This window comes from Paenibacillus sp. BC26 (genome assembly GCF_900116125.1).
Lineage (GTDB): Bacteria > Bacillota > Bacilli > Paenibacillales > Paenibacillaceae > Paenibacillus_Z > Paenibacillus_Z lignilyticus.
In genome coordinates this window covers 807,400-922,742 of record NZ_FPAD01000001.1, presented here as the reverse complement: position 1 = coordinate 922,742, position 115,343 = coordinate 807,400, and the positions used below count along the sequence as shown (strand labels likewise).

Here is a 115,343-nt window from a genome sequence, read left to right as displayed (position 1 = left end):
GGTGTCGAATTAATCCACACCTGCTCCCCATCCTCCAGCCTCGTCAAGACGCCATCCTTAATCTCCCGGATAAACGATCGCAGCCAAGCGAGCTCTGCCTCCAACTGGTTGACGATAAACTCCTGCTCAATAATGAAAATCCGCGCTAGTCCTTGTGAAACCGCATAGTCGTTCCCCGCACGTCGCTGCACGATATCCTTCTGCACGAAGATAATTCGCTGCTCCAGCAGAGCAGCTGTTTCCTTCGGTGAAATATGGCCGATAAACGATAATGCCACAGGCAAATGAGGATATTCTTTCACTGGGGCATATATCAGCTCTCGGATCCAATCGTGAAACTCCGCAACACCGGCATCCGTCGGCGCATAAATCGTCCGCTCCGGATGTTTTCCTTCCCGCTGGGTTTCCAGCGGCACGATCCACGCTTGCTTCAGCAGCGAATCCACTACCGAATAAAGCGACCCGTTGTTGAGCTTGATCACATCCGGTATTCCGCGCTGCTTCATCGTGGCGGCGATTTCATACGGATGCATCGGTCGTTCATTAAGCAGCGATAAGACGGCTAGAGCCAGCATGTTACTTACTTTTCGATTGGCCATCCTTCACAGACTCCCTTAAGAAAACGAATCAAACCCGTATAGTCCATTTCGACTATACGGAATAGAATGGTTACTGTCAACCGCCTACAGCATGAGAAAACAAAAAAAACCTTGGGCTGATGAGCTATAGGATTAAGCTCCCCCAAGGTTTACATGTTCTATAAAGTCAGTTTATAGAAGGCTGCCGCATTGCCGCCGTATAACGCCTCCCGCTCGCTTTCGCTAAGCGTAGCGGGCAGTGCTTCATCAAGCACATCGCATACATCCTTATAGCTTCCGGCGAGCAGGCAAACCGGCCAGTCGCTGCCGAACATGATGCGCTCCGTACCGAACGCCTCCACAATATGTCTCACATAGCTCGAAAATTGCTCCGGCTTCCAATCATCATGTGCCGCTTCCGTAATCATGCCTGACAGCTTGCAGTATACACCCGGATATTGCACAGCCATCTCGCTCATTTGAGCAGCCCATGGCTCGACGATTCCCTCACGGATTTGCGGTTTGCCGATATGATCGATTACGGCATGCAGACCAGGCACTTGCTTAAGCAAGGCAAGCGTAGCAGGCAATTGATGCGAAACAATAAGCAGATCGACGGGCAGCTTGATCTCCGCCAAGTAACGCAGCGCCTCCAGCGATTGCGGATGCAGCGCCTCGAATGGGTCGCTCATTTCTTGAATCATCACGCGGATACCGACAAATTTCGGGTGTCGACGGAAGCCGTCTAAGACGCTGCGCCAGTTCGGATCCCGGAAGTCCAGCCAACCTACGACGCCGGCAATGGATTCCGCATCATCGCTGAGCGATAGCATATAAGCCGTTTCTTCGTGCGTCGCCGCCGCTTGGACGACGATCGTGCGTGCTACTCCGGCAGCCTCAAGCGCCGGCTCCAAATCCGCAGGACCGTAATCGCGGAATAAGATTGGTCCCGCTGCCGGTGTCAGCCAGCCGTAGTCACCGCGGTCTAATTTCCAATAATGCTGGTGGGCATCAATTCTTATCATCGTTATTGAGCTCCTTTAAGAATCAATTAGTAGTTGTGAGGTGAAACGCTTCCATGGTATATTTTGGCTTCACGAGTCCTTATTGCTTTGAATTGATATTGATTGGAGGAACACGAACATGAAGATCATGACGTTTAATCTGCGTGTCCATGTTGAATCAGACGGCAACAACGCGTGGCCCAACCGAATTCAAGAAGCAGCCGAAGCGATTAAGCAAGCGGATGCCGATGTCGTTGGCACGCAGGAAGGCACTGCTGCCATGCTGCAGGATCTGCAGGCGCTGCTGCCTGACTATCGCTGGCTTGGCATCAGCCGCACCGGCCAACTGGAAGGCGAATATTGCGCGATATTCTATCGGCATGCATCGTTTGAGCCCGTAGAAAGCGGGCATTTCGGGCTTTCTGAAATTCCGGAGCAGCTGGGCTATTCAAGCTGGAACTCCGCATATCCCCGCATGTGCAGTTGGACTAAGCTCCGTCAACCAGACGGTGCGGAATGGGTCGTGTTCAATACTCACTTGGACCATATCAGTGCTGAGGCTCGTACGAATGGGGTCAAGCTGATCGTAGAGCGAATGAAACAGTCATCAGCCCTTGCCGGTGATATCCCCGCTGTGCTTACGGGAGATTTCAATTGCGGACCTGACAGTGATGTCATCGAAGCCTTAAACGAGCTCGAACTCGTAAATGCCTACACATCGCTTGCCGGGGATGCTGTTGGCCTCACCTTCCACGACTATCGCGGCGGAGATGAAGGCGTTCCGATTGATTATATTTTTGTGACGCCTAACGCCCAAGTCCTAAACGTCCATATTGACCGAAACCAGTATAACGGCCGCTTTCCTTCGGATCATTATCCGGTCGTTGCAACGGTCGAACGCCGATCCTAAAAAAAGGAGTGCCTAGGCACTCCTTTTCTCTTTATTCAGCGTCTGCTACGAATCGGTTCGTCAGCGCACCCAGCTTCTCGATTTCAATCGTTACTTCGTCGCCAGGCTTCAAGTACACTTGCTGCTCAACCGGAAGTCCAAGCACAACCCCTTCAGGCGTACCCGTCAAAATAACATCGCCCGGCACAAGCGTCATATGCTGCGACACATAGCTGACAATCTCATCACAGCCGAAAATCATATCGGACGTATTGGAGTTCTGGCGCACTTCACCGTTTACGGTGGACTTGATCCACAGATCATTCGGATTGCCAACTTCATCGGCAGTTACAAGGTAAGGACCGAGCGGGCTGAAATCGTCGCAGGATTTGCCAAGCAGCCATTGCTGCGTGCGAAGCTGCAGGTCACGCGCGGACAGATCGTTCACGGCGCAATAGCCGAATACGTGAGAGAGCGCGTCTTCTTTGGCCACATACTTGGTTTTCTTGCCGATAACGATAACAAGCTCTGCTTCATAGTCCAGCTTCTCCGTAACTTTCGGAACGGCGATGTCTTTCAAATGTCCAGTCAATGTGTTGTTGAATTTATTGAACAGAATCGGATATGCCGGAATCGGAGCATTCGTTTCTTCCGCATGTTTGCGGTAGTTGAGGCCGATGCAAATGATTTTGTTCGGATGCGTGACGCAAGGTCCCCATTCGATTTCGCTTTCTTGACGAACATAAGCTTCGCCGCCGGCCACTTGAAGGGACTCGATGTAGTTTCTTAGGGAAGCTGTTGCAGCCTCTCCGCCTTCAATGACCGCCATTACCGTCGATGGTACTTCCGCGCTTGCGCTTCCGGCAGATGCCTGAAGGGCTGCTTCCACATCTACAACGCCGTTCTCTGTCACTACGCCAAGTGCATTGCGACCTTGTTTGGAAATGCTAATAAGTTTCATACGTGAATTGGCCTCCGATCTCATAGTAGAAATGAATGAATAGCATTAGCTGCGATAAGCAGGGGTTCGCTGGTTACAATCAAGCGTTCTTGCCGAATACAACGCCGCCGTCCACGTAGAACGGAGAGCCCATTACGAAGGAGGACTCATCGGATGCAAGGAACAACGCTGCTTTGGCAACATCCTCCGGCAAACCAAGCTCTTCGCTCAGCTGACGTTTCTTCAAGCCTGCAATCGCCTGTTCCGGATCGGCGTAAGAGGTTTTCAAGTAGTTCTCTACGAATGGCGTCATGATTGTACCCGGCAGCAGGGCATTAACGCGAATATTGTACTGCGCGTAGTCTACTTGCATGGATTTCGTAAGCGCTAGGACAGCGCCTTTAGTTGCGGCATAAGAAGCACGGCGAGCCAGTCCGATCTCGGCGATACACGATGACATGTTGATGATCGAACCTACACGGCGCTCCATCATGTGAGGGATCACATATTTGGAAGGCAGGTAGACGCCGCGAATGTTCACGTTAATGACGCGATCCCAAGCTTCCGGCTCGATCTCATGCAGTAGGCCGACGCCGCTGATGCCTGCGTTGTTGAACAATACGTCGATGACGCCATAGTGAGCGATGACCTGATCAACCATGGCAGATACTTCGGCCGGATTGGTGACATCCGCACGGATAAAGATGGCTTCCCCGCCCGCTTCTTGAATCTCCTTCACCGTATCCGTTCCGTTCTGCTCGGACAGATCGTTGATGACAAGCTTCGCGCCTTCACGCGCAAACAATAGTGCAGTGCTCTTGCCGATGCCGGAACCCGAGCCTGTAATGAGAATTACTTTATTGTGCAACCGCATTCTCTCATCTCCCTTATAGGTTGTGGTTGGGTAGCGATAATCGCTGTGCAAGCCCCGTCATTTCTTCGATGGCTTGGTTCGATTTAACCTCCCATTGGTGAAGCAGCATGGAGCAGCTAACCGCTGCGGCTTGGTTCGCGTTCGTGCCGGCCTTTATAGGAGCTGCCACGCAGCGGAAGCCCATGACCGACTCTTGGTCGTCCAGCGCATAACCCTGCTTGCGAATGACATCCAGCTGAGCAAACAGCTCATCGCGATTGTCAATCGTAAGAGGCGTAAGCTTCGGCAGCTCCGGCTGCGGGTACAATGCAAGCCGTTCTTGCTCGCTCAGTTGCGAGAGCATGGCTTTGCCGAGTGCCGTTGCATGAGCGGGAAGACGCATCCCCGGCTCGGATTGCAGCCGGACCGGCGAAATCGCTTCCACTTTGCCCATGTACAGCACCTGGTCATCGATCCGTTTCGCGAGCTGAATGGTCTCCTGCAGCCGATCTCGAACCGACACCGCCTCGTCCAAGAAATATTGATGCAAATCATACTGCTTCAAATACGAGGAACCGAACTCGGCAAACGTATGGCCAAGCGCATACGTATCGCCTGCCGCCCGCTTCACCCAGCCGAGACTTTCCATCGTGCTCAGCAAGGAGAACATCGAGCTCTTGTTGATTTCAAGCTTCTTCGATAAGTCGATCAGCTTATGCTTGGCTGGTTCCTGCGCGATGACGGCCAGCACTTTATCCGCTTTCTCCAGCGCAGGCACCCAGTACTTGCGTTCCTCAGACACGCCAATCGCCTCATCCATTGATGAGTTGGTTTCGTATATAAAACCAACTTCTTTATAGTAAACCTGATTGATACTTTCACTATAGCTCGCCTAGTATGGAATTTCAATAAGAAAATTGGAGATTTTGGATTGGGTCGGTTGGGGCCGGGTGGCGGGAAGGGGAGGCTTAGAGCGGCGTTGCATCTTTGAAGGATGCAGATTGCATGAATCCGGTGCGGATATGAGGTGGTTTTGGTGTTCTTAAGCGGTATATCCGCTTACAGCAAGGATGTTGTTGCTCTCAAAGCAACACATCTGCAGAAAGCTAACTATTCAAACCACAGTGTTGCTCTCTGAGCAACACTTCTGCAAAAAAACTAACTATTCATGCCACTGTGTTGCTCTCTGAGCAACTCATCTGCAGAAATCTAACTATTCAAACCACAGTGTCGCTCTCTGAGCAACACTTCTGCAAAAAAACTAACTATTCATGCCACTGTGTTGCTCTCTGAGCAACACATCTGCAGAAATCTAACTATTCAAACCACAGTGTTGCCCTCTGAGCAACACTTCTGCAAAAAAACTAACTATTCATGCCACTGTGTTGCTCTCTGAGCAACTCATCTGCAGAAATCTAACTATTCAAACCACAGTGTTGCTCTCTTCTTCAGAAAACTAACTATTCATGCCACTGTGTTGCTCTCTGAGCAACTCATCTGCAGAAATCTAACTATTCAAACCACAGTGTTGCTCTCATAGCAACACATCTGCAGAAGATCGCCATTCCGGAACATCAATAAGGTACCAGTTACCTCACTTCGAAAAAATCAGATCATTCCAGCTTAAAGAGCGGTAACATATTCCCTACATTCAGCTTAATGAGGCATTTTCGACTAAAGAGCGGTAACCATTACCTCTCTTCGATGCACCAATCTCACAAAACTTAAGAAGGGTTACCTTCTACCTTCCTAATACCACAGATGATTACGGCGCCTCTAATTACTGCTTTCAAGCGCAAACGCAAAAAAAGCGAGAGCAGACAATCCGCTCTCGCTGCCAACTCATCACATAAATGGACTTAGCCGCGTCACTTAAACGGACTCGGCTCCTGATTCAGCTTAACGGTGCTGAGGAGGCGTTCCTGATCGATTTTGTAAAACAGCTGGTTGTTTATCACTTCCGTGATGACGGTATATGCCTTCGTTACTTGCTTGTACGTACTATCATCCCCGGGGTTGATGACATTGTAGCGCACGGCGACTTCATAGATCGGCCGGTTCGCGGCATCCTTGCCTACCGTCCTGCCGTCGATTATCTTATAGCTCGAAATGCTCCGCATCGATGAGCCTACCATTCCGGAGAACGGATGCCATACCCGCACATCATCCTGAATCGCCTGCGCGGAGAGCACGAGTTTGAAATCTTCATCCGCATCATACGAGCTGGAGAAAGCCCCTTGAAGCGCGGCCATGTAGCGGTTCACTACGTTAATGACGCTGTTGTACTGGATATAGCCGGGGAAGGAATCATCCTTCCATATATCAACCGCACCGCTTCCTGCGCCTGCGATGCTGACTTCCTTCTTCGCCGAATTCCATGCCACTTCTCCGCCTAACTGTTCCGAAACAATACGAAGCGGCACATATACGCGATCATCGCGCAAGTAGGCTCCGCTATCTTTGACGGTTACCCCATTTATCTTCAGCGACAATTGACCGGCGGCGTATACAGCCGTCCCGGTTGCAAGCGAACAAACGACGCACAATATCGCAATCCATTTCTTCTTCATCCTGACAACTCCTCGCATCCCATATAATCTAACCTTTCTACTATGGACGCTTCTAAGTACCAAACAGTTGCGAACCCAGCCCTTTCGCAGCAAATCTATTGCACCAAGTGCTGCACCTCAGCAATAATATACCCAAAGGACATCGTATCCCCTACGCCCTATTCGAAACCACCGCAGAAAGGAAGTCCGCCGGATGCTGCCTAATCAAAGCGGTTCCCCAATCGTCAACAGTATTGGCGATATTATCGTGCAAGCAGGCGGTCACCATGTTGGACCACGCACCATTATCGACTATGAGCTGGTCTATTTTCCCGAAGGATCAGGTACGCTGTACGACATCCAAGGGATCCAGCATCGGCTAAGCGCACCTTGTTTCGTGTTCACGCAACCGGATACCGTGCACCGGTATTTGTTTGACCGCGACCGCAATGTCCGGCATCTATTCGTCCACTTCGACTACGACCTCCTGCGAGAGAAGGATCCTCGATTCAGCGCGCTGCTCAGCACCATTCATGTGGTTCCGGCCGCACCCGGCAGCTTGATCGGAGCCATTATGCATCAAATCGTAGTGGTCGCCAATCATCAATCCCACCACTGGCGGCGCAGGCTCTCCTCCCTGTTAACGACGGCTATCGAAGAATTGGCAGCTTACGCCGATAAAACGCCGGAATTCGCAATGAGCAGCTACCCTGTGCAAATCGCCAACAGCATCGCCTACATGGAAGAACATCTCACAGAGCCGATCACGATCGAACATATTGCTCATCAGTCCGGCTGGTCCCATGCGCATTTTACGCGGATGTTCGTCGAAGCAGTCGGCATGTCGCCTAAACGAATGCTGCTCGAACGCAGGCTGCATCGCGCGGAAGAGCTGATGATGAAAGGAGCGGGTACGGTCAAGCAGATTTCCTACCTGGCCGGATTCGGCGATGAGCATCATTTCTCTAAAATGTACAAACGCATCCGCGGCATTACCGCTACCGAATATATAGAGCGCTGCAAAGGTCCGATTTTTCGCCATACGGCAATTGGCGCCGATCCGGACCGCACTTTCGTCAATCGGCATATTGTTGTCAATCCGGATATCAAATAAACACATCGAAAATCGTTTTCCTTCCATTGAAACCGCTCTCTTAATATTGCACAATAAAAGCATATCATCTCGTTACTGGAGGAATAGAATCGATGGCAACTTACTATACGCCTAAGTCCCGTGAACGGGTTGACCGTTATTTGGTCAGTGTGGAGGAATATGCGCATTATCATCGCAACGGTTACCTCATCGTAAGAGGCTTGGTGTCAAAAGAAGACATCGCCGAGCTCTTCGAGCTTGCCGAGAAAACAAGAACGAAAAGCAAGAACTCGGCTCGTGAATCCCACAGCCATAATCCGCTGGACGAAGAATTCCTAGATGCGACACGCGTGCACATGCTCTCTCGCATCGAACCTTCCGCAGAACGCGGCTTACTGAACCCGCGCATCCTGGATGTGACCGAGGCGCTCATCGGGCCGGATGTGTATGCCGTACAATCCATGATGTTCCTGAATCCACCCGGCCGCGGCGGCCAAGGCTGGCACCAGGACGCTTGTTATATCAAGACGCATCCGGACACCCTCATCGGCGCATGGATCGCACTCGAAGAAGTCGACGAGGAGAACGGCTGCCTCTGGGTGGCACCCGGCTCTAATCATGAACCGATCTATCCGCCTGCCGAAATCGGCGGCGGCAACGTGCATGCCCTGGATGCCTTCTCGAATTTGAACGGCGTGCAGAATGTAAGCCACCTCGACGATGAAGTCAATACGTTATCGAAGGTGGTAGCCAAGTACCCGCCTCCGATCTCGGTACCGATGCAGCCGGGCGACGTTTTGTTCTTTCATTCGCATCTGTTCCATCGCTCTTATCCGAACAAGACAACGGACCGCTTCCGCCGCTCTTACGTCTGTCATTATTGCAATGCCCGCTCCTGGATACCGTGGGATCATGACGGCTACGAGGGCGATTCCGGCAACTACCGCCAAATACTCGCCCGCGGCCGCACTCATCTTCCTTATGCCGAGCCGGTTTTCGGCACTGAGGTGTACCTGTACGAAGGCGTTGACACGGACGGCAGCGTCAGCATGATGGGCATGGACAACGGCATGATGATGCCGGTTGGCCAGAAGAAATAAACCAAGAACGGCTTCTCCTCACAGTTCATGTGAAGAGAAGCCGTTCTTTTTACCCCGAACAGATCATAATGACGTTATCATCAGGATCCTTCACCGTGAAGAAAGCCAGACGATCGCCATACCGTTCAATTTCGGTGAACACAGGCACGCCTCGTGAGACCAAATAAGCGCGTGCCCCCTCAATATCATTCGATACCAACATAAATAACGTCTCATAGGTATCGCCATGCCGATAACGGTTGTTATCGATTAGAATATCGCTGCCGCTCCTCATCTGCAGGCTATAGATGGAGTCATCCGATCCAATCTCTTCTAAGCTGTATGCCAAACCCAGCGCCTCGCTATGAAACCTCACGGCCCGCTTCATATCCGTAACATTCAGAAAAACACTGCCGATCTGATTCAAGATCGGACTCTCCGTGCCTGCTTCGCGTTCCACGACCTCCGACTCGTAATCCGATTGCGTAACCATGACCGAATTGCGATCCGGATCCTCGAACCGGAAGAACGAAAGTCCCGGATGCGGGCGGTCGATTTCGCTTATGTCGCTTATTCCTCTCTCCTCCAGAAATCGGCGAGCTGCTTCTATATCTTCGGTTTTATACATGAATTTGACATGCGGTATATCAGCAGGCGTGTTGCTCTTGTTATCATCCAGTATGAGGCCTGTCCCTCCTTGTAAGGCCAACCAGTAAACATTGCCTCCGTTTAGACGCTCCTCCAATACAGGCAGCCCCATCACCATGCTGTACCACGCGGCGGATCGGCGGAGGTCCGAAACATGGACAAACACGCTTCCCACGACATGTTGAATCGGACTGATAACGTTAACCATCTGAATCCACTCCCCATATACGATCGTTAGGTTACGCCCTTTGTCCCAGCCCGTTCAGCGTCTTGCCCCGGCAACTTAACGTTAGTTCCATTATAACAAAGGAAAATGTTTCCATTCTATATGAAATCGACGTAAATCGCTTCAAATGTTGCGGATTTGCTTCAATAAAGGTACTATCAGAACATTGAGTATTGCCTTGCCCCTATTAATTATGCGAGACAATGTATGAGAGGAATTGAACAGACACACATGATTATCAAACCAAGAACACGCGGGTTTATCTGCACGACCGCTCACCCAACGGGCTGTGCCCTTCAAGTGCAGGAACAGATTGATTATGTCAAAGAACGCGCAGCCATCAACGGGCCTCGCAATGTACTCGTCATCGGCGCGTCCGCGGGTTATGGCCTTGCAGCTCGTATCGTAGCGGCATTCGGTGCCGGTGCCAATACCGTCGGCGTCTACCGCCAAAGCGAAAGCAAAGCAAACCGCACGGCATCGGCAGGCTGGTACAATTCCGCTGCATTCGAACAGGCTGCTCAGCAGGCAGGCCTGAAATCGTTCAGCGTGACAGGCGATGCTTTCACGGATGAGACGAAGCAGAAAGCGGTTGACCTGATCAAGCAGGAGCTGGGTCAAGTCGATCTGGTCGTATACAGCGTCGCTTCCGCGCGCAGAACGGATCCGAAGACAGGCGAAACGGCAAACTCCGTGTTGAAGCCGATCGGCGCTACTTACACGAACAAAACCGTCAACTTCCACAGCGGCGAAGTGACATCGATTTCGATCGAGCCTGCGACGGAGCAGGAAATTCAAGATACGGTAACGGTAATGGGCGGCGACGACTGGCAAATGTGGATGGACGCCTTGCAGCAAGGCGGCGTACTTGCCGAAGGAGCAACAACCATCTCCTATTCCTATATCGGATCGCAGATTACGCAAGCGATCTACCGTGAAGGCAGCATCGGCCAAGCCAAAGATCATTTGGAAGCCACAGCGAAGAAGCTCAGTGAGCAGCTGAGCTCAATCGGCGGACGTGCCTTCGTTACAGTCAGCAAAGCGCTTGTCACGCAGTCCAGCTCCGCGATCCCTGTTGTACCGCTCTACATCTCTGCTCTATATAAAGTGATGAAGGAGAAAGGGCTGCACGAAGGCTGTATCGAGCAAACCTACCGTTTGTTCACCGAACGCCTATATGCGGGCGGCGAGGTACCGGTAGACGCGGAAGGCCGCATTCGCATTGACGATTGGGAGCTTCGCGAGGATGTTCAAGAAGAAGTGGCGAAGATCTGGGAAGCCATTACGACGGAAAACATTGAGCAGCTTTCGGATCTCGAAGGCTACCGCAAAGAGTTCTTCCAGCTCTTCGGTTTCGAAACCGAAGGCGTCGATTATGAAGCAGATACCGATCCGAACGTGGATGCACCTAACATCCTTTAATCCAAGAATAGTAAGGCCGGGCATCCCGCTGCTAGCGAGGTGCCCGGCCTTTTCCGCATTTACTTACTGATTGTAAACTTCAAACTCATAAATAATAGGTGCATAGCTGGTTCCCGAGGTGTAATAGATGCGGGCTTTACTGCCCGTTACCGCACTGAACGTAATGACCTTCGGCACACCGCTTGCTCCGATGGATGTTCCCGTGTAAGCCGTCACCCACGAGGAGCCGTTCCAATACTCGATGCGGTATCCCGTCGTTCGGCTGTCATACTCGGTGAGCACTACCTTATTGAAGGTGGTATTCGCGCCGAAGTTGACCTCCAGCCACTGGCCGCTCCAGCAGCCGCTGCAGGCTTGCCAGTTGGTCGCAGTCGTGCCGTCGAAGGCTTTAGGCGCTTGTTGGTTGGCATCCCACGAAGAGGAACTCGAATACGTCTTGCCGAGTGCCAGGTTCGGAACATCGTAATAAATTTCAAATTCATAAATAATCGGAGCATTCGCCGTCCCTGAAGTGAAATAAATTCTCGCTTTGCTGCCGGTTACTGCACTAAACGTAATCGTCTTCGGCACGAAGCTTGCACCGATACTCGTACCGGTATAGGCCGTCTGCCACGTGGAGCCGTTCCAATATTCGATCCGGTACCCTGTTGTCCGGCTGTCATACTCGGTGAGCACCACTTTGTTGAAGGTGGTGTTCGCACCGAAATTCACTTCCAGCCACTGGCCGTTCCAGCAGGTATTGCAAGCCTGCCAGTTCGTCGCCGTTGTGCCGTCGAATGCTTTAGGCGCTTGCTGATTCGCATCCCACGAGGAGGAGCTGGAGTAAGTTTTGCCGAGGGCCAGATTCGTTAAGTTAGGCGCCGGCGTCGAAGTCTTCTGAACAAGCAGCACCCAGTCGTTCGAATCCGGCTTGGCCGGTATGTTCCACTGTCCGGATGAAGCTTGCGCACTGCTGCTAATCGTGGTGTAGCCGCCGGTTCTCGGATTGAACCAACGAGCATTGTACAAGAACGCATTATCCATCTGCTTTAATGTACCGGTGCTGGTTGTACCGTTAAAGAAGAATACCGAATACACCGAATTTCCGTCGGAGGAAAGCAGCGACCTCGAAGTATCGTTGAATGCGCCCCAGCTTGCATCATCGAATCGAGGAACGAGCTTCCACCACTCCAGCGACGTATAGTAGTTTTTGAAATACGTCAATTGGTCCCCTGTGACATAGTTCGCCCCATCATACCACCAGGTGTACCTCGCCGGAAGCTCGTAACCGGTGCCGAAATCTTCTGCGGCGCCTGACACGGAATACACATCGTTCCACGTGCCCGAAGCTCCATACCCGTACCCGTAAATCCCGTACTGGAATGACTTATACGCGGCACCCAAAGCACCGCGGGAATCCGTCCAGAAGCCGTCGTATGCGCTTTCATACATGACCGAAGGTTTGGCTGTCGTAAAGTTCCAGAAGTCCTTCGCCGTGCTCATGCCGGTCATATCCCCTTGCCACTGAACCGCCCAGCCATCATGATAAGCCTTGCTCGCCCAAGTGGAATTCGATGCGACCGATGTGCCGGTGTTCTCCATATGCGGCATGAGCGGCTGGTTATACGCATCATTGTCGGAAATGCTCTGACCGACGGCATACCATTTGCTCATCGTCGTCGTGTTGTAGTTGTTGTACATGTTGCGGTCGATCTCCTGGGCAATCGTCCAGATCACCGGATATGAGCCATACCTCGCAACCCAATATTTAGCCACCCGCGCCATGTAGGCATCCGTATACACGCCGCTATAACTAGCCGGATCAAGTGCCCAAGATACTTGCGCGTTGGCATGGACAAGACCTTGATCGGCAATATACTTGAATTTCCGATCCAGGTTATCAAAACCGGGCAAGTCGGCGCTCGAGAAGCCATCGCTCAGGTTCGCTACCGCTTCTTCATCCGCTCCGGTATGCGTGCCTCCGCCATGCGGCTGCCAAATCGGCTCGGATTGATAGACCGTGAAGCCTTGGCCTACGCGTTTATCCACCACATATTTGAACTGTGAGGCCACTCCTGCCTTATTCGAGGTCGAGAACCGTTCATGCGGCAAAATCCAATGCGTATCGCCTAAGTAAAAGAACGGTGTGCCGTCATTGTACGTGAGATAACGGCCATTGCTGCTTACCTTCAGGAAACCCTTCTGATAGATCGCCTGGCTTCCGGAATAGGCATCGGCTTGAATCGTTTTCGTTACATTGTGCAATCCGGTGTCCGTCGTATCGTTTGCGGCTGTCGTCATCGTCCATGCACCGGTCGCCGTCGGGGCAAACCGAACCTTCCAAACGGCTCCGCCGTTCCAGAAAGCCGGACGGGTAATCGTAACTCCGCCGGGCCCGCTGAAGGTCGCGGTCACATCCACATCTTGAAACGGGTTTGTGTACGTCTTGGAGCTGGTTAATGAAATCTCGACCGTCTGCCATTTCTGCACCGTGTAATCTGCTGCGAATGCTTGCTGCGGAATGACAAGTGCCCCCATCATGATGGCGAAGGCCAGCAGTATCGAGCTGAACCGCCGCTTTCTCAAACCTACGCGTAAACCGGTTAACATATCATACACTCCCTCTCGGATCATATGTTAATACTTCGGTTTCCAGCCGCTCACTTGCGGACGCCGCTTCCCTCCTTTCCTGCATGCCGACCAGCCTGCTTTCGTATCTCCATCGCAGGCACTCCCCTCCTATGCTCAGTATAGAAAATCGTCGGCCGCCGGAACATTGCTGCATTTTTCTATTTGTTTGCTTGATTCGGCTTCTTCTATTTACTCTGCCTTCCCGGTATTATTTATGATCACAGTGAAGCTGCACGTTGCTTTTACTGAAGGATAAGATTCCGGCCAGTTCAGCTTCTTCCAAGCGGCATAACTCATATGGTTACGTATCGGAATGCCCATTCCAAGGCTGTCAACACGGTTCTTCTGCATATACGCAATCAAATTCTGCCCCCGCTCGGTCAGCTTCTTCGCAACCTGCTGCTCAATTCGTTTCCGGTCACTAGGTTCAGCGAGCGAGAGCTTACCGGTATATTCAAGAACCGATCCTTTGAGCTTAATATGAATGTGAACCGAAGGAGCCCCGGTTGAATCACGGCCAATCTTCACTTTCCGGCGGCTTATGAGAGAGCTGAACATAATGGTATCGCCCGTACTCTGCTTGCCATTCAATTGGACGCTGACCTCTCCTTGTTTGAAGGAACCTCTTAGAAATGCAAAGATGAGCCCTTCTTTAGCAGGAATCATGGTTATGTATCGATCATCTCGAAACAAGCCCACTCCGTCGATATTAATATGCTCACCGGAATCTCTGAGAACAGGCATAACGGGATCAATTCCGTCATCATATAGATCTCGTGTAAAGGAGTAGAGCGACGTTAAGGGAATCGTCCTTCCCATCGCTTCCTTATCCAGAATGCCATCGATGTATTTACCGGTAATGGGATGCTGCTTATAATCCTTCTGCAGCATCTGTTTGGCATTCCCGTTCACGATGGATAGTTTGAGCCGCGGAGAAATAGAAGGATCACGTAGAAAAGTGTCCAAATGCTTGATCATTCCGCTTTTTGCAAGTGTCATACTAAATAACGCATTACGCAGCTGACCGCTGACCAGCAGCAGATTGGTCAGTTTCGCAAGCTTAGTTCTGGCCTCCTTCCCGCTCGCTGCGATCGCACTCAGCACCTCGCGCTGCGTGCGTGCCTGCGGATCCGCCTTCGGCATGGAAACGGCAATCTCAAGCCTATTGTTATCCAACAAATCATAGCTGCTCGTTTGGGAGAAACCGAGCTTCTCGAGAATCCGCTGATCGCCGCAGCCCGTTAAGGGCATTGCAACAGTCAGCGCAACCAGCAGCAGCATTATTTTTCTCATGTTCAGCTTCATGCGGACGCCACTTTCTTCCGCGCGAGTACCAACACAATGATGAGCAGCAGCGGTAAGGTAAAGGCAATGACGCACTCCACGGTACTGAACATTTTGAGCCATGTCTGCACATCGCTTAACGTATCGGGAATGTAGGCGACAATATAGGTCAGCAGTACAATTACGCCGGCAAGCACATTTTCTTTCATTTTCGGAAATATTCTGCGCCCTGTCTCCTTTGCCGACCATAAATACATGACGACTGTAAGCACCGTCGTGAATAGGAAGAACCCGTAGAATAAACTCTCCAGCCGCTCGACGAACGGGAATTTTATATACGCCATGAGGTCCAGCAGTGGATACAGCATGCGGTTCAATTGTTTCGGGCTTAAGAAGCCGAATGCGACAAAGCAAATATAGGTATAGAATACCGTTGTCAGCAGACTGCCTATGATGCTTGAGCGAAGAAATTTAGTCTTGGCATCGGTCGAAGTAAAAGTAAGCAATACTAGCTCATAGCCGAGATAGGCCGAATATATGCCGACAAAGTCTGACAAAGAGCCTGTTCCGCCTTTAAGAAAGAACGGCGTTAATCTCGAAAAGCTGAAGTCGCCATAGAAGAAAAATACCAGCAGCAGCATCCACACCGAGAACCAGAAGAACATTGTGGCGGCTTTTGAAATATTGTACAGTCCCTTGATCATTAGCCAGAATATCAGCACATCCATGACTAACTTGAACACCATCGGATTAGTCGTAGGAAATGCCAGCATTTGAAAAATAAGCACGTATTCCTTGCCAACCAAACAACCCAACATAGCCCACACGCCGACAAGAAACAAATAAAGCGGCATCAACAGCATTCTGGGAATCGCATGTTCCAAAATATCGAAGATCGACTTCCCCTTGCCGAGCTTATAAACAGCCCCGATCAGCAGCAAATTGATGATGACAATCAGCCCATAGCCGGGCAGTACAATCCACCCATTCGTTCCGAAGGTTTTGCTCAGCATCTGCGGAAGCATGAAGATAACGACGCCAAACTGCGTCATGAAGACAAGTATGGACATATGAAATGCAGACAGCTTCTCTGACCCATTCATAGGCGGCTCACCTCTTCATCTTGTTTCTTATCTTATTCTTCGTGCGCGTCTGAGAAGGACGGTAGTTCAGTTTGTTGAATGGAGCGCGGAATAGCACATCACGCCACTCCATGGGCTGATTAGGTGCGATTGGAGTCAAGTAAGAAGACCCGAAGCTGGTCATACCGCTCAGGTGAATAATGACAGCAGCCAGACCCATTGCCAGTCCGAGGTTCCCCCAGAATCCGGCCAACAAGATCAGACCGAATCGGATGAGACGTATCGAAGCGCTCATGGTATAGTTCGGGATAACGAATGAAGCAATGGTTGAGGATGCAACTGCAATAATGAGAATATTACTGGTTAAACCTGCCTGCACACCGGCTTGTCCGATAACGATACCGCCGACGATACCGATGGTTTGCCCGATTTTCGTCGGCAATCTGGCGCCGGCTTCACGGAGCAGCTCGATCGTAAGCTCCATCAGCAACGCCTCGTACACGGGAGGGAAAGGCACTCTGCTGCGGGATTCCGCCAGAGTCAAAATGAGGTTTTGAGGTATCATTTCGTAATGATAGGTTGTGACCGACACGTAGAGCGCTGTGAAGATCATCGTGATGAAGAGGGCAATGAACCTTAAAATTCGCGTGGCCGAGCCGAGCATCCAGCGCATGTAATAATCGTCAGATGAGGAGAAGAATTCAACGAATGAAGCGGGTATGCTGAATGCCGTCGGACTTCCGTCCATCAAACCGACCACGCGTCCGGCTACCAGTTTGGAAGCGATAGCGTCCGGACGTTCAGAGGTCAATATTTGCGGAAATAGAGCGTAAGGACTGTCGTCAATAAGCTGAATGAGCATGTTTGTATCCAGCACGGCATCGATTTCAATGTCCTGGATTCGTTTTTTCAGTTCGTTAATATACGACATATCGGCTAAGTCTTTGATATAGAGCACATAAACATCAGCTTTCGTAACTTCTCCTACGGAGAGCTTGATTACTTTAAGATGGGAGCTTCTGATCCGCTTGCGAAGCAGACCCAGACTGACACCGGCGTCCTCTGTGAACGCATCATGCGGCCCTGTAATCGTTGTTTCCTGTTCCGATTGGGAAACCGAACGCCCCTCGTTGCCGGAAACATCGACGACATAAGCGTTGCCTTCATAGAATATAGCTGCTCGCCCGGATAAAATGCTGACAATGAGTTCTTTGCTGTCCGTCATCGGAACAAATTTCGAGTGCTTTACGAACTGCTGCATCTGCTCTTGATCCGCAGTTTCGATCAAATTGATCAAATCTCTGTACAGCTTATCCCCTGCTATCAGGTTGCCGATAAAAACAAGATCAACCCCGAGGTTAGGAACCGTGCGGTGAATGAGATCACTGCAGTCCTCGAACTCATGCAGGGTATGTGATAGCGTTGGCAAAGTATGCTTTTGAGTTGAAGTCATAGTTATACCTCCGCTGGATGGTTTTTCCGTTATTATGTATCGAATGGGAGGACTCTAACCGAATAAAAAAAAGAGAGCCCGCCACATTGGCAGACTCTCTCTCTTCCTTCCGGCTTTTGTATGTTACAGCTTAATCTTCTGTCCCAATCGTGCACTCTCGACTGCGCCGAACACCATCGCGACACTCTTAATATTATCGTGGCAGTTCGTTTCTGCCGAGCGATTCTCCTCCAGCGCTGCGAACATTTCATCCATGCAGCCGAAGTGACCTTCACGCCCGCTCCATTCTTGACTGCCCTCCACCCGCTTCATTTCACGAGTGAAACCCTCAGGCTTTGAACGGTCTATGCATTCGCCGTATAGCATCGTTGCTCCATCCCAGCGCGCGCCACCTTCGCTGCCGGTGACCCGCCAGTTCGCTTCCCAGGAAGTGTTTAGACCATCTGCGCACCAGGAACCGTTATACGTAAATACGGAACCATCGCTCATTTCAAAAATACAAACCGCAGATGCATTTCCTTTGTACCAGGAGCCCGGAGGGTTATATTCATGGCAATAAACCGAAACCGGATCAGCACCGCTTAGGAAGCGGGCTTGGTCAAAGGTGTGAATGGCCATGTCCACGATCAGCGGGTTATCCATCAAATCGCGGAAGCCGCCGAAATGCGGCCCAAGGAAGAAATCCGCATGAATCGAGCCAACCGTTCCAATCGCACCTGACTTGATGATATCCAGGAAAGAACGAATGTGTTTGTTATAGCGGCGATTTTGCATAACGGCGTAGCTCTTTCCTGTTTCCACGCTGACGGCAACAATCTCTTCCGCGTCTGCATACGATTCTGCCATCGGCTTCTCGCCTAATACGTTACAACCTGCGCGCATTGCAGTTGTCACGATCTGCTTATGGCTGGCCGGAATGGTAACGTCAAAAACCAGATTCGCATCCGTCTCAGCCAGTGCTGTTGCAAGATCCGTAAAGGTCGGTACTTGCAAGCCTCGTTTAGCTGCCTGCGCTTTGGCACTCTCTTCATAAATGTCGACGAACCCGACAATCTCAGCATTTTCCCGTTCCATCGCGTAATCGATCCATGTATTGGACATGCCGCCGCAACCTGCTACCACAATGCGATGCTTCATCGTTTATCGAACTCCCTCTATACCGGATTAGGAACAAAGTCGCCGCCGCGGCAGCGTTTCAAATAGTTGAGGCCGTGCACTTGACCTGTCATCTCGAGCTCATCCCTGTAGACCGGATCATGCCAGCCCTCGATATCGATGCTGCCTTTGTAGCCGGCTTGACGCAGAATGGAGATAATATCCGTCCAGTTGGAATCGCCAAACCCCGGCGTCCGGTGCCACACAAATTCGCGCGGACCGTGAATGCCATATTCCTTCACAACATCCCATGCGATTGTAGCATCTTTGCCATGAACGTTGAATATCTTGGATGTCCATTTGCGAAGCTGCGGAATCGGATCGATCAGGCTCACCATCTGATGGCAAGGCTCCCATTGCAGGCCGATGTTGTCTGCCTTCACCGTATTGAACATCATTTCCCATGCCGTCGGGTTATGCGCAATATTCCATTCGCCACGCCCCCATGTACCGCCCATATCGCAGTTCTCGAACGCAATCCGAACGCCGCGCGACTCCGCCCGTTTGCTCAGCTCACCGAACACTTCACCGAATCTCGTCATGGACTCATCGATGCTGCCGGGCATTCTTCCCGTAAATCCGGTGACAAGGTCCGTGCCAAAAGCTTCTGCAGCATCTATTAACCGCTCCCAGCTGGCTAATGTATCATAGTTGTCGCCTGCGCCGGTGAGAGGATTGCCGAATACGCCTAAAGTCGAGATCGCAATATCGCGCTCTGCCAGCTGCTCTCTTACTTGAAGCGCAAGCTCCTTTAAATCCGTGCCTTGCGTGGTTTGCCAGAACGTTAAGCCAAATGATTCGAAACCATGTGGGATAATTTGCGGGATGACCGATGCTGCGGTGCTGCCGTTAACAAGTGTTCCAATTCGAATATTGTTCACGATTTGTTCCATCACCTTTCCGATCGATTCCAGATGCTGTATCTGCTCCTATCGTACCGAAAGTAAGAGGTTGAAACTAGAAACAAAATTGCGAACTATTCATACAATCTTACGATCATTTAGACAATAAAAGCGATTCCAATTGAGATTCAACCTGCTTATGACGTAAAATCGTACGTATAGACTGGAGGCTGTCCCTATGACCGTAAGTCCGTTTAAAGAGAATACCTGGATTCCCGACCGCACTTTTCCCATCAATGTGTTTATCGTGAAGGACGTGCATTTACATTGGCATGATCATATGGAGTGGGTGTATGTCAAAGAAGGACGCGCCCGTGTGCAAGTCGATGCGTCGTTTATGCCACTACAGAAGGGCGAATTGGCTTTTATTAATACGAAGCAGCTTCATGGCGTTGTGACCCTCGAGCCGGATACTGAGCTTATTTGCATCGTGTTTAACGAGGCATTGGTGCGGGGAAGCGGGCTTGATATTACGGAGCATCATTATTTTGTGCCTTACTTGCAGCAGCAGGTGAAGTGGCCAAGCTTGATGCAGGCGACAGCCCCTTACATCGATGAGATGAATCATTCCTTCGCGAGACTGGTCGAGGAATTCCAAGGGAAGCAGCCGGGGTATGAGCTGCTCGTGAAAGCGGAGCTGCTGCGAATCTTCGGGCTTTACTTTCGCTATGCCCAGCAGCACACCGACTTATCGCTGCCGCGCGCGCAGAAGCCCTATGATTTCTCCCATCTGCTCCAGACGCTGCGCGAGCGTTACCAGGAATCGATCAGCGTGAACGATGCTGCACGTATGGTGAATCTAAGTCCGACGCATTTCTGCAAAATCTTCAAGCAGGTGACCGGAAAGACATTAATTGAATACATCCATATGCTGCGCGTGCAGGAAGCCGAGCGGATGCTGCTCGATACCGATTATCCTGTCGCCGAAATTGCCGAGCGTGCGGGCTTCTCCAACATGACTTATTTTGGTAGAGTGTTTAAAAAGGTTCGCAATTTGACGCCGTCAGCGATTCGCAAGGGGCATCTGTCGCAGCTATGATTAGGAGGGACTTATCTGTTTCCGAGATTAGAAACCGAAAGACTGCTATTACGAGAGTTGACTTACGAGGATGCGGCCGGCATCTTTGCTTGTTTCTCAAACGCGGACGTCACGCGTTATTACGGGCAAGAAACGCTTGAACGGCTGGAGCAGGCAGCTGCTTTTGTAGAACTCTTCGCACGGAATTATGAGGAGAAACGCGGCATTCGGTGGGGAATCCAGCTTAAAGACAGCCCGGATAACCGGATTATGGGCACGATCGGATTCAATGCATGGATGCCCAAGCATCGGAGAGCCGAGATCGGCTACGAGCTCCATCCGGATCACTGGCACAAAGGCTATGCGACGGAGGCTGTTTCAAGGATCGTTGCCTACGGCTTTGAACAGCTTGAGCTGGCAAGAATCGGTGCTGTTGTTTTTCGGGAAAATCAGGCTTCTCAAACCTTATTAACGAAGCTTGGCTTTCAGCAGGAAGGGATACTGCGCGATTACATCGTGCAAGACGGCAAGTCTTATGACACGCATGTCTACAGTATGCTTCGTCATTCTTCCAAGTAAAAAAGCCCGCATCTGCAGTCTGCGCACTCTTCAAATCAAATGTTGCTTATTATGCAGCATTTTTGATCATTCCGGTCCTCTTGAGGGGAAATGTTGCATGGAATGCAGCATTTCCCCCTACGACTGCCACTTTGAAGCATTTTCCCGCCAATTGTTGCATTTCGAGCAGCATTTTCGAGAATCTGAGCTGCCAATGAGCATAATGCTGCTTATTTCGCAACATTTCCACTTCCAGCATTCAGTTAGTAGAATTGGGAACAAGCACTGCAGTAGTTCTAACGATACCAGAAGCCCTTAGTTGCCCGAAAAAGCATCCCCCCGGTCTGACGAACCGAGGGGATGCTATTAAAGAGGCTGCGTTTAAGCTTTCTTCACGTAAAGGCGTCCCGTCTCTTCCCAGATCTCGCCCGGAGCAAGGCTGTACAAGCCGATTTCATCAGCAGGCAAGTCCACATGCGGCGCGTTCACGAGGTTGATTTGCGGCTCTGGGCAGAAGAAACCTTCTGTAGCGCCGTTATTCCAAATCATCCACTGCTTGTACGAAGTGCCGACATCATAAACGAGCGTGATGCCATGTTTCGTATCGGTCAGTTCCATCCGGTTGCGGCCATTCTGTGCCACTGCCGTGTAATGGTTGTCCAGCGATTCGAAGAAAGGATACACGCCGTCGCCTTTCATCAGCTCTTCGTTGGATGATAGCGGCTGATAGTTGCCTGTCGGAAGCATGCGCTCGCTCATTTCCCAGCGCTCGCCGATCGTCAGCTTCAAGCGGTAATCCTGCGCAGAACCGCCCGGAACGAACGGAGCATTCACCGAGGTGTGGAACGCGAATAGACATGGCATAACATCGTCGCCTTCATTGCGAACCATGACATGCTGGTGCAAACCGTCGGCGCTGATTGCATAACGCAGCTTGATTGTAAATTTGTGAGGCAGGTACGTGTACACGGCGCTTTGCTCGTTCACAACTAGCGAAACGACAACGTAACTTTCGCCGGCTGTCGTGCCGAATTCTTCAACTGCCCAAGTCTCGCTATGTACAAAGCCATGCAGATGGTTGCCCGTCGCAGGCTCATTAACCGGGAATTGGTACGTACGTCCGTTCCAAGGAAACTTGCCATCTTCGAAACGGTTCGGAGGAAATAAGACCGGGATACCGTGAATAAATGGTCTTGCCTTAAACGATTCCATCTCATCCAATGTCGGTTCATGCAAATATTGAGTACCGCTTGCCACATCGCGGAAAGCGATCAGATTTCCACCGACCTCGGGCAGAATTGCCGCCTCATAGCGGTCATATTTCAACCAAATTGCCTTTTCTCCCTGATAAGTGCCTTCAAAAGCTCGATTCTCGCTCATCGTCATTTCTACTCTCCTTTAGCTTCTTGGATCGCTCAGACTACCTCACTAGATTAACATAGCCTATAGGGGATAATCACCCGTATTCTTCAAAAAAACCTCCCTTGCAAGGAACGTCCACATTTCATGTGGACAGCTCACTTTCACAAGAGAGGCCTTGTTCCATTCCCTATCTTAATAACCGTTTCGCTTCAGCCAAAGTCCGCATACCGTCGTCCAGTTGGCCACATGCGGGTCTGCTTCCGCAAGTCCCATACCATGTGCGCCTTGCTCATACACATGAAGGTCAAACGGAACTCCTGCACGGCGCAGCGCCATCGCAAACAACAAGCTGTTCTCGACCGGAACCGCAGCATCATCGGACGTATGCCAAAGGAATGTTGGCGGCGTGTCCGGCGTGACCTGCAGTTCGTTGCTCAGCAGCTCAACCAACTCGGCGGGCGGATTCGCGCCCAGGAGATTCAGACGGGAGCCCTCGTGTGTAACCGGAGACTGCATCGTAATCACCGGATAGCATAGAATCGCCAGATCGGGTCGGCAAGACATCCGTTCAATCGGATCTTCCGCTTCCGGATTGCCGGCATCATAGTGAGTGCCGGCCGTAGAGACCAGATGTCCGCCGGCCGAGAATCCCAATATGCCGATCTTCCCGGCGTTTACGCCAAGCGCTTCCGCATGAAGCCGAACATATCGAATGGCCCGCTGTACATCATACAACGCACTCGGGTATTGATAAGGCGCTACCCGGTAACGGAGCACGAAGGCCGATATGCCAAGCCCATTTAGCCAAAGCGCGATCGGCTCTCCTTCATGATCGGCACGCATGCCGTACCCGCCGCCCGGACAGACGATCACGACACTCTCGCTGCCTTCAACCAAATAAGGCGTAAGCGCGGGGCGATCCTCGTCAGTCGTTCCAGTCGCCAGCGGTGCGCCTTCCGGCCATAGCTCAATTAGCGTGTCCGCAGATCCAGCCATTTAACTTCCTCCGGCGTCAGTGTAATCGTCGTCGCTTCCAAACAGGATTTCATTTCCGCTTCATTCCGTGCTCCGATAATGGCAGCCGTTTGGAAGGATTGGTTCAGCACGTAAGCAAGAGCGATCTGGATGGTAGAGAAGCCTTTCTCTTTACCCAGCTGCTCCGCACGGCGATAACGCTCCCAGTTATCGTCATTGTAGAACACCCGCACCAAATCAGCATCCGTGCGATCTTCAGCCGTAAACCGGCCCGTGAAGAAACCTCGTGCTTGCGCCGACCAAGACAACAGCGGCAGCTCTGTGCGCTCATGCCAGCCCAGAATCTCTTCATCGACGCTAATGCAGTCTGCCCAATAGGGTTCTTGAGCTTTCGCCAGACTCAAGTTAGGGCTGCTGAATTCAAAGCCGCGCAGACCGTGCGCAGCTGCATATTCATTCGCCTCTTGCAGACGAGCCGTCGTCCAGTTGGAACCGCCAAACGTACGAATACGGCCAGCTTCGATATGCTCATTGAGAATTTCAACGATTTCGCCGACCGGCACATTCGTATCATCGCGGTGAAGAGCATACAAGTCGATGTAGTCCGTGCGCAGACGCTCCAGGCTGATCATCAGCTCGTTGTATATGGATTGTTTATTCACTTGCGGACCCAGGTGATTCGGGTGACCGCCTTTCGTCCATACATTAATGGATTCGCGGTTTTTGCGCTCTTCCATCCACATGCCGATTGCTTGCTCGCTTTTACCGCCGGCATATATGAAAGCCGAATCGATGGTGTTTCCTCCGATTGCCGTAAACGCGTCTAAATTTGTACACACCAATTCATAAACTTCCGGTGCAAAATAGTCCGATCCCATGATAAGCTGAGAGATGCCCTGCTTAACGCCGGGTAGTTTGATTTGTTTCATCGTTTGTTAAACCTCCTGCTTCAATTAGATGCTAACCCGAGTACGCGAGTAAGCTGATTTCAAACAAGCATCGATAACTTTCATATTGGCCACGGCATCGGCAGGAGTAAAGGAAGCTTCTTTCTCACCCCATACTACACGGGCAAACTCATCTGCTTGCAGTGCATATTGATTCAGCTGCGGCTGCGTCACTTCGCGCTTGCCGTCTTTGGAATGAACATAGAAAGTAGGATTGCCGATATACGCTTCAGGCACTTCGATACGGCCGTTTGTTCCGATGATTTCAAGCGTGTTGCGGAAAGCCGCCCACATGCCGCAATCGAATGTCAGCGCTACGCTGTTCGGGAATTCCAAAATACCCGATGCCATCATATCGACATTGTCGTGCTCTGGGGAAATCAATGCATGTACGGTTGCCGCCTCAGGCTCAGCACCGAGCAGCAATCTTGCTGCGCTGATTGGATAGCAGCCGACATCATAGATCGAACCGCCGCCCCAGTCTCTGCGGTATCGTACGTTCTTGGAATCTCCTGCGTTATTGAATGTAAACGTGCCGTGAATCCCGCGCAGTTCGCTGATTTCGCCGGAAGCGATAATCGCTTGAATCTCTTCGTAACGCGGGTGCTGGCGGTACATGAACGCTTCTGCCAGATGAACGCCGTTCTTCGCAGCGGCATCGGCCATGCGGGCAGCCTCTTCCGCATTAAGCGCAATCGGTTTCTCACAGAGGACATGCTTGCCTGCTTCCATCGCACGGATGGACCATTCCATATGCAAATGATTCGGCAGTGGAATATAGATAGCGTCGATATCCGCATCATTCAAAATTTCTTCATAGCTTCCATAAGCTTTGGCAATGCCGAGCTTCGCTGCGGTTTCTTCCGCCTTTGCCAAATCGCGGCTTGCAATCGCTGTCACTTCTCCGGTTTCGGATTGTTTCGTGCCCGGTATAACGGAGTGTACGGCGATTCCGGCACAGCCGATAACGCCCCAACGCAATTTACGTGTCAATGTGATGGCCACCTTTTTCGATAAATTGGATTCGAACCTAGTATAGTCCATAATGAGTAGGGAAGAAATATAAAACAACTTCATTTTCATATAACAAAAGCGTACTCAAGCGACACCAAATAGTCTTGAACCCGCATAAGAAAGTAGGCTGCACCGCTTGGAATATCTATTAGAACTGCTTATCTTCCGCTATGGATATATCGGATTAACGTTCGCCCTCGCGCTTGGTATAGTCGGCGTGCCTGTCCCGGACGAAGTGCTGCTCACGTACTCCGGCTATCTAGCCGGCAACGGAACGCTGCATCCACTGCTTGTCGTGTTATGTGCCTTTCTGGGCTCGGCTCTGGGCATTACCTTGAGCTACTTGATCGGCATCCGATTCGGTCTCCCCTTCCTGCTCAAGTATGGTCCCAAAATCCACATCTCCGCTGCCAAGATTGAACGTGCGCAAGGGTGGATGAATAAATACGGAAATTTGCTGCTTATCCTGGGCTTCTTTGTACCGGGACTTCGTCACATAACGGCATATATGGCAGGGATATCGAGGCTGAAATTCAGTACGTTTATGCTATATGCTTACACAGGTGCGCTGTCTTGGAGCGTTCTCTTTATTTATATCGGCTTCCTGCTGGGGGATCGCTGGCTGCATGTCAAATATTACGTCCATCATTACGGACTTGCTTTCTTGCTCTGTGGTGGCATCGCGATATTCGCGGTGCTCAGCTTCCGCATGCTGCTCGCGATGAGGAAAGTGAAGACGTAACCGAAGAAGGCTCTACCGCAATCATCGACTGCGAGTGGAGCCTTACCAGACTACGATTCCATTAAAGCTTGATGCTAAAATATTTCTCCAGCGCTTCATCAAACTCTGCTTTCGTCCCCGCATTAAATACAACTGGCGCACCTTCGCCCGCGAAAATACGGAACTCCTCGCCGGATACCGTATTGCGTCCTTCCTTCGTTCGAATGGCGAGAATCGGAGCTTTTCTAAATACCGAATCCGGCGCATTCTCGCACCAGAACGTGGCAAACTCATAATCTCCCGCAAGCTGAGGTTCTTCCGTAAAGGAATAGATACGGCTCCATTCCCCGCGCTTCAACTCGCACAGAAACCACCCAAACTCACGGTCACGTTCCATCCGGTAGACTTCCTCGCCTTGTGCTTGCTCCAGCTTCTCTATCAGCTCGATCGGCCGCCTCGGTACGATGCCCCCAACACCGACATCGACTAAATAGGTACGACCCTCGGCCTCCACCTTTAACACGTGGTGACGTCGTTTTGGCGGCAATGAATCGACATCACGCCAGAAACGGGCTACGAAATCCGTAACCGGATACCCCAGCTCCCGCAGCAGCCAGCCGAACAAGGCATTCAGCTCAAAGCAGTAACCGCCGCGGCGACGGTGAATGATTTTGTCCTGGAGGGAATCGATTTGCAAGGAAAGCGGGATGCCGTTCATAATATCCAAATTCTCATAAGGCACTGTGTGAAGATGACATTGTTGCAGGTCGGCGAGCGCTGCCGCACTGCCGTCAAGCGGTCCTTCATAGCCGATCCTCTCGAGATAGGCTGCAACTTCAGGTTTTACGAGCGTGCGATCATTCGGCATCTTACGTCTGCTCCTTTGCCCTTACATCGTAAGGCATAATACTACTAAGTTTAATTTTGATCGGCGAAATGTTCAACACTTTTCACCCTAATATTGGTGCTGCGGCGCCGAGAAGGTTATACTGGACTATAGCATGATTTAACAATTGGATAAGGGGTTACATAATGAAACAGCTGAAAATGATCATCGATGCAGATACAGGAATTGACGACGCACTGGCCATCCTCTATGGAATCAAGTCAGGAAAAGCGGATATCGTTGGGATTACAACGACTTTTGGCAATATTCCCGTCGAGCAAGCCACCGAGAATACATTGCGAATTTTAAAGCTGGCCGGACGAGAGAACGAAATTCCTGTCAGTCAAGGTGCTTCACAGCCCCTTACTCGCATCGTGAAAGTGTTCCCTACGCATGTTCATGGCGTTAACGGGATCGGCGATGTAGAGCTTCCCGCTTCTGCGCAGCGTCCGATCTCGGAACCCGCTGACGATTTCATCATTCGCACGGCGGATGAGCTGGAGAACGAACTGGTTATCGTTGCGCTAGGCAGACTTACGAATATCGCGCATGCGCTGAAGAAGGACCCTGAGCTTCCTTCGAAGGTTAAGCATCTCTACTTAATGGGCGGTGCGGTTCATGTTGCCGGCAATGTGACACCGACTTCCGAAGCGAACATTTGGGGCGATCCGGAAGCAGCCGACTTCGTCTTCCAATCCGGCTTGAAGATCACGATGGTCGGATTGGACGTCACCTATCAAACACGGCTTCGCCAATCTCATCTGGATATGCTGGAGCATTCCTGCAAGCCGGAGAATCGCGAGATTGTCAGCTTCCTGAATCGGTCCATGTCCTACTATTTCAATTTCTACCGCCAGTCGGATGCCTTGCAGCAATGTGCGCCTATGCATGACCCTCTTGCCGTGCTGGTTGCACTGGAGCCCGGTATCGTGCAGACGCAGCAAATGCATCTTTCGGTGGAATGTAAAGGTGAGCTAACCCTGGGTATGACCGTTGCTGACCTGCGGAGAAAACCGGTCGCCGGCTCCCCGGTTGACGTTTGCATTAACGTTGATGCGGACCGCGCGATCGATCTTATGCTGGAAGTGTTCGTATAGTGGGAGTCAAGGGACAGGGCAGAATTAGCTGCGCTGTCCCTTTCGATTTTGTTTCATTGACTAAGAACGAACGTTCCCTTATCATGAACTTGTATGAATCTTCCTTAGAGGTGATCAGGTGAGACAGCTGAATATTTCAGTATTGCCGGAGAAGAGGGCTCAACTTGTTGGTCATGCGGAAATGAAATTGATCGGCATCCCTTGCATTGGTCTCCAGGACATGGGGAGCAAATTCCGTCACGCGAAAGAAAGCTTGCTTGGACTTGCCGCACATATGCCTCAGATCATGGATGCTTCTGTCCAGTATGGGATGTGGCCGCAGGCTGCCGAACAGGATGTCCCGAATACGCATGCTTATCTGTTATCCGTAGAAGTGACTACGTTTGAGGGAATACCGGAATGGTTTGCGCGCATGACCGTCCCCGCTCAAAGCTGTGTCGTTGCCGCCAGCCAAGATGGTGATTTTGAAGGCGCCGGAGAAATTATCGATGCATTTATTGCGACGAACGCATTGCAGCCTGATCCGCAGCCGCGAGATTATATCATCTGCGAGCGCTATCGTTATAATGCCGAAGGTTTCGCTCGATATTCTTATCCAATTCTAATGTCCTAATCATTATTGAATATAGAAGTCCCCCTCCAGGAGGAGCCCATGACCGTATTCCGAGGTGAAAATTACTTCCATCAGGAAAATTTCCCCTTCCATATCGATCGCTACACGATCCAGAAAGGTGAGCATATCCCTTCGCATACGCATGACTTTGTGGAGCTTGTCTTCGTCGTGGAAGGCAGCGCGCTTCATGAAATGTCCGGCCATACCTACCAGCTTGTTGCCGGGGACGTATTTGTGCTGGAGCCCAACGTCTATCACAGCTATACCTGTTCATCGGAGAAGGAAACGATCGTGTACAATGTGCTCTTCGAAGCCTCCTTTCTTCAGCGCGAGATGGAAGTGCTGCAGCAGATGCCTTCGTTCGTCAACTTCTTCTATCTGGTTCCCTTTCTGCGCAAAACGCAATCCTTCGTTCCCTATCACTCCCTTCAGTCCGGTCAGAAACTCCAAATCCAATCCCATCTGCAAACCATCTACGATGAATTCCGCCAGCGGCGGGAGGGCTATCAGCTCATCATCAAGACAAGGTGGATTGAATGCCTCGTCTGGCTTAGCCGCTTCCATCACGAGAACCGCAAAACGCTGCAGCCCGTCGCCGTCAGCGATAAAGACTGGATGGAATCCATCGTCAACTTCGTGGAGCTGCATTACTATCAGCCCCTCACCTTGCAGCAGCTAAGCCAATTATGCGGCATGAGCGTCTCTTCCTTCACCGCCAAGTTCAAGGAAACGACCGGCCTCAGCCTGCTCGACTACAAGCACGCCGTCCAAATCCGGCATGCCGTAACTCTGCTCGAGACCACCGACAACAAGGTGCTCAACATTGCCCTGGACGTCGGCTTCAACGACGTCAGCTTCTTCAACCGCATGTTCCGCAAGCACACCGGCCAGACGCCCGGCGAATACCGCCGGCGGTTGAATGGGCGAACTTAGCTCGACCGTCCCAAGTATGGGACGGTCTTTTAATTGGGCTGGACGCTAATGCGATTGATGGCGCTCCTCGTGCGGCAAAATAGTTTTCGCCCATTAATAAACGGTAACGATTCCCCTTCTTTTGCTGGCGATCGGCTTTTTTGTTCTTTGTACGGTAACTGGTACCTCTCTTTTACTCACAACCGACTCTTCTGATCTTTGAGCGGTAGCTGGTATCTCTCTTTTACATTTAGTTAGTGTTTGATGGTAATGTGTGGCCACTAGAGCAACACATTCATAATTAGTTAGTGTTTAATGGAAATGTGTGGCCCTTGGAGCAACACATTCGCATTTAGTTCGCGTTTACTGGACATGTGTGGCCCTCAGAGCAACACATTTGCATTTAGTTAGCGTTTACTGGACATGTGCGGCCACTAGAGCAACTCATCTGCATCTGGTTGCCACCTTTTTCGCTGTTCCGTGTTAGCTCTCCCTCTCTGAATACCACTCACCTTCGCGCTACTTTGCACCAGCCCGTCCCCCATGCGCCATAAATGTGTGGCCCTTGGAGCAACACATTCGCATTTAGTTCGCGTTTACTGGACATGTGTGGCCCTCAGAGCAACACATTTGCATTTAGTTAGCGTTTACTGGACATGTGCGGCCACTAGAGCAACTCATCTGCATCTGGTTGCCACCTTTTTCGCTGTTCCGTGTTAGCTCTCCCTCTCTGAATACCACTCACCTTCGCGCTACTTTGCACCAGCCCGTCCCCCATGCGCCATTCGACTGCAAGCCACTCGGCACAACAAAAAACCTCCTACACCCAAAGGTGTAAGAGGCTTATTTGTCTTGCATGTCTTCTCGCTTGTCTTGCTAATCCTTACTTCGCGCTCCAAAGCTCAACGCGGTCTTGCACGTATTTGGTGTAGCCTTCTTCCATCTTTTTCACACCGGCTTTGTCGAGGTCTGCCATGTAAGCATCCCATACTTTGTCGAAGTCAGCTGGTTTAGCCAGGATCGCTTCAGGGATACGTTTCCATGTGATGTCTCTCATCTTCGTGCCAAGAATGGATACTTCGTCTTCGCCCGGAATCGAGATGTTCCATGCAGCGCCGTATGCTTTAACTTTGAACTCGTCCTCTTTCGGGAACAGGTCTTTCCACGTTGTTGCTTTGTAAGCGGCAAGCGTTTCTTTCTCTACATCGCTGTAGCCAAGAACGAGCTGCTCAGGGAAGTTCTTCGTGTAGTAGTTGCCGGATGGATCTTTGGCACCATCGCCGTAGTGAACCATCATGTTCCAGTAGAAGTTGATACCTGATTCTTTCGTGAATGCCGTATTGTCGTTGTTGATGCGATCTTGTACTTCTTGCGGTACAACGCGCTTGCCGTCTACTACATTGTAATGCTTGCCTTCGATACCCCAGTTGTTAAGCACTTGGAACTCATCGGAAGCCAGGTAATCCAAGAATTTAATCGTACGAATCGGATCCGGATTCGTGCTGGAGATGGAGATGCCGTAGCCGCCCATGAAACCGGTTGGCCAGAACGATGCTTCTTTGATGTCTTTGGACATGGTAACCGGATAGTGACCATAAGTTTGATCGAACTTGCCGGCTGTTTTCAATGCTTGTTGACCATCATTGTAATCCCAGTCTTGGTCGATCAGACCCAGAACGCGGCCAGTTGCAACTTTTGCTTTGTATTGATCGTATTTTTGAACGAAGCTTTCTTTGTCGAGCAAGCCGATATCGTTCATATGGTTCAACCAGCGGAAGTATTCTTTCTCTTCCGGACGACGGAAGTGGTAGATCGCTTCATGCGTATCTTGGTTGATGAAATACTCCCCGTCATCGGAACCGCCAGTTGTAGCTACGGCTGGGTTCGTTACGGAAATATACATATGCCAGTCATCGGCATTCAAGGATACACCGATGTTTTTGTTGCCGTTCTCGTCCGTAGGGTGCTTCTCCAGGTACGATTTGATGACATTCTCGTAGTCTTGAACCGTACGGATCTCAGGGTAACCCGCTTCTTTAACTACGCGGTGCTGAAGCTCGAAGCCGCCGCCTGCAACAAAACGCTGCTCATCCGCTGCTGCCCATGTCGGGATCGCATAGATCGCTTGATCATCATTCGTATATTTAGCGCGCACCAGGTAGTCACCCAGTACTTTCTTAATGTTCGGAGCATATTTATCGATCAGGTCAGTCAGGTCGATTACAGCGCCGGCATCAACCAGCTTGCCGATATCGCCTTTAGCCGAAATGATATCCGGATATTCGCCGCTTGTTGCAATTAGCGCTACCTTCTGCGCCGGATCGCCGACTGCGAATTCCGCATCCAGCGTTACGCCGGTTTTTTTCGTAATCTCTTTACTGACGTCATCTTGCATGTTATTCCAGTTCGGATTCGGGTCTTCAGCAAACATGGAGAACGTGATTGGAGACGTATCTTCCGCTGCAGCGTCCTTGTTAGCGTCAGCATTTGCGGCATTCGAATTGGCATTGCCTTCCGTTGTTACGGCAGAATTGCTCGTTTCGTTGTTTTTCTCATTGTTGTTGCTACCGCACCCAGCAAGTAATCCAGCAAGCATTGTAAGCGACATTAGAATCGAAGCTGTTTTGGCTGTCTTTCTTTGCATGTTGCAAACCCTCCCATTATGGTAAAAATTATATTGTATAAACAGGAAACCTGCTAATACCAAAGTCTGGTGATTCGAAGCTAGTTAGCTTTTTACCGCACCAAGCGTCATCCCTTTGACAAAATAACTCTGCAAGAACGGATACACGATCAGGATCGGAACCGTAACGATAATCGTAATGGCCATCTTTACCGATTCCGGCGAAATCTGCGCCATCACCTCGACCATGTTGCGGCCGCGGAAATTATCGACGTTCGTAGTCGTGCTCTGAATGACCTTCATGAGCTCGTATTGCAGCGTTGTCAGATGATCCTTCGAGCCGTTGTACAGATAAGTATCAAACCAAGAGTTCCATTGACCGACTGCAAGGAATAGGGCAATCGTGGCGAGTGCCGGCTTTGTCAGCGGCAGAATGACACGCCAGTAAATGGTGAAATCATTGGCGCCATCGAGCTTTGCGGATTCTTGTAGTGCATATGGTATCCCATCGATAAAGGACCGAATAACGAAGACGTTGAATGCGCTAACAAGTCCGGGCAAAACATAGACGGCAAAGGTGCCCATCATGTGAAGATCCTTGATCAGGATGTAGAACGGAATCAAGCCGCCGGATACATACATCGTGAGAGCCAAGAACGTAGATACGAATTTGCGTCCCTGGAAGTCGACTCGGCTCAGCGTGAACGCCAGCATGGAAGCGCTGATGAGACCAAGAATCGTGCCGACAACCGTCCGAAGAATGGATATTTTGAGTCCGGTTATTAACCCGGAGAAGGCAAATATGGTTTCGTAGTTCTTGAGTGTGAATTGACGCGGGAAGATGGTGATGCCGCCGCGCACACTGTCTGTTGAATCGTTAAGCGAGATCGCCAGGACGTTTAGAAACGGATAGAGCGTGGCGATAGTAACAATGATAATGGCTGTGTAGACAACGATATCGAAGATGCGGTCGGACCAAGGCGTACCGCTGGATAGTGAGCGAGTTTCCATTTGGCAGCCTCCTATATAATGCTTTCTTTCGTAATTTTCTTGAAAATGCCGTTAGCCGTGAAGAGCAAGAGAACACTGACGACGGAGTTGAAGATGTTAATCGCGGTACCGAAGGAATATCGTCCCATTCCTAACCCGTAGTTAAGCGCATACAAATCGAGCGTTTGTGAATAATCCCGGACTAGATTGTTGCCGAGCAAGAACTGTTTCTCAAACCCGATGCTGATCAAGTGACCGATCGAGATAATAACCAGAATGATGATCGTGGAGCGAATACCCGGCAGCGTAATGTTCCAAACCTGCTGCAGCCTGCTCGCGCCGTCCACTCTTGCAGCTTCGTACAGCTCCGGTCCAATGCCGGCAATTGCGGCCAGATAGATGATCGTGTTCCATCCGGTTTCTTTCCATACATCCGAGGCGGTGACGATCCCCCAGAACATATTGCCTTTGGCCGAGAACTGAATCGGTTCGCTGATGATGTGAAGACCGACTAGCAGGTCGTTCACCGCACCGTTATCGGTGGAGAGCATTTTGGTTACGATGCCCGCTGCCACGACCCATGAGACGAAATGCGGCAGGTACGAGATCGTTTGAACGAAACGTTTGAACACTTGAATGCGAACTTCATTAAGCAAGATGGCGAAGATAATCGGAATCGTAAATCCGGCAATCAAACCCATCACACTCATCGCCAGCGTATTGCGCAGCGCTTGGAAGAACGAATCGTCTTGGAACAGTTCCTTGAAATACTGCAATCCTACCCAGTCTTGTTCGAAAAATGATTTGGCGGGCTTGAACTTCTGAAACGCCATCGTCCATCCCCAGAGCGGCAAATAGCTGAATACGAACACCCACGCTATAAAGGGAAGAGACATGAGATACAAATATTTTTGCTGCATAAATGTGTGCCAGAAACGCGGCTTCCGGTAGTTCATAAGCAATTCCTCCTTGCTGTATGATCTAATGATAAGGAAAATAAAGCGTTTTCAATACCCTAACAATTTTGCTCAAAATCATATAAAAATCTCACATTTTCCGATAAGAGGACGGTGAAGTTCCGACGTATTTTCTAAATTTGCTATGAAAATAATCGACATTGGAGTACCCGACCTTCTCGGCAACCAGATACACTTTCATCCCTTGACTGAGCAGTTCTTTCGCTTTCTCGACCCGGACTTTATCCAGATAAGTGTTGAAATATTCGCCTGTTTCGTTCTTGAACAGCTTGCCGAGATAGGCGCTGTTGTAGTTAAATACAGCCGCCAGCGCATCCAGCTTCAAATTCTCCACATAGTTGCGCTGAATCAAATCCAGCATCTTCTTGATTTGTTTGTCCGTGCCGACAGATGCCGATTCGGGCTTTAAGCCTTGCAGAAAAGCAATGACATGCTGCTCCATCTCGTTGTAGTGCGTTTGCTCGAATATGGCATGGATGCTGGCAGAGAGCTGCCCGCCCCTTGTCTGCATGTCAGGGTCATGCTGCGACAGCTTGCTGATCACGCAGGTAACAATTTCGGCAAGCGTGGCTTTTATCGTTTGCTCCGAGCTGCCGCACGCCAACAGAAATTTGCCCTTCTCCGCAACCAATTCCGCTATCGCTCTCGCATTCCCAATATCGATGGCAAAAAACAACTTCGCAGCCGCTTCGCCGCAATCGATCACGGTTTCTTCAGCCGCTGCATCGATAATTGGAGCAGTCTGTGCAATTGGTGCCGTTTCTGCCGTTATTAGCTGACCGCCCGCATAGAAGAATCGCATGCTGACGAACTTCGCCGCTTCCTCGTATGAGCTGCTGATATCTTCCAATCGATTCACACTTGATCCCGCCGCTGCAGTAACTGCCAGATCCTCTTGCGACAATAGCGCAACCATGTCTTTGAATAATGCCTGCCGCTTCTGCTCCAAGCTCAGATCCTTCTTCACGAGCAGCCCGATAAAGGAATCCATGGTAAACACAACGCCTATACCCGTCTCTTCAAAGGCTTGAATGAACAGCCCCTTCAGCTTCATCAGCTGTCCATGCTCGATCTCATGCCCCTTGCCCTGCAGCTTCAGAAGTACGACGGTGTAGCTGTCCCAATTAAGGTCCGCATCCGTCAATTCGTTCTCCTGCAGCGCAACAGGCACCTGATTGCCCGGAATCAGATACGACTGCACGACTCGTTCGCGATTCCAAACTTCCTTCATCTCGTTCTTGACCTTCTGCGCCGATTCTCGCATCAGCGTGGCGTGCAGCTTGATCAAATAATCAACCAGCTCGTCCTCGTCAACCGGCTTGAGCAGATAGCCGTCCGTATCCAGTGCAATCGCCTTCTTGGCATAGTCGAAGTCCGCATAGCCGCTCAAGATTAGCACATGGACGGACTGTTCGTTCTTGCGCAGCTGATCAATCAGCTCAAGCCCGCTCATTCCCGGCATTCGAATGTCCACGATCATCAGATCCGGCTTATGCCGATCATATTTCGCAAGCGCATCCTTCCCGTTTGCTGCGGTATCCACCACTTCATAACCAAGTCCATTCCAGTCAATCAGCGTTCGTAAGCCTTCGCGGATCGTAGGTTCATCATCTGTAATGAGCACTTTATACATAAGCAGAATCGCCTCCAATTGGAATCGTAAATTGCACTCTGGTACCAATGCCCGGCTCGCTCCAAATATCGAGTCCGTACTCGCTGCCATAGAGAAGCTTCAGACGCATATGGACATTTCGAAGCCCGATGCGGTTGCCTTCCCCATCCTCTTGATCGCCAAAGGTGTGCAGGACTTGTTCCAGCCTCTCCCGTACCATGCCTTCGCCATTATCGATGACTTCGACGTGAATCATATCCCCCAGCAATTCGGCTTTCACGCGAACGAGACCGCCTTCTTCCCTGTTCTCAAGCCCATGAATAACGGCATTCTCCACCAGCGGCTGAATAATAAGCGGAAGAATCGGTGCCTGCTCCGCGGCCGGGTCAACCAGCAGTTCATACATGAGCCGATCTTCATATCTGAATTTCTGGATGTCCAAATAACAGCGAACCATATCGATTTCATTGCGCAGCATGACGGTGCGATTGCCGGCTTCGAGATTTTTGCGCATCATTTTGCCCAGCAGCCTCACGACATTCGAAATCTCTTTCTCCCCCTTCAAATGGGCCTTCATCCGAATCGATTCGAGCGCATTGAATAAGAAATGGGGATTGATTTGACTGGCCATCATTTTGAATTTGATTTCATTTTGCTTCGACTGGATTTGCACCTTCTGCTTGTTTGATTCCTGCACTTCGATGAGGAGCTCGTTAATGCTGACCACCATGGCGTTGAACTGCCTGGACAGCTGTCCAATCTCGTCCTTGCCGTCAATTTCGAGCGCGATATCGAGGTTACCGGTCGCAACCTTCGTGATGTGCTTGCTTAGACGCAGCAATCGATTCGAAAGAAACGTCGCAAAACCATAGATCAAGCCGATTGCCACTACGAGACTGATCGCAACAACCGACAGCGCCAGCACAATAATTTGATTGGCTTCCTTCACGATGCTGTCGATCGAAAAGACCGAAATAATCCGAATCCCGTTCAAGCTGGAAGCCGGGACGAGCTGTTCGATTTGAATTTGGGAGGATTTGCCGTCCACGACTGCTTGGAATCTCCCGCTTTGCTTATCGATGACGTTCGGATCAAATGAAATATCGGCAAGCGTCTTCCCTACCCGATTCGGACGATTCGCGGACACGATATGATTATCTTCATCCACGATCATCGTCTCGAAGGTTTCTTGATTGAGAATCGAATCCAGCATTCGCCCGTTCACATTGATGACGAGTATGCCGATGTTATGCTGATTCAGAAAATCGATTTTGCGGATTAAGCTCAAATAGGGCAGATGATCGCGTTCATCCTCGATATAATTCCAGCCGATCAGCCCGCTGCTGTTGATGGCGGTTTGATACCATTTCGACCGTATAATCGCGCTTGTCGGCTGAATGAACTCCCAGTTGTTAAGCAGCGTCTTATTATTGATGTAGAAACGGATGTTGGTAATCTCTTTATACAAGCGAATGTATTCTTTAATATCCGGGTAATCCTTGTACGCCTTCACGACGTCGTAAACGGTTTCATATTGACCATTCGCGAGTCCGGCGAGCCGGCTGTCATTGGACATCCGATAGGAAATATCATTCGAGACATTGATCACCTCGGCCGTCCGTTTCTTTACCCGCTCCACGTTTGCGGCAGTTTGTTCAAGGGCATTCTCCAGCGCCATATGCCGCAGCTCACTCGTCAGGAAGACCCCGACCATCATGACCGGTACGAAAACAACGACGATACAGGATAAAATAAGCTTTGTTCTCAGTTTCATGTCATTCATGCTGCGGATTAGGAATCGGAACATAGCGAAGCCTTCCCTTCTGTATATGAGCTATCTATTTTCTGGAAGCGTTTTCAAAACAAACGGTTATTTCTGATGCTCAAAAGCATATTCTCCATTCTAATCAATTGAAACTCGAAAGAACAGGTAAAATTTGTTCCATTTTTCATGTAATAATTAGTGATTTTGGTCAAAAGCAAAAAAGAACGATACCGGTTGGTATCGTTCTTTCGGATTGGATACTTCTAAATCGGCGACTGCACAGGTGCCGGTTTGGGTGAAAGTGCAGCCACGGGCGCTGGTTTGGGTGCTGGTTTAGGCATCGGTACCGCTGATTGCGCGGGTGGTGCCGGTGGAGACAACGCAAGCGAGGTTGTCGTGGTGTGCAGCGTATCTTCGCTGAAACGCTGTACTTCCTCCTTTAAACCCAGCATCCGCTTGTCCAGTGCACCGATCATATCGGCGGTTTCCTTCAGTTGATCGCGAATGGAAGCGGGCATATCATCGTGAAATTGATAATAGATCTTGTGCTCCAAGCTGGCCCAGAAATCCATAGCGATGGTCCGCAGCTGGATTTCCACTTTCACATGCTCGATGCGATCCGATAGGAACACCGGAATTTCAATGATCATATGCAAGCTTTGATACCCGTTTGGCTTCGGATCCTTTATGTAATCCTTGACCTCGATGACCTTCACATCACCTTGTCTGAGAATCATCTCGTAGACGCGGTAGACGTCGGTTGTGAACGAGCAAATTACGCGTACCCCGGCGATATCCCGGATATGTGCGGCCGCATTTTCTTTGGACACTTCCACGCCTTTGCGTTGCAGTTTCTCCACGATGCTCTCCGGCGATTTGATCCGCGTTTTCACATGCTCGATGGGGTTGTAATGCTGAACGAATTGCAGTTCTTCGTTGAGAATCGTCAGTTTCGTGCTTATTTCATCCAGTGCAAACTTATAGCTCATCAGCATTTTGGCCCACTCCATGACCATTTGCTTGTCCATCATCTCTCTCACACTCCTTGTTGCTCTCATCTGTATTACCCACTACAAGATCGGCGATAACAGCCGGACGCAGGATTCCCTGAATCTGTGAAACGTCGATCGTTGCGTATAGGCTTCATAAGTCAGCTCCGAGCAGACCTTCATGTCATCCTCGAATATACGTTTCAGCTGTGACGCCGTTTCGGTATCATATAGAATTGCATTGACTTCAAAATTCAATTTGAAGCTGCGAATGTCCACATTGGCCGTCCCCACAGAGGCGACATGGCCATCCACGACGATCGTTTTCGCGTGAAGGAAGCCCTTCTCATAGAGATAACATTTCATCCCTTCGCTGAGTAAATCGCCCAGGTACGAGTACGATGCCCAGTACACCATTTTGTGATCCGGCTTGCTAGGCAGCATCATGCGCACGTCGATTCCGGATAATACGGCCATTTTCAAAGCGGTCAATAAGCTCTCATCGGGTATAAAATAAGGCGTTTGGATAAAGATCGTTTCCTTCGCGGAATTGATCATTTTGATATACGCGTTCTTGATTTGCTCCAGCGTTTGGTCCGGTCCGCTCGATACAATCTGAATGCCCGCGTTTCCCGTATTGGCGGTCGGCGGGAACAGCTCCAGCACATCCCTTGTAATCGGTGACGAGGACGCCATGTTCCAATCCAGCATATAATGCGCCTGCATTTGGAGCACCGCATGGCCGGTAATGCGCAGATGCGAATCCCGCCACGCCCCATAGCGCTCATCCTGCCCTAAATATTCATCGCCAATATTGAAGCCGCCAATGTAGCCGATTTGCCCGTCGATAATCGCGAGCTTGCGATGATTGCGGTAGTTGACGCGAATGTTGAGGTAGGGGATTTTGGAGGGGAAGAAGAAAGCGACCTCTCCGCCCGCCGCACGCAGCCGATCAAAGAAATGACGCGGAAGCAGCGAGCATCCGATGTCATCGACTAGAAATCGGACCTTGACCCCTTGTTTGGCTTTGCTTGCAAGCACATCGAGCAGGCGATTGCCCAGTTTGTCGTTCTGCACAATATAGTACATGAGATGAATGTGGCTGCTCGCCCGCTCAATATCATCGAACAGCGCACCAAATTTATCATTGCCGTCGGTATAAATTTCAACCTTGTTGTTCTGCGTGTACAGCGCAAAACCGCTCGTCAAATTCATATAGATCATATCCGCGTAATTCGCCGCAGCCGCGTCGTTAAACACGACCTGATTATCCCGAAACTCCCGCCGCTGATTCTCGATCATCGCGTTCATCGTTTCTTTCGTCCGTTTGTTCAGCTTATAGATCTTCTTCTTGCTCAGGTTCTGCCCGAGCACCAGGTACACCACGAACCCCACCGCAGGCAGAAACAATAGCACCATCAACCACGCCCACGTCACGCCCACGTTTCGCCGTTCCATGAATATAACCGCAATCGCGAGTGGAATATTAACAACCATTAGATAAGTAAAAAAGTTTCCAAAACTAAGCATCGGCAGGCCTCTCCTCGAATGCTTGCAGCATCTTTGCATTCCCTACCCAGTATAAACCATTTTGGGCCGTAGGCCAAAATGGAGATGGGGCCGATGTGTAGCACCAGGCGTTACACTTGAGCTACATTCGCCAACTAACCTCTGATGTGTTGCTCTGGAAGCTACTCTTTCGTTAAATTTGCTTACTTACTCCCAATGTGTCGTCCTGTGAGCCACTCTTGAGCTATATTCGCCAACTAACCTATGATGTGTTGCTCCGGGAGCTACTCTTTCGTTAGACTAGCTTATTTACTCCCAATGTGTTGTCCTGAAAGCCACTCTTGAGCTACATTCGCCAACTATCCTATGATGTGTTGCTCTGGGAGCCACTCTTTCGTTAAATTTGCTTACTTGCTGCCAGTGTGTTGTCCTGAGAGCCACTCTTGAGCTACATTCACCAGCTAACTTCTGATGTATTGCTCTGGGAGCTAAGCATCACTTCACAATACGTGATCGGAGATTATAACTCATAGTCCGACCAGTAGGTGAGACTGAAGCAACAAACAACCCTTTGCTAACCAGTGACTGCAGTCCTTTACGTGCGGTTCTTTTCGTTGTCCCTAATGACTTCGCAGCATGCTTTAATGTCAGTTCGCCCCAGCACTCCTGCATCAAATGCAGGAGTGCTCGTTCGTATACGCTTAGCTCCTCGCCGGCGGGGCGAGTGATGCCGCCCCATTTGGCCAGACCCATGAGCAGCGTTTGTTGGCATCGGCGGGGTTTCTCCATGACCTCGTCGTAGGCGAAACGCAGCAGTTTCCAGCCTTCGATGAGCAGATGATTTTGACGGCTTAAGTCATCCGCGAATTTCCAACGAGAAATGTCTCGCCAGTGTGGTCCGAAGCCGTCAACCTCCAGTAATAGCTGATAAGACAACGGCGGGCAATAAGCGAAGTCTGCGAAGCGCGTCCCGCCTTTCAAATCCACCAGCTCATACTCGGGATGCAAATAATCTAAGCTCCCTACAGCCGGCCACCACACATACTGAAGCAACGCTTTCTCTGCTTCCCCGTGCTCTGACAACCTGCGTTTGCGCTCCGCGCCTCCACTCTGCCTCGCCTGCTCCATCATGCGCGTATAGGCCTCCTCGAACTCTTGCTCCATCATCTCACTCACTCCTCCGACAAATAAAAATAGGCTGCCCGCTCGGAAAAACTTCCGAGAAGAGCAGCCTGTGCTTCAGGACTAATTAAGTTTACACTTATGCTTCAAATTATAGTGGATGTAACTAATGTGCGCCAGAGCGGCGATGTTGCGGTTGGATAGTAAATTGTTGCGGCTTGTCCAATGTTATTTAACCGACCGCTTCAAACTCATCTAGCCGATAACGCCGCACGTCACTTATTCGTGGCTACTTCGTCCCAAACCGCTTCACCGAACGGATTTTGGCGCGTTCGATTTCGACTTGGCGATTACGCGGTTCGGCATTGGTTACCAATGAGCTAAGCAGCTTCTGCGCAACTGCGGAAACTTCGTCAATCGCGGTGTGGAAGGCGGCTTCGTTCGCTTTGGATGGTGCAGTGAATCCCGAGAGCTTACGGACAAATTGCACCGCGGCCGCATGAACCTCTTCTTCAGTGGCAGGCGGGTCAAAGTTGAACAGCGTCTTAATATTACGGCACATAGCGAGTCTCCTTTTGTTCGAGCGTTATTCCTTATTTTACTACAACGCAGCCACAGTCACTAGTCTCGAACTCCGCTCATGTACCCATTCACATGCAGATGAATAAGGTAGACCATCTGATTGTTTTCAGGAGGTAGCTACAGCCAATGATACCCGTATACCCGTATTACGGAAAAAAGACGGTCTGCAAAGAAGAGCCGATCGCGTTTCCTCCCCAACATCAGCCTGTTCAGCCCGGGCTTGAGTATGAGATGGTACCAAGGCCGATATTTGAAAATCCTTCATATAAAGGCAGCTGCAAACTGCAGGATAAGGTGGCCATCATTACCGGCGGTGATAGTGGCATTGGTCGCGCGGTTGCCATTGCTTTTGCCAAAGAAGGCGCTCACGTCGTCATCCCCTATCTCTATGAGCACCGAGATGCAAACGAAACCAAACAGAGAATCGAACAGCTCGGCAGAACTTGCCTGCTCATCCCGGGTGATTTAAGATCCGAGCAGCACTGCCGGGAAATCGTCAACTTGACGATGCGGACTTACGGCAAGATCGATGTCTTAATCCTTAACCAAGGCGTGCAGTTCCCACAAATCAGCATTATGCATATTTCCACCGAGCAACTGTACAACACGTACAAAACGAACATTTTCCCCATGTTCTATATCACCAGAGCAGCGCTGCCGCATATGAAACCCGGTGCTGCGATCGTCAATACGGCCTCCATTACCGCTTACCAAGGGGCACCTCTTCTGATTGATTACTCTTCTACCAAAGGCGCCGTCGTTTCTTTCACTCGATCCCTTGCCCTCTCTCTGGTGCACCAAGGCATCCGGGTAAATGCGGTCGCGCCGGGACCTATTTGGACGCCGCTTACCGTGTCCAGTTACCCTGCGGATTACGTGTCCACCTTTGGCCTGGATACGCCGATGAGACGCGCAGGCCAGCCATTCGAGCTGGCACCTGCTTATGTCTACCTCGCGTCTGAAGATTCGAGCTACGTTACAGGCGAAGTCATCCACGTCAACGGAGGAGCAATGGTCACAACCTAGCATCCTCATATGCAAAACAAAATGCCCGCCAAGATCATAAACCTGATCCCGGCGAGCATCAATCCTACAAATGCTTCAACAAATTACTCACCACATGCACAAGATGCTGCTTCATCCGTTCGCCAGCGAGATCGGCATCCCGGCTGGAAATCGCCTCATAGATTGCGAGATGCTCGCGATACAGCCGCTCGGAAACCGAGCGGTTCGCGTAAATCTCGACCCGGCGAATCTCGCGGATAGCCATTTCAAGCTGGCTCACGATGGAATCGAACAGCCGCACCATAATGGAATTATGCGTCGCTTGTGCCAGCGTCGCATGAAACTCCACATCGGTACGTTCCCCCTCCCGATCATCGCCGACCGATGCTTCCATCTCCAGCATGATCCGATGCAGCTCGGCCAAATCCGCGTCCGTCGCCTTCAGCGCAGCGATGGAGGCGTTCGATACCTCCAAAGACTGCCTTGCTTCAAGCAGCTCGAGCAGCGTCTCGCGGTTCATCCGCAGCGACTGCAATTCGGGCAGCTCCACTTCCGGCGGCGCGCTGTTAATAACGGTACACCCGCCGCCCTGTTTGATCTCGATATAACCCATAGCCTTCAGCGCACTAAGCGCCTCGCGCATGGTCGAGCGTCCGACGCCGAACTGCTCCGACATCTCCTTCGTCGAAGGCAGTTTGTCGCCGACCTTCAGCTTGCCGTCAATCACCAAGCGCTTGAGCTGCTCGGCAATCTCCTCATAATGATTGCGTTTCGATAAACGGGTAACTTCCATCGGTAGAATTCCCTTCTATTAGCCAACAATGATCGCGTAGACGACACCGGGTCCATGTACGCCAATCGTCAGGTCGTTCTCGATATCGGCAGATCGGCTTGGCCCGGATATAAAATGAATACCTGCCGGCAAGTTCGCGCGTCCTGCCTGATCAAAGTTTATCAAAACTTGGCCCAAACGTGTATGCAGCCGGTCAATCGGAATAATCGCCATGAGTACCGTCGGCAGCAAACTGACGGAACGCCCTTTGTCCTTCGATGACGTGACTGTAATCGAAGCCGTGTACGCTGCTGCATAATCAGCCACAACAACACCGAAATCCGCTTCCGCAGCACGTGCTTTCCAGTATTCCTCGGGATCGCTGTTCCAAACGGATATCTTCGCATCCGGAATGGCCGCTTCCAGGCCAAGCTCGTTCAGCTCCGGTTGATTTTGGCGGATCACATATTTCGCGCTCATCTCGGCCGCTTTGCCCGCAATAAACGACTTCGCTTCTTCCATATTGGCAAGCCGTACGGTATGTCCTCCGACGGCTTTGAAATTATCCATAAATTTCGCGACGCGCTCCTCGAGCGGCCACTCGAACGTGTGCCAGAAATCCGGCGCGCCGCGATACGGATGCGCCGGCGGCTCGATCTCGCGCGGACGTCTCAGCTTCGCGGAGATGCCGTCGATGAAACCCGTCTGCTTCGCGCGCGACTCCGCGTCAAGTCCGTCGAGCCATGCTTGATGCTCCTTTGACCTAGCTGCCATGTCCACCATGTCCTCCTTTGCCTGTTCCGCGTTCTTTCACGATCGCTTCCATCCGGAGCTTCATCGCTGGATCCATTTCCTGCAAGCCGCTGCGGATTTCCGCTTCCATCGTAGGCCATTTCTCCCTGAACGATTCCTTCGGCAAGCTCGGCGCAACGCGGTACGTGTTCCAGCCCTTCAACGGACCGACCTTCGTGCGGATTCCGCCATCGCGAACGACAAGCTTTTGACCCAATTGACCGATCTTCAGCACGGCTTTAAACCGCTTCGAATTCTTCATCACCGCAGCGAAGCCCTTCATGCCGAGCGCTTCCAGCTTATCGCCGCGACCGCTCTCCAGCTTGCGCCGGCGCAAATAAACGAGCATTTCGTGCAGCGGAATCTTCACCGGACAAGCCTCGTAACAGGCGCCGCATAAGCTCGAAGCATTGGCGATATCGTCCCACTCCGCAACGTTTTTCTTCAGCGCCGGGGTAAGCACCGCTCCAATCGGTCCGCTATACGTGCCGCCATAAGCATGACCGCCAATGTGGCGATAAACCGGACAAGCATTCAGACAAGCGCCGCAGCGAATGCAGTTCAGCAGCTCTTGGAATTCAGGATCGCCAAGCTGAAGCGAACGCCCGTTATCCACGATAATAATGTGCATCTCATCCGGACCATCCGCATCGGCCTCGCGGCGCGGACCGGAAATAGCCGACATGTACACCGTAAGCTTCTGCCCGGTCGCCGAACGCGGCAGCAGCGTCGCCATCACTTCCAGATCGGCGAAAGATGGAATAATACGCTCCATCCCCATCAGCGTGATTTGCGTCTTCGGAACGGTCGTCACCATCCGCGCATTGCCCTCATTCTCGAACAAGACCATTGATCCCGTCTCGGCAATGGCGAAATTACAGCCTGTCATGCCAATGTCCGCTTCCAGAAACCGTTCCCGCAGCTTGCGGCGCACGAAGCCGGCAAGAATCTGCGTATCCGGCTCAAGCGTCTCCCCGGCATCGGCCGAAAGCAGGTCCGCAATCTGATAGCGATTCAAGTGAATAGCCGGAATGATAATATGGGAAGGCGTTTGGCCTGCCAATTGAATGATATATTCGCCAAGGTCGGTCTCGATCGCCTCGACCCCGATCGATTCCAGTGCCGTGTTGAGATGAAGCTCCTCCGTCACCATCGACTTGGACTTCACGACCGACTTAGCCTCAACATGCTTCGCAATATCAAGCGAGATCTTAACCGCATCGGCTGCCGTCTCGGCAAAATGCACATGGACACCGTTCGCACGCGCATTGTTCACAAACAGATTCAAGTAATAATCGAGATGCGCAATGGTATGCAGACGGATTTGCCGCCCGCGCTCACGCCAATCATCCCAGTTGCCATGATCCTCAGCTGCTTTCTCCTTGCCTGTACGCAGACGCTCTGTCGTAAACCGAACCGCTTTACGCAAAAAATCATTGTTCAGCGCAATATCCGCCCGTTCCTTGACCGTGTTGCCGCCAACCGCTCCTGCTCCACTCATGCGCCTTTCACTCCTTCATAAAGAAGCTCCGCCAGATGCATCACGCGCACAGGCTTATCCCGGTAACGCAAATTGCCCGCAATGTTCATTAGGCAAGCCATATCTAAGCCGACAAGCACTTCTGCCTCTGTCTCCAGCACATGATCGCTTTTCTCGCTTACCATCGCACCTGAGATATCGGACATTTTTACCGCAAACGTACCGCCGAACCCGCAGCAATCATTCGCAAAAGGAAGCGGAATCAGCTCCATCCCCTGCACCTGCTTCATCAGCATGAGCGGCTCCTCCTTCACGCCCAGCAGACGACTGCCGTGGCAGGAAGGATGATAAGTGACTTTATGCGGGAAGCTTGCGCCGACATCCGTAATCCCCAGCACCTGTACCAGAAATTGCGTAAACTCATAGGATTTCTCCTGCAGCTTAATCGCTTTCTCAAGCATGACCGGATCGTTCTCGAACAGCTTCGGATAATGATGAATCATACCGGTACAAGAACCGGATGGAGAAATGACGAAATCGCAATCTTCAAAAGCAGCCAGAATCGTAGCCGCCGTCTCCCGCGCTTCTTTCCAGTAACCGCTGTTGAAAGCAGGCTGACCGCAGCAGGTTTGCACAGTCGGGAACTCCACGGTTACGCCGTATCTGGCTAACAAACGGATCATCGCTTCACCGACCGGAGGGTATAAGGCATCGCTTAAACAAGTTATAAATAAGGAAACTTTCACGTTCATCGGCACCTCGCCTTATGAAATAGTTATGATATCATTTTATCAGGTTGTCAGACATGTTGACAATATAAAAATGCGGAGACTTGGCCGACCAATCTACTGTTTACAACACATCTACTTGGAGCGATCCCTAGGAAGCGATAAAAAAAGATGACTTCTGATTCGATCAGAAGTCATCTTTGCTGCCTACACGGTCAAAACCGAAATCGAAGTACGATCCGCAAGCTGCAGCCGCATATCCTGCGGAAGCCGCTGATCCGTAATGATCCGATTGATCTCGCTGATGTCCGCGACATGCGTAAACGCCTGAACACCGAACTTACTGGCATCGGCCAGCAATACTACCTCGTCCGCCATACCGATCATTTTCTGCTTGATGCGCGCTTGCAGCTCATTCGACTCGCTAATGCCGCGGTCCAAATGAACCCCTTTGCAAGAGAGAAATACTTTATCGACATGGTAAAGGTCGAGCGACCGCTCTGCAAGCGGACCGACAAAAGATAACGAACGCTGCGCCAGCAAGCCGCCTGTCGAAATGACTTCAATGCGCTCCTTGCTGCTCAGCTCCGTCGCTACTTTGATCGAATTGGTCAGCACCGTCAGCGGAAAATCCGGCAAATACGAAGCCATATACCACGCGGTAGAGCTTGCGTCCAGCAGGATACGGTCTTTCGGGCGAATGAGCTTGACCGCCTCCTGCGCGATACGCTTCTTCTCCTCCGCGTGCGTAATTTCCCGCTCCGCATACGGAATTTCCGGCTGCTGCTGCTGCGGCAGATCCTTGACGCTGACCGCGCCGCCATGCGAACGACGAAGCCTTCCCGCTTGCTCAAGCCGATCCAGATCGCGGCGGATCGTCTCCTCCGTTACCTGGCACAGCTCGCTGAGCTCCGTTACCCGGATGCTGCCCCGTTCATTTACCAGTCCCACTATTTTCTCATAACGCTCTGCAACCAGCATAGTCATCCTCTTCTCGCGAACTGCTCATATTGCCATCTTCTATTAGATAAGTCCCGTTAACACACGGAATTTCCCATATGCATCATCCCATAATTGGCGTTCCTGCGGCTCGTACACCACGACTGGGAACGACTCCCGGATCACCTTGCGCGCTTCCCAAATATCGGAGAGCTCGCCTTGCGCAATCCATTGTACAACGAGGTTGCCCAGTGCGCTGCCTTCAACCGGACCGGCCCATACCGGCTTGCCGATCGCATTAGCCGACCACTGACACAGCAGTACATTTTGAATGCCACCGCCTACCATATGCAAACCGCTGAACGATTTGCCTGACAGCCGCTCTGTTAATTCAAGCACATAACGGTATTTCAGTGCAAGACTTTCCAGAATGCAGCGGACGATTTCGCCCGGCGTTGCCGGCGCCGTCTGCCCCGTCGACACGCAATATTGACGGATTCGAGCAGGCATGTCTCCTGCATGCAGGAACATCGGATCATCCGGTTCGATGAGCGCACCGAATGCCGGCGCTTTCTCTGCCAAAGCAATCAGCTCAGGGAAAGTGTACGATTGACCGGCACGTTCCCATGCTCTGCGGCTTTCCTGCAAAATCCACAGCCCCATAATGTTCTTGAGCAAACGGTAGGTGCCGTAAATGCCGCCTTCATTCGTGAAATTCAGCTCCTGCGCAAGTTCGTTAATGATCGGACGATCGATCTCCGTCCCCATCAGCGACCAAGTGCCACAGCTTAAGTAGGCAAAATCTCGCTCCAGCGCCGGAACCGCCGCAACCGCAGAACCCGTATCGTGTTCAGCTGCCGCGTACACCGGAACTGCGCCGATGCCGAGCTCCTCCATTAAGGATGGCCGAAGTTGACCTACTCGAGCCCCCGGTTGAACAACGTCGCCGAACAGCGACGGCGAAATCCCAATCGCTTCAAGCAGCGGCTGGTCCCAGCGTGCTTCGAGCGGATTGTACAGCTGCGTCGTTGTCGCATTGGAGAACTCGTTATGCATCTCGCCGGTCAGGAAGTAACGAAGCAGATCCGGAATCATGAGAAACCGTTCCGCGCCTTCAAGCAGCGGTGAGTTCGCTTCCTTCAGCGCCGCAAGCTGGTAAATCGTATTAAACGGCAGAAACTGAATTCCTGTCCGGCCGAAAATCATCTCCGTCGTCAGGCGCGCCTTCGTGCGTTCCATCACGCCATCGGTATGATGATCCCGATAGTGATACGGATTACCAAGCAGCTCGCCGCCTCGGCCGATGAGTCCGAAATCGACCGCCCAGGAGTCGATGGCGAGGCTTGCCGGCGTTTCGCCGGCATGTTTCGCCTTCAGCAGTCCTTGCTTGATTTCATGAAACAAACGGAGAATATCCCACTGCAAACGGTCGCCGACGCCGACCGGATCATTGCCGAATCGGTGAAGCTCCTCTACCTCGATAACGCGATTATTTAATCGGCCGAGCAGCGCTCTTCCGCTGCTGGCTCCAAGGTCATAAGCCAGAATGCTTGGCAAGCTGCATCCTCCTATACGTTAGATTCTGCTGCTTCGACCGGTTCTTTGCCCCGCTGCAGCAATACTGCTTGCTCGTAAGCTTTCACTTCGGCAAGCCATGCTTCACGCACAGGCACGCCGTTCTTCTCGCAGTAATAATCCCAAACCGCGCCGAACGGGTAAGATTTGAATTCCTCTTGCAGCGCAAGGCGAGTCGTATAGTCGCCATCAAGCTCCGCTTGACGCAATGCTTCTACCGGATCCAGCATCGCTCTCATCAGCGCTTTGATCGTGTTGCGCGTTCCGATAACCCAAGCGGCTACACGGTTAATGCTGGCATCGAAGAAATCGAGGCCGATATGCGTTTTGCTAAGCAGATCGCCGCGGACAAGCTCACGGCCGATATCAATCAGCTCATCGTCCATCGTCACGACATGATCGCTGTCCCAGCGCATTGGGCGGCTGACATGGAGCAGAATGCCATCCGTGAACAATGAAATCGCAGACAGTTTATTCGAAATGACTTCCGTCGGGTGGAAATGGCCGGCATCCAGACAGATCAGTTTATTGTTCTGCATCCCATAGCCCATGTAGAATTCATGCGAACCGACAACATAAGCTTCGGAGCCTAAGCCGAACAGCTTGCTCTCCACTGCATCCAGGTTATGAGCAGGGTTCAATTCTTCCTCGAATACTTCATCGAGCGCATCCTTCAACCGTTTGCGCGGTGCCAAACGATCAACCGGCGTATCCTTGAAACCGTCCGGAATCCATACGTTCGTGACGCAGGTTTGGCCGAGCTGCTCGCCGAAATAAGCGCCGATTTTGCGGGATGCTTTGCAGTGGTCGATCCAGAATTGACGAATCTCCGGATCCGGATGGCTCAGCGTGAAGCCGTCCTTGGACTTCTCGTGGGAGAAGCAGGTTGGGTTAAAATCAAGGCCGAGTCCTTGTTCCTTCGCCCAATCGACCCATTTCTGAAAATGTTTCGGTTCGATTTTGTCCAATTCGACTTGCTCGTTCGTATCTACATAAATCGCATGCAGATTCAGCTTGTGCTTGCCGGGAATCAAGGAGAATGCCAGCTCCAAATCCGAGCGAAGCTCTTCCGGCGTACCGGCAGCTCCGGGATAATTACCGGTAACCGAAATGCCTCCTGTCAGCGCTTGGCCTTTGTTCAGGAAGCCTCGTACATCGTCTCCTTGCCAGCAATGCATCGATATTTTAATTTGAGCCAGCTGCTCCAATGCCGCATCCACATCAATACCATGGCGTGCATACAGCGCTTTGGCTGCCTCATAATTGGCTTGAATTGTTTGGTCCATCTCACATGCTCCTTTTATCGTTATTTTAGAGGATGAGCTATGACTGACATTAATGCATTCTCCGCTTGCGTTGCATCCAAACGGCTGTATTGCACGATAATCGGAATATCGCTCAATACCTCGATCGCATAAGGAACGCCGACCGGAATGAACTCTCCGCCTGACGACAGGGAAGAGGTACGGATATGTTTGGTTCGTCTGCCCGGTACGACAACAAGAATGTTTTCGATGGGATTGCGATCCTCGAAGAAAATGGTCATCCGAATCAGTGCGTCTTCCGATGCACAGTTGAGTACGCATACCGATTCATGGCTTTCGAGTGAACCTTTGCTCGTTGGAGGAATGTAGCCGTCCGGAATAATCCAGTGCTTCTCGCCTCTTGCTTGATACATGCCCGCACCAACCTCTCTTATCGTGTGAATGCTGCCGGCACGCCGCCGTCAATCGTCAACATGCAGCCAGTCGTCTTATCGGCCTTGGATGATGCAAAGAATGCAACGCCTTCAGCGATATCGCGCGGATAGATGTTAACGAGCAGCGTCGTCCGTTTACGGTAGTACTCTTCCAGCTGGTCCGGCTCAATGCCGTAAGCGGCTGCCCGCTCGTTGCGCCAGCTGCCGTTCCAGATCGTGGAGCCTTGCAGAATCGCATCCGGCAAAATCGTATTGCAGCGAATGCCGAACTCTCCGCCTTCTGCCGCCACGCAGCGTGCCAAGTGAGCCTCCAATGCTTTTGCCGAGCTGTAAGCCGATGCGCTCTTGCCCGCGTACACGGAGTTTTTGGAACCGATGAAGACCATGTTGCCGCCGATCGCTTGCTCTTTCATCAGCTTGAACGCTTCACGTGCGACCAGGAAGTACCCTGTGCCAAGCACGTTCATGTTCAGATTCCATTCTTTCAAAGATGTCTGGTCAAACGGACTCGAGGTTGCAAGACCTGCGTTGTTCACGATGATGTCGATGCCGCCGTACGTGATGGCTGTTTCCGCGATAGCCGCCATAACCGCTTCTTCGCTTGTCACGTCCATCTTCACGGCAGCCGCACGGCCTTCGCCGTACTTCCCATTAATTTCGCCGGCTACCCGCTCCGCACCTTCCAAATTCAGGTCGGCAAGCACCACATGCGCACCTTCGGAAACGAGGCGGCGAGCCGTTTCGCTGCCGATACCGCCGGCACCGCCGGTAATGAACGCGACTTTGCGGGAGAATTCCGCTTCTGCAGGAGCAAGCGACAGTTTGTACAGCTCAAGCGGCCAGTACTCGACGTTGTAGGATTCGTTCTCGCTCAGGGAGACGAAGTCGCCTAGCGCTGTTGCGCCGCGCATAACAGCAATGGCACGGTGGTAAAGCGCGCCGCTTACTTTGGAGTTGGACCAGCTCTTGCCTGTATTAATCATGCCGATTCCCGGAATGAGAATAACGCGCGGCGCCGCTTCGAACATCACGTCGCCTTCGTTCTTATTCCGTTCGAAATAGGCTTCATATTGTTTCTTATACGCAGCGACGCTTTCTTTAAGAATCGCTTTCAAGCCATCGATGTCTGCCGGGTTCGGCGTCCAATCGATGAACAGCGGAACAACCTTCGTGTGAACGAGGTGGTCCGGGCAAGCTGCGCCGACTTGGGACAGCTCCGGGGATTTCGCGCCGCCTACGAATGCCAGTACATCGTCAGCATCGTCGAAGGTCAGAATCATTTTCTTCGCATCGCTTACTGCGCCGCGAATCGTTGGCATCACTTGCGCAGCAATGCTTCTGCGCACATCGGCTTCAAGCGCCGCGTGTTTCACGCCGCCGAACAGCTTCGCTTCGTTAACGCGAGCTTCGATGAAGTTTTCCGCTTCGGTGATGATTTTGATCGTTTGCGCATATGCATCTTCGGACGTTTCGCCCCAAGTAACGAGACCGTGTTTCTCCATAAGCACGAGTTCTGCTTTCGGATTCGAGAGCACGCCTTGCGCAATCATTTTGGATAGGGTGAAGCCCGGGCGTACATAAGGGACCCATACGAAACGGTCGCCGAAAATTTCTTTCGCCAGCTCTCTGCCGTTATCCGCGCAGCACAGGCTGATGATGGAATCCGGGTGCGTGTGATCCACGTGTTTGAACGGAAGGAACGCATGCAGCAGCGTTTCGATGGAAGCGCGCGGATGCTTGCTGTCGATCATGCAGTGTGCCAGGTAACCAACCATTTCCTCATCGGACATTTCATCGCGCTCGAACAGCGGACGAATATCCTCCAAACGCAAACCCGTGAAATTGCCCGCTTTCATCGTAGCAAGGTCAGAGCCGCTTCCTTTCACATACATCACTTCAATGTCGCGACCGCGGAAATCCTGTACCGTCGTCTTGCTGGACGTGTTGCCGCCGCCCCAGTTGCATACCCGGCGATCCGTACCGATGATGTTCGAACGATAAACCAGCTGCGCAAGTCCGCCTTGCAGCTCCGATGCTTTCTCTTGCTCCCACAAACTTTGTACCATTGTGAATACCTCCGAATGAGTTTGATAAATGATGTTGAAAATAGTGTAACATGTTTGTTTGTTTTTGAATACAGAAATTCAAACAAAAACAAAAATACCCGAAACAGCAGCGAACGAGCTTCTTCGCAGCTGTTTCCGGGTTAGTTTATCGGGCCGGGGCGCCGACTGGGGTCCCCAGTCTGGTCCCGTGATGCGCTTCATGCGCTTGATTATACGAATTTGCTCCATGTAGATCCCCTGGTGCCCTTCTTTCGTTCAATTCGCTCAACTTGCCGAATTTGATTTTCAAGCGAAAGAGCTGCTCCCAGAGCAACACATTGCTGGAAACTAAATTAGTTTTACGAAAGAGTAGCCCACAGGGCAACTCATTGCATGTTAGTTCGCGAATCGTGCCGATGTGTAGCTCCTAGAGCAACTCTTAGGCGAAAAGCAAGCTAGTTTTACAAATGTGTAGCCCCCAGGGCAACACAATGGATGTTAGTTGGCGAATCAAGACAAAGAGTTGCTCCCAGAGCAACTCTTTGGCGGAAAGTAAGCTAGTTTTACGAAAGAGTAGCCCCCAGGGCAACTCATTGCAAGTTAGTCGACGCATCATGCGCCTAGCTCCCCAACCTACACCTCATCAAACATCAAAATAATCTTATTAAACGCATTCGGTTTCGTTTTGGCCTCATGGAAGGCATGGGCGATGTCCCGGAACGGCATCGTCGCCGTAATGAACGCTTCCGCCAGCTCGGGATTGCGGCTGAGGAAATCGATAATGAACGGAAATTGATCCACGCTGTTACGGCTGCCGCGGATTTCGACTTCTTTTTTCGTAAACAGGATGCCCGGAAAACTGACATCATCGGAGGTCAGACCCACAATGACGATATGCCCGCCTGCGCTGACCAAATGAATCGTCTGCTCCATCGTGCGCTTGAGCCCGGCCACCTCGATGACGGCATTGGAATATTCCCCGCCGGTTAATTCCTTCACCCTCTGCACAGGATCCACTTCCAGCGGATTGATCAAGACGTCCGCACCGAATTGCTTCGCGGTCAGCAGCCGCTCCGGCACGACATCGACGGCGAACACGCGCACAGCATATAGCTGCTTCAGCAGAATCAGAATCGTCAGCCCGATCGGTCCCATGCCAAGAATCGTGACGGTCATGCCATCCTTCACGCCAGCCTGCTTGACCGCCTGTGCCCCGATCGTGAACGGCTCGCACAACGCGCCGATGCGGTAATCCATCTCATCGGGCATCGGATGAATGCATCTCTCCGGCACCGCTACATAGTCGGCAAACCCGCCCTGCCCGCCAAAGGAGCCGACGAATTTCATATCGATGCAGCAGTTGTATTTCCCGCTTCGGCAAGGATAGCAGCTCCCGCACGGAATCGCCGGTTCAATGATGACGCGGTCACCGGGCTTCGCACCGGATACCACGCCTTCGCCTACTTCCTCAACCACGCCGGACAGCTCATGGCCGTATATCGACGGATACCGAACATACGGATGTGAGCCGTCATAGTTATGCAGATCGCTTCCGCATATTCCTGCCGCCTTCACGGCAACCAGCACTTCGCCGGGACCGGGCTGAGGTTTCGCTACTTCGCTCACAATAATTTCAAATGGTTTACTGAATACCGCCGCTTTCATCGCAATCACCCTTCACCTTCAACAATCAGCCCAGATGGACCACTTGCTGTTTCTCACTGCTTTCATAAGTGGCAAAAGCTAACCGCAGCGTCCGCAAATTATCGTCCCCGCTCGTCTGAAACGGGCGACCCGACTTCAAACAGTCGATAAAATGGGACTGCAGCCGATAATGGCTCTCTTCATGGTCAAGTTCCGTACGCTCGGCCACGACTGTCTCCCGTCCATCATTATCAAGGAGCACGATTTTTCCTTCATGGCCGTACATCTTAAGCGTAGCCCGGTCCCCATCCACCACAAAATGCTCCACGAACCTCGCATCCACCTGATCTTCGATAATCGGCCCTGTCAGCTCACGTCTTGAAACCCAGCAAATGTCCATGAGGCCATAGAAATCGTCATATCCAAGGGTGACGACGCCGGAATCATCGCCGATCACGTTCGGGCTAAATGACCTCAATTCGGCATATAGCCGCTTCGGCTCCCCGAACAGAAATCGCCATGTATCGTACCAATGAACACCCATCTCATAAAACATCAGCTGTGGCATCTTCGTCAGGAAAGGCTGCGGCAAATTCGCCCCCGGAATCATTCGTTCGGTAAAATAATCCGAGTGGATAAACCTCGCCACCCGAATGTTTCCAAGCACGCCGGATTCGAGCACCTGCTTAATGGTTTGAATCGGCTGCAGCCAGCGCCAGTTCTCCGTAACCATCAGCCTAGCGTCATACTTGCGAGCTGCAGCAACGATCGCTTCCGCTTCTTCATAAGAAGGCGCGAAAGGTTTCTGGCACATGATGAATTTCCCCGCTTGGGCAGCCAGCCCCACCAGATGCAGATGCGTCTCTGGCGGCGTAACGATATCCACGATATCAATGTCCGCTCGATCCAGCATTTCTTCCATCGAGCTATACAGCTGATCGTGCGGCACGCCGTATTCATCCGCTTTGCGAAGCAGCTTCTCTTTGCTCCGATTGCATAACGCGGCAATCTGCACATTCGGAATGCGCTGCCATGCCTTCAAATGTTTCTCCGACCAGAACCCCGTCCCGATTAACCCGACTTTATACATGAGCATCCTCCCATTATGAGCCCCCTTCGGCAGGCAAGCAGGCTGCAATGTTCCAGAGTCTTCGATAATAGGACCAGTCCGCATGCAGCTTCTGACTGTTCGTCACCAGGCATCCGGCCCTGCGTGATTGAGGATCCAGCATCAGCATGCAGCCGGAGAAGCCCGGATGACCGACAGCCCGCGGCGATACGAAATCACCGAAGCAGCCGTAGAGATCAAGGGAGCTTTTCATCCAGAAAACAGGCGTTTTGGAAAACCGCCCTCCCGTCACTTCGGACAGCATGGCATGCACAGCCGCTTCTGAGAAAATCCGTTTTCCATCGAACATTCCGCCGTTCAGCAGCATCGCCGCAAAATGAACCAGGTCCCCTGGAGTCGAATACAATCCGCTCTCGCCGGTCACGGCCAGACCTTCAAGTTCGATAGCAGGACCACGATTATCCAAATCATATGGAAGCGAATAGTTGCCGGGCTCCCAGTCCAATACATGAAAAGTCGTAAGAATCATGCCAAGCGGAGTAAACAAGGTTTCCTTCGCAAACGATTCGAGCGATTGCCCGGTTACCTGTTCAATGACATCCATCAGAATGAAATAACCTTGTGAAAAATAAACCGCGTTCCGATCCGGCTGTTCAGCCAGGTCACATTCGTAGATCGAAGCTCGGCAAGCTGCCAGTTCTTCCGGCCGGGGCCATTTCCACGGGTTCTTCCATTGCAATCCCGAAGTATGCGTCATAAGCTGGCGGAGCGTGGTCGCGTGTCGATAGGCCGGCACAAATCGGGAAACCGAATCATCCAGCGAAAGCTCCCCCTGCTCGGCAAGCTTCAACATTAGGGCTGCCGTTATGACTTTCGTGACCGAGCCGACATTAAACGGCCGACTTCGATCAGGCAGCATGCTGCTGCAATTAGACGTTACAATTCGCCCGCCGTAAGCCTCGCCGATCCGGCCGGCAACTTCGTAAAATGCCGCAGCATAGCAACTCGTTACACCGGACTGCAGCAGCCCTTCCAAGTAGAGAACCCGAGCATCTTCATCAGGGAGAAGTTCATAATCCGGCCGCAACATCTGAGAATGAGATATCAGCATAACCGCTAACGCTCCCTTCTGACCGTGCTTCCTCCAAAATACAACGTTTCCCCCACTTCCATATAAAGCGCTTCGCGCGTACCTGTCGTATCATACTCCGGCACCAGCGCCAGAAACGCATCCACATCCTGCTTTTCAAGCGCATTGGTCAGATCGAGATAATGGGAAGCTATCGCATAATCCAGACCGAGGAACTCAGAGGCAATAGCCGCTTCCTTCGGCGACATCTCGCCGGTCAGCAGTTTTCCCGCTTGAACCGCTCTAGCCAGCAAAGCCTGCGAATTGTTGCAGCCCATGAGTCCGATTGTCGGCGCGTAGAGATCGCGAATCAGCTTCATATCGCCGAAAATAGCGGTGTCTCCGCAATGGTAAATACGAATGCCCGGTTCCGGCTCCACAATGAAACCCATCGGCACACCGGATACATATTGTCCGTCCTTCAGCCTGGTTTGCGACCAATGATGGCTCTCTACCGGCCGCACGATGACTCCGTTCACCTCGACCACAATCCCCCATACCGTAGCTTGCACCTGCTCTGGCGGCAATCCCGCTTCGAACAGAACCGCGCGCACATCACCGCCGCATACGACTGGTGCTCCGGTTCTTAAAGCAATAGCCGCGGTATCGCCAAGATGATCATAAGCGGCATGAGTCACGAGAATGACATCAGGCGTTTCCAGTTCTTCATGACTGATCGGAGCATGGGGGCTGCCGGATAGGAAAGGATCAATGAGAATTCGCTTGTCGGGTCCAACGATTTCGTAGCCGGCCATACCTAGAAAACGAATGCTTGTCGTCAAGCTCTCCAGCTCCTCTCAAGTCCTGCAATCATCGCGACCATCGCTTTGTTGAGCGGTACAGGGACGCCGGTCTGTTCCGCCGCGCGCACGACTGCGCCATTAACGACTTCCACTTCGGTTTTGCGTCTTGCTTCCGCATCCTGCAGCATCGAGGATTTCCCTTTACCTGCGTTTTCCAATATCGTATGAATGCGGTCAATCCGCTCTTCGCGTTCGATCTCATAACCAAGCGACTGCGCAACGGCAACCGCCTCCGCCGCCAAATCATCAACGAGATCAAGCAGCTGGCCTTTCTCTCCTTGATAACCTGCGCATAATCCGGTCAAAGCTGAAGTTGGCAGTGTTGCGGCGTTTAAAATGAGTTTTTTCCATATCTCCGTTTTCACCGCTGCGGTTACCGTCGTTTCGATTCCGGCCTCATTCAGCAAACCGCCGATCCGCTCTGCCGATTCCAAGCTCGCTCCTTCGCTATACGGTCCGACGAAGGTAGCTCCGAAACCGGTATGCCCGACTTTGCCTAGCTCAAGGACGGTGGCACTATGATAGGTGACGCCAACAATGATATTGCCCTCCGGGTAGACGCCGGACAGCACGTCGGCATTGCCCCAGCCGTTCTGCAAGCTGACAATGGCAGTGTCCGCACCGATCATAGGCCTTGCATTCTCTGCCGCGGAAGCCGTATGATGCGCTTTGATAAAGAAGAACACGGCATCCTGAACGCCGATTTCCGCAGGATCCGAGGTTACGCGGAGCTTATAGTTCGCACTTCCTTGCCCTTTCGTATCAACAATCAGCCCGTTCTCATTCACTTGATCGATCAGTGCTTGGGATACGTCGATCAGCGTTACATCGTTACCGGCTGTGGAGAATTTTACGGCAAGCATGCCGCCCATGGCTCCTGCCCCGACTACAGCGATTTTCATTGCGAACTACCTCCGATTGCGTTGAATTTCCGTACCAATCTCACAAGCGTTCCTTCATCGCCAACGTTTCCCGGGACGACACAGTATGGAATCTCCCTCCCGTTTCCCTTCGCCTTCAATAGCCACAGCGACACACCGGGTTCCAGCTGCCCCGCAACATACGCGGTGTCAGCTCCAAGCCCTACTGATGCGACATCTGCAGAGGTGATGCCTCCTTTAGCGATAACGCCATCGCAGTAGGGAGCGACCTGCGCCACCACATTCGTAAGCGCCTTCATAACTAGCGCTCCGATGGCCAGATCGCCATGCTCGGCAAGCCTAACCCGCTCCGTCGCCACGATCGCCAGCTTGCTTTCATTCAGCTTAACCGCTAGTCGCTCCGCGATTTCTGCAGCAGCGATCTGCTCATGATGGAGCAATTGCTGCGTTGGGAGCACGATCGCCGTCTCCCCGGTATGACGCTCCAACTGCTTTAATTGCCTGGAAGAAGCAGCTGTATGCGAGCCGCACACGATCAGCAACCGTCCGCTTCCGGGCATCGCCACGCGTTCCATCGCCCGTGACTTCAAGCCGCAGCGAATCGAAGCAAACGTGGAAGCGCTGCGGACGATGACCTCCTTACCTTGTTCTTCCGCCATGCGAAGACCATCCGCAACACGGAGTAAATCCTCGTAGGACTGAGCGTCCGGCACAACGACCGTTCCCTGCTCGGCCTCCAGCAGTGCACGGCACACCGCAGAAGCGATCCCTATGTTGGCGTAATCATCCAACGTAACGCTTTTCAACTTCCAGCTGCCGTGGCTTACCTCTTCTACCCACTCCTGCATGGTTGCGCCTTTGTAACCGAACACGGGATCCTGCGCAAATTCCGTTGCGGCAACGGGTATCCAATTCGTTGTTGTCGCATCCTCGTTCGAATTCGTGAGCAGATAATGCACGCCGCCCCGCGTTACCCGGCCGCACTCGGGAAATGCCGGTACAAACAGCGCTGTCCCTCTGATGCCACCGCTAAGCGCTTCCATTTCCGCAAAAACGTGCCCGCGCAGCGTCGAATCGCTCCGCAGCAGAAAACGCACGGCGACATTTGCTTCGACTGCCGCGCGCTCCGCATCCGCTTTGATGCGAATCAGCAGCGCTACCGCCTGAGCCTGCGGAAGTGCTCTTGTGTTGGTGAGCACATAGAGCGCGTTTCCTATAGGACCTTGAACCAGCTCGCTCCGCAACGTTTCATAATCCGGCTGCAGAATAACCGATACGCCGGATACGGACTGCGTACCCGTCGGGTCATCATCCAACACGATCGTTATTTCCTTCTGAGATGTCGATTCCGATTGATTCCGTGAATCCATTTCGCCCCTCAACGAGCCTGCACCTCACTTTACGGCAATCCCTCTATTGCTCTTCATTCCATTCCTCGATCAGCAGCTTCAGCCTCGAAGATGCGGAGTCCATATGTGCATCCATCGCCCGCGCCGCGGCTTCCGCATCGCCTAACTCAATTGCCTGATAAACGGCCAAATGCTCCTTATACGAGAATTGCGTGCTTCCTTCGGAGGCAACAACACTCTTAATCCACACGCGCAGCAGGGATCGAATGCTGGTGAGCATGTCGCGCAGCACGGTATTCCCTGCAATCTCCGCAAGCTTCATGTGAAAAGCAATATCCGATTCGGTGTACGCTTCGAATACGCTGTTCGTATTGCCTGTCGTATCGAGCTGATCGACAATGGCCTTCAATTCCAGCAGCTGTTGTTCGTCCCGCCTTACCGCAGCGAGCTTGGCAACTGCGACCTCGATCGTTTGACGTGCTTCGATGAGATCCATCGTCCGTTTCTCGCCCAGCAGTAAGCCCCATTCAATGACCCGCGGCAGCAGCTCCGAATCGGCTCTTTTCAAATAGGTGCCATCTCCGTGACGTACCTCAAGCAAACCAAGTACAGTAAGCGCCTTGAGTGCTTCGCGAAGGGAAGAACGGCCTACGCCAATCGCTTCCGACAGCTGGCGTTCGGCCGGCAGCTTGGCTCCCGGTCTTATTTTGCCGGACAATAGGTAGCTGAGCAGTCGGTCTGTAATCTCCATGACCATCGTCTTGCGTTCAATCGGTTCAAAATCCAGCCCGCTCGCATGGGTCATGTTCGTCGAGTTCGTATTTGTCATTGTGATGCCTACTTTCGTCGTGTCGTTATGTACATCTGGTTGCTGGCTTCATTAGCTGGCCGTATCCGCCTTTGCTTCCGTGACGAACGGTTCCAGCTCCGTTAATTCTATCGGCACGCTGTTCGGTTTTGCTCCAATAAAACAAGCCCTGCGGCGTCTTCCGCCCATTTTCACTTGAACGTTGTGTTCTCCCGGAAGGCTGCCAAGCGTTGCCGGAATGTCTTCAACGCCGAAGCAAATGTGCTGCAAACCTTCGCCCTTCTCTTCCAAATGCTTACGGATTGCCGTTTCGCCAATTGGCTGAACGAGCTGAATCATCACATTGCCCGCTTGCAAGTAGGCAAGCCGTACACCTGCGGAAGGAAGCATTTCATCCTCAAGGAGCGACAGGCCAAGCACATCGGTATAATAAGGCAGAGATGCGTCAATATCCCAAACTGCAATCGCAATATGATCGATTGTTCGGATCAAAATCAACCAGCTCCTCTCCGTGTGCTTACACTTTCCAACCGGCAGCAACCGGATTGACCAATTGGCCAATACCGTCCACCTCTACGATCACATGGTCTCCAGGCTGTAAATATTGAGCCGGATTCATGAAGGCGCCGCAGCCGGCCGGCGTTCCGGTCGAGACGATGTCTCCGGGATTGAGCGTAAACATACCGGTTAAATATTCGATCATCACCGGAATGCTGAAAATCTGCTTCGACGTATGACTATCTTGGCGAAGCTCGCCATTGACGTATGTGCGGATGCGCAGCTGGGCAGGGTCTGTCAGCTCATCCGTTAATACGATTTCCGGTCCGATCGGGCAGAACGTATCTACGCCCTTGCCGATCGTCTCGTGCTGCAAGCGGAATTGACGAGCCCGCTCACTGACATCATTCATGACGGTATATCCGAATATATAATCGAGCGCCTGTTCCTTCGGCACGTTCTTCGCTGTTTTTCCAATGATAAAAGCTAACTCCACTTCGTAATCTGCCTGGCAATCTTGTGTCGGTATGACGATCGCTTCACCCGGCCCGATAATCGAGGAAGGCAGCTTGGAGAATACGGACGGTTCTACCGGCAGCTTCGCGTGCTCATCCTCTTCCGAATGTGCGGCGTAATTAATGCCGGAGCACAGGATTTTGCTAGGCGATGTTAGCGGGGCAAGCAGCTTCAAGCCTTGCTGCGGATTGCCGCTTTCGAGCAGCGCTCTGGCGTTCTCGATCCCTTTCTCGCCATCTTTGATCAGATCCTTCATGTCTGTGTAGGCAGTCAGAATTACTCCATCATTCGTACTGACACCTACTCTGGGTGCGCCATCAAATTCGACCGTCACGAGCCTCATTGTGCGTCATCCTCTCCTTCACCACATGAAATTGGACGATTGGTCGACCAATTTGGTTTTATTATAAAATCCATTTCCAAATCTGTACAGTAGCAACTTTTCGTCCCCTGCAACTACAGACGATTTTCCACCTTTGCAAGACCTATTTCCCTCCTCCCATGCAGCGCATTTCCGTTATGATTACAGGTGTACTCTGCTTGCTTGTTTGCTGCAGGGCACGATTGAAGCGGCAAAGGGGAATAACAGATGAATCCACAGCGATTATTTAACCGATATGGACTTACAGTGACTTACGAAAATGGCGATACGCCTGTTTATGACACAGCAGGATGGGTGCAAGGTGACGGCGGTGTGGACGAAATGGGCCGTTACGAAACGTACTTGCTGCCTTTCCGGGACGCGGAGGAAACAAGCCGGCTGACGCTCGAGCTTCGTTGTTACGAGCACACCGTGAGTGCTTATATGTCGGTGCAATTAAAACAGGATGTCTTCGGCGTGACGCATGCATTGGCAGCGGATGCCGGCATTTTGCTGTCGGTCGGCGAGCCTGTCGGCAGCTTGGAAGGCGTACTCGCCCACTATAATGCGTACAAATGGTGGTGGACCCGGCCTTATATGGCGAAGAGCACTGCAGCTCTCCCGGAGAAAACGCAGGCGCTGCTCTGGAAAGCGGGCGGCCGCTACACGCAGCTGTTCCCGCAATGCTCGAATGTGTTCAAAACGACGATGCGCGGTGACGGCGAAGGACTGCAGTTTGTTATTTCTCCGTTGCTTCGCGGTGTAAGGACGGGCCGCGAGCTGCTGTTTGTTCTTCATGAAGGTGACAACGCATATGCGGTTGTGGAGAAAGCCGCAGAAGCGGTATTCCTTGCTCGGCAAGAGCCGGTTCGGCTTCGCGAGTCGAAGCGTTACCCGGAGGTTTTCGAATATTTGGGCTGGTGCACATGGGATGCGTTCTATCATGATGTTTCGCAGAAGGCCATTGAGGAGAAAGCGGAGGAGCTGCGTGCTAAACAGGTTCCGGTCAAATGGGTGATGATTGACGACGGCTGGTCTCCGGTGCGCGAGAAAGCTCTTGTGTCGTTCCAAGAAGATCGCTCGAAGTTCCCGGATGGTCTTGCCGGTACGGTAAGCAAGCTCAAGAACGACTATGGCGTCAATTGGGTCGGCGTCTGGCATGCGTTCACGGGTTATTGGCATGGCGTTGATCCGGAGGGCGAAATCGCTATTAAGCATCGCGATCTGCTGCAGACCGACACTGCCGGTCGTTTGGTTCCGAGCACGGATGCGAAGATCGGCTTCGGCTTCTGGAAGCAATGGCATAGCTGGTTGTCCGCGCAAGGCATCGACATGCTGAAGGTGGACAGCCAGAGCTCCGTGATCGAATTTGTCAAAGGCCAGCAGCCTCTAGGACAAGCGGCGAAAGGATTGCATGAGGCGCTTGAAGCATCGGCATCGCTATATTTTGATGGTCGCTTGATCAACTGCATGGGCATGGCGCAGGAAAATGTGTGGAGCCGCGTTAACTCCGCTATTTCACGCAACAGCGACGACTTCTATCCGGCGAAACCGGAATGGTTCCGCGAGCATGCGCTGCAGAACGCCTACAATTCGTTCTATCACAGCACGCTGTATTGGGGCGATTGGGATATTTGGTGGACGTCCCACGCGGATCGTACGGATCATGCCGTTCTCCGCGCGATTAGCGGCGGCCCGGTTTATGTCAGCGATAAAGTCGGGGAGACTGATGCTGACGTGCTTCGCCCGCTTATTCTGTCTGACGGCCGCGTGCTTCGCGCCGACAAGCCAGGCGTGCCGACAGAAGATGTGCTGCTGGTGAACCCGGTCGAAACCGCGGTGCCGCTCAAAATCATGAGCCGCTCCGGCGACAGCGGACTGCTCGCATGTTTCCACATTCATGCCGATGCTGCGCCGATCGATGGCGAGTTCCGCTTGACGGACATCGCTGGGATGGAGGCTTCCAACGAGTATGCTCTCTATTCATACTTCGGCCGCAGCGCCTCCTTGCTTGGCGAGACCGTGGCGGCGTATGGCTTCACGGTCGAACGCGGCAAACCGCAGCTGTTCACGGCCGCTCCGTACCGTAACGGCTTTGCAAGCTTCGGCTTGATCGACAAATACGTGTCGGCGGCAACCGTCAAATGGATGCTCGCTCAACCGAACCGCGCAACTGTGCTATTGCATGAAGGCGGCGTGTACGGTTTCGCGTCGAAGACCGCGCCGGTATCCGCCACTGTGAACGGTCAAGCTGTCGAAGTCCGCTCCGAGCAGGGCTTCTACTCTATCGCAAGCGATTCAAGCACCACAGAAGTACTCATCGAAATCCGTTTTGCTTAGAAGAAATGGGCTGCCTCACACAGCGCGCATTTATGCGTTTGCGGTATGAGGCAGCCCATTTTGAATTGTTGGTTGTTATTTCGCAGGTATTCCTACATGGAGCGGTAACTCACCTCTCTTGTTGCTGAATCGCCGCTTTCCCGCCTAAGTGCGGTAACTCGTTCCCCTCTTGTTGACCAATCACCACTTTCCCGCCAATGTGCGGTACCCAGTACCTCTCTCGTTGCTCAATCACCGAATTCCCACCAATGTGCGGTACCCAGTACCTCTCTCGTTGCACAATCACCGAATTCCCGCCAATGTGCGGTAACTCGTTCCCCTCTTGTTGCTCGATCGCCGGTTTCCCACCAATGTGCGGTAACTCGTTCCCCTCTTGTTGCTCGATCGCCGATTTCCCACCAATGTGCGGTAACTCGTTCCCCTCTTGTTGCTCGGTCTCCGGTTTCCCACCAATGTGCGGTAACTCGTCCCCCTCTTGTTGCTCGATCGCCGATTTCCCACCAATGTACGGTACCTGCTACCTCTCTTGCTACTCGATCACCGATTTCCATCCGTCTGTTCCTGCAGATGTGTTTCCCTGGAAGTTACTCTTACTCAAAACCTCACTACTTCCACCAAGTCCCGAGTTTCGCACAATATAGATCTCTGGATGAGCTACTTTCTCTCGATTCGCCGATTTTCGACCGATGTAGATCTTTGAGCGAGCTACTTTCCCTCATTCTCCCACATTGCCACCAATGTAGATCTCTAGGCGTGCTTCTCTCTAGATCCACCATACTTCCACCAACGTGTTGCTCTGAGAACTACACTTCACTCATTTGCATTAGTTCACGGAGAATGTGTTGCTCTGGGAGCTACACTATACTCAATTCCACCGAGTTTCGGTGAATGTGTTGCTCTGGGAGCTACTCTTTACTCATTTCAGCCGAGTTTCGGTGAATGTGTTGCTCTGGGAGCTACTCTTTACTCATTGCCACCTAATTTCGGTGGATGTGTTGCCTTGGAGCTACTCACTTCTCTTTCGGACTGAGATTGGGGCCTTGAAAAGGAGTAAAGGCCTCTAACGGTTAAAAATGTCCGTTAGAAAGAAAGAATTCCAAAATAAGAACTTTAATGGACAAGACTGTCCGATAGAACCGAAAACTAGCCCAAAGCACTAATGGATTCAGCTGTAACGAACAAAAATGACCGTTACAGTCAGACTAATAGCGATAAACGCCTGTAACGGCCATATATGTCCGTTATATCCGTCATTGTATGAGTAGGTAGGCTAGAATTCAAAATGTGTGGGTGCGCGACGCGATGCCGATTCCGTGGTTCATGGGTGCGTGTGGTGCGTGGGTTCGACGGGGTGCTGGTGCGGGGGGTCGTGGGTGCGGGGGGTGCGGGGGGGGTCGTGGGGTCGTGGGTTCGTGGGTGCGGGGGTGCGGGGGTGCGGGGGTTCGACGAGTTCGACGGGTTCGATGGGTTCGACGGGTTCGACGGGTTCGACGGGTTCGACGGGTTCGTGGATTCGTGGATTCGTGGATTCGTGGATTCGTGGATTCGTGGATTCGTGGGTTCGGGTGGTGCGAGGATGCTTGGTGCGCGGGGGCGGAGGGCATCGTGTTTGAGATTGCAAATGCGGCGAGTGACTCCCTCCACAACAACAAAAACACCCGCGAGTCAACGAATCGACCAGCGGGCATCTCTACATCAATCTATGTCGTTACAGCATCCTTCTTCGCTGCACCGGTAAGAAACTCCAGCACACGAGGCAGCTTCATGTTCCAGTAGCCCCACTCGTGCAAGCCTGTTTCTTCCTCATACGTGAGCTCGATGCCCAGCGTCTTGATATGGTTTAAGAAGCGGATATTGTCGGCATAGAGGAAGTCCTCCGTGCCGCAGCATTGGTACAGCGCAGGGAGCTCTTTGCCGGATTTCGCTGCGACATTCGCAAGGTGGAACAAGTCGTCCTTATGCTCCTTCGTGCCTGCTACATCACCGAAAATATCGGCGAACTCGCTGCCTTCAAACAAATTCTCAATCGCGCGGATATCCAGCGCGCCGGAGAAGCTTGCCGCGGCAGCGTAACGCTCCGGATAAGCCAGCGCCAGCTTCATTGCGCCGTAACCGCCCATCGATAAGCCGGCTGCAAAGGTATCTTCTCTGCGGTCCGAAATCGGGAACATCGCTTTCACGATCTTCGGAAGCTCCTCGCTCACATACGTCCAATACTTCCGGCCATGCGCCATATCGGAGTAGAAGCTGCGGTGCACGTTCGGCATGACGACGAACATGCGGTATTTGGAAAGCTGGTACTCCAGGGTCGTCTGGCGTAGCCACGTGTTTTCGTTATCGCTCAAACCATGGAGCATGTACAGCACCGGCAGCTTCTCGCCCGGCTGCACGTCCTGCGGCATCACGATGGACACCGAGGAGGTCATCCCCAATACGCTTGAAAAAAAATCCATATGAATGACTGCCATCGTTCATTCTCCTCCTGTAGCTGCGATGGAATTCGCAATCGTTTCTATAGCGCCTGAGCCTCATCATAACGAAGCAACCGTACTCCGCCGCTCTGAACCGTGTCCAATACACGCTTATCCGTAAACATCAAACGCTCCCAGTGGCGATCTTGCGCAACCTTCGTACCCGGATAATCCGAATTTCCCCAGCCCCGAGTCTCTTCATCGTCATAGCCGGGATGGCCGACGATCAAATACTGCCCCGGCGCGGCGTGCTTCAGCCGAGCGACGAACTGATCCACCGGATCCCCCGCCTCTACGTCTTCGCCCGCACCCTGACCTGTACCTGCGCTCGAACCCGCTCCCGCACCATCTCCGCCAATCTCAGGCAATCTGCCCGTAAACGGACGATGACTGATAAGCCCCTCTTGCACGCACCATGCGTCTAAAGCCGCATCAAGCCCTTTAACCGCCCACTCGAAGAACATATGCGAATCGGCATACGTAATTTCAAATCCGGCTGCTCGAAGCTTGTCCAGCTGCGCCTTCATCTCGTTTAAAATCTGCTCGACATCCGGCGGCGCGGCAAGCCACAGCCCCGGATGCTGCATGAAATAACCATCGGCATCGACAAGTGTCGATACTTCCGATGCCGGGAGCAGCGGCTTCCAGCGGAACGTCTCCCATTCCGCGTTCATCGTAGCATGAAGACCGAAGCAGATGCTTCGGTCTCCGGCAAACAAAGCCGCCGCGTGATCAAGCGCGGCGCCTGTCGCCATCACGGAGACGTTGCGCACGATGCCGTGCTTGCAGCTCTCCGCGATCGCTAAGTTATGGGACTCGCTATTGCCGCAATCATCGGCTCTTGCAATTAAAGAAACTGCACTTTCCGCAATCCCCGTACCATTCGTACTGTTCTTACTGTTCGTCATGAAAGATCCTCGTTTCCCGTTGGATTTATTCTTTGACAGAACCCATCGTTATCCCCGTGATGAAATAGCGCTGAAGCAGCGGATAAATAATGAGAATCGGCAGCATCGTTACGGCGATTTTAGCCGAATTAAGCGTCTCGCTCGATACTTTCGTAAGCTGGCTTACGTTCTCTGTGGTGATTTTCGTCGGATCGATCGTTACAACGACCTGCTGCAGATACGTTTGCAGTGGAATCAAGTTGCTCTTCGTCACATAGATCATCGCCGAGAAGTATTCATTCCAGGTGCTGACGATGTTAAAGAGCGTAATCGTTGCAAGTACCGGCAGCGATAGCGGCAAGTAAATGAGAACGAGCTTGCGCCAAGCGCCCGCTCCGTCCATACCAGCCGATTCGTCCAATTCCTTCGGCAGGTTACGGAAGAAGTTCATCACCAGAATAGCGTTATACACGTTAACTAGACCCGGCAGAATCAGCACCCAGAAGTTGTTCATCATGCCGAGGGATTTGATTGTCAGATACGTAGGCACGAGACCTCCGTTAAACATCATGACGAATACGAATACCCACATGTAGACGTTCCGCGATTTGAACTGTCTGGTTTCCCGTGATAGCGGGTACGACATCAATACAGTAACGAGCAAGCTAAATCCAGTATAAGTGACGGTACGTTTTACCGAAACCCAGAAAGAGAGAAAGAATTGCTTATCCGTGAACACTTTTTGATAAGAGCTGATATCAAAGCCTTTCGGCCACAGAAAAACTTGTCCGGCCATAGCGAAGGAAGCTTTACTCAGCGACAACGCCAGCGTATGAATAATAGGCGCAACGGACAGAAGAGAGATAACTGCCATGAACAGCAGCAACAGCACATCGAATGACCGCGAACCGAGCGTTTTATTTTGAACCATACCTTTTCACCTCGCTTGTATACACTAGAAGATCCGATAATTAGCAAATCGATAGGCCATCGTATAAGTCAAAATAACCAGGATGAAGCTCACGACGGAATTAAGCAATCCGATCGCGGTTGCCATCTCATACTGGGCGGACATCAGCCCTGAGCGGTACACATACGTATCAATAATATCGCCGGATTCCATGACCAGTACGTTGTACATGTTGAAGACCTGGTCGAAGCCCGCATTAAGTACACCGTTAAGACTAAGTGTAGCAAGCAGCGCGATGGTCATCGCAATACCCGGCAATGTAATATTCATTAGTTTTTGGAAACGTCCTGCTCCGTCAATTTCAGCCGCTTCATACAGCGAAGGGTTGATGTTGGTGAGAGCCGCTAAGTAGATAATCGTAGAGAAACCGAACTCTTTCCATACGTTGGATGACACGATGATCGTGCGGAACCATTCATTGCTCCCGAGGAACATTTGCGGATCCAAGCCAAACCAGCTGTGCAGCACCCAGTTAACGGGACCGCTAAGCGAAAGCACATCTTTGAGAATACCGGCTACGACTACCCATGACAGGAAGTGAGGCAGATAGACGACGGTTTGCACGGTGCGTTTAAACCAGCGCAGTCTTATTTCATTGAGCATCAGTGCGAAGATGACCGGCACAATAATGAGGGTAATGATTTTACCGAACGAAATAATTAAGGTGTTGCGCAAAATCGTGGCGCTTTCCGGGTTGTCGAGCACGAAGAGAAAATGCTTGAAGCCTGCCCACGGCGAGCCCCAGATTCCTTTGGTAGGCACAAAATCTTTGAATGCCAATACGATGCCTGACATCGGATAGATTTGAAAAATCAAGACCAATGCGAGTGCAGGCAACAGCATGATATGAAAATGTATGGATTCCTTCTGCCACAGCTTTGCCATCTCTATAATCCTCCCATCCCGCTTAGGAAACGAAAGGCGTTAACCGTTAGGATTAACGCCTTTCCTTCACCATCCGCTTGAACTTGCCTTAGTGCGTTTTTGTATATTCCGCGTTTACTTCTTCCGTGATCTTCTCGCCGCCCAGCTTGTTCCACTGCGTTACGAAGTTGTCGAATTCCGAAAGATCCTTCTTGCCCATGATGATTTCGAGGAACACTTTCGTTTGCAGGTCAGTAAGCGTCGTGTTGCTTTGTTCCATGGTTGGTGTTGTGCCAGTGAATTCGTTGAATACGTTGTTAAGCTTGTTATGCGATACTACGCCGTTACCTTCCATCCAAGCCAGGAACGTCTTGTAGTTGTTCAGGTCTTTCTTCGGATTGTCCTTCTCGGATTTCACTTGATCGAAGATCGGTTTCTCCGCGATATCAAGAATGCCTTCTTGTGCCGTACCAGCGAAAATCTCATCGAATTTCTTAACCGTACGAGCTGTTGTATCCGGGAATGCCGGGGAAATTTGCGCGTTCAGACCCCATTGGTTTCTAGTCGAATCGCTTGCTTTGTAGATGCCTGTCGTTTCAAGCTCAAGCAGCTCAGGAATTTTCTTCGTCGAGTTTGCTTTCATCGTGTTCATGATTTTCACGGCAAGCTCCGGGTGTGCATAGCCTTTCTTAACAACCATGAAGGAATTGGAGTAGAACTCGTTACCTACGTTAACATGGTCGCCTGTCAGAATCGGATAAGCTTTCCACTCGCCTTTAGGGTTGTTGTCGATGGCACCGCCGATTGGCCAGTACGGGTTCCACCACATGCCCATCATCATACCAGCACGGTCGCTAACCAGGAATTCAGCTGTCTTGTTACCGTCACGAAGCGCGAATTCGCTGTCGATCGAGCCTTCTTTGTACATTTGCGCCAATTTGCCAAGCGCTGTTTTCATTTCAGGCGTTGTCGATCCGTAAACGAGCTTACCGGAAGCGTCTTTGACCCACATGTTCGGGAACGCGTTCTCTGCCCATACGAAACCTGTCAACGTAAACGGATCGTTGTTGAACAATTGAGCGCCTTGCACAGCCAGACCAAGCGTATCTGCTTTGCCGTTGCCGTCCGGATCTTGCTCTTTGAACGCTTTGGCAACAGCCATCAGCTCATCCGTTGTCGTAGGAGCTTTCAATTGCAGCTTGTCCAGCCAATCTTGGCGAATCCAAACCATCTGTGCGTTGTTCATATCGTTAACGCTTGGCAGGCCGTACAGCTTGCCGTCGAACGAGGCGTTCTCAAGCGCTTTGTTGTCTACCGATTTATTAACTTCCTTCACCGCGTCGCTTGCATACTGCTCATAAACCGTAGTCAGGTCTTCAAGCATGCCTGCATCGTACATCCGCTTCAGCAGTGTTTTTGCAGGAGTCTTGTCGATGTTCTCTACAACGAAGATGTCCGGCAGATCGTTGCTTGCGATCATGAGGTTGAATTTATTGGAGTAAGCCGATCCATTCGCTTCCCAAAGCGGCGTGGATTTTACGTTAAGGGATGTTTCCAAGTAGGACTTGTATTTATTGTTTTCGAAGGATTCCCCTTCAGGGAACTTCTTTGCTGCCTCAGGGTTGTTGTTTACGATTGTCGTAAACTCAACGGTTTCTTCGTATTTGCCAAACGGATCCGCTTTCTCTACCGGCGTGTTTGCCGGTGCGTCCGCTTGTGTGTTATTCGAGTTGTTCGAGTTTGCGGTCTCGTTTGTTTTATCTCCGCAAGCGGTTACAACAAGCATTAATGCTACTGCCGACAACAATGCTGCCTTTTTCAATGCTACCCCTTCTTTCGGCTGTTTAATGTTATTTGGTACATGACCATCATACCGCCGCATCAAGCCGAATCGTGAGAGAATCGGGACTTATGCACGGGAGAAGAACGTCTGCCTATCGGACAACATTGTCGACGCCAGACGACTTTTTTCTCACCTGCATTCGTTTTTTTTCTACCTTACCGCCGTAATTGACGTTCTCTGAACTCCGATGGCACCATGCCGGTTTGCAGCCGGAATATCTTACTGAAGTACTTCTCATCTTGGAAGCCTGTCTTCTCCGCGATCCAATAGATCGGCATATCTGCATGCCGGACCAGCATCTGCTTGGCTTTCTCCAGCCGCGCTTCCTTAACCGCTTCATGAAAGGACTTGCCGATGATCTCTTTGAATATCGTACTGAAATAGCTCTGGCTGAGATTCACTTTCGCGGACAGCTCCGTACGATTGGCGCTTTCACCTGAATCCGTATGCAGCATCTCAAGTGCACGCATGATCGCGATAAACACATCGTTCGAGAATCCGCGACTTCTGGCGTACTGCGTGATGCTTATTGACGCTTGCTCGAACCAGCGCTGCCATTCAACAAGCGTGGTGAAAGCCGCTGTCGCCATGCGCCAGTCCGGCCACAACCGATTGTTGACGGCGATCAAATCCCAAGCGGCCGCCAATTCTTCGAACATCGTCACGACGCTGCGATAGGAAGGCTTGTTATCGCGGATAGCCAGCAGCAAATCCTCGAACTCTTTCTTATCAAACAACCAGCGCTGATTGCGCCAAGCTTGCCGGATATCGGCAGGCACATCCATCGTGCTTGGCTTCTCGCCGATGAGCTCCGAAAGGGAAACGATATATTCATCGTTTGCATAGGACTCATAAAACATGCGTTCCTTCAGCACCGGAAGCCAATCCGAAGTTCTCGGCTTATCCGGCCAATTCGTTACGCGCGCGTAACAGAGTTTGTCCGCTTCGCCTTCCCTTTCGATCCGAGACAGCAGCGCATCGATTTCGGAACTGGTTTTGCCGGGAACCATCCAGATCGAATCTTGAATTTGAACGGCGCCTTCCAAACCTGCCGGTCGTGCTCGCGGTGTAACCCGCTCCGGTATCATAACGACCAGAGACTCTCGGGATTCAGCCTGCTTCGCCTGCCCGGATGCTTCAGCCGGACCGCCTTGTGCTTGCTCCGCCGCGATTCGCTCGGATATGCGCAGCAGCATTTCTTCGAGCACATTATCGGCAATGTCGGTCTTCACGACATAATCGATGGCGCCGAGGCGCATCGCATCCTGCAGAAAATGAAAATCCTGATGACAGGTCAGCACAACGGTCCGTACCGCGGGGTGACGCTCCTTAACAATGCGCATTAATTCAAAACCATCCATGACCGGCATCGTCAAATCGGTCAGCAGCAGGTCGATCGGTACCCGATCGATAATGTCGAGCGCGCTCTCCCCATTGTCAGCCTCAGCAACAATTTCAAAACCGCATTCCTTCCAAGGAACGGTAAAGACCAATCCTTTGCGGACCAAATGTTCATCGTCTACGATCAATGTCCTAATCATCCCACACCTCCTTCACCGTGATCGGCAGCAGCAGCCGCATTTCCGTACCGACTCCGATCGTGCTGGTTACCTCGAGTCCATACGGATCACCGTAGTACATTTTCACACTATTATTGACAAAATTAAGCCCAATCCCAAGACCGACCTTACGGCGGTTGGGGTCATTGGAATGAAACAGCTTCTCGATAACCTCCTGCGACATGCCTTCCCCATTGTCCTTCACACTGATGAACAGATGCTCTTCGTCTGCCCTGCTTACCCTTACGGTAATCGTGCCATCCTTTTGCTTGAAACCATGATAAAGGGCGTTCTCAACAAGCGGCTGCAAAATAAACCGAGGCATTTCAATCGCGCTTGTCCCCTCGTCTACCTCGATCTCCACGTTAAACTTATGGTTGTATCTGATTTGCTGCAGCTCCATGTAGTCTTTGACTGTCTGGATTTCATCGCCGACGGTGACAATCTTGCCTTCCTTGCCCAGATTGTAATTGAGCACGCGCGTAAATATCATCAGCAGCCGGACAATTTCGTCCTGACCGTTAATGCGAGCGAGCCACTGCGCCGTATTAAGCGTGTTATGGATAAAATGCGGGTTCATCTGGTACATGAGCTTCTCGACTTCGAGATGTCTTTTCCGCGATTCCTTCTGTTCGATCTCTGACATCAATTCGCGAATGCGCTGGCGCATCTCATAGAAGTGGTACAGCAGCTCGTCAAACTCCTTCATATGAAGGGAAACCGGCGGCTCATTGAAGCGGTTCTCGCCAAGCAGCTTGAACTGCTTCCGAATGCGCTGCAGCGGTCCATAGATCATGCTCCAGATGATCCAACCAATGACTAAACCGATCACAAGCGATAGAATGCCAATAGCTGCGAAGCGCTTCAGCCAAGCGTTCATCTCTTTATGGTAGTCATGACGGTCAATCACGACTGCGACTTTAATGCCAAAGTTGCTTGAGGTTTCAAAGAAGACAAATCGATCTCCGAGTCGATCTTTAATGGAGGTGATATCGGCACCAATCGGGAACTCGGTGTCTTCCTGACTGTTATAGATAATGTGGTCTTTCGCATCCAGCATCAAATGCCGTACAGGCATCCCATAGGGATCATTGTTGAACAGGCTCGTGATTGCCGAAACATTCGTCTCAATATAGACATAGATCGGCACGGTGCTCTTGTCACCGGAGCTCGTTTCCGTTTGCCGCATAATCGAGAAGACGGAATTGCGGCTGTTCGTATATAAGGTGCGATGCGGGCCGTGAATCGTAAAATTGGTCGTATTCTGGTTGATCTTCGCAAAGTCGTTTATGTCGAGCTTGGGGTTGATATATAAATTCTCAAACAGAAACTGCTTCGTATCGGGCAAATAATAGGTCGTTAACCCGAGCAGCGGGTTCGTGTAATTAATCAAGGAGATATAATCCTCGATTTCATCGGCTAATTCTTTGCGGTCGAGCGGATCGGCTGTCGTCAGGTAGCTCTTAAGGTCTTTGCCGACCTTCCCTTCGAAAGCGAGCTGGCGGGAGGAGTAATCCAAGTTGCTTAATATGGACTCGATCCCTTTGCGCTCTTGCTCCAAGCTCTTCTCGACTCCTTTCTCCACCTTGTTCTGAAGCACATTGTAGATTCCATAGAAGGAGATGAGTCCAATTAGGGTCAGCGGAATAATAACGGACAGCGCCAGCATGGCGAACAGCCGGTGCTTCAGTGTATAAGGCAGCAGATCAAGCTTGCGTTTCGAGCTTCGAAATGTCATAACGTCCTCCTTCAAATAAGAAAACCTCCATGCACGCAAAGCATCAGCTTTACGAACAAGGAGGTGAGGATGAGCTTATGGTTGATCCGCTCTGCCATTGCTGCTTGAAGGGGCTCCTGATGCTTCAACTATTTTACATCTAGTTCATGCATTGAACAACTCCGACAGCTTCGGTAATGAAAGTATTTGCAGGCGAGGAATCATTTATACTTACGTCCTGCTGCGTATGGGCTAGTTTAGGCTGCTTCCGGCTTTCCGCTTCACCGTTCCCGATCTGGTCGCCGGCAGGCTGATGCCGATCAAACCCATGAACATCAAACAAGCGCCAACGAGTTGTCCGGAATAGACAGGCTCTTGGAAAAATAACACGCCGGACAAAGCTGCCGCAAGCGGCGTCAAATACCGATAGAAGCTTGCCTTTGCTGCGCCGATCTGAGGCATGGCTTTATTCCACAGGAGGAAGCAGATGATCGTGATGACAAAAATATTGCATGCAAGCGCCCCGATTGTTGACCAGCCCATCCCGGTCCAATCGGTTGCTCCCCAAGCTTTGGTTGTAAAAGGCAGCATAAACAAGGTACCGAAGCTGAACATCCAAGTGGTCATCCGCAGCGCCGAATATTTCTTGAGGATCGGTATACAGGCTGCAGAGTAGAATCCACCGCAGATGCTAACGGAGAACGCAAGCAAATTGCCAAGCAGCAGGTCCGAATCCAGCGAGAAGCTGCCCCCTGCCAAGATGACCAGAATGACGCCCAGCATCGATACCAAACCGTATCCGATCAGCGATCGCCTGATGCGCTCCTTCGTAAAGATCGGCGCAAAGATCGCCGCGAAGATCGGCCATGGCGCGATGCTTAGAATAGACGAATTCGCGAGCGTCGTATAATCGATGGATACCACCACGAAGCTCTCCAGCATGGTTGTGCCAATGATTCCAAGAGCAACGAATTTCCACAGATCGCCCGGGCTAATGCCAACGCTGCCTTCCTTCCATCTGAGAAGGCCGAACATAAGTATTGCGGACACGCCGAAGCGCAGAACCAAGAATAGCATCGGATCGAGCGACTCCAAACCCACCCGTACGACTGCATAATTAAGCCCCCACAGAAACGCGATAATACCAAGTAGAAAATATGCGCTCACGCCTTGTCTACCAAGCGGAGCAAGTGCTGCCTTTGAAGGTTTCAACCGCTTCATCTCTCCCGTCGCCAATCGTCCCACTTATTGTAGGTCATCCCCTCCTCCCCTGCCAATGTCAAAAGCAAAGAGGAGATGGCCGGCTGCAACAGCTCAGCAATCTCCTCTTCTGGTGAACTCTGTGATGAATAATCCCGGCGCCGCTTCCACGTCTCGAACTTCCTCGAAGCCAAGCTTAGCGTACAGTCGTTTCGCCGGTGTATTCGCGGCTCCCGTTGCTACGATGAACGAGTTAGCCTGACTCCGAAAGGCTTCCAGGACAAATCGGACGAGCCTTTCGCCGATTCCTCTGCGGAAATAATTCGGATGGACAACGAGTCGATGGATATCAACTACGCTGCCATCCTCCTCTAATTTAAAGGAAATCGCGCCGGCCAATTCCTCTTCGACATCGCAGCCGAAGAAGGTTTCTTGGCATTTCCCAAGCTTCTCAATCGTGTCATGAAGACCGGGAATGCCATCGAAGCCGATAAGCTCGGCTTCGATTCGGTAAGAAGGCAATTGAACATCCAGGAACTGCTGCGCAACGGATGGATTCGTGAGATCGAGCTGCTTGATCATAGCGTCGCTTCCAACACGCTTTCTTGTGCCCCTGCTTCGTCATCCTTCTTCGTCACCAGCACTTCCTTCTTCAAGAGCCAGCAGATCAGGAAGGATACGATAGCGAGTACGAACGAGATCCAGTAGAGATGCGTAAATGCGTCGGCGAAGACAATTTTGATTTGTTCGAGCAGCGTAGGATCGATATCTTGGGGAATCGCCCCCGTCGAGATATCGCCCAGCTTTGCCGCTTGATCTGCCGTCATGGAACCGGCCAAGCCCTTCAGTCCGGACGTGACATTAGCGGCAAGTACGGAGCCGAACAAGCTGAAACCGATGGTCATTCCGATGGATTGGAAGAGCGTTACGGATGATAGCGCAATCCCGCTGTGCTCCTTCTCAACCGATTCCTGTACGATCAGCTGATTGCCGAACAACGTACCGAAACCGAGTCCGAGAATAATGAAGTAAATGACGAAAATGTAAATCGGCGTATCCACATGCGTCGTCGACAGGAGATAGAAACCGATGACCGGAAGAATAAACGAAATGCCATAGATGTTGCGGTAAGGAAATTTGGTCATCAACCGGCCTGCTACTACGCTTGCCGCGATCGCGCCCACCATGAGCGGAAGCGTCAGGTAGCCTGCCGCCGTAGGCGTCAGCCCCAGCACGTTTTGCGCAAAGAACGGGAACGAAGACAGTGCGCCCATTACGGCAAGGATGAAGACGAATACGAGCGATGACAGCACGACGAAATTGCGGTTTTTGAAGAGATGAAGCGGCAGGATTGGCTCCTTCGCCTTGGATTCCACGAAAATGAACAATCCAAGCAAGAGCACTCCGACTCCCATGAGACTAAGCATGACAGGTTCTGTCCACGCATAGCCCTCTGTCTGATGCAGCACCGGTGTTAGCAGCAAACTGACTAACGCGGCAACCAGAATTATGGCCCCGTACCAATCGACGCTGACTTTGCGCTCCACCCTCGTTTCCTGAAGTCCGAGCGATAAGATGAACGCAGCCAGAACGCCGACCGGAATATTCACGAGGAAGATCCAGTGCCATGAAATATGCTCGGCAAAATATCCCCCGACAAGCGGTCCGAGCAGCTGCGGAATAAACATGACAGCACCGAATAACCCTTGAATCTTGGCCCTTTGTTCAACCGGGAACGTATCGCCGAAGATGACCATCGCCAGCGGCATGAGTCCCCCTGCGCCAATCCCTTGAATCCCCCGTCCAATGAGCAGCACCTCCATCGATGGCGCCAGGCCGCTAATAATGGAGCCTCCAATGAATAAGCCCATGCTAAGTAAGTAAATCTTCTTGCGTCCGTACAAATCGGCCAGCTTGCCGAGTACGGCCATAAAGGAAGTCATGGCGAGCATATAGACCCCGCCAACCCAGCCATACAGCGCTAATCCGCCCAGATCGCGGATAATCGTGGGCATCGCCGTCGAAACAACCGTTTCGTCAAGCTCTGCGAAGATGACCCCGATCATCAACCCGATCAAAATTAATGTTTTATTGCTTTCTTTTTGCTTCAAAGCCGTTAAGCCCCCTTTTCTTGATGTTCATGTTCCATCGTAATCCATCTTTGTGAACGGAATATTAACAAAAGACACCAGCTCATTATACATTATAAAACGACCGGACTTCCTCCGCCTCACGAAGGATGTTCCGGTCGTTTTATAGGATGCCGTTTTAAGATTTGGAATATAACGTAGGGAAAAATTCTTCGTTATCGAATTTCATTCCGGGAATCGGGCGCGCACTTAAGTGAATCAGATTAGGGTGACGTTGACTGTGCTCACGGAAGTACGTATGGCCCGGCATCAAATGCGCAACGACAGATAGCCTTGGATCCGGGCTGTAGTTGGTACTTGAGCCATGGAAGGTGAGCGCATGATGGAAGCTAGCCTGCCCAGCCTTCAGAATACACGGCTCCTCAACCCAATCCCGCGTTGCAAACTTCGCCTTCAGCTTGCCCATGTCTTGATCGAAGAACGTATCGCTGCCTTCTACCGCTCCCCACTTATGCGAACCGAGAATCGTCATCATCCCGCCGTTCGTCATATCCGTATCTTGCAAAGCGATCCAAACGGTACACATATTGGCCGTGCTGCTGCAGCGCCAGTAACCGTAGTCTTGATGCCAGCCTACATTTCCCGCGGACGTTTCTTGACCGTTTGTGCCCGGTTTATAAATAACCTGGTCATGCCACAGCCGAATCGATTCCTCATCGAGAAGCTCGGCAGCCATTTTACCTAAGTTGCGGTCGGTCACGACGGAGCGGATCTCATCGTTAATCCACCAACCATTGTCGAATTTACGCAGTGCGAACGGATTCTCCTGCATGTGGAAGTGGTGCATTGGCATGCCATGGCCGTCATATTTTCTGCTCCATACTCGTTCATGTGCATCACGCAGCCGTGCAATTGTATCATCATCGATCAGCTTTGGACTGATCCAGTAGCCATCAGTATTAAAGCGTTTCTTATCCTCTTCGGTAATGTTGTAATCAATAACTCCCATTACGTAAGACACCTCTTTCACTCTCATCATAGTTGTTGCAACTGCTTTCATTGTAGAGCATGGCCGCTGTCGTTGACTTCCGAAAACCTATCAAATAGGATTAGAAACATAAGAGATAATTAGACACGAATGGAGCTGCGATTCCCTATGGCTAAAGTCAGAAACGATGCGGTTCGCTGGGAGATAAACGATCACGCCGCCAATCGTCGGATCGACTTTCCCGAGCTAATGATGCTGGGCTATGACCGTTTCCAGGAAGCCTCCCCGCTTGCGGATCATCAACACGATGGCTGCTACGAATTTGTGTACGTCGATAATGGCCGGGTAACGTGGGAAGTCGATGGCGATTACTATCCCTCCTTTACGGGACAAATCTTCCATACCCGCCCCGGAGAATGGCATCGCGCACGACTGAATTTTATAGAGCCGTGCAGTATCTGGTGGTTCATCTTACGCGATCCCGCCGACTATCCGGGCTGGTTGTCGTTCAACGATGAAGACCGGCATCAAATCCATCAAGCCTTGCAGCAGCTGCCCCGCATTGTTTCCGTAGACAGCCGCGTGCGCGAGCAATTCTACAAGCTCCGCAGCCTGCTGGAAGCAGAAGAACACAGCGCGGCGTTCCGCGTGCGTCATCATCTGGTCGATATTCTGCTGCAGCTGCTCTATCCGCCTGCCGCAGCCCGTCAACTTCCGCTCGATCTGAAAGAATCGATGCTTGCGCTTACCGCCCAAATCGACGCCGCACCCGAGCGTCGCTGGAGCAACAAGGAGCTCGCCGCACTCGCAGGCGTCAGCGAGTCGCACTTCTATCGGCTGTTTCACAATTTGCACGGCCAATCGCCGGCCAACTATATGGACCGTATACGAATCAACCGAGCCTGCGAGCTGCTTCGTCAGCCCGGCGCCAACGTGACGGCAGTCGCGCTCGACCTCGGCTACAAGACCAGTCAGCATTTTGCGACGGTGTTTAAGAAATATATCGGGGTGTCGCCTTCCAGCTGGCGTTCGTCCTCCTAAATGGGAGAGCTTGGCGCTGCCAATGAGGCCTCTGTGGCTGTGTGGAAAATTCCGGGTCTCCCTCGATTCGCCGTAATCGAGTATAATGAAGGCTTATTGTGTGCATTTCAACAGGAGAACAACAGGAGAACCCATCTATGCGTATACTTAATCAATACCCGAAGGAAATCAAAGTTTTTCTTGCTGCCAGTCTGATTAATGCGATCGGAAGCGCGCTGATGTGGCCGCTTGTGACGATGTTTGTCTTCGATGAGCTCGGACGCAGCATGACCGATGCCGGATTTGTCATTCTCATTCAATCGATCGGCGGTATCGCCGGACAGCTGCTCGGCGGCGCGCTTTATCACAAAGTCGGCGTGAAAAAGCTGATCATCGGCGCACTCGCTCTAAATGCGGCAGGTTTACTGTTGCTTCCGGTGCTTAGCCATAATTGGCCTGTCTTTATCGCGATGATGGGGCTGATCGGATTGTTCAACGCACTGTCGATGCCGGCCATTCAAGCGTTCATCGGCTTCCGCTTCGCGGATCGGCGTGGTGAGCTGTTCAACATCGTCTATGTCGCAAACAATATCGGTGTTGCAATCGGAACTGCGCTAAGCGGCTTCCTTGCCGACATTTCCTACTCGCTCAGCTTCTCGATGAACGGCGTAACGTCGGCTATCTTCGCCATCTTCTTCTTGTTCTACTTGAAGCAAGTGGGAACTGGCAGCGATACGGCAGCGGTGAAGATGAAACGGCTGTCTCCCCAAAATGAAAGTGTTTGGGCGCTGCTCCTGGATGTGCGGGTCTATCTGTTCATGGCGGTTGGCGCCATGCTGCTCAATCTGGGCAACAGCATTTGGAATACCGGGGTCTCCCCGTTCATCATCAGCGAAGGGCTTCCGAAGCAGATGTTCGGCTACCTCTGGACGCTGAACGGCATTCTGATCTTCGTCGCACAGCCGCTGATCAGCCTGATCAAGCGGTTAGCCGCTCAAACCATAACGGCTCAGCTGACAGCCAGCGCCTTGTTCTATTTATCCGGATATGCTGCCATTCTCATGTTTCACAGCTTCCCGGGTATGGTCCTCGGCATGGTGCTCACCACCTTCGGCGAGATGCTGATCGCGCCGGCCATTCCCGCATTCCTAAGTGAGAACGGCGGCAAGCAAGCTCCGTTCTACCTCGGAATTGCCGGCGGCATCGGCTCCGCGGGGCGTGTCCTCGGTCCATACATGATGGGCCATCTGTACGATATCGGCCAATTGACGCCGGTAGCTTGGCTGGCTGTCATTACTGCGACTGCATCGGCGCTATTCTTCGTTATTCACTCGCTGATTAATCAGCGATGGATGAAGAAACAAGCGGCGACTGAAATGCAGCAAAACACAGCCACAGTATCCCGTTAAGCGATTGGAAGCTGGGAACACGGTTATCCGTGCGCTCAGCTTCTTTTTTTGGTCTAAAATCGCCGCTCCCTTATTCTCGTCTCCAGCCTTCCACTCCGATAATGACCATAGAAATAGTTGCTACCGTCTCTCAAACTAACCCATCTCGAGCCCTTTGCACTCTGCCTGGCCCCGCTCGTTTCTCAAACTAACCATCTCGAACCCTTTGCACTCTGCCTAGCCCCGCTCGTTTCTCTAACTAACCATCTCGAACGCCTTTGCACTCCACCTGGCCCGCTCGTTTCTCTAACTAACCATCTCGAACGCCTTTGCACTCCACCTGGCCCGCTCGTTTCTCTAACTAACCATCTCGAACCCTCACAAAAGAAGTGTACATAGTAAACCAACTCCATCACGTATTCCACACACTACCCATATTAAGCTTTCCGATCGATAATCTAAACAACAATGGGGGGTTAGGCGTGTTGCCGGAGCAGGGATTTGAGGTTAGTTGAGATGTCGAAAGTTCCATTTGGCGACTTTCAGCTGCCGGAACGGGAGATTTGAGGTTAGTTTGGACGCTGAAAGTTCAATTTAAGAACTTTCAGCTGCAGGAACGGGAGGATGGAGGTAAGTTTGGATGCTGAGAGTTCGCTTTGGAGACTTTCAGCTGCCGGAACGGGAGATTGGAGGTTAGTTTGGACGCTGAGAGTTCGATTTGAGAACTTTCAGCTACCGGAATGGGAGGATGGAGGTAAGTTTGGACGTTGAGAGTTCGATTTGGAGACTTTCAGCTACCGGAATGGGAGATTGGAGGATAGTTTGGACGCTGAGAGCTCGATTTGGCGGCTCACTGCTGCTCGCCTCGAATTCTAACGAATCGTAGAAGCCTTATTTCGCCGAATTTCATGCCTCCGAAAATCTAACGAATCGTAGGAGCCTTATTTGGGGTGAAACGGCTCCAAAATACGCAAAAACCGTTAAATAAGACCTCTACGATTCGTTAGAATTTTTTCAACGTTATTTCGGGCCAAATAAGACCTATACGATTCGTTAGAGCATCCTGCTTGTGAAATGGAGGGAGTGAGGCGGTCGCGGCGGCGGGGTTGGGGTTGGGGTTGGGGTTGGGGTTGGGGTTGGGGTTGGGGTTGGGGTTGGGGGTGGGGTTGGGGTGGGGGGGGGGGTTGGGGTTGGGGTTGGGGTTGGGGTTGGGGTTGGGGTTGGGGTTGGGGTTGGGGTTGGGGTTGGGGTTGGGGTTGGGGGCGACTATGAGTGGTGGCGGGGCGCGCACGTCAAACCGCGAACACAAACACACAAAAAAACGGAGCAGTAATAAAACCTGCTCCGTTCCCAACCTTTACAAATCCAATTCTTTTTCAATCTTACGACGCTTACCTGTCAATTCATAAATGACCGGTACCACGATCAGTGTCAGCAGCGTCGACGTGGTCAAACCGCCGATTACGGTAATCGCAAGACCGCCTGAGATCAGGCTTGTTGTCGATTCCGAGAGCGCCAGAGGCACAAGCGCCAGGATCGTTGCGCATGCCGTCATCAGAATCGGTCTCAGCCTTGTTTTCGAAGCTTCAACCAGCGATTCGCGAAGCGGAATGCCTTCCTTGCGGTTCTTCTCTACGCGGTCAAGCAATACGACTGCGTTGGTTACTACGATACCTACGAGCATCAGCATCCCGATCATGGAGCTCATCGATAACGATTGGCCTGTGATCAAAAGCGCACCCAAGGAACCAACCGGTACGAAGAGCAACGAGGAGAGAATGATCAGCGGCGTCAACAATCCGCCGAAGGTCATGCTCATCACCAAGAATACAAGACCGATCGCTGCTGCCATCGCAATACCGATGCTTTGGAAGCCGCTGTTGATCATATCCTGGCCGCCCCCGATTTTCATTTCTACATTGCTTGGCAGCGACAGGCTGTCGATATCGTCCGTGATCGTTTTCGTTACGGCTGCCGTCTTGTCGGCTTCCTTCACGTTGCCCGTCACTTTCGCGGACATTTTGCCATCCTCATGATTGATCGCAATCGGAGCAATCGTTTCAGTCAGCTCAACGAGATCCTTCAGCTGCTTCATGCCGGCTGCAGTCGGAATCGTAATAGCTTCCAGCTGCGCCTTGGATGTAATTTGCTGCGCATAAGACATCGTAATATCCCAGTTCTTGCTGTCAAGCACGTAGCTGCCTACATCCGTCGGACGCAGCTGCTCGTTTACGGCACCCATGATTTGGAACGCAGACACGTTCAAATCCTTAGCGGTTTGATTCAGCGAGATGACCCATTTTGGCGTCGTTTCCTTCAGGTTATTCGTAACATCTTTCATATCCGTATTCGCGCTCATCAGCTTCTCAATTTGCTGCGAAGCTGTCGTGAGGGCAGCCATATCCTCGGAATACAAGCTCACTTCCACGCTGGTACCCGTTGGCGGGCCGTTCTGTTCGCCTTCTTTGACATTAACCGTGGCATCAGGTACATCTTTGGCCAACAGCTCTTTCAGATCCTTGCCGACATCGTCCATCATCGTGTCCATCGGCGTTCCTTCTGCGAATTGAACCGTGAATGCGGCTCTGTTCGAAGTGGAACCGATTTGGATGAACGGATTATCCGCTCCGCCAATGGAAGCCTGATAATTGTCGACGCCTTTCAGATCCTTCAAGTAACCTTCTACTTTCTCTGCAGCCTCATTCGTTTGCTCAATGGTGCTTTGCGTTGGCAATTTCAATTCGATGCCGATCGAAGGCACGGAGCCTGCCGGCAAGAACGCTACGCCAAGCAATGGAATCGTTCCGAATGAACCGATCAAGATCACAATGGAGGCGATTAACACCAGTACTTTGCGTTTAAGCGCACCACGGATCAGTTTCTCGTAGAAATCCATAAACTTGCCGCCTTCTTTATGCGGCTTGATGTGGTTAAAGAATTTCGCGCCCAGCACCGGAATGAGCATCATCGCAACCAGCAAGGAGCTGACGATCGAGATAACAACCGAGATTGCGAAAGGACGGAAGAACTCACCAATGATCCCGGTAACAAAAGCAAGCGGTAAAAACACGACTACTGTTGCAATTGTGGAGGAGCCCACAGCGCCGATAACTTCCTTGGTCGCTTTGTAGGCAAGCTCCTTGCCGTTCATATCGCGGCCCTTCTCTTGACGCCATCTGTAGATGTTCTCAATAACAACGATACTGTCATCCACAATCCGACCGATCGATACCGCGATACCGCCGAGCGTCATAATGTTCAGGGTATAACCCATTTCGTTCATTAATGCAATCGTTGCGAAAATGGAGATCGGCAGCGAGATGATCGAAATCAGTGTTGCCCGTATATTGCGTAAAAACAGGAATATAATGATGACACAAAACAGCGCACCGTACAGTCCTTCGCGAATTAGCGAGGAAACCGACTTCTTGATTTCAGCGCCTTGGTCTTGAATCAGGTGAATATCAAGGTTGGCTTTAGTCTTGTAGGTTTCCAATACGTCTTTCACTTCATCGGATACTTCTGCTGTATTGGCATCCTGCGTCTTCACGATTTGAACGACGAAACTGGCTTGGCCGTCAAAACGAGTGATTTCATTCTGCGTGGAGACCGTAGTGATCTTAGCGACATCCGACAGTTTGACCTTCGCCGCAGGTGCTTGTCCTCCTGCACCAGGTGCTCCCGCACCTGCTCCGGCGCCAAGGCCTGCTCCGGGGCTTAGTTCAAGATTATTGATTTGATCAAGCTGAGATAGCTTACCGACAAGACGAATCGGAATCGATGTGCTGTCTTGACTTACCGAACCAAGCGGAAGCGCATAGTCCAGCTGCTGGATCGCCGTTTGGATCGCATTTAGCGAAATGCCGTGCTGCGCGGCTTTATCTTTGTCGACTTCGATGCGAAGCTCTTGCGATACGACGCCTTTCAGCTCAACGGCGCTAACGCCGGTAACCTTCTTCAGCTTCGGCACGACTTGCTCTTCAAGCACCTTCTGCAAGGCAGCCGGATCGTCCTTCGACGAGAAGATGGCCGCTTCATAGATCGGCGCCGCGTTAATATTCAGACGTTGAATCGTTAATTTGGCTTTCTCGGGTGTTTGAAGCTTCGCAATTGCCGCCTCAATATCCTTTACTTTATCATCCATGTTCGTTCCGAACGGATACTGCAGAATGACGCTTGCGGAATTCTCGGAAGTGGTGCTCGTTAAGGCATCATATCCTTTGAGCCCCTGTAAGCTTTCCTCAACAGGCACCGTAATCTCGGACTCGATTTCTTCCGTTGAAGCTCCCGGATAGACGACTTGTACGAATACGGCCGGGAATTCCACGTCCGGGAAGGTTTGCTGCTTGATCTGGGTGGCGGAGAAGAAGCCAAACCCGAGTACCATCAAGCAGAGAATAACGACTGCTACACTGTTCTTTAGACTGAATCGACTTAACCAACTCATGAATGTTATCTCTCCTCTTTCTCTATCTAGAGGTCAGTATACAGGAGAAGTTTGAACTGAATATGTACTGGACATTACAAATCACGATACATGGCCATCAGCATGCAGCGGCAGTCGCACCGTAAATACCGTTTCTACGCCCGGTGCGCTTGAGACCGTGATCTCGCCATGATGCAGATCGACAATTCGTTTCACAATTGAAAGACCCAGTCCATTTCCTTTAACAGCATAATCCCTGGATTGATCCACTTTGTAAAAAGGGGTGAATATGCGCTGCTGCTCCTCCGGCGGAATTCCTTTTCCATGGTCTCGTACCGTTATTACAGCCAGTTCGCCGACTTGCTTCAGCGTGATTTCAATGCAGCTTGCATCCTGTGAAAACTTGATACTGTTGCTAATCAAATTATGCCACACCTGATCCAAACTATCCTTGTCCCCGTGGATGGTCAAATCTTCAAGCTCCAGCTCGAATTCGATCCCTCGAACGCTCCACTGCGGCTCGCTTGCAATAATGATGCGGCGAATTTGCTCGTCCAGCCGATAATAGACGGGATGTACCGGACCTTGATCCTGCTGCAGGACGGATAACCGCAGCAAATTCGCGCTCAGCCTTGCGAGCCGCTGACTCTCCTCTTCGATAATGGTCAAGTAATGCTGGCGCCCGGCCTCATCCATCGGTTTCGTCCGCAGCGCCTTCGAGAATCCGGTAATGGATGTCAGCGGCGACTGAAATTCATGCGCGACATTGTTTACGAAGTCGGATCGCATCTGATCCAGCATACGGAGCGACTTCGCCATCTCGTTGAAGCTGGCGGTCAGAGCGCCGATCTCGTCCTTGCGTTTGGTTTGGAGCTTGATGCCGAAGTCGCCTTGCGCCATCCGTTTCGTCGCCCGTGTCAAACGCTGCAGCGGCTTGACGATGAACCGCGAGGCAAGCAGGATGAGCAAACTTCCCGTCGCGAGCACGCTGAATAGAACGGTTAACATCACGCGGCGGAAGACGTCAAGCAAGTCATTTAGCTCCGGAGAAATAAACAACGCATAGGGACGATCGCGGAATTCAAACGGCAGCCCGATCAATGTCGTCTCCGGGCCATGTTTATCCTCTTGATTCGCTAGTAAAGTACCTCTATAGATGCCGCCTTTAATGACATGTCCGTATTGTGCGGGCGTAATCGAGAACTGAGCCTTGGGATCGATTTCACTGCCGTATTTGACGGAAGCGCCCCGTTCGTCGACTATTTTCACTTTAAAGACCGGAATCAGCACAATGTTGCTCGTGACTTCATCCAGGCTGGCGGCAGATTGCGCTTCGGGCGCTTTCTGAATCATCATAATGATGCGCTTGCCGCTTTCGATCAGCTGCTCTTCCCCCAGCTCTTTAATACTGTTGCTATATAGCCTTGTAGCCAAGAAGAAGCCAAAGATCAAGCTCGCGATGACGACTCCGACGAAGACTAATACCGTTCGCACATAAAGCGACTTAATCATTCAGCACCTCGAGCCTGTAACCGAGTCCGCGAAGTGTCACAATTCGGAACGTAGTTTCATATTCTGCAAAGCGTTCCCTTAATCGTTTGATATGTACATCCACCGTTCGTTCGTCACCCTCATACTCGAATCCCCATATCTGCTCAATCAACGTCGCCCGCGTAAACAATTGCCCCGGATGGCTCGCCAATTTATACAGCAGCTCGAATTCTTTCATCGGTATGGTGACGGCCGTGTCCGTATCTTTATAAATGACTTGATAGCCGATCCGGTCGAGTACGATGCTCCCGATGGCGACCATCTGGGAAGAAGTAATCCTATATCGCTTCAGCAGCGCTTTGACCCGGACCACCAGTTCCATCGGGTCGAACGGTTTCGTTAAATAATCGTCGGTACCCAGCTGGAACCCTTTGATTTTCTCCTCGGATTCCCCTTTGGCCGTAATCATGAGAATGGGCATATCGCCTGATTCCCGCAGTTTCTTGCACAATTCATAGCCATCCATGCGCGGCATCATAATGTCCATAATGACCATGTCCACGGGATTCTCCTTGACATATAGCCAGGCTTCTTCGCCATTTGCGAATTCCACTATTTCGAAACCCTCGTCGCTTAAATAAAGCCGGACCAATTCTCGGATATGTACATCATCATCGACTAGAGCAATTTTAACCATTCCTGAACCGCCTCACGTTTTTGTATGCTTTTGGTGCTTGCATCCGCAACCACAATATCTTATTATTACAAGATTGCTAGTAGAGTTGCTAGAGTGCCTACAAGCTTTTTTTCAGGGGAGGATCCAATGAAACGTTTTTTGCCACTGATCAGTATGCTCATTTTTCCGGTAATGGGCTGGCTGTATGCTTTAACGAATCGACCCGGCGCCCAAGTCTACAGCTTGGTGACTGATCTGGATCGAGCGATTCCGCTCGTTAAAGTGTTCGTCCTGCCCTATTCGGTTTGGATTTTTTATATTTATTTGTGTTTGATCTATTTCTTTATCAAAGACCCCGCCGTATACAGGCGCTCGCTTATTACCTATGTGGTTTGCGCGCTGATCTGTTACGGAATCTATCTTGTCTTCCAAACGACTGTCCCTCGGCCTGAACTGGTCGGGAATGATCCGTTTACCCGCCTGCTGGGTTATGTATACGGGCGAGATGAACCATTCAACTGCTTCCCGAGCATTCACTGCTTCTCCAGCTACATGGTGATTAAAGCTTTGTATACCAGCAGCTTCCGCAATCGAATCAATCAGACACTGATTTACGGTATGTCTTCGCTTATTATTGTCTCAACCTTCTTTGTCAAACAACATGTCATCTTTGATGCATTCGCCGGCATTATTCTTGCCGATGTCGTCTACCGACTCGTCATGATGATCGAGCGCACCGCTACGGTTCGCAAGCCTAAACCAATGACGCAGCGCGCAAATATGTAAACGAGCAAAAAGCTGCTCCCCATCGTCTAATGACGCCGGGGAGCAGCTTTTTGAATTAGTCGCCGTTTAGTGTCCCATCATCATAGCAGGATCAACCTGCTCGGCACCTGCAATGTCTTTCTGCGGCTTCGGTTTGCGAAGCAGAAGGCTGAACAAAATACCAAAGACGGTCAGACCAAACGATAACATAAAGGTATCGCTGTAGGCATTAACCGCAGAATCGATCGGATTGCCGCCGGCCGTCATATGATCGGTGACGCGGGTTGTCATATAGCCAGTAAGGCCGGCAACCGCGAAAGAGGTAACCACTTGCTGCGCTGCCGTCGTAAGCGGCGTAACACGGGAAACGAGATGACGCGGCGCGGAGTTAAGCACGTGCGTGTTCAAGGACATCATCGATAACCCCATACCCGATCCGATCATGAAGAGCGGGATAATGATCATAATCAGCTTCGTATCCACGTTGATGTTATGAAGCATGAACATCGCTCCGCCAACGAGCGTAAGACCGACCAATGCAAGCGGACGAGCACCGATCTTATCAAACAAACGGCCGCCAATCGGCATGAAGAGCATCGAACCGATTGCTTGCGGAAGCATAATAACGCCCGTTTCGAGCGGAGAATAATGACGAATGTTTTGCAGGAATACCGGCATGAGAATCATGGCGCCGAACAAGGCGATTTGAACGATCCACACCAGCAATGTGCCGCGTGTAAAGTCGGACGAACGGAAAACGCGCAATTCGAGAAGCGGTTGTTTGTGACGAAGCTCCACGATAATGAACAACAGTAAGGCAATGCCGCCGACGATCAAACCGGTCAGTGTATTATCCGCTGTCCAGCTTGTGCGGCCGCCTTCGCTAACCCCGTAAGCGAGCGATGCAAACGCGATTGGCGCTAGAATCATCCCAATGATATCTAGGGCAGGCGCTTTGTTCTGCTCGAAATTCGGCAGATATTTGATGCCGACGATCATGCCGACGATACCGATCGGCAGGTTAATCAAGAAAATCCAGTGCCAAGAGACCGCTTCGATCAGCCAGCCCGAGAGAATCGGTCCAAGTGCCGGCGCAAGCAGCATGGGGATTCCCAGCATCCCCATGACCGAGCCGCGTTTCTCCTGCGGTGCGAGACGGAAAATGATCGCCATACCGATTGGCATAACCATACCGCCGCCTAGCCCTTGAATGACGCGGAACGCGATAAGCTGTTCAACCGTTTGAGCAGCTCCGCAAAGCACGGAACCGATCGTAAATAACGCAATCGTAATCAAGAATATACGTTTAGACCCGAACTTATCGGTCATCCAGCCGGCGAGGGGAATAACGGCGGACAAGGCCAGCGTATAGCCGGTAAATGTCCATTGAACCGTGTTGATGGTCGCATCGAATTCGGTCTGGAATTTCGCCAGCGCTACGTTCACGACGGTGCTGTCCAGAATGACCATGATCATCCCGACGATTACTGCCATTAGCGGTGCGATGATGGCTCTGATCGAAAACTCGGATGATGATGTTGTTGCTGTTGGTGATGACATCGTTCTACCTTCTCTCCATAAAATCCTTATTGTAAATACTGTGACCGATCGTTTTTATTGAAAACCGATTGGTCACGATATATAATATTCTCAACACCGGACAGTCACTTGTCAATCTTTTTCTGAAAAGAGGAGCGCTTTTGAGCTTGCTTAGAGATAAAATCATCGGATCTGCGATGCGGATATTTGCACAGAAAGGCTTTGCCGCTACTTCCATTCAAGATATTGCGAACGATTGCGGAATAGCTAAAGGGTCTTTATATAAGTTTTTTGCTTCCAAAGAAGATTTGCTCGTGGAGGTCTATCGTCATCGCATCCAACTTATGTTCGATCAAGTAGATCGCATTAAGGCAGATGCAACGCTTTCGCCTAAAGCGCGTTTCGTGCAAGAAACATTGAACCAATTCATCAGCTTTAAAGAATTCAAATCCAGTATAAAAGACTTTTATGAACTGAAGATTAACGATACCGGTGTTTTTGCAACATTTGTTCAACAAATTCGTTCACAAATGTTTGTCTACTTGGAGGAAAGTCTTGTTCACGCGTACGGTCCGGTCATCGATAAATATAAATGGGATTTGATTGCGCTCTACATCGGTATAATTAAGGAATATATGGTGATGACGGAGCTGATAAGCAGTCCTTTCGATTATGAACAAATGGCGGCTTTCGTTGTCGATCGCATGGACGAAATGGTTGCAGGCCTTCTTCAATCGAAGAGTGCGCCGATACTGGAGTCGTCCGTTATGACGCAATTTGTTGCATGCGGGATGAAGGGGACTGCCGTCCCTGCGGAGGAACAGCTGGGAGAAGGGCTCAACAGACTGCTAAGCACCATTCAGGAGCTCCAAGCTACGAACGCGAGAAAGACGGAGCTGAATGATGCGGCCATTCTTCTGCAGGAAGAAGCGGACGCGGACAAGCCCCGAATGGTGCTTGTCCGCGCGCTTATCGGTCTATTGCACTCCCAACATGAATTAACGGCCATTCTGGGACAGCTTGAGAAACTGTTCGAATTGAAAGCCGCTTCTTAACACTGGGTACTGTCTATTCGGCTTAATATTGATTCGTCAAACTAACGAGATTGCGCATCGACTCTCCGTCGCCCCTCAGATAAACGCCAAGATTATGAACCAGAATATCAACCGCTCGGTCGGTGTAATAGATCGAGTTGCCGGAATTGTGCGGCGTAAGAATGACATTCTCGAGCTCCCACAGCGGATGAGCAGCCGGCAGCGGCTCCTGCTCGAACACGTCCAGCCCTGCCCCGGCAATAATGCCGGACTGCAGCGCTTCCACCATATCTTCCGTTACGACCGTCTGTCCGCGGCCGATGTTAACGAAGAATGCGGAAGGTTTCATCTGCTTAAATTTCGCAAGGTCGAACAAATGGTGCGTATCCTTGGTGATCGGCAGCGTGACCACGACATAATCGCTTTCCTGCAGCACGGTATCCAGTCCGTCGGAGCCGTACATCTGATCTACAAACGGGGATGGCTTACCGGAATTGCGAACGCCGAGTACACGCATATGAAACACCTGCGCAAGCCTCGCAAGCTCCTCGCCGATCGCACCAACGCCGACGATCCCGAGCACTTTGCCGTGAATTTCGCCTAAACCGCCGAGCCAGTCCCACTTCTTCTCCACCTGATTGCGCATCGTCAAATGCAGCTTGCGCGTGAAGCTCAGCATCATGCCAAGCACGGTTTCCGAAATTCCGTTCGCATGAACGCCGCTTGCATTCGTCAGTGTTACTCCATGCGCCGCAAACGCTTCGAAAGGCATCTGCTCCACGCCAGCCCCCCAAGCCTGCACCCAGCGCAGCGAAGTGCCCGGCCGAAGCGCGCTTGCAGCCGCTTGATCATCCCAGCCTGCTACGATCTCCGCCTCAGCCAGATGAGCCGACATCCCCTGTTCATCCGCATCACCGCCAAATACAAGCTTAAATCCCGGCGCAGCCTCGCGAATTCGTTGTCTATGCTTCGCTTCCAAATCATAGACGCATACGAGCTTCCTCTTCATCTATAGCCACTCTCCCTCATGTTCACCTATATCACAAAGAAGAAGCCCGTACCAGCCCAATTGGACGGTACGGGCTTCTGCCTATGCCTAGCAGAATGCTCCATACGAAGCTTTGGCTCGAAAGGAAACCAATCTGCTTACAGTTTTACTTCCGATCCTGTACGAGCCGATTCATAGATCGCGGACAAAATTTTGATCATGTCTACGCCTTGATCGATGGTGAAGATCGGTTTCTCGCGGCCTTGAATAACATCGACGAAGTGATACAGGTTTCCGCCGTGTCCGCCGTTGTCTTCGCCTACGTGAGGAACCATGTCCGTTACGACGCCTTGGTCTTCGCCGAAGATGCCAAGCTTGCCGTTGCTGAACTTGAAGCCGGCTTTCGTACCGCGCAGCTCAACGAAGTTCTCTTCTTGCTCGATGTTCGAAGCCCAGCTGAACTCGATTTGAAGCGATGCGCCGTTGTCGAAACGGATAAAGCCGATTGCCAAATCTTCAACGTCGAACGTGCCTTCGCCTTCGGATTTGGAACCGAATTTGCTATGCTCAGAGCCGGCGATATCTTCCGCATCGGCGAATTTCGTGTACGTAGCGCCCGTTACCGATACCGGCTTCGGATTGCCCATGAACCAGATCGACAAGTCGATGAAATGAACGCCCAGATCGATCAACGGACCGCCGCCGGACAATTCTTTCGTTGTGAACCAGCCGCCTTTACCCGGAATACCGCGGCGACGTGTCCAACCGCAGCGGCCTGCATAAGCTTCGCCCAGGTTGCCTTGGTCGATCCAGCGTTTGATGTACTGGGAAGCCGGACGGAAACGGTTGTTACGCATAACCATCAGCGTTTTGCCGCTTTTCTCAGAAGCTTCTTTCATGCGAAGCGCTTCTTCCGGATTGACGGCATCCGGTTTTTCGCAGAATACATGTTTGCCGGCTTCAAGAGCCGCAACCGCGATTTCGGAGTGGAACAGATTAGGTGTGCAAATATCGATAATGTCGATGTCCGCAATCGCGATTACATCGCGGTAGTCGCTGAAAGCTTGCGGAATGCCGTGCTGCTCTGCAGCTGCTTGCGCTTTCTCCAGATCGATATCGCAGATTGCGACGATTTCAAGCTCCGGGTGGTTTTTCAAAGGCTCGGAATGCGCCCATTGGAAAATACCGCCCGCACCGATTACGCCAACTTTAAGTTTCTTCGTCATCAATAACATCCTCTCTCAAGTTGAAAGTAACAGGCTCCGGCCGAGCGGCCGGAGCGCTGCAAATGGTCTACATTAGTTCAATTTCTTCAAGAAGCCCTCACGAAGCTTGTAATATTTCATCCAAGCATCGGTTTGTTTCTTAATGCCGTCGGCAATATCGCTTTCCGCCAGTACGTCTGTATATTCTTTATACGTTTTGTCGAAATCAGCAACCGGGCTCGTGATGGCTTTAACAATCAGGTTGTCGAGCTCATCATTATGAGGGGCAATCAGGTTGTTGTTTAGATCGTTGGTAACGGTGTCGTACTCTGCACGTGCTTGCTGCGTTGCTTCGTCAACAGGAAGCTCCGCGTAAAGCGACATGTTCTTCATGTTGTGCTGCTGCCAAGCTGTGTTTACAAGAGTAGATTGATCGTAGTTGCTTACGCTGAATGGGTAGACGATTTGCGGCGAGTATACAAAGCCCATTTCGTCTGCCATTGCAAGGCCGTAAACCTCTGGGTTAGTCATTGTGTTGTCTTGACCTTGAATGCCGTAGTACCAGCCATCGCCTGTTTCATCTTGCTTGCCAAGCAGCTTGTACTCTTCAACCTTCTTGAATTCCGGTTTGTAACGGCGTTCCATACCTTCGCCTGTGTACATGTCCGGAGTTCCCCATGAACGCAGATCAGCTGCTTCCAGGGAGTTATTCCAGTCGATCCAGTTCAATACTTGTGGAACCATATCGTCCGTAACCTTTTTCGGATTAATGGCTTTGGAGTTCCATTTTGTCGTCAACGGGAAGTACTGATTAGCTGCATCCTGATTACTTGGGTCAAGCTCGGTTGCGAAGATTGGATAGAATCTCCAATCATAGTTTTTGCCTTCTTTTTTCACTTTTTCTTGGTTTGCGGCAATTGGAGCCCACATATTAACGACTGCATACTCACCATTGATTACTTTGGCATCGCGCTGTTCGTTCTTTTGAATGTAGAATTCCTTGCCGAACAAGCCATCTTTGAAGCCTTTGTTCATAAACGAAATGTACGATTTCCATTCCGGTGTCAGCTCATAATCCGCGAACAGGTTTTTGGACTCGTTGATTACGAGTGGATAAGCTTGGCTCATATTCAAGCCGCTAGCCGTGAACAAGGACCATTGAAGCGCGCCTCTGGTGTTATCCAATTGAAGGTGACCAGGTGTAATGGTTTTGCCGTTTTCTTGAATGTTCAACGCTTTTACTTTTTCCAAGTAAGCATACAAGTCATCCAGATTTTTGATCGGGATATCCATGATTTGCTCAAGCGACAATTTACCTTTGTTCTCAACGGCCAGCTTCTTCAGTTCAGCTGCGCTCATTGCGTTCGGGAAGATTTTTTTCAAAATATCGTCGCGCATCCAAACGCCATATCCGCCGTTACCCAAACGGGAATCGCCGTAAGGTGTTTTGCGGTATTCTTCTTTCAGCAACGGGCTTGGCAGCGAAGGAATCGCCCATAGCTTACCGTCAGTTGGATCTACGCTTGCTTTGTACCATTGTTCCATCGTAACGCCCAGCTCAGATAAACGTGCAGCCGTAAGCGGCATATACTTTGTCATTTCATCAAGCGTGATTTCGCGAACCATGCCTGCCTTCTTGAGCATTTCCATGTTGTCGGCATCGTCTGCGATCCCGTTTTGGTTCGCGATTACCGCTGGAACGGTGTCAGCAAGAATTTGCATTTGCAGCCAGCTTTTATAGTCCGTGCCCGCCGGAATTTCAACGAAATCAGGAATAACTTTTGTTTTCTCGCGCCAGATTGGCGTTAGTTTGTCTTCAACCGGCTTACGTGGGTTTGTCGGCAATTGGCTAAGTACTTCCAAGTGGATTTCCTTAAAGTTTGCCGGATCAACCGGAGCGCCCGTGTTCGAGCCCGTATTGTTCGGTGCGTTGTTTTCGTTCTTGGAGCCGCCGCAGCCAGCCAGAGAAACAGCCAGCAGAACAGCAAACATAATCATGACTACCTTTTTCATAATACCGTAAAGCCTCCCTTTGATGGTGTTTGATTAACTATGGAAAAGCAGCGACTTATTAAGCCTTAACTGCTCCAGTTAACATCCCTTTAACGAAATACTTCTGGAAGAACGGGTAAACGAATAGCAGCGGGAACGTTACTACGACCATGACGGTCATTTTAATAACCTCAGGTGTAGGAACGGTGTTGTTTTTCTGAGCCAGAAGTCTGCGCGCAGCAGCCCCGGAAGTCTTCGTGAAATCGATCATCGTGTTCGCTTCCGCACGGTTGATGATTTCGTACAATACGAACTGCAGCGTGCTCAAGCTGCGGTCTGTAACGTAGATCAAGTTCGTGTAATAGTCCAGCCAGTTGCCCACGACTGCAAAGAAGGCAAAAGCGGCAATAACCGGCATGCAAAGCGGGAAAATAATTTGCACGAAGATGCGGACATAACCGGCACCGTCGATGAAAGCCGATTCCTGCAGCTCAGCGGGCAAATCTTCAATGTGCGTACGCATGATGATCATGCTGAAGAAGCCAAACGCACCCGGCAGAACGTAAACCAAGAAATTGTTGACCAGATCCAGTTTCGAAATGACAACGTAGTTGGAAATGATCGTCCCGCCGATAAACATCGGGATCATAAAGAAGAAGAGAATCGACTTACGCCCCGGCAAGAATCGCTTCGACAGCGCGAAGGCTGCCAGCATCGTGACGACTACCGACAGAACGGGTCCGATGATACAGCGCAGCGTCGTTACGATAAACGCAGAGTGAAGACGATCATATTGAAACACAAAGGCATAATTCTCTAGCGTAAATACGCGTGGGAAGAACCAGATCGGGCCAGCGGCCGCATCGGCTCCCGTATTGAAGGACATCACCAAGATATACCAGAACGGATATATCGCGGTTATCGCCCAGATCAACATAAGTAGGATGTTGAAGACATCAAATGTGCGCTCACCTGTTGTTCGTTTAATTCTGTTCGCTTTCATAAGGTTCCGGTAACCCCTTCCTTTAAATGATACCTACGTTACTGAGGCGCTTCGTCGTGTAGTTAGTAGCCATAATCAGAATAAAGGAGATTACGCCTTGGAATAGACCGACCGCGGCAGAGTACGAATACTGTCCGCTTACAAGACCTTGGTAGTACGTATAAACGCCGATGGTATCCGTATCCAGACGAATCATTTTATTTTGCAAGTTGAACACTTGGTCGAAGTTAGTTGCAAGCAATCCGCTGAGCGAGAAGATCAGAAGGATACACATGGTTGGGATCAAACCCGGAAGCGTGATATACATCAGACGCTGCCAGCGACTCGCGCCATCCACCTGTGCGGCTTCGTATTGCTGCGGGTCAATGCTCGTTAGCGCTGCAAGATACAAGATCGTGCCCCAGCCTGTCTCTTTCCACACTTCGGAGATGACAAGCACAGGAAGGAAGTTCTTCGCATCCTGCATGAACGAAATACGTTCCGCTGCCGGATCGATCAGTTGACGCAGGTTATTGATAATCCCCGTAGCATCAACAGTAAGGAACATGTAGAACAAACCGGCAACCGTTACCCATGATACGAAATGCGGAATATAGGAAGTGGTTTGAACAATGCGTTTGAAGCGTTCGCCGCGAAGCTCATTGAGCAGCAGCGCGAAAATCAACGGCGCAGGGAAGGTGGCAATCATCATCGTCACGCTGTAAAGCAGCGTACGGCCGATCAATGTATAAAATTTATGATCCGTCAGGAACTTGGCGAAGTTGTCAAACCCGACAAACTCGCTGCCAAAGCCGAACCAGCCTTTGTTGAAATCATAATCCAAGAACGCGATGTAGTTGGAAAACATGGGCAGGTACGAGAAAATGAAAGTTAATACCATCGCAGGAACCAAGAACAGATACAGGATCTTTATGTTCTGCGTTTGCAGCCCACTGCGTTTTTTGGGCCTTACGTTTTGTTTGCTTGTTGACATAGCCATCGGTAAATCCTCCTATTTCAGTTGCGTATTAACCACACCTATTATGTCCCAAACCCGCAGGTCTGACCGACTGCCGACACGACAATTTCCATCGAAACGATTCGACGGTTTTATATCATAAAACGATCCAAATGAACCGCTTTCACAACCAAAAAAGGTGTTTTGTTCAGGATTTGATTCGCATTCACAAATAGTGACAATTTTCGTCATTCACTTTGTCGAAACGTTTCACAAAACCCATATTAGCACATTGTTCTCGATGGTAAAAGGCTTTCATCTTAATTTTTATAACTTTTTTCGTGCAAATTTGTCACGATTTAGCCATCGATTCCTGTTTTTGGTGAAACGTTTCAATTAAAAATAGAGAAAAACCCCGATTTCTCGGGGTTTTTCGTTTGTATAAGACTTTAGTCTACCTCCAAGGTAGCGGAAAGAATTAGTTTACGCAAATCGAACGGTGAGTTGGTCATCCACTTTAGCATGCTTCCGCGATACGACCAGCTTCAAGCCGTCTTGTTCCTCTACCGAGTAATCCGCACTTGGCAAGATCTCGCGAGCTGTATCGAGCGCGATAATATCTTCTGCCTGCGTCAATCGGAAAGATAACGATTCCTGGGAAACGGCTGTTATTTCAGCGGTTGAATAGGCGATTCGCACCTCGCCGAACGACATCCCGATCGGCAGCATGACGCCGTCTTTGCTGGCAATCTGAATGCTGCGACCGCCAAACAGCTGCTCGCCGCGGTCTGTGAGTTGAAGCTCTTTATCGAAGCCGTCCAGATTAAGGATATGCACGAATCGTTCGCCTTCGTTATTAACCGTCGACGTGGTGAATATCCCCAGGTAGCGATTATCATGCGTCAATCCCGCTTGCGCACTTAAACGCTCAAGCGCTGTCTTGAACAACGGCACATCGCCGCTGTAAGCCGTCGCAATAACAATGGCACGGCCGCGTCCTGCTGTTGCTTCGACGCCGCAAACAAATCCGCTGTTATACAAACGCAGGAAGACATCGTTTTGTCCGGGCGCCAGACGCTGTGCGAAATGCGTATGAACCTCAGGTCGGCCGGCTGCCCAGCCTTCTGCGATGATAGATGGCCAGGAGTGAGGTCCGTTCTGAACGATGCCTTCCACTTGAATGCCCAGCGCGTCGCTAAGAATCGTACAAGGTTTGCCTTCCATATCAAACTGAGGCACTTCACCGTACAGCAGCAACCCGCCGCCGTCAGTTACAAAGTCCGCAACTTTACGCTGAATAGCCGCACTTAAGTATCGAGCACTTGGCAAAGCGAGCACAGGCGTAGCCGCAGGATCAAGAGGCTTATTCTGAATGTCCACCGACGTGAATCGGTAGCCTGCGAGCAGCATGCCGCGGCCCATGATTTCCCAGCCGCCGTAAGCACGGTTCGCTTCGATGTTCTTCAGAATCTCATTCATCTTATCGCTCTTCGGATACCGATATTCCGTCATGTAGTAGTCGGGAATAAATGCAAAGGCTACTCCGTCATGCTCCTCGTTCATAACAGCCAGCTTATCCTTCACAGCCATCATCGTCTTGATTGCGCGCTGCATCCGCGGATAAGTATAGTTGAGCTCCCCTTCCGGGCTGACCGGAGCCGCGAAGCCATGGCGTTCGCCGGTGAAAGCGACGCGATCATTGCCGTCGCCGAGCTGCTGATCCATCCGGTAATTGATTCCGCCGGTCATCAGATAATAGTTGATCATCCGATTCCCTTGTGCGATACACATCCGGGTTTTGAAGTCCGCAGCCGACACGTCGTAACGACCGCCGAAGTTATTGCCATAGTTGCCGTCACCGCATTCAAACTCCAGCGATGTGAGCGGTTGATCCGGCATATGCACCGCATCCATGAACCCGTTAATCAAGTACAGGTCTTGGAAATTGCTAACCGTCAGATCGCCAAAATAAATATCAGAGCCGGACAGATAACCCGGCGCCTGCGTATAGGCTTCGTACAATTGGCTGATGCCGATTGGGTACGTGAATCCGCGGCCGCCGCCGGTGCCGTGAATGTTCACGAAGAACGGCACATCGCGAACACCGAATTCTTCGGCGTATTCGCGCAGCACGGCAACATAACGAGCAAATCGGTTACGCATATAGTAGCCCAAATCATGCAGAAGCTCAGCGGCGTAGCTTTCTTTCGGCGAACGGATGGCCGCCAAACGAACGTCAGCATCACTCAGCTGAAACGGATACCGCTCTTGCAGCTTATCTGCCTCATAAGTACGACCGAGCCATTCCGTAAAGTCGCCTACGACATGCTCCGTCAAATCCGGGCAGTTGCTTACCCAGGACAGCATGCCAATCTCATTATCAAGCTGAACGCCAATGATGCTGCCGCCTTGTCCATGCAGTCGAGGTGCAACGACAGCCATTACGGCAGCGTACCAGCTGCGCGCTGCAGCCAAGAAGCCCGGTGCCAGGTAATCAAGCGTCCGTGTCGTCGCTTCCGCACCATCCCAGCCATGCGGGATGACCTCCGGATGTTTCTCGTAGACCCAGAACGGAATGCCTTCGTTCTTCATCTCCGCCATAATGAACGGACCCGGACGAACGAAGAAATATAGTCCATTCGCTTCGCAAAGATCAATAAATCCGCCAAGATCAAGCTCCGGACGCGTGTGTCCGTCCAGATCAAACTCCCCTTCGAGCGGTTCATGGCATAACCATGGGACATATGAGGCAACCGCATTGCAGCCTGCGTCCTTCAGCTTATCGATCCGATCCTGCCATTCATTGCGAGCAAGGCGATAATAATGAACCTCGCCGCACATAATAAGCTCAGGCTTGCCATCAATTACAATTTGTTTATTTATGATTTCAATCATGGGGATACGATTCTCCTGACTCTGACTGTTTGAAGTTTTAGTATAGGTATAAGTTTGGTTATACGTTCAGTGCTGTCGATTTGGACGCCGCGATCACTTCTTCAGCCGTCACTTCCCGCTCCAGCTGGTCGGATAAGTAAATCCCTTCGCTGACCAGAATGGTTTGCAGGGCAATTTCCGCTGTTGGCAGCAGTTCTACTCGTCCCTGCAGGGCTGCAATCCAGTGCTCCTGCGACGAATCGTATGCATCCGTATTCTCCCGAAGCTGATGCCAGCGGTAATTGGCATTGCCAAGATCGAACGTCGCGTCCATATCCATATCGCTCAGCTGAGTATGATAGCTGAAAGGCGTTTTACCTTGACTGGTATGTCCCGGGAGCCGCACACCGCCGACATTGCCGACCAGACTGCTTCCTTCGAAGCCGTTCAGATGAATGGCCCATGCTTCGATAATGTCCAGCGTCAATCCACCTTCGAACCGGACGAAGCCGACGCCGAGCTCTTCCACATCGAAGCCGCTAATCGCTCTGCGCGTCTCATCCATCTCCACTTCCTGATACGTCTTGCCGGTAACGGTTTTCACTTTCGGCAATCCCATCAAGTAGAGCAGCTGCGAGATGCGATACACGCCCATATCAAACAAAGCGCCGCCGGATGCGGTGGCCTTGCTATTAAATTCCTTCGTCGCATATCCGTCTACGAACGGGCGCCCGCGTCTGCGGTGGCCGGTCGAGCGGGCATGATAGAGCTTGCCCAGCTTCCCTTCCTCAATCAGCGTCTTCGCCGCAATCGTCTCAATGAGATAGAGGAAGCTCAGCTGCACATGCAGCATTCGGCCTGCTTGCTTGGCCGCATCGAGCATCCGTTTGCCGTCCGCATAAGAACCTGCAATCGGCTTCTCGCAATACACATGCTTGCCGGCTTCGAGCGCGGCAATCGTAATCGGTGCATGGAGGTTGTTGTGCAAACACACATCAACCGCATCCAGATCATCGCGCGCAATGAGCGCTCTGAAATCCGTATACGTATTCGGAACGCCGAACTGATCTGCCATCTTCCTTAGCTGCGTCTCATTGATGTCGCAGAGCGCCACTACTTCGGCACCCTCGATTTTCGCATATCTCTCCAAATGTTCCTTGCCGATCAACCCGGCGCCAATAATACCGATTCGGATGGTCTTCACGCTCATGCTCCGAGCACCTCCGCTTGTTTCGCTTGCATCAAAGCCCAGGTATTCCGCGCTGCCGCAAATTGCCACGCCACTTGTGCATATTCATTCTTCGACGAGTGATGTTCAATGCCAAGATGCCCCTGGTATCCGGCTTCCTGCAAGATGCTGATCTTCTCTTCGCAGGCAGGAATGACCCATGCCGCCAGATGCGTATGGAAAGCATACTTCGCGCAGAGGCGATCTCCGTTCTCCTTATCCGTATCCCAATTCTCAAAGTGCAGCAGAATGCCGAAATTCGGATGATCGACGGCTTCATACACTTTGCGAATGTTCTCGGGCACCCGCGATGAGCCCCAATGGTTCTCCGGTCCAACCATGAAGCCGTGTTCTGCTGCAATTGCCGCATATTCCTTATACCGCATGACGGTGTAGTCAAACTGCTCCTCCGACATTTCCCGCTCGCGACCGCCCATATCGATTCGAACGGTCCGTGCGCCGAGGATGACAGCGGCATGGAGATTCTTTAGTCCATTCTGATAGAACTGCTCGCGCTTCATCGGGTCAACATCCCAGACCTCGGCTGCATCCACGCAAAGATTGGCGACATACATTTCCTTCTCATCTAACGCTTCTCTCAGTTTCCGCAAATAATCCTCGTCATAGCTCTCAAACATCATGTTCCAAATATCGGCGCAATTCAGATGATACCGGTATTTAACCGTTTCGAAATAGCCGAAGAGGTCGATCTTGCCTTCCCTGTGTAAACCGTGAAACGAATAAGACGGAATGGAATATTTCATATGCCTGCCAGCCTCCAAATCGCGTTCTATGAGTGCTGCTTCTCACGAATTTCGCATTTCATCAAGCCTTCTTGGACATAACGGTTTTTCATAAAATAGTTCCAAACCAGCCTGCTCCTGTAATTCTCGATCATGAGCAGCGTGATCCCTTTGTCGATGCCGATAACATCGTCCGCGAACCACGCCGGTGTTGCATCTAAGTTGTAGCTGTCCTTGAAGCCGTATTGGCCCCATAGCTGCGGGTAGTTCTCATAATAATTCCGCAAGGCGCTTATCACTTCCTGCGGCATGAACGGAATTGATCCTGCAGCCCCAGCCGGCGGCACCGTACCGTCAGGTACATGCTGATCGTTCGCACTGTCACGACCGGAAGGAGCTACGCCGTAACGGCCGCTGTAACCTGTTGGCCCGTCACATGCGGTTAGTCCCCAAGCGTCTGGTCCGAAGGTGCGGAATACCGTCTGATTGGCGATGCAGTAATCCCGGTTAACTCTGGTAGCGACAACGGAGTTCTCCCACCAATCGATATTATTGCGGTCTACCATGCCGCGAAGATCAAACCAGGCATGAGAGAATTGGAAAGCAAACAGCGAGCCTAACCAAGTATAGATAAACGGCGGATTACTGCCATACGTCCCATATTGGCGGCCAAAATCATAGAACATGCTCGGATCAACCGGATGCGTTGGGGATGCGGCAGCGAGGAAATACATCATGAACTGCTCCGCATAGAGATCCCATCTGCCGAAGAAGCCGCGTTCCGGAGCATACCCCATGTAGAACTGGTTCGTTTCCGGATCCCGATACCAATTCCAATCAATGCGCTCATAGAGCCTCTGCGCTTGCTCTCTCACATCGCAGCCAAAATATTCACCGGCGGCAATCGCACCGCAAAGCGCGATCGCGGTATCGATAACGGAAACCTCGCAATCGCGATAACGCTTAGCCGTACGCATATCAAGGAAATGATAGAAAAATCCGTTCACCTGCTCCGCATGCTCCAGCAAGGTGTTCAGCGTGCCCAGCGCCCGTTCATAGCCTTGGCTGCGGGAAATCCACTCCCGTTCCACGCCAATCATGAGTGCGGTCAAACCAAATCCCACCGAAGCTACACTGCACATCGAAGCATCGCCCGGCGCACGGTCCACGATTAAGCCGAATCCCGGACTCTCTTTATCGCTATTCGCCTCCTCCCAGAAGAAGTAGAAGCTCCGTTTGCTCTCCAGCTCCAATAGCTGTTCATCCGTCAATTTCACTTTGCAATCCTCCTTGATCAGGTAAAACTCGTACGCGCTTATTTGTTCATAAAAAAAGAATCCTTGATGCGGCAGATGTTCGGTATCGCCCTCACTTCATGGACGGCGATACCGGAACACCACTAACGCATCCCCTTACAGTTTAACTTCTGATCCTGTACGGGCGGATTCATAGATAGCAGATAAAATTTTGATCATATCCACGCCTTGATCGATGGTGAAGATCGGGTTCACGCGGCCTTGCACGACATCCACGAAATGGTACAGGTTCTCGCCATGTCCGCCTGTGTCTTCGCCTACGTGAGGAACAAGATCAGTTACGGTGCCATTGGATTCACCGAAGATGCCAAGCTTGCCGTTGCTGAATCGGAAGCCGGCCTTCGTGCCGCGAAGCTCAACGAAATTCTCTTCCTGCTCGATGTTGGAAGCCCAGCTGAACTCGATTTGGAGCGATGCGCCGTTGTCGAAGCGGATAAATCCGATCGCAAGGTCCTCCACGTCGAAGATTCCTTCGCCTTCCGATTTCTCGCCGAACTTGCTGTGCTCGGAGCCTGCGATATCGTCTGCGTCCGCAAATTTCGTGTAGGTTGCCCCGGTGACTGAGATCGGCTTCGGATTACCCATGAACCAGATCGCCAAGTCGATGAAGTGAACGCCAAGATCGATCAACGGACCGCCGCCGGACAGCTCCTTGGTCGTAAACCAGCCGCCTTTGCCCGGAATACCGCGGCGACGAGTCCAACCGCAGCGGCCTGCATAGGCTTCGCCGAGGTTGCCTCCATCAATCCACTCCTTGATGAACTTCGATGCCGGACGGAAGCGGTTGTTGCGCATTACCATCAGCACTTTACCGCTTGCCGCCGCTGCTAGCTGCATCTTGATCGCTTCATCCGGATTTACCGCATCCGGTTTCTCGCAGAAAACATGTTTGCCGGCTTCAAGCGCCGCAACTGCGATCTCGGAGTGGAACAGATTCGGCGTGCAAATATCGATGATGTCGATCTCTTCCATCTTGATGACATCGCGATAATCGCTGAATGCTTGCGGAATGCCGTGCTGCTCAGCCGCGGCTTGCGCTTTCGCGAGGTCGATATCCACGATGGCGACGACTTCAAGCTCTTCATGGTTCTTCAGCGGAGCGGAGTGCGCCCATTGGAAAATGCCGCCCGCACCGATAACGGCAACCTTTAACTTCTTCGTCATCTTAAACACCCTCTCAAATTCGTCTGAGATTCATTCGAATTACTCGCCCGTAATACCGGTTTTATCTACTACTTCCACGAATCGTCTCTGCGCGAACATGTAGAGGATAAGCAGCGGAAGTACGATTAACAGCGTTCCGGCCATGCGGATCGATTCATTGATATTCTTCGTCTGACCGCCGCCAACCGCTGCCCCGCCGCCATACAGCTTCGTGAACGAGTCATTGAACGTTTTTAATTGCAAAGGCAGCGTCGTCATGCTCTCACCCAAATAGAGCGAGGTCAGGTACGTTTCGTTCCAATGCCATACTGTCGAGAAGAGCAGCACAACGACGATAGCCGGTGTGGAGATTGGCAAGATAACCGTAAAGAAGGTCCGGATAAAGCCGGCTCCGTCCATCTGCGCCGCTTCTTCGAGCGATGCGGGGATCGTCCGGAAAAACTGCGTATAAATCAAGATAAACAGTACGCCTTTAATCCCTTGCGCGAAGATCGTCGGCACGATGAACGGCAGCGATGAGCCAAGCATATGGTACTCATTGAACATCAAGTAAAGCGGAATCATAACGACCTGGGACGGTACGATGAACGTAATCATCATCAGCCCAAGTACGATCGATTTGCCCGGGAAACGGAATTTCGCAATCCCGTATCCAACTACCGCGCAGGAAACGGTTTGTCCGATCGCCGGAACGACGGAGTTCAAGACCGAATTCCAGAAGGTGTCCATGTAATCAAGGACATGCCAAGCTTGCGTGAAGTTCTCCAGGTACAGCTTCTGCGGCAGCCAGAGCACCGTTGGATCCAGCAAGTCGGATAAACTCTTAAAGCTTTGCGAGACAAGATAGAGAATCGGATACAAATAAACGAACCCGATGCTAATGAGCAGCGCGTAAACTAACAATTTGAATACGATTCCGTCGTTGCCCTGTCTTCCCATCAGAATACGTTTGCCGCGATTGAACGTACGAAGCAGAAAAGCCTTCTGCAACTGCAACTTTGATGTTCGTTCCATTAAGCTCTCCTCCTCTTCGGTCTCACATTCACGTCATCGTTGTTACGGAACAGCAGCAGAATCAAGAGCAAGAAGACAAATATGACACCGAAGTAGATCCAAGCGATTGCGGTTGCGTAACCGAAGCCGGTTGTCAGGTTGAACATATTCTCCTTGATTAACTCTATGACATCGCTGAACGAGTTTGTGAACAAATCAACCGTCGTATAAATCATATTCACCGCGATAAACGGCTTAATGGCAGGCAATGTCACTTTCCAGAAGCTTACCCATGGCGATGCGCCATCGATGGAAGCAGCTTCATAGACTTGCTTATTGACCTTCTGCAGACCTGCCAGGAAGATCAGAATTTGCACACCCGAGAACCACAGGATCAAGATGAGCTGTTGAATCAGGCTTATGATCGGCGAAGACCATGCCGGGCTCAAATTATCTTTAATAATCTCGATAATTCCATACTTCTCGACAAGCGGGATTGCCGTTGCCCCTTGACTGAACAGCTCGTTGACAACCTCGCCGCTCGTAATGACGACCGGTAAGAAGAAAATCGCTCTGAACAGTCCTTTCATTCGAATCGGCTGATTAATGAGCAAGGCTACGAGCATCGAGAATACGATAATAATCGGGATCATGCCGACTGCCGATTTAACAAACAGCAGCAGCTTCTCTACAAATTCCGGATCGGACAGAAACGCATATTTGTAGTTATCCCCTTTGGTATATTCAGTTACGATGCCATCTGCGCTGATGGTGACCTTGTGTAAGCTCAAATATACCGAGTAATAAATCGGATAAGCCATAAATAGGATAAAGCCAATAATCCAAGGCGACACCAGTGCGTACCCGGTGAGCGCCTCCCTCATTTTTTTGGTCACTTTCAACTTACTCACCCCCGATGACAGCGAAGCTCTTCGCCTTGACGCTGACTTCGTTGTATGTGTAGTCGCTTGATGTGTAGTTCACTACAATTTCCACGCCGTTGGAATACTTGACTGCCGAGATGCCGTAGTCCGGCACGACGCGCGCTTCAATCGTTGCATCCTGAACCTTGCCGAGCGCTTGGTTCACGGCTTTGTACGTTTCCTTGATCGGCTGCTCCAAATCGGTATATTGCGTTGTCAGCAAATCTACCGAAGGCGTGTCTCTCAGCTTCCAATACGGCTCATGCGTAAGCAGGTACGATGGATATTGACCGAAATCGATCATGCGCAGCGTATCCTCGCGCGGACTCGAAGCCGAGTTGGACGGCCAGCCGAAATAATCGATGTAGCCATGCAGGACGATTTGCAGGAACGGGATCGTATCCGTTTCATACATGTACTGCGAAGCGCCGGAACCCATGCCGAACATCGTATCCGTGTATTTCCACAAGTAGTCGTTGGCCTGATAAACCGCCAGCTCGCTCAAGTTGTCCTTGAAGTTAGCGGCGAGCTCGCGGTACGCGTTGGCTGTCTGCTCGCGCGTAAACGGATGCTTCTTGTTATAGTCGGAAACGAGCGTGCTGCCCGTAATATCAAGCGCCAGCCCATCTACGCCCAGATCCTTCATATCCTTGGCATCGTCTTTGGCAATTTCAACCGATTTGCCCGGACTAATGTCCCTTGCCATAATATCGGAGAAGAAATCGCTGTCGCCCCAGCCGAAGAACGGGAACTCGTTAATTTCATTGTTAATCGCGCGAACGGCGTCTGATTTGAAATTGAGCAGATCCGAATTTTCAAAAGCGACCGTGTAGTTATTATAAAGATAGACCGGAATGTCTTTCCCTTCCAAGTACTTCTTCAGATCCTTCAAGCCCGAATTACCGCCAAGTTTGGACTCCACCGGGAACTCGGCAGGACGTTCGCCGTTCAAGCCGCCGTCGTTCCAGCCCTCCAGCACCGTCTTCAAATTCGTAATGCCGTTCTTCGCCAGACTGTCGACAATCGTCTTCGCCTGATTAAACGTCGTCATCGGAACGACCTTGGCGCCGAATGCGCTCGCTTCCGTCTCTCCGCCCAGCAGACGAACCTGCATCGGAACATCGGCTTTGCTCTTCGTCGATTTCTCTTTGACGAGCTCGCCTTTCTCCTGCAAGTACGTTCTGTACGTCTTCGCCATGCCTACATAATCCGCTTCCTTGCCGCCAAGAAACTTGTAACGGACTTGACGGTCCGTCTTCAGCGCATCCTTCTGGAACGTGTTGTAGCCGCCCATCGATTTGCTCGTCGGCTGGAAGTAGCCGTAGCGGATTTCGAATTTCGGAGCGACCCAGTAGAAGTCCGTGCTCAGCCCGCTTGGATAAGCGACAATCTTGGCATTGAACCGGCCGTCCTCAACGATGCCAAGGACGCCGTTCTGCCCGCTGCCGTGCACGATCCCGAATACCGGAACCGATGTACGGCCGGTATTCATGTTGCCATCCGAAGTGTAGTCCGTACCGTAAATCTTGCCGACGTACGGTTCGTCGAACCGGGAATGCGCTTTGCTGAAACGAATCAACGCGCCTGAACGGTCCGGAATAAACAGATAGCCCGGAATATCCGCCTTGTGCACCGCGCCGAGGAACGGATACGCCTGAATGGAAGCCAGCTTGCTGACGCCTTTCTCCCACATGGAGTCCGATGGGATCGAGACAACGAGCGAATCGTTCTCGATCTTGACTTCGAGTGCGATGCCGGCGTTCAGCGTTCCGAACGTCAGCTTCACGCGAACCCCTTGCTCGATCGGCTCAACGCCGTCGACTTTACCGCCGAGCGACAAGAAATTCCCCGTGCTCAGCATCTCTTGATCGTTATAATACTCGAGCAGCACCGGCGATTTAACGGCGGTCTGCCACTCATCGTTCAGCTCGGCATTTTGCAGATCGGCGTCGTTAGGCGTGGATGCCCACACATAACCGCTCTCCTTGTTCTTCACCATAATGGCAAGCGTTGCATTCGCCATATACAGCTCCAGCGAGCCGGATTCGCCGATCTTCTTGTAGTCGGACGGAATCGTCCGATTCGCAATGGCGCCTGCTGCCTTCTCCGGCATCGTATAATTGTTCGAGCGATAAGGGAATGAGCCTTCCTGCTTATTAAGAACGATTTTGCTCTGACCCTCAGTTGATTGATGCTCAACCGTAGCCCCATATGCGAACTGATACAACCCTACCGCTGCAAGCGCAGCAGACGCGACCAGGACAATCGGTTTCTTGTTAATCGACACGCAGATTCACCTCTTGGAATAACGAGTAAACAAATTCCCACACCTGGTTCGACAAGCCGAACAGGATAAACGCAACAAAGGCCATAATTAGCATGCCGATGATCGTGAGAACGATGTTTCTAACAGTCTCCTTAATTTCGTAGCCGTGGATCTCCTTCACCATAATGAAGAGCAGAAGCGCACACCACAGAATGACGATATTGTAGGAGTAGTTATAAATGACACCCTCCATCAGGGTTAGGCCACGTGACATAATCGCCAGCGGAATTGCAAAAATAATGTAAGGGGACAGCGCATAAATCGTCCCTTTATAGATGTTCTTGAAGCTGCCTTCGCCATCGTTGATGACGCTGACGAGGTAGTTGGAGATGACCCACGCAAACAGCGGGATGAGCAGCTTGAGCAGCTCGGTCACGATGTTAATTTGCAGCGGCTCCATCGTTGCGAACAAGAAGTTCGTCGTATAGAGGCCGAACAAACGAACGCCGAACAGTACGACCAGCAAGACGGTAGCCGATGCTACCGAAGCTTTGTTGTTATGCTCCAGCTCGTAATAGCCCTCAATCGGATGCCGCAGCATACGGAAAATATGAAGCAGCTGCGCGGCGAACCATTGTCTCGTCACCTTCAGCCAAGCGATAACGACCGGCTTGCCGAAACGATACTTCCGGTAAGCAAACCGAATGGCCATCAAAGCAATAATGGCGCCCAGGATGCTGAACGCTACATCAACCGCGTGTTTCATAATCCATTCGCGCCGGAGTTCCCAGTACGCGTTGGAATATTCCTTCTTGTTTTTGGAAAACTCGAATTTCTCGAATGCTTCCTGGTATTTGCCTTCTTTGAAGTAGGCAAGGCCGATACCGGTGTGTGCCAGCGAGAACAAGCTGTTCTGACGCAGCACTTCATTCCACGGTTCCCGGCTTTGTACGTATTTGCCATCCAGGTAAAGACCCAGCGCTTCGTGTACCAGCTTCGTGAACGCCGTCGGCTGGAACACCGTAACGTTGCCGCGTTCGCCGCTCAGGACAAGCAGTCTGCCATCGGATGTGACGGCAATTCCCGTCGGTGCCGCCAGCAAGCCGAGACGTTGTTCACCCGTGTCGTTGTAACTGAAGAGGAACATCAAGTTACCGTCGCGGTTATATTCCAGGATCATGCCTTCACCGGCATCGACCGCATAGATATTGCCCATGACGTCGGTCGTAATATCGGAAACCTGATTAAGCGACCACGTTCCGCCGAGCAAATCCTTGCCCGCCACGTTCAGCTTCTTGATGGCGCCGCCGTTAATCCCTGTCGTACTCGTATAGATAAGGCCTTCGGAATCAACCGAGATATTCGTCGGCGAAATCGGCATTTCCCGTGTCATTTTGCTAAGCTGAGCTTTCGTATAGAACATGCGCTGAAGCGTCTTCAGCAGGTTGAAGCCCGCGCGGTTACCGCCGAAGTAGCCAAGGAATTTGCCTTCCTTGTCCAATCGGACAAGACCTTGGATAAGACCTTCGCCGATAATATAAATGCTGCCGCGTTTATCGACGATGACCTTCTGCGGCTTGAACGGCGTATCTTTGCCGTACAGCTTCGACTTCGGCTTGCCGATCGTCTGCTTCAGCTTGCCGTCTTTTCCGAAGACGACAACGCTTTGTTTGGCATAATCCGCAACGTAAATATCTTTATCTTCCGTTACGAAAACGCCTTTCGGCTGCTTCAATTCCCCTTCGCCGATAATTCGGATGAAGTTCCCCCATGAGTCCAATTCCACAATTCGGGCGTTGCCTGTATCGGCAACGTACACATGGTCTTCGTTATCTACAAAAATATCCTGCGGGCTATTCAGCTCCACTTTTCCGTTGCTTAGCGCTTCATTCTCGCCAAAGATGCTGTACCCGTCGATTGCGCCTACCGGCATGTAGGCGTTCTGCATCATAATGCCATGACCTTTTTCATCGATCGTGAAGGTAGGATAAGGCACGTCCGCATAAGCAGTAGTCGAACCAACCAATAGCGCAGCGGCAACGAGAAGTGTGAGCCATCTGAATCTGAACATTGTTCTCCTCCTCACTTCAAACCGGAATGCGCCATCGTATCCATTACTTTGCTTTGCATGAATATGAAGATGGCCAAGTTCGGAATAAACATCAGAAGCGCTGCCGCCGCTGCCATCCCTTGACCGGCAATATTATTTTCCATCGCGGTAGTCGTCGTCAGCGTACTCATGTAGAAAGCGAACGTCTTCAGCGTTTCTTTGCTCATGAATAACGAAGAGGTTTCCGCATTGTTCCAAGCCAATTGGAACGATAGAATCGCTACGGTCGCAAGCGCCGGCATAATCATCGGAATAACGAGCTTGCGGAATACGTAATAATCGTTCGCTCCGTCAAGCTGCGCTGCCTCGATGAGCGCATTCGGGATTTGATCGACGAATTGCTTGACCAGGAACACGCCTACCGGCAAGGAAAGCATCGGCAAGATATGACCTAGGAAGTTATCCGTCAGCCCGAGCTTCTCGATGACCAAATAGCGCGGAATCGTAACCGCTGCCGGTACAAACATCAGCGCGATGATGTTAACCTCGAAGACGACCTTCTTCATCTTGAATTCTTTTTTCGACAACGCGAACCCGGTCATCGAACAGATCACGATGGACAGGAAGACGACTGAGCCTGTCACAAGGATGCTGTTGAACAAATATTTCGTCTTCGGCACCGCTGAAACGTCGCCGACGCTGAACAGTGTTGCGAAGTTGCTCCACGTCGGATGCTGAACAAACAGCTTCGGCGGATATAGAAACAGTTCGTCTACAGGCTTAAGCGCCTGAGAGAAAATAAATATAATCGGCAAGATCATAAACACGGACAGCGATACGAGGAAGAGAAAGAATTTCCATTGCCCGAAGCTGAACCGATCCGGATTGATTTTATTACTATGAAAAGAAGCCATTTACGCAATCACCTTCTCCCAATTCGTGATACACTGCGGACTTAGTCGGAGTCGCCGAACAAGCGCCAGCACAGTTTAGAAAATCCGTAAACAATAATGAGCAAGACGACGGAAACCGCAGAAGCGTAACCCATGTCATAGCGCAGGAAACCATAGTCCTCGATATGATTGATCATGAGCTGCCCGGCATTTTGCGGTGTAGGATTGGCGCCTGAGAGCTGCACGCCAATGGCTCCGGCTTGGAATGTACCGACGACAGCCATAACGGCCCCGAAGAGCATTTGCGGCTTCATGCTCGGAATGGTGATGTACCAGACCTCTTGAAGACGGTTGCGAATGCCATCGATATAGCCGGCTTCGTACATCTCGCCGTTAATGTTGAGGATACCTGCGAGCATCGCCAGGAAGCCGACGCCCATACTGTTCCAGAGCGATACGGTCACCATGATCGGCATCAGATAATGCGGCGATTGTGTCCACTGAATCGGCTCGTTGATAATCGCCAGACTCATTAAGAAGTGATTCAAATAACCGGAAGCATTACCGCTGAAAATAACGAGCCACACGACAGCCATCGCTACCGCTGCCGTGAGCGATGGCGAATAGATCGCCAATGCGATAACGGTACGTGACTTCTTCGGAATTTGCGCCAGCAGCCAGGCGAGCCAGAAGGATAATAAATATCCTCCCGGGCCGACCAGAAGCGCAAATTTAAGCGTATTGGGCAAGACGAACATCATGAAGGCATTATCTTGCGTAATCAGGTTTACATAGTTGGTCAGTCCGATAAACTTAGGCGTTTGGATCGAGTTGAAATCGGTAAACGACAAGTAAATGGCAGAAACGACCGGAACTACGACAAGCAATGTGAAAATGATAAAAAACGGACTAATGAATACAAAGGCGTTAAATTCGTTTTTTATGGCTTTTGCAGTCGCAGGCTTCACTTTTCATCACCTCGTTTGGCCATGTCTGACATATTCGGCATAATCGGCACATAGAGCGGTTTGACAACCTTCCCGTTCTTGAGATAACCGAAATCCGTAAGCTGTTTCTTAATTTCGCGATTGCCGTTAATGACGGCGTCTTCCATCGCCCTTCGCGCATTGTAGCCGTCGAAGACGACCTTATTCCAGGCGTCGCTTATTTCCCGCTCGACCATGTAATCGCCGAAGAAGCGAGGAATATCCCATAACCATTTCCATTGCTCTTGAATGACTTCAATATCTTCCTTCGGCCAGGAAAGCTGGCTGAACGCTTCAACATTGGCCGTATTCCACTTGTAAGTCGGACCATAGATCGCTTCCAAATTGTTGCCGAAGCGAACTTGAGCCTCTTCGGAGGTCCACCATTTCAGGAACTCCCACGTGTTGTCTTTCTTCTTGCTGCTGTTGAACATAATCGCTGTTGCACCCGTTCCCGGAGCAGTCCGGTTTACGACGCCGTCCTTGCCTTTGACACCAGGGTAAGGAGCGATTTTCCACCAACCGGCAAGCTCGGGAGCCGCCGCTGTCAATTGGATATAAGTAGAGACATCAGCAATACCGATCGGCAAGCTTCCGTCGCGGAACTGGTTATAGAAGCTCGGTACCTGAAGCGGAACGCTGTATACCGTAAACATGTCCGTCATTTGCTTCAATCCCGCCAATGCCTCATCCTGATCGATCGCGGTGCGGAGGCCATCATCGGTGTACAGCTTGCCGCCTGTTTGATAAATAAACGGAACGGTGTTGTTATAAGGCTTGAATCCGCCCGTTTGCGACAGCGGCAGGTAGAAGTTCATCCCGAAACGCTGCAGCTCCGGCAAGATTTGTTTTACCTCGTCCATCGTATCGGGAACAGGAATATTCAGCGCATCTAGAATATCCTTCCGATAGAACAGCACCCAGAAGCTCTGTGTTTCCGGTAATGCATACAGCTTCTGATCGAAAGTGACCGGAACCAAGGCACCCGGCGAGAACCGTTTCTGCACTTCGTCAAAGCCTTCGAATTGATTCATGTCCGCTAACGCTCCGCGCGCGGCAAGGCGGAAAGGAATGTAGTTGCTGACGCCGAGTGCCGCGTCTGGCGCATTGCCGGCAGCGCTGGCAAGTACAAGCTTTCCTTCATCCGGCATAATGGAGAGCGTTACTTTAATGCCTGTTTTCTTCGTGAATTCTTGATTAATCAGCTGCTGCATCTGAGTCACGTTCTGACGCGAACGGTTGACCCATACTTGCACGGCGTCTTTATCGTCAGCGTTTACTTTGGAGTAATCGCGCGTGAACGATTTGAAGAACGCGCCGATGCTGTTCCATAACGATTTGAAGAAACTCGCCTTCTCGCTTGGCAGCTTGCTGTCCGAATAAATATAGAACCGATCCAGCTGGAGCGGCTGTCTTGGCAGCTTCGTGTTGATGACACCTAGCGTCTGCAGTACAGAGCCTGAACCTTCCGACAGTCGGTTAAATTGATACGGGATTTTCTCCGGTTCCTTCGACATTCGCTCCAGCGTTTCCGCCGCAACGAGCAAATTACTCGCTTGGTCCGGATTAGCGCCCGCAAGCTTCTTCAGCGCGGCGTATTGCTTGCGCAGAATCGAAGCGAAGCCTTCCAGCTTCTGCGGCAAATCAGGCATCTGCTTCGTAATGTCCCAGTCCCGATTCACGTCCATCGTATTGCCGGTCGCCATCTTAATCTCTAGCGCCAATGTGTTGATATCCCACATGACATTTTTAATCGTTTGAATGACTTGTCCATAGGGAGCAGCGTCGGCGCGGAGCGAAATTTCATGTTCTCCCGCTGTAAGCGCGAATTGATACGCTTTGCCGTCTTTGCCTGACAAGACCTCATTACGCCATTCATCCGTGTACGGGAAGGCGTACTCGTTCACTTCTTTGAATGGCACTTTGCCATCTATCATTAAAGTGCGATATACGGGCATGCTCGTTTTGCCTGTCTGCAAATACTTGAATGCCAGTTGGTAAGAGCCCGCCTTATCCACTTTCACTTTCCAAGTAGCCCGCTGTCCGCCCACTTGCCACGCCTGTTCGTTCTCTTCGGCATTTCCGCTGGTTGCAATCGTTTCTCCACCGAGTGTATTTAACGTGACTTTACCGTCTCTATGAGGAACAACAGTTGCATCTCCGCTTGCAATCGCGCGAATCGACGGCTCCGATTTCGAAATCGGATGCTCGGCTTCCACGACAAGGATGGATGAGTCCGCTTTAGACAAGCTGTTTGCTTTCGCATATTGCTCGTACTGCGGCAGTACTTCCGGAGAAGAAATGACGATTCGGCCAATTAGCGCCGCTTCGCGCAAATTCATAAGTTTGATGTTGTTCGTGCCTTGTTTCAGATAGAACCGC

The 115,343-nt window shown here is 51.3% G+C and carries 94 protein-coding genes (2 of these 94 only partly in view); 16 read left to right on the top strand and 78 right to left on the bottom strand.

The genetic code is table 11. The features are described 5' to 3' along the window. Positions 1–599: the 5' portion of a PadR family transcriptional regulator gene (locus BM412_RS03865; RefSeq protein WP_091214186.1), read on the bottom strand. 28 nt of this gene lie to the left of the window's left edge; only the first 599 of its 627 coding nucleotides appear in the window; the start codon lies at positions 597–599; the stop codon falls past the left edge of the window. A gap of 158 nt (positions 600–757) precedes the next feature. After that, positions 758–1,603, bottom strand: coding sequence for an amidohydrolase family protein (locus tag BM412_RS03860; RefSeq protein ID WP_091214184.1), 846 nt, complete (start codon positions 1,601–1,603; stop codon positions 758–760). A 118-nt stretch (positions 1,604–1,721) separates the two neighbouring features. On the opposite strand from BM412_RS03860, the gene BM412_RS03855 reads away from it, so the two are divergent. Then, positions 1,722–2,492 (top strand): endonuclease/exonuclease/phosphatase family protein, encoded by a 771-nt coding sequence (locus BM412_RS03855; RefSeq protein WP_091214181.1) that lies wholly within the window; start codon positions 1,722–1,724, stop codon positions 2,490–2,492. A 31-nt stretch (positions 2,493–2,523) separates the two neighbouring features. On the opposite strand, the gene BM412_RS03850 is transcribed toward BM412_RS03855, so the two are convergent. The 4 genes from BM412_RS03850 to BM412_RS03835 all read right to left on the bottom strand — a co-directional run bounded on the left by BM412_RS03850 (position 2,524) and on the right by BM412_RS03835 (position 6,834). Continuing rightward, the gene (locus BM412_RS03850) at positions 2,524–3,432 is read right to left on the bottom strand and encodes a fumarylacetoacetate hydrolase family protein (RefSeq protein WP_091214177.1); all 909 of its coding nucleotides are present in this window, start codon (positions 3,430–3,432) and stop codon (positions 2,524–2,526) included. Positions 3,433–3,511: 79 nt separating this feature from the next. Next, positions 3,512–4,285 (bottom strand): SDR family NAD(P)-dependent oxidoreductase, encoded by a 774-nt coding sequence (locus BM412_RS03845; protein ID WP_091214175.1) that lies wholly within the window; start codon positions 4,283–4,285, stop codon positions 3,512–3,514. Positions 4,286–4,298: 13 nt separating this feature from the next. After that, positions 4,299–5,084, bottom strand: a complete 786-nt coding sequence (locus BM412_RS03840) for an IclR family transcriptional regulator (RefSeq protein ID WP_091214171.1) — start codon at positions 5,082–5,084, stop codon at positions 4,299–4,301. Positions 5,085–6,132: 1,048 nt separating this feature from the next. Then, on the bottom strand, positions 6,133–6,834 hold the full coding sequence (locus BM412_RS03835) for a copper amine oxidase N-terminal domain-containing protein (RefSeq protein ID WP_177245649.1): 702 nt from the start codon (positions 6,832–6,834) through the stop codon (positions 6,133–6,135). 193 nt (positions 6,835–7,027) lie between these two features. Here BM412_RS03835 and BM412_RS03830 point away from each other — a divergent pair, with 193 nt between their 5' ends. Together BM412_RS03830 and BM412_RS03825 are read left to right on the top strand one after the other, a co-directional pair. Then, a complete protein-coding gene (locus BM412_RS03830) occupies positions 7,028–7,927 on the top strand; it encodes an AraC family transcriptional regulator (protein ID WP_091214165.1) in 900 nt (299 codons plus the stop codon). 92 nt (positions 7,928–8,019) lie between these two features. Then, positions 8,020–9,006 (top strand): phytanoyl-CoA dioxygenase family protein, encoded by a 987-nt coding sequence (locus BM412_RS03825; RefSeq protein WP_091214163.1) that lies wholly within the window; start codon positions 8,020–8,022, stop codon positions 9,004–9,006. Positions 9,007–9,055: 49 nt separating this feature from the next. Here the strand turns inward: BM412_RS03825 and BM412_RS03820 are convergent, their stop codons facing one another. Next, entirely contained in the window at positions 9,056–9,841 is a 786-nt protein-coding gene (locus BM412_RS03820; protein ID WP_091214161.1) for a VOC family protein, read from the bottom strand. A 249-nt stretch (positions 9,842–10,090) separates the two neighbouring features. On the opposite strand from BM412_RS03820, the gene fabV reads away from it, so the two are divergent. Further along, a complete protein-coding gene (fabV, locus tag BM412_RS03815; RefSeq protein ID WP_091214159.1) occupies positions 10,091–11,281 on the top strand; it encodes an enoyl-ACP reductase FabV in 1,191 nt (396 codons plus the stop codon). A 63-nt stretch (positions 11,282–11,344) separates the two neighbouring features. On the opposite strand, the gene BM412_RS03810 is transcribed toward fabV, so the two are convergent. The 6 genes from BM412_RS03810 to BM412_RS03785 all read right to left on the bottom strand — a co-directional run bounded on the left by BM412_RS03810 (position 11,345) and on the right by BM412_RS03785 (position 19,758). Continuing rightward, positions 11,345–13,870 (bottom strand): discoidin domain-containing protein, encoded by a 2,526-nt coding sequence (locus BM412_RS03810; protein ID WP_177245648.1) that lies wholly within the window; start codon positions 13,868–13,870, stop codon positions 11,345–11,347. Positions 13,871–14,080: 210 nt separating this feature from the next. Next, complete coding sequence (locus BM412_RS03805) at positions 14,081–15,184, bottom strand: Ger(x)C family spore germination protein (protein WP_177245647.1); 1,104 nt, start codon at positions 15,182–15,184, stop codon at positions 14,081–14,083. Positions 15,185–15,192: 8 nt separating this feature from the next. Further along, on the bottom strand, positions 15,193–16,278 hold the full coding sequence (locus BM412_RS03800; RefSeq protein ID WP_091214154.1) for a GerAB/ArcD/ProY family transporter: 1,086 nt from the start codon (positions 16,276–16,278) through the stop codon (positions 15,193–15,195). A 7-nt stretch (positions 16,279–16,285) separates the two neighbouring features. Further along, complete coding sequence (locus tag BM412_RS03795; protein ID WP_091214152.1) at positions 16,286–17,710, bottom strand: spore germination protein; 1,425 nt, start codon at positions 17,708–17,710, stop codon at positions 16,286–16,288. 123 nt (positions 17,711–17,833) lie between these two features. Then, positions 17,834–18,847, bottom strand: coding sequence for a Gfo/Idh/MocA family protein (locus BM412_RS03790; protein WP_091214150.1), 1,014 nt, complete (start codon positions 18,845–18,847; stop codon positions 17,834–17,836). Between the two features lie 17 nt (positions 18,848–18,864). Further along, positions 18,865–19,758: a sugar phosphate isomerase/epimerase family protein gene (locus BM412_RS03785; protein ID WP_091214148.1), complete on the bottom strand. Its 894-nt coding sequence runs from the start codon at positions 19,756–19,758 to the stop codon at positions 18,865–18,867. Between the two features lie 187 nt (positions 19,759–19,945). On the opposite strand from BM412_RS03785, the gene BM412_RS03780 reads away from it, so the two are divergent. Both BM412_RS03780 and BM412_RS03775 read left to right on the top strand, forming a co-directional pair. Beyond that, on the top strand, positions 19,946–20,806 hold the full coding sequence (locus BM412_RS03780; RefSeq protein WP_091214145.1) for an AraC family transcriptional regulator: 861 nt from the start codon (positions 19,946–19,948) through the stop codon (positions 20,804–20,806). Positions 20,807–20,821: 15 nt separating this feature from the next. Beyond that, positions 20,822–21,364: a GNAT family N-acetyltransferase gene (locus BM412_RS03775; protein WP_091214142.1), complete on the top strand. Its 543-nt coding sequence runs from the start codon at positions 20,822–20,824 to the stop codon at positions 21,362–21,364. Between the two features lie 360 nt (positions 21,365–21,724). On the opposite strand, the gene BM412_RS03770 is transcribed toward BM412_RS03775, so the two are convergent. From BM412_RS03770 to BM412_RS03755, 4 genes are all read right to left on the bottom strand, one after another. Beyond that, positions 21,725–22,723, bottom strand: a complete 999-nt coding sequence (locus BM412_RS03770; protein WP_091220151.1) for an aldose 1-epimerase — start codon at positions 22,721–22,723, stop codon at positions 21,725–21,727. A 174-nt stretch (positions 22,724–22,897) separates the two neighbouring features. Then, complete coding sequence (locus BM412_RS03765) at positions 22,898–23,701, bottom strand: alpha/beta hydrolase (RefSeq protein WP_091214141.1); 804 nt, start codon at positions 23,699–23,701, stop codon at positions 22,898–22,900. Next, the gene (locus BM412_RS03760) at positions 23,677–24,609 is read right to left on the bottom strand and encodes an aldo/keto reductase (RefSeq protein WP_091214138.1); all 933 of its coding nucleotides are present in this window, start codon (positions 24,607–24,609) and stop codon (positions 23,677–23,679) included. Before BM412_RS03760 ends, BM412_RS03765 begins: the two co-directional genes overlap by 25 nt. 24 nt (positions 24,610–24,633) lie before the next feature. Then, positions 24,634–25,620, bottom strand: coding sequence for a Gfo/Idh/MocA family protein (locus BM412_RS03755; protein ID WP_256256106.1), 987 nt, complete (start codon positions 25,618–25,620; stop codon positions 24,634–24,636). Positions 25,621–25,777: 157 nt separating this feature from the next. Between BM412_RS03755 and BM412_RS03750 the strand changes: the two genes are divergently transcribed. After that, positions 25,778–26,383, top strand: a complete 606-nt coding sequence (locus BM412_RS03750) for a DedA family protein (RefSeq protein ID WP_091214135.1) — start codon at positions 25,778–25,780, stop codon at positions 26,381–26,383. 61 nt (positions 26,384–26,444) lie between these two features. Here BM412_RS03750 and BM412_RS03745 read toward each other — a convergent pair whose 3' ends face one another. Beyond that, positions 26,445–27,230, bottom strand: coding sequence for an arylamine N-acetyltransferase family protein (locus BM412_RS03745; RefSeq protein ID WP_091214133.1), 786 nt, complete (start codon positions 27,228–27,230; stop codon positions 26,445–26,447). A 164-nt stretch (positions 27,231–27,394) separates the two neighbouring features. Here BM412_RS03745 and BM412_RS03740 point away from each other — a divergent pair, with 164 nt between their 5' ends. The 3 genes from BM412_RS03740 (at position 27,395) to BM412_RS03730 (ending at position 29,891) form a co-directional block, all read left to right on the top strand. Beyond that, positions 27,395–28,345, top strand: coding sequence for a nucleoside hydrolase (locus BM412_RS03740; protein ID WP_256256105.1), 951 nt, complete (start codon positions 27,395–27,397; stop codon positions 28,343–28,345). Positions 28,346–28,463: 118 nt separating this feature from the next. Then, a complete protein-coding gene (locus BM412_RS03735; protein ID WP_091214130.1) occupies positions 28,464–28,958 on the top strand; it encodes an AraC family transcriptional regulator in 495 nt (164 codons plus the stop codon). 39 nt (positions 28,959–28,997) lie between these two features. Beyond that, positions 28,998–29,891, top strand: coding sequence for an AraC family transcriptional regulator (locus BM412_RS03730; protein WP_091214128.1), 894 nt, complete (start codon positions 28,998–29,000; stop codon positions 29,889–29,891). 862 nt (positions 29,892–30,753) lie between these two features. On the opposite strand, the gene BM412_RS03725 is transcribed toward BM412_RS03730, so the two are convergent. The 9 genes from BM412_RS03725 to BM412_RS03685 all read right to left on the bottom strand — a co-directional run bounded on the left by BM412_RS03725 (position 30,754) and on the right by BM412_RS03685 (position 42,019). Continuing rightward, the gene (locus BM412_RS03725; RefSeq protein WP_091214126.1) at positions 30,754–32,514 is read right to left on the bottom strand and encodes an ABC transporter substrate-binding protein; all 1,761 of its coding nucleotides are present in this window, start codon (positions 32,512–32,514) and stop codon (positions 30,754–30,756) included. Between the two features lie 84 nt (positions 32,515–32,598). Continuing rightward, positions 32,599–33,504 (bottom strand): carbohydrate ABC transporter permease, encoded by a 906-nt coding sequence (locus tag BM412_RS03720; RefSeq protein ID WP_091214124.1) that lies wholly within the window; start codon positions 33,502–33,504, stop codon positions 32,599–32,601. 11 nt (positions 33,505–33,515) lie between these two features. Next, on the bottom strand, positions 33,516–34,439 hold the full coding sequence (locus BM412_RS03715; RefSeq protein ID WP_091214122.1) for an ABC transporter permease: 924 nt from the start codon (positions 34,437–34,439) through the stop codon (positions 33,516–33,518). A 91-nt stretch (positions 34,440–34,530) separates the two neighbouring features. Continuing rightward, positions 34,531–36,093, bottom strand: a complete 1,563-nt coding sequence (locus BM412_RS03710; protein WP_177245646.1) for a response regulator transcription factor — start codon at positions 36,091–36,093, stop codon at positions 34,531–34,533. Then, positions 36,086–37,855 (bottom strand): sensor histidine kinase, encoded by a 1,770-nt coding sequence (locus BM412_RS03705; protein WP_256256104.1) that lies wholly within the window; start codon positions 37,853–37,855, stop codon positions 36,086–36,088. The genes BM412_RS03710 and BM412_RS03705 overlap by 8 nt, the downstream gene beginning before the upstream one ends. Before the next feature lie 245 nt (positions 37,856–38,100). Further along, positions 38,101–38,868, bottom strand: coding sequence for a GTP pyrophosphokinase (locus tag BM412_RS03700; protein ID WP_091214116.1), 768 nt, complete (start codon positions 38,866–38,868; stop codon positions 38,101–38,103). A 39-nt stretch (positions 38,869–38,907) separates the two neighbouring features. Beyond that, positions 38,908–40,356: a cardiolipin synthase gene (gene cls, locus BM412_RS03695; RefSeq protein WP_091214114.1), complete on the bottom strand. Its 1,449-nt coding sequence runs from the start codon at positions 40,354–40,356 to the stop codon at positions 38,908–38,910. Between the two features lie 474 nt (positions 40,357–40,830). Further along, entirely contained in the window at positions 40,831–41,502 is a 672-nt protein-coding gene (locus BM412_RS03690) for a hypothetical protein (protein ID WP_091214111.1), read from the bottom strand. A gap of 244 nt (positions 41,503–41,746) precedes the next feature. Next, positions 41,747–42,019, bottom strand: coding sequence for a DUF2277 domain-containing protein (locus BM412_RS03685; RefSeq protein ID WP_091214108.1), 273 nt, complete (start codon positions 42,017–42,019; stop codon positions 41,747–41,749). Between the two features lie 146 nt (positions 42,020–42,165). Here BM412_RS03685 and BM412_RS03680 point away from each other — a divergent pair, with 146 nt between their 5' ends. Further along, positions 42,166–43,065 (top strand): SDR family oxidoreductase, encoded by a 900-nt coding sequence (locus tag BM412_RS03680; RefSeq protein WP_091214105.1) that lies wholly within the window; start codon positions 42,166–42,168, stop codon positions 43,063–43,065. A gap of 64 nt (positions 43,066–43,129) precedes the next feature. Here BM412_RS03680 and BM412_RS03675 read toward each other — a convergent pair whose 3' ends face one another. The 18 genes from BM412_RS03675 to BM412_RS03590 all read right to left on the bottom strand — a co-directional run bounded on the left by BM412_RS03675 (position 43,130) and on the right by BM412_RS03590 (position 62,114). Beyond that, positions 43,130–43,837 carry a FadR/GntR family transcriptional regulator gene (locus BM412_RS03675; protein ID WP_091214102.1) on the bottom strand — a complete coding sequence of 236 codons (708 nt, stop codon included), beginning with the start codon at positions 43,835–43,837 and terminating at the stop codon, positions 43,130–43,132. A gap of 18 nt (positions 43,838–43,855) precedes the next feature. Next, positions 43,856–44,590 (bottom strand): LutC/YkgG family protein, encoded by a 735-nt coding sequence (locus BM412_RS03670; RefSeq protein WP_091214099.1) that lies wholly within the window; start codon positions 44,588–44,590, stop codon positions 43,856–43,858. Beyond that, positions 44,580–46,109 (bottom strand): LutB/LldF family L-lactate oxidation iron-sulfur protein, encoded by a 1,530-nt coding sequence (locus tag BM412_RS03665; protein ID WP_091214096.1) that lies wholly within the window; start codon positions 46,107–46,109, stop codon positions 44,580–44,582. The genes BM412_RS03670 and BM412_RS03665 overlap by 11 nt, the downstream gene beginning before the upstream one ends. Then, the gene (locus BM412_RS03660; protein WP_091220147.1) at positions 46,106–46,834 is read right to left on the bottom strand and encodes a (Fe-S)-binding protein; all 729 of its coding nucleotides are present in this window, start codon (positions 46,832–46,834) and stop codon (positions 46,106–46,108) included. The genes BM412_RS03665 and BM412_RS03660 overlap by 4 nt, the downstream gene beginning before the upstream one ends. Before the next feature lie 189 nt (positions 46,835–47,023). After that, positions 47,024–47,797: a DeoR/GlpR family DNA-binding transcription regulator gene (locus tag BM412_RS03655; RefSeq protein ID WP_091214093.1), complete on the bottom strand. Its 774-nt coding sequence runs from the start codon at positions 47,795–47,797 to the stop codon at positions 47,024–47,026. A 42-nt stretch (positions 47,798–47,839) separates the two neighbouring features. Continuing rightward, the gene (locus BM412_RS03650) at positions 47,840–49,312 is read right to left on the bottom strand and encodes a rhamnulokinase (protein WP_091214091.1); all 1,473 of its coding nucleotides are present in this window, start codon (positions 49,310–49,312) and stop codon (positions 47,840–47,842) included. A gap of 11 nt (positions 49,313–49,323) precedes the next feature. Continuing rightward, complete coding sequence (rhaA, locus tag BM412_RS03645) at positions 49,324–50,616, bottom strand: L-rhamnose isomerase (protein ID WP_091214088.1); 1,293 nt, start codon at positions 50,614–50,616, stop codon at positions 49,324–49,326. A gap of 20 nt (positions 50,617–50,636) precedes the next feature. Further along, complete coding sequence (locus BM412_RS03640; RefSeq protein ID WP_091214085.1) at positions 50,637–51,008, bottom strand: sensory rhodopsin transducer; 372 nt, start codon at positions 51,006–51,008, stop codon at positions 50,637–50,639. 17 nt (positions 51,009–51,025) lie between these two features. Next, positions 51,026–53,095: a bifunctional aldolase/short-chain dehydrogenase gene (locus tag BM412_RS03635; protein ID WP_091214083.1), complete on the bottom strand. Its 2,070-nt coding sequence runs from the start codon at positions 53,093–53,095 to the stop codon at positions 51,026–51,028. A gap of 612 nt (positions 53,096–53,707) precedes the next feature. After that, the gene (locus BM412_RS03630; protein ID WP_091214080.1) at positions 53,708–54,739 is read right to left on the bottom strand and encodes a zinc-binding alcohol dehydrogenase family protein; all 1,032 of its coding nucleotides are present in this window, start codon (positions 54,737–54,739) and stop codon (positions 53,708–53,710) included. 25 nt (positions 54,740–54,764) lie between these two features. Continuing rightward, positions 54,765–55,808, bottom strand: coding sequence for a Gfo/Idh/MocA family protein (locus BM412_RS03625; RefSeq protein WP_256256103.1), 1,044 nt, complete (start codon positions 55,806–55,808; stop codon positions 54,765–54,767). Positions 55,809–55,821: 13 nt separating this feature from the next. After that, positions 55,822–56,898 carry a serine hydrolase domain-containing protein gene (locus tag BM412_RS03620; RefSeq protein WP_091214075.1) on the bottom strand — a complete coding sequence of 359 codons (1,077 nt, stop codon included), beginning with the start codon at positions 56,896–56,898 and terminating at the stop codon, positions 55,822–55,824. A 5-nt stretch (positions 56,899–56,903) separates the two neighbouring features. Then, positions 56,904–57,698, bottom strand: a complete 795-nt coding sequence (locus tag BM412_RS03615) for an MBL fold metallo-hydrolase (RefSeq protein ID WP_091214072.1) — start codon at positions 57,696–57,698, stop codon at positions 56,904–56,906. Continuing rightward, positions 57,695–58,621 (bottom strand): ketopantoate reductase family protein, encoded by a 927-nt coding sequence (locus BM412_RS03610; protein WP_091214069.1) that lies wholly within the window; start codon positions 58,619–58,621, stop codon positions 57,695–57,697. Before BM412_RS03610 ends, BM412_RS03615 begins: the two co-directional genes overlap by 4 nt. Continuing rightward, positions 58,618–59,970 (bottom strand): four-carbon acid sugar kinase family protein, encoded by a 1,353-nt coding sequence (locus BM412_RS03605; RefSeq protein ID WP_091214067.1) that lies wholly within the window; start codon positions 59,968–59,970, stop codon positions 58,618–58,620. The genes BM412_RS03610 and BM412_RS03605 overlap by 4 nt, the downstream gene beginning before the upstream one ends. A 43-nt stretch (positions 59,971–60,013) precedes the next feature. Continuing rightward, positions 60,014–60,778 (bottom strand): FadR/GntR family transcriptional regulator, encoded by a 765-nt coding sequence (locus BM412_RS03600; protein ID WP_218163118.1) that lies wholly within the window; start codon positions 60,776–60,778, stop codon positions 60,014–60,016. Between the two features lie 51 nt (positions 60,779–60,829). Next, positions 60,830–61,249 (bottom strand): VOC family protein, encoded by a 420-nt coding sequence (locus tag BM412_RS03595; RefSeq protein WP_177245644.1) that lies wholly within the window; start codon positions 61,247–61,249, stop codon positions 60,830–60,832. 25 nt (positions 61,250–61,274) lie between these two features. Next, positions 61,275–62,114: a fumarylacetoacetate hydrolase family protein gene (locus BM412_RS03590; RefSeq protein ID WP_091214063.1), complete on the bottom strand. Its 840-nt coding sequence runs from the start codon at positions 62,112–62,114 to the stop codon at positions 61,275–61,277. A 246-nt stretch (positions 62,115–62,360) separates the two neighbouring features. Between BM412_RS03590 and BM412_RS03585 the strand changes: the two genes are divergently transcribed. After that, positions 62,361–64,472 carry a Sip1-related alpha-galactosidase gene (locus BM412_RS03585; protein ID WP_091214060.1) on the top strand — a complete coding sequence of 704 codons (2,112 nt, stop codon included), beginning with the start codon at positions 62,361–62,363 and terminating at the stop codon, positions 64,470–64,472. A 227-nt stretch (positions 64,473–64,699) separates the two neighbouring features. Here the strand turns inward: BM412_RS03585 and BM412_RS31765 are convergent, their stop codons facing one another. The 12 genes from BM412_RS31765 to BM412_RS03525 all read right to left on the bottom strand — a co-directional run bounded on the left by BM412_RS31765 (position 64,700) and on the right by BM412_RS03525 (position 79,082). Further along, on the bottom strand, positions 64,700–65,023 hold the full coding sequence (locus tag BM412_RS31765) for a hypothetical protein (RefSeq protein WP_143111559.1): 324 nt from the start codon (positions 65,021–65,023) through the stop codon (positions 64,700–64,702). Positions 65,024–66,172: 1,149 nt separating this feature from the next. Then, positions 66,173–66,940, bottom strand: a complete 768-nt coding sequence (locus BM412_RS03575; RefSeq protein ID WP_091214056.1) for an alpha/beta hydrolase — start codon at positions 66,938–66,940, stop codon at positions 66,173–66,175. Positions 66,941–66,984: 44 nt separating this feature from the next. Next, entirely contained in the window at positions 66,985–67,851 is an 867-nt protein-coding gene (locus BM412_RS03570) for a ChbG/HpnK family deacetylase (RefSeq protein ID WP_091214053.1), read from the bottom strand. 25 nt (positions 67,852–67,876) lie between these two features. After that, positions 67,877–68,761 (bottom strand): carbohydrate ABC transporter permease, encoded by an 885-nt coding sequence (locus BM412_RS03565; RefSeq protein WP_091214051.1) that lies wholly within the window; start codon positions 68,759–68,761, stop codon positions 67,877–67,879. 24 nt (positions 68,762–68,785) lie between these two features. Continuing rightward, entirely contained in the window at positions 68,786–69,685 is a 900-nt protein-coding gene (locus BM412_RS03560; RefSeq protein ID WP_091214048.1) for an ABC transporter permease, read from the bottom strand. Positions 69,686–69,773: 88 nt separating this feature from the next. Beyond that, positions 69,774–71,486, bottom strand: a complete 1,713-nt coding sequence (locus BM412_RS03555) for an extracellular solute-binding protein (protein WP_177245643.1) — start codon at positions 71,484–71,486, stop codon at positions 69,774–69,776. 176 nt (positions 71,487–71,662) lie between these two features. Then, on the bottom strand, positions 71,663–73,048 hold the full coding sequence (locus tag BM412_RS03550) for a response regulator (RefSeq protein WP_091214042.1): 1,386 nt from the start codon (positions 73,046–73,048) through the stop codon (positions 71,663–71,665). Then, the gene (locus BM412_RS03545; RefSeq protein WP_143111557.1) at positions 73,041–74,804 is read right to left on the bottom strand and encodes a sensor histidine kinase; all 1,764 of its coding nucleotides are present in this window, start codon (positions 74,802–74,804) and stop codon (positions 73,041–73,043) included. Before BM412_RS03545 ends, BM412_RS03550 begins: the two co-directional genes overlap by 8 nt. A 231-nt stretch (positions 74,805–75,035) precedes the next feature. Next, the gene (locus tag BM412_RS03540; RefSeq protein WP_177245642.1) at positions 75,036–75,995 is read right to left on the bottom strand and encodes a DMT family transporter; all 960 of its coding nucleotides are present in this window, start codon (positions 75,993–75,995) and stop codon (positions 75,036–75,038) included. Between the two features lie 102 nt (positions 75,996–76,097). Next, complete coding sequence (locus BM412_RS03535; protein WP_091214033.1) at positions 76,098–76,565, bottom strand: GNAT family N-acetyltransferase; 468 nt, start codon at positions 76,563–76,565, stop codon at positions 76,098–76,100. Further along, positions 76,562–78,094, bottom strand: coding sequence for an MDR family MFS transporter (locus BM412_RS03530; protein ID WP_256256097.1), 1,533 nt, complete (start codon positions 78,092–78,094; stop codon positions 76,562–76,564). The genes BM412_RS03535 and BM412_RS03530 overlap by 4 nt, the downstream gene beginning before the upstream one ends. Positions 78,095–78,251: 157 nt before the next feature. Beyond that, positions 78,252–79,082 (bottom strand): phytanoyl-CoA dioxygenase family protein, encoded by an 831-nt coding sequence (locus BM412_RS03525; RefSeq protein WP_091214031.1) that lies wholly within the window; start codon positions 79,080–79,082, stop codon positions 78,252–78,254. 147 nt (positions 79,083–79,229) lie between these two features. On the opposite strand from BM412_RS03525, the gene BM412_RS03520 reads away from it, so the two are divergent. Together BM412_RS03520 and BM412_RS03515 are read left to right on the top strand one after the other, a co-directional pair. Then, a complete protein-coding gene (locus BM412_RS03520; protein WP_177245641.1) occupies positions 79,230–80,102 on the top strand; it encodes a helix-turn-helix transcriptional regulator in 873 nt (290 codons plus the stop codon). A 137-nt stretch (positions 80,103–80,239) separates the two neighbouring features. Next, the gene (locus BM412_RS03515) at positions 80,240–81,490 is read left to right on the top strand and encodes an MFS transporter (RefSeq protein WP_091214028.1); all 1,251 of its coding nucleotides are present in this window, start codon (positions 80,240–80,242) and stop codon (positions 81,488–81,490) included. 1,336 nt (positions 81,491–82,826) lie between these two features. Here BM412_RS03515 and BM412_RS03505 read toward each other — a convergent pair. From BM412_RS03505 to BM412_RS03495, 3 genes are all read right to left on the bottom strand, one after another. Beyond that, positions 82,827–85,916, bottom strand: a complete 3,090-nt coding sequence (locus tag BM412_RS03505) for an efflux RND transporter permease subunit (protein WP_091214027.1) — start codon at positions 85,914–85,916, stop codon at positions 82,827–82,829. An 81-nt stretch (positions 85,917–85,997) separates the two neighbouring features. Beyond that, positions 85,998–87,407, bottom strand: coding sequence for a sensor histidine kinase (locus BM412_RS03500; RefSeq protein WP_091214025.1), 1,410 nt, complete (start codon positions 87,405–87,407; stop codon positions 85,998–86,000). Continuing rightward, positions 87,400–88,083 carry a response regulator transcription factor gene (locus BM412_RS03495; RefSeq protein WP_091214023.1) on the bottom strand — a complete coding sequence of 228 codons (684 nt, stop codon included), beginning with the start codon at positions 88,081–88,083 and terminating at the stop codon, positions 87,400–87,402. Before BM412_RS03495 ends, BM412_RS03500 begins: the two co-directional genes overlap by 8 nt. Before the next feature lie 126 nt (positions 88,084–88,209). Here BM412_RS03495 and BM412_RS03490 point away from each other — a divergent pair, with 126 nt between their 5' ends. Further along, positions 88,210–88,848 carry a phosphatase PAP2 family protein gene (locus BM412_RS03490; RefSeq protein ID WP_177245640.1) on the top strand — a complete coding sequence of 213 codons (639 nt, stop codon included), beginning with the start codon at positions 88,210–88,212 and terminating at the stop codon, positions 88,846–88,848. Positions 88,849–88,914: 66 nt separating this feature from the next. Here BM412_RS03490 and BM412_RS03485 read toward each other — a convergent pair whose 3' ends face one another. Beyond that, on the bottom strand, positions 88,915–90,387 hold the full coding sequence (locus tag BM412_RS03485; RefSeq protein ID WP_091214017.1) for a DHA2 family efflux MFS transporter permease subunit: 1,473 nt from the start codon (positions 90,385–90,387) through the stop codon (positions 88,915–88,917). Between the two features lie 140 nt (positions 90,388–90,527). Here BM412_RS03485 and BM412_RS03480 point away from each other — a divergent pair, with 140 nt between their 5' ends. Further along, positions 90,528–91,421 carry a TetR/AcrR family transcriptional regulator gene (locus tag BM412_RS03480; RefSeq protein WP_091214015.1) on the top strand — a complete coding sequence of 298 codons (894 nt, stop codon included), beginning with the start codon at positions 90,528–90,530 and terminating at the stop codon, positions 91,419–91,421. Between the two features lie 22 nt (positions 91,422–91,443). Here BM412_RS03480 and BM412_RS03475 read toward each other — a convergent pair whose 3' ends face one another. The 17 genes from BM412_RS03475 to BM412_RS03395 all read right to left on the bottom strand — a co-directional run. Further along, on the bottom strand, positions 91,444–92,409 hold the full coding sequence (locus BM412_RS03475) for a D-2-hydroxyacid dehydrogenase (protein WP_091214012.1): 966 nt from the start codon (positions 92,407–92,409) through the stop codon (positions 91,444–91,446). A gap of 137 nt (positions 92,410–92,546) precedes the next feature. Beyond that, the gene (locus BM412_RS03470; protein ID WP_091214010.1) at positions 92,547–93,614 is read right to left on the bottom strand and encodes a Gfo/Idh/MocA family protein; all 1,068 of its coding nucleotides are present in this window, start codon (positions 93,612–93,614) and stop codon (positions 92,547–92,549) included. Positions 93,615–93,686: 72 nt separating this feature from the next. After that, positions 93,687–95,606: a type 2 periplasmic-binding domain-containing protein gene (locus BM412_RS03465; protein WP_091214007.1), complete on the bottom strand. Its 1,920-nt coding sequence runs from the start codon at positions 95,604–95,606 to the stop codon at positions 93,687–93,689. A gap of 58 nt (positions 95,607–95,664) precedes the next feature. After that, positions 95,665–96,588, bottom strand: coding sequence for a carbohydrate ABC transporter permease (locus BM412_RS03460; RefSeq protein WP_091214004.1), 924 nt, complete (start codon positions 96,586–96,588; stop codon positions 95,665–95,667). A gap of 22 nt (positions 96,589–96,610) precedes the next feature. Further along, positions 96,611–97,567 carry an ABC transporter permease gene (locus BM412_RS03455; RefSeq protein ID WP_091214000.1) on the bottom strand — a complete coding sequence of 319 codons (957 nt, stop codon included), beginning with the start codon at positions 97,565–97,567 and terminating at the stop codon, positions 96,611–96,613. Positions 97,568–98,008: 441 nt separating this feature from the next. After that, positions 98,009–100,420, bottom strand: a complete 2,412-nt coding sequence (locus BM412_RS03450; protein ID WP_091213999.1) for a beta-galactosidase — start codon at positions 100,418–100,420, stop codon at positions 98,009–98,011. A 58-nt stretch (positions 100,421–100,478) separates the two neighbouring features. Continuing rightward, positions 100,479–101,609 carry a Gfo/Idh/MocA family oxidoreductase gene (locus tag BM412_RS03445; RefSeq protein WP_371264707.1) on the bottom strand — a complete coding sequence of 377 codons (1,131 nt, stop codon included), beginning with the start codon at positions 101,607–101,609 and terminating at the stop codon, positions 100,479–100,481. After that, entirely contained in the window at positions 101,606–102,391 is a 786-nt protein-coding gene (locus tag BM412_RS03440; RefSeq protein ID WP_091213996.1) for a sugar phosphate isomerase/epimerase family protein, read from the bottom strand. Before BM412_RS03440 ends, BM412_RS03445 begins: the two co-directional genes overlap by 4 nt. Positions 102,392–102,417: 26 nt before the next feature. After that, complete coding sequence (locus BM412_RS03435; RefSeq protein WP_218163117.1) at positions 102,418–103,647, bottom strand: glucoamylase family protein; 1,230 nt, start codon at positions 103,645–103,647, stop codon at positions 102,418–102,420. A gap of 135 nt (positions 103,648–103,782) precedes the next feature. Further along, positions 103,783–104,850, bottom strand: a complete 1,068-nt coding sequence (locus BM412_RS03430; RefSeq protein ID WP_091213991.1) for a Gfo/Idh/MocA family protein — start codon at positions 104,848–104,850, stop codon at positions 103,783–103,785. A gap of 39 nt (positions 104,851–104,889) precedes the next feature. After that, the gene (locus BM412_RS03425) at positions 104,890–105,864 is read right to left on the bottom strand and encodes a carbohydrate ABC transporter permease (protein ID WP_091213988.1); all 975 of its coding nucleotides are present in this window, start codon (positions 105,862–105,864) and stop codon (positions 104,890–104,892) included. Continuing rightward, a complete protein-coding gene (locus BM412_RS03420) occupies positions 105,864–106,739 on the bottom strand; it encodes a carbohydrate ABC transporter permease (RefSeq protein WP_256256346.1) in 876 nt (291 codons plus the stop codon). The genes BM412_RS03425 and BM412_RS03420 overlap by 1 nt, the downstream gene beginning before the upstream one ends. A 7-nt stretch (positions 106,740–106,746) precedes the next feature. Then, positions 106,747–109,053: a DUF5696 domain-containing protein gene (locus BM412_RS03415; RefSeq protein WP_091213984.1), complete on the bottom strand. Its 2,307-nt coding sequence runs from the start codon at positions 109,051–109,053 to the stop codon at positions 106,747–106,749. Beyond that, on the bottom strand, positions 109,043–111,103 hold the full coding sequence (locus BM412_RS03410; protein ID WP_091213982.1) for a YIP1 family protein: 2,061 nt from the start codon (positions 111,101–111,103) through the stop codon (positions 109,043–109,045). Before BM412_RS03410 ends, BM412_RS03415 begins: the two co-directional genes overlap by 11 nt. Positions 111,104–111,114: 11 nt before the next feature. Continuing rightward, positions 111,115–111,996: a carbohydrate ABC transporter permease gene (locus BM412_RS03405; RefSeq protein WP_091213980.1), complete on the bottom strand. Its 882-nt coding sequence runs from the start codon at positions 111,994–111,996 to the stop codon at positions 111,115–111,117. A gap of 41 nt (positions 111,997–112,037) precedes the next feature. Beyond that, positions 112,038–112,943: a carbohydrate ABC transporter permease gene (locus BM412_RS03400; protein ID WP_091213977.1), complete on the bottom strand. Its 906-nt coding sequence runs from the start codon at positions 112,941–112,943 to the stop codon at positions 112,038–112,040. Continuing rightward, positions 112,940–115,343: the 3' portion of an extracellular solute-binding protein gene (locus tag BM412_RS03395; protein WP_143111555.1), read on the bottom strand. It continues 722 nt past the right edge of the window; the window shows 2,404 of its 3,126 coding nt (coding positions 723–3,126); its start codon lies beyond the right edge, outside the window — the gene reads right to left on this strand; the stop codon is at positions 112,940–112,942. Before BM412_RS03395 ends, BM412_RS03400 begins: the two co-directional genes overlap by 4 nt.

What these genes read in the sequence shown, in the direction of transcription:
- BM412_RS03765 (WP_091214141.1), bottom strand. Translation starts at nt 23,701, where the DNA reads ATGGCTGGATCTGCGGACACGCTAATTGAGCTATGGCCGGAAGGCGCA.
- BM412_RS03430 (WP_091213991.1), bottom strand. Translation starts at nt 104,850, where the DNA reads ATGACGAAGAAGTTAAAGGTTGCCGTTATCGGTGCGGGCGGCATTTTC.
- BM412_RS03575 (WP_091214056.1), bottom strand. Translation starts at nt 66,940, where the DNA reads ATGGCAGTCATTCATATGGATTTTTTTTCAAGCGTATTGGGGATGACC.
- BM412_RS03840 (WP_091214171.1), bottom strand. Translation starts at nt 5,084, where the DNA reads ATGGATGAGGCGATTGGCGTGTCTGAGGAACGCAAGTACTGGGTGCCT.
- BM412_RS03720 (WP_091214124.1), bottom strand. Translation starts at nt 33,504, where the DNA reads ATGGAAACTCGCTCACTATCCAGCGGTACGCCTTGGTCCGACCGCATC.
- BM412_RS03470 (WP_091214010.1), bottom strand. Translation starts at nt 93,614, where the DNA reads ATGACGAAGAAACTTAAAGTTGGCGTAATCGGTGCGGGCGGTATTTTC.
- BM412_RS03565 (WP_091214051.1), bottom strand. Translation starts at nt 68,761, where the DNA reads ATGGTTCAAAATAAAACGCTCGGTTCGCGGTCATTCGATGTGCTGTTG.
- BM412_RS03760 (WP_091214138.1), bottom strand. Translation starts at nt 24,609, where the DNA reads ATGAAACAAATCAAACTACCCGGCGTTAAGCAGGGCATCTCTCAGCTT.
- BM412_RS03680 (WP_091214105.1), top strand. Translation starts at nt 42,166, where the DNA reads ATGATACCCGTATACCCGTATTACGGAAAAAAGACGGTCTGCAAAGAA.
- BM412_RS03690 (WP_091214111.1), bottom strand. Translation starts at nt 41,502, where the DNA reads ATGATGGAGCAAGAGTTCGAGGAGGCCTATACGCGCATGATGGAGCAG.
- BM412_RS03625 (WP_256256103.1), bottom strand. Translation starts at nt 55,808, where the DNA reads ATGTATAAAGTCGGGTTAATCGGGACGGGGTTCTGGTCGGAGAAACAT.
- BM412_RS03850 (WP_091214177.1), bottom strand. Translation starts at nt 3,432, where the DNA reads ATGAAACTTATTAGCATTTCCAAACAAGGTCGCAATGCACTTGGCGTA.
- BM412_RS03770 (WP_091220151.1), bottom strand. Translation starts at nt 22,723, where the DNA reads ATGAGCGAGAATCGAGCTTTTGAAGGCACTTATCAGGGAGAAAAGGCA.
- BM412_RS03560 (WP_091214048.1), bottom strand. Translation starts at nt 69,685, where the DNA reads ATGGCAAAGCTGTGGCAGAAGGAATCCATACATTTTCATATCATGCTG.
- BM412_RS03820 (WP_091214161.1), bottom strand. Translation starts at nt 9,841, where the DNA reads ATGGTTAACGTTATCAGTCCGATTCAACATGTCGTGGGAAGCGTGTTT.
- BM412_RS03670 (WP_091214099.1), bottom strand. Translation starts at nt 44,590, where the DNA reads ATGGCAGCTAGGTCAAAGGAGCATCAAGCATGGCTCGACGGACTTGAC.
- BM412_RS03630 (WP_091214080.1), bottom strand. Translation starts at nt 54,739, where the DNA reads ATGAAAGCGGCGGTATTCAGTAAACCATTTGAAATTATTGTGAGCGAA.
- BM412_RS03465 (WP_091214007.1), bottom strand. Translation starts at nt 95,606, where the DNA reads ATGAAAAAGGTAGTCATGATTATGTTTGCTGTTCTGCTGGCTGTTTCT.
- fabV (WP_091214159.1), top strand. Translation starts at nt 10,091, where the DNA reads ATGATTATCAAACCAAGAACACGCGGGTTTATCTGCACGACCGCTCAC.
- BM412_RS03825 (WP_091214163.1), top strand. Translation starts at nt 8,020, where the DNA reads ATGGCAACTTACTATACGCCTAAGTCCCGTGAACGGGTTGACCGTTAT.
- BM412_RS03440 (WP_091213996.1), bottom strand. Translation starts at nt 102,391, where the DNA reads ATGAAATATTCCATTCCGTCTTATTCGTTTCACGGTTTACACAGGGAA.
- BM412_RS03525 (WP_091214031.1), bottom strand. Translation starts at nt 79,082, where the DNA reads ATGGGAGTTATTGATTACAACATTACCGAAGAGGATAAGAAACGCTTT.
- BM412_RS03545 (WP_143111557.1), bottom strand. Translation starts at nt 74,804, where the DNA reads ATGACATTTCGAAGCTCGAAACGCAAGCTTGATCTGCTGCCTTATACA.
- BM412_RS03700 (WP_091214116.1), bottom strand. Translation starts at nt 38,868, where the DNA reads ATGATGGACAAGCAAATGGTCATGGAGTGGGCCAAAATGCTGATGAGC.
- BM412_RS03620 (WP_091214075.1), bottom strand. Translation starts at nt 56,898, where the DNA reads ATGCTGATATCTCATTCTCAGATGTTGCGGCCGGATTATGAACTTCTC.
- BM412_RS03830 (WP_091214165.1), top strand. Translation starts at nt 7,028, where the DNA reads ATGCTGCCTAATCAAAGCGGTTCCCCAATCGTCAACAGTATTGGCGAT.
- BM412_RS03445 (WP_371264707.1), bottom strand. Translation starts at nt 101,609, where the DNA reads ATGAGCGTGAAGACCATCCGAATCGGTATTATTGGCGCCGGGTTGATC.
- BM412_RS03780 (WP_091214145.1), top strand. Translation starts at nt 19,946, where the DNA reads ATGACCGTAAGTCCGTTTAAAGAGAATACCTGGATTCCCGACCGCACT.
- BM412_RS03655 (WP_091214093.1), bottom strand. Translation starts at nt 47,797, where the DNA reads ATGCTGGTTGCAGAGCGTTATGAGAAAATAGTGGGACTGGTAAATGAA.
- BM412_RS03455 (WP_091214000.1), bottom strand. Translation starts at nt 97,567, where the DNA reads ATGGCTATGTCAACAAGCAAACAAAACGTAAGGCCCAAAAAACGCAGT.
- BM412_RS03460 (WP_091214004.1), bottom strand. Translation starts at nt 96,588, where the DNA reads ATGAAAGCGAACAGAATTAAACGAACAACAGGTGAGCGCACATTTGAT.
- BM412_RS03450 (WP_091213999.1), bottom strand. Translation starts at nt 100,420, where the DNA reads ATGATTGAAATCATAAATAAACAAATTGTAATTGATGGCAAGCCTGAG.
- BM412_RS03610 (WP_091214069.1), bottom strand. Translation starts at nt 58,621, where the DNA reads ATGAAAATCGCTGTAGTCGGGGCAGGAGCCATGGGCGGCATGCTTGCC.
- BM412_RS03730 (WP_091214128.1), top strand. Translation starts at nt 28,998, where the DNA reads ATGACCGTATTCCGAGGTGAAAATTACTTCCATCAGGAAAATTTCCCC.
- BM412_RS03605 (WP_091214067.1), bottom strand. Translation starts at nt 59,970, where the DNA reads ATGGATTCACGGAATCAATCGGAATCGACATCTCAGAAGGAAATAACG.
- BM412_RS03845 (WP_091214175.1), bottom strand. Translation starts at nt 4,285, where the DNA reads ATGCGGTTGCACAATAAAGTAATTCTCATTACAGGCTCGGGTTCCGGC.
- BM412_RS03800 (WP_091214154.1), bottom strand. Translation starts at nt 16,278, where the DNA reads ATGAATGGGTCAGAGAAGCTGTCTGCATTTCATATGTCCATACTTGTC.
- BM412_RS03675 (WP_091214102.1), bottom strand. Translation starts at nt 43,837, where the DNA reads ATGGAAGTTACCCGTTTATCGAAACGCAATCATTATGAGGAGATTGCC.
- BM412_RS03485 (WP_091214017.1), bottom strand. Translation starts at nt 90,387, where the DNA reads ATGTCATCACCAACAGCAACAACATCATCATCCGAGTTTTCGATCAGA.
- BM412_RS03475 (WP_091214012.1), bottom strand. Translation starts at nt 92,409, where the DNA reads ATGAAGAGGAAGCTCGTATGCGTCTATGATTTGGAAGCGAAGCATAGA.
- BM412_RS03860 (WP_091214184.1), bottom strand. Translation starts at nt 1,603, where the DNA reads ATGATAAGAATTGATGCCCACCAGCATTATTGGAAATTAGACCGCGGT.
- BM412_RS03520 (WP_177245641.1), top strand. Translation starts at nt 79,230, where the DNA reads ATGGCTAAAGTCAGAAACGATGCGGTTCGCTGGGAGATAAACGATCAC.
- BM412_RS03585 (WP_091214060.1), top strand. Translation starts at nt 62,361, where the DNA reads ATGAATCCACAGCGATTATTTAACCGATATGGACTTACAGTGACTTAC.
- BM412_RS03410 (WP_091213982.1), bottom strand. Translation starts at nt 111,103, where the DNA reads ATGTTCAGATTCAGATGGCTCACACTTCTCGTTGCCGCTGCGCTATTG.
- BM412_RS31765 (WP_143111559.1), bottom strand. Translation starts at nt 65,023, where the DNA reads ATGGAAATCGGTGATCGAGTAGCAAGAGAGGTAGCAGGTACCGTACAT.
- rhaA (WP_091214088.1), bottom strand. Translation starts at nt 50,616, where the DNA reads ATGGACCAAACAATTCAAGCCAATTATGAGGCAGCCAAAGCGCTGTAT.
- BM412_RS03490 (WP_177245640.1), top strand. Translation starts at nt 88,210, where the DNA reads ATGAAACGTTTTTTGCCACTGATCAGTATGCTCATTTTTCCGGTAATG.
- BM412_RS03810 (WP_177245648.1), bottom strand. Translation starts at nt 13,870, where the DNA reads ATGTTAACCGGTTTACGCGTAGGTTTGAGAAAGCGGCGGTTCAGCTCG.
- BM412_RS03705 (WP_256256104.1), bottom strand. Translation starts at nt 37,855, where the DNA reads ATGAATGACATGAAACTGAGAACAAAGCTTATTTTATCCTGTATCGTC.
- BM412_RS03855 (WP_091214181.1), top strand. Translation starts at nt 1,722, where the DNA reads ATGAAGATCATGACGTTTAATCTGCGTGTCCATGTTGAATCAGACGGC.
- BM412_RS03405 (WP_091213980.1), bottom strand. Translation starts at nt 111,996, where the DNA reads ATGGCTTCTTTTCATAGTAATAAAATCAATCCGGATCGGTTCAGCTTC.
- BM412_RS03685 (WP_091214108.1), bottom strand. Translation starts at nt 42,019, where the DNA reads ATGTGCCGTAATATTAAGACGCTGTTCAACTTTGACCCGCCTGCCACT.
- BM412_RS03590 (WP_091214063.1), bottom strand. Translation starts at nt 62,114, where the DNA reads ATGAGGCTCGTGACGGTCGAATTTGATGGCGCACCCAGAGTAGGTGTC.
- BM412_RS03725 (WP_091214126.1), bottom strand. Translation starts at nt 32,514, where the DNA reads ATGCAAAGAAAGACAGCCAAAACAGCTTCGATTCTAATGTCGCTTACA.
- BM412_RS03600 (WP_218163118.1), bottom strand. Translation starts at nt 60,778, where the DNA reads ATGACAAATACGAACTCGACGAACATGACCCATGCGAGCGGGCTGGAT.
- BM412_RS03640 (WP_091214085.1), bottom strand. Translation starts at nt 51,008, where the DNA reads ATGTATCAAGCAAGAGGCGAGAAGCACTGGATTATTCCGGACGGCTAC.
- BM412_RS03500 (WP_091214025.1), bottom strand. Translation starts at nt 87,407, where the DNA reads ATGATTAAGTCGCTTTATGTGCGAACGGTATTAGTCTTCGTCGGAGTC.
- cls (WP_091214114.1), bottom strand. Translation starts at nt 40,356, where the DNA reads ATGCTTAGTTTTGGAAACTTTTTTACTTATCTAATGGTTGTTAATATT.
- BM412_RS03635 (WP_091214083.1), bottom strand. Translation starts at nt 53,095, where the DNA reads ATGGTACAAAGTTTGTGGGAGCAAGAGAAAGCATCGGAGCTGCAAGGC.
- BM412_RS03505 (WP_091214027.1), bottom strand. Translation starts at nt 85,916, where the DNA reads ATGAGTTGGTTAAGTCGATTCAGTCTAAAGAACAGTGTAGCAGTCGTT.
- BM412_RS03665 (WP_091214096.1), bottom strand. Translation starts at nt 46,109, where the DNA reads ATGAGTGGAGCAGGAGCGGTTGGCGGCAACACGGTCAAGGAACGGGCG.
- BM412_RS03425 (WP_091213988.1), bottom strand. Translation starts at nt 105,864, where the DNA reads ATGGAACGAACATCAAAGTTGCAGTTGCAGAAGGCTTTTCTGCTTCGT.
- BM412_RS03550 (WP_091214042.1), bottom strand. Translation starts at nt 73,048, where the DNA reads ATGATTAGGACATTGATCGTAGACGATGAACATTTGGTCCGCAAAGGA.
- BM412_RS03570 (WP_091214053.1), bottom strand. Translation starts at nt 67,851, where the DNA reads ATGACGAACAGTAAGAACAGTACGAATGGTACGGGGATTGCGGAAAGT.
- BM412_RS03805 (WP_177245647.1), bottom strand. Translation starts at nt 15,184, where the DNA reads ATGAGAAAAATAATGCTGCTGCTGGTTGCGCTGACTGTTGCAATGCCC.
- BM412_RS03740 (WP_256256105.1), top strand. Translation starts at nt 27,395, where the DNA reads ATGAAACAGCTGAAAATGATCATCGATGCAGATACAGGAATTGACGAC.
- BM412_RS03790 (WP_091214150.1), bottom strand. Translation starts at nt 18,847, where the DNA reads ATGAAGCATCGCATTGTGGTAGCAGGTTGCGGCGGCATGTCCAATACA.
- BM412_RS03785 (WP_091214148.1), bottom strand. Translation starts at nt 19,758, where the DNA reads ATGGAACAAATCGTGAACAATATTCGAATTGGAACACTTGTTAACGGC.
- BM412_RS03535 (WP_091214033.1), bottom strand. Translation starts at nt 76,565, where the DNA reads ATGATCAAGCAGCTCGATCTCACGAATCCATCCGTTGCGCAGCAGTTC.
- BM412_RS03745 (WP_091214133.1), bottom strand. Translation starts at nt 27,230, where the DNA reads ATGCCGAATGATCGCACGCTCGTAAAACCTGAAGTTGCAGCCTATCTC.
- BM412_RS03795 (WP_091214152.1), bottom strand. Translation starts at nt 17,710, where the DNA reads ATGACTTCAACTCAAAAGCATACTTTGCCAACGCTATCACATACCCTG.
- BM412_RS03515 (WP_091214028.1), top strand. Translation starts at nt 80,240, where the DNA reads ATGCGTATACTTAATCAATACCCGAAGGAAATCAAAGTTTTTCTTGCT.
- BM412_RS03835 (WP_177245649.1), bottom strand. Translation starts at nt 6,834, where the DNA reads ATGAAGAAGAAATGGATTGCGATATTGTGCGTCGTTTGTTCGCTTGCA.
- BM412_RS03715 (WP_091214122.1), bottom strand. Translation starts at nt 34,439, where the DNA reads ATGAACTACCGGAAGCCGCGTTTCTGGCACACATTTATGCAGCAAAAA.
- BM412_RS03710 (WP_177245646.1), bottom strand. Translation starts at nt 36,093, where the DNA reads ATGTATAAAGTGCTCATTACAGATGATGAACCTACGATCCGCGAAGGC.
- BM412_RS03495 (WP_091214023.1), bottom strand. Translation starts at nt 88,083, where the DNA reads ATGGTTAAAATTGCTCTAGTCGATGATGATGTACATATCCGAGAATTG.